The sequence below is a fragment of the Lysobacter humi (ex Lee et al. 2017) genome (genome assembly GCF_054781815.1).
This window is the reverse complement of sequence record NZ_BAAGTR010000009.1, coordinates 1-106505: the sequence shown is the minus strand read 5'-3', so window position 1 is coordinate 106505 and position 106505 is coordinate 1. Positions and strand designations below refer to the sequence as shown.

At 71.3% G+C, this 106505-nt stretch carries 116 protein-coding genes and 3 pseudogenes (1 of these 119 running past the window's edge); 45 read left to right on the top strand and 74 right to left on the bottom strand.

What is annotated here, in order from left to right:
• The 4 genes from hflX to ACYVJJ_RS07325 all read right to left on the bottom strand — a co-directional run.
• On the bottom strand, window positions 1–68 hold the 5' portion of the coding sequence (gene hflX / locus ACYVJJ_RS07340; RefSeq protein WP_460832364.1) for a ribosome rescue GTPase HflX. The gene continues 1237 nt to the left of window position 1, outside the view; only the first 68 of its 1305 coding nucleotides appear in the window; the start codon lies at window positions 66–68; the stop codon falls past the left edge of the window.
• Window positions 69–92: 24 nt separating this feature from the next.
• Window positions 93–368 (bottom strand): RNA chaperone Hfq, encoded by a 276-nt coding sequence (hfq, locus tag ACYVJJ_RS07335; RefSeq protein WP_460832362.1) that lies wholly within the window; start codon window positions 366–368, stop codon window positions 93–95.
• Window positions 369–521: 153 nt separating this feature from the next.
• Window positions 522–1490, bottom strand: a complete 969-nt coding sequence (gene miaA / locus ACYVJJ_RS07330; protein WP_460832360.1) for a tRNA (adenosine(37)-N6)-dimethylallyltransferase MiaA — start codon at window positions 1488–1490, stop codon at window positions 522–524.
• Between the two features lie 13 nt (window positions 1491–1503).
• On the bottom strand, window positions 1504–2919 hold the full coding sequence (locus ACYVJJ_RS07325; protein ID WP_460832359.1) for an amino acid permease: 1416 nt from the start codon (window positions 2917–2919) through the stop codon (window positions 1504–1506).
• Window positions 2920–3141: 222 nt separating this feature from the next.
• Here ACYVJJ_RS07325 and ACYVJJ_RS07320 point away from each other — a divergent pair, with 222 nt between their 5' ends.
• Window positions 3142–4209 carry an alkane 1-monooxygenase gene (locus ACYVJJ_RS07320; protein ID WP_460832357.1) on the top strand — a complete coding sequence of 356 codons (1068 nt, stop codon included), beginning with the start codon at window positions 3142–3144 and terminating at the stop codon, window positions 4207–4209.
• Between the two features lie 4 nt (window positions 4210–4213).
• Here ACYVJJ_RS07320 and folP read toward each other — a convergent pair whose 3' ends face one another.
• The 3 genes from folP to rlmE all read right to left on the bottom strand — a co-directional run bounded on the left by folP (window position 4214) and on the right by rlmE (window position 7950).
• The gene (gene folP, locus ACYVJJ_RS07315; RefSeq protein WP_460832356.1) at window positions 4214–5113 is read right to left on the bottom strand and encodes a dihydropteroate synthase; all 900 of its coding nucleotides are present in this window, start codon (window positions 5111–5113) and stop codon (window positions 4214–4216) included.
• Between the two features lie 245 nt (window positions 5114–5358).
• The gene (gene ftsH / locus ACYVJJ_RS07310) at window positions 5359–7251 is read right to left on the bottom strand and encodes an ATP-dependent zinc metalloprotease FtsH (protein WP_460832354.1); all 1893 of its coding nucleotides are present in this window, start codon (window positions 7249–7251) and stop codon (window positions 5359–5361) included.
• Window positions 7252–7317: 66 nt separating this feature from the next.
• Window positions 7318–7950 carry a 23S rRNA (uridine(2552)-2'-O)-methyltransferase RlmE gene (gene rlmE, locus ACYVJJ_RS07305; RefSeq protein ID WP_460832353.1) on the bottom strand — a complete coding sequence of 211 codons (633 nt, stop codon included), beginning with the start codon at window positions 7948–7950 and terminating at the stop codon, window positions 7318–7320.
• 73 nt (window positions 7951–8023) lie between these two features.
• Between rlmE and yhbY the strand changes: the two genes are divergently transcribed.
• Together yhbY and ACYVJJ_RS07295 are read left to right on the top strand one after the other, a co-directional pair.
• Window positions 8024–8332 carry a ribosome assembly RNA-binding protein YhbY gene (gene yhbY / locus ACYVJJ_RS07300; protein ID WP_460832351.1) on the top strand — a complete coding sequence of 103 codons (309 nt, stop codon included), beginning with the start codon at window positions 8024–8026 and terminating at the stop codon, window positions 8330–8332.
• A gap of 55 nt (window positions 8333–8387) precedes the next feature.
• Complete coding sequence (locus ACYVJJ_RS07295; RefSeq protein ID WP_460832350.1) at window positions 8388–8759, top strand: Mth938-like domain-containing protein; 372 nt, start codon at window positions 8388–8390, stop codon at window positions 8757–8759.
• 9 nt (window positions 8760–8768) lie between these two features.
• On the opposite strand, the gene ACYVJJ_RS07290 is transcribed toward ACYVJJ_RS07295, so the two are convergent.
• From ACYVJJ_RS07290 to surE, 5 genes and pseudogenes are all read right to left on the bottom strand, one after another.
• Window positions 8769–9560 carry a peptidoglycan DD-metalloendopeptidase family protein gene (locus ACYVJJ_RS07290; protein WP_460832348.1) on the bottom strand — a complete coding sequence of 264 codons (792 nt, stop codon included), beginning with the start codon at window positions 9558–9560 and terminating at the stop codon, window positions 8769–8771.
• Window positions 9561–9580: 20 nt separating this feature from the next.
• Window positions 9581–9862 (bottom strand): annotated as a pseudogene (locus tag ACYVJJ_RS07285) (YqaA family protein); the annotation flags it as partial.
• A 68-nt stretch (window positions 9863–9930) separates the two neighbouring features.
• Window positions 9931–10186, bottom strand: a pseudogene (locus ACYVJJ_RS07280) (YqaA family protein); the annotation flags it as partial.
• 10 nt (window positions 10187–10196) lie between these two features.
• Window positions 10197–10868 carry a protein-L-isoaspartate(D-aspartate) O-methyltransferase gene (locus tag ACYVJJ_RS07275; protein WP_460832346.1) on the bottom strand — a complete coding sequence of 224 codons (672 nt, stop codon included), beginning with the start codon at window positions 10866–10868 and terminating at the stop codon, window positions 10197–10199.
• A gap of 2 nt (window positions 10869–10870) precedes the next feature.
• Window positions 10871–11659 (bottom strand): 5'/3'-nucleotidase SurE, encoded by a 789-nt coding sequence (surE, locus tag ACYVJJ_RS07270; protein WP_460832345.1) that lies wholly within the window; start codon window positions 11657–11659, stop codon window positions 10871–10873.
• Window positions 11660–11793: 134 nt separating this feature from the next.
• Here surE and ACYVJJ_RS07265 point away from each other — a divergent pair, with 134 nt between their 5' ends.
• On the top strand, window positions 11794–12333 hold the full coding sequence (locus ACYVJJ_RS07265; protein ID WP_460832344.1) for a Smr/MutS family protein: 540 nt from the start codon (window positions 11794–11796) through the stop codon (window positions 12331–12333).
• Between the two features lie 248 nt (window positions 12334–12581).
• Here the strand turns inward: ACYVJJ_RS07265 and ACYVJJ_RS07260 are convergent, their stop codons facing one another.
• From ACYVJJ_RS07260 to ACYVJJ_RS07210, 11 genes are all read right to left on the bottom strand, one after another.
• Window positions 12582–12797, bottom strand: coding sequence for a hypothetical protein (locus ACYVJJ_RS07260; RefSeq protein WP_460832342.1), 216 nt, complete (start codon window positions 12795–12797; stop codon window positions 12582–12584).
• Between the two features lie 105 nt (window positions 12798–12902).
• A complete protein-coding gene (gene truD, locus ACYVJJ_RS07255; RefSeq protein WP_460832341.1) occupies window positions 12903–13928 on the bottom strand; it encodes a tRNA pseudouridine(13) synthase TruD in 1026 nt (341 codons plus the stop codon).
• Window positions 13925–14404, bottom strand: a complete 480-nt coding sequence (ispF, locus tag ACYVJJ_RS07250; protein WP_460832340.1) for a 2-C-methyl-D-erythritol 2,4-cyclodiphosphate synthase — start codon at window positions 14402–14404, stop codon at window positions 13925–13927. Before ispF ends, truD begins: the two co-directional genes overlap by 4 nt.
• A complete protein-coding gene (locus tag ACYVJJ_RS07245; RefSeq protein ID WP_460832338.1) occupies window positions 14401–14847 on the bottom strand; it encodes a hypothetical protein in 447 nt (148 codons plus the stop codon). The genes ispF and ACYVJJ_RS07245 overlap by 4 nt, the downstream gene beginning before the upstream one ends.
• Window positions 14844–15551 carry a 2-C-methyl-D-erythritol 4-phosphate cytidylyltransferase gene (gene ispD / locus ACYVJJ_RS07240; protein ID WP_460832337.1) on the bottom strand — a complete coding sequence of 236 codons (708 nt, stop codon included), beginning with the start codon at window positions 15549–15551 and terminating at the stop codon, window positions 14844–14846. The genes ACYVJJ_RS07245 and ispD overlap by 4 nt, the downstream gene beginning before the upstream one ends.
• Window positions 15548–15880: a cell division protein FtsB gene (gene ftsB / locus ACYVJJ_RS07235; protein WP_460832335.1), complete on the bottom strand. Its 333-nt coding sequence runs from the start codon at window positions 15878–15880 to the stop codon at window positions 15548–15550. Before ftsB ends, ispD begins: the two co-directional genes overlap by 4 nt.
• Before the next feature lie 3 nt (window positions 15881–15883).
• A complete protein-coding gene (eno, locus tag ACYVJJ_RS07230; RefSeq protein ID WP_460832334.1) occupies window positions 15884–17167 on the bottom strand; it encodes a phosphopyruvate hydratase in 1284 nt (427 codons plus the stop codon).
• Complete coding sequence (locus ACYVJJ_RS07225) at window positions 17157–17651, bottom strand: hypothetical protein (protein ID WP_460832332.1); 495 nt, start codon at window positions 17649–17651, stop codon at window positions 17157–17159. Before ACYVJJ_RS07225 ends, eno begins: the two co-directional genes overlap by 11 nt.
• Entirely contained in the window at window positions 17651–18490 is an 840-nt protein-coding gene (gene kdsA, locus ACYVJJ_RS07220) for a 3-deoxy-8-phosphooctulonate synthase (RefSeq protein ID WP_460832330.1), read from the bottom strand. The genes ACYVJJ_RS07225 and kdsA overlap by 1 nt, the downstream gene beginning before the upstream one ends.
• A 70-nt stretch (window positions 18491–18560) precedes the next feature.
• Window positions 18561–20243, bottom strand: a complete 1683-nt coding sequence (locus tag ACYVJJ_RS07215; RefSeq protein WP_460832328.1) for a CTP synthase — start codon at window positions 20241–20243, stop codon at window positions 18561–18563.
• A 122-nt stretch (window positions 20244–20365) separates the two neighbouring features.
• The gene (locus tag ACYVJJ_RS07210) at window positions 20366–20908 is read right to left on the bottom strand and encodes a hypothetical protein (RefSeq protein ID WP_460832327.1); all 543 of its coding nucleotides are present in this window, start codon (window positions 20906–20908) and stop codon (window positions 20366–20368) included.
• A gap of 181 nt (window positions 20909–21089) precedes the next feature.
• Between ACYVJJ_RS07210 and parE the strand changes: the two genes are divergently transcribed.
• Window positions 21090–23000: a DNA topoisomerase IV subunit B gene (gene parE / locus ACYVJJ_RS07205; RefSeq protein ID WP_460832325.1), complete on the top strand. Its 1911-nt coding sequence runs from the start codon at window positions 21090–21092 to the stop codon at window positions 22998–23000.
• A 140-nt stretch (window positions 23001–23140) separates the two neighbouring features.
• Here the strand turns inward: parE and hutG are convergent, their stop codons facing one another.
• The 5 genes from hutG to ACYVJJ_RS07180 form a co-directional block, all read right to left on the bottom strand.
• Complete coding sequence (gene hutG / locus ACYVJJ_RS07200; protein ID WP_460832323.1) at window positions 23141–23959, bottom strand: N-formylglutamate deformylase; 819 nt, start codon at window positions 23957–23959, stop codon at window positions 23141–23143.
• 22 nt (window positions 23960–23981) lie between these two features.
• Complete coding sequence (gene gorA / locus ACYVJJ_RS07195; RefSeq protein ID WP_460832322.1) at window positions 23982–25331, bottom strand: glutathione-disulfide reductase; 1350 nt, start codon at window positions 25329–25331, stop codon at window positions 23982–23984.
• Between the two features lie 61 nt (window positions 25332–25392).
• Window positions 25393–26661: an NAD(P)/FAD-dependent oxidoreductase gene (locus ACYVJJ_RS07190; protein WP_460832320.1), complete on the bottom strand. Its 1269-nt coding sequence runs from the start codon at window positions 26659–26661 to the stop codon at window positions 25393–25395.
• Window positions 26662–26865: 204 nt separating this feature from the next.
• Complete coding sequence (locus ACYVJJ_RS07185) at window positions 26866–28128, bottom strand: DUF418 domain-containing protein (protein WP_460832319.1); 1263 nt, start codon at window positions 28126–28128, stop codon at window positions 26866–26868.
• Window positions 28129–28268: 140 nt separating this feature from the next.
• Window positions 28269–28748, bottom strand: a complete 480-nt coding sequence (locus ACYVJJ_RS07180; RefSeq protein WP_460832318.1) for an FKBP-type peptidyl-prolyl cis-trans isomerase — start codon at window positions 28746–28748, stop codon at window positions 28269–28271.
• Between the two features lie 132 nt (window positions 28749–28880).
• On the opposite strand from ACYVJJ_RS07180, the gene ACYVJJ_RS07175 reads away from it, so the two are divergent.
• On the top strand, window positions 28881–29390 hold the full coding sequence (locus ACYVJJ_RS07175; protein ID WP_460832317.1) for a C40 family peptidase: 510 nt from the start codon (window positions 28881–28883) through the stop codon (window positions 29388–29390).
• A gap of 305 nt (window positions 29391–29695) precedes the next feature.
• Window positions 29696–30340 carry a C40 family peptidase gene (locus ACYVJJ_RS07170; protein WP_460832316.1) on the top strand — a complete coding sequence of 215 codons (645 nt, stop codon included), beginning with the start codon at window positions 29696–29698 and terminating at the stop codon, window positions 30338–30340.
• Window positions 30341–30502: 162 nt separating this feature from the next.
• On the opposite strand, the gene ACYVJJ_RS07165 is transcribed toward ACYVJJ_RS07170, so the two are convergent.
• Together ACYVJJ_RS07165 and ACYVJJ_RS07160 are read right to left on the bottom strand one after the other, a co-directional pair.
• Entirely contained in the window at window positions 30503–30997 is a 495-nt protein-coding gene (locus tag ACYVJJ_RS07165; protein WP_460833332.1) for an acyl-CoA thioesterase, read from the bottom strand.
• The gene (locus tag ACYVJJ_RS07160; RefSeq protein ID WP_460832314.1) at window positions 30994–32319 is read right to left on the bottom strand and encodes a dicarboxylate/amino acid:cation symporter; all 1326 of its coding nucleotides are present in this window, start codon (window positions 32317–32319) and stop codon (window positions 30994–30996) included. Before ACYVJJ_RS07160 ends, ACYVJJ_RS07165 begins: the two co-directional genes overlap by 4 nt.
• Before the next feature lie 152 nt (window positions 32320–32471).
• Here ACYVJJ_RS07160 and ACYVJJ_RS07155 point away from each other — a divergent pair, with 152 nt between their 5' ends.
• Both ACYVJJ_RS07155 and ACYVJJ_RS07150 read left to right on the top strand, forming a co-directional pair.
• Window positions 32472–34157: an alkaline phosphatase gene (locus ACYVJJ_RS07155; protein ID WP_460832313.1), complete on the top strand. Its 1686-nt coding sequence runs from the start codon at window positions 32472–32474 to the stop codon at window positions 34155–34157.
• A gap of 46 nt (window positions 34158–34203) precedes the next feature.
• The gene (locus tag ACYVJJ_RS07150; RefSeq protein ID WP_460832311.1) at window positions 34204–34929 is read left to right on the top strand and encodes a hypothetical protein; all 726 of its coding nucleotides are present in this window, start codon (window positions 34204–34206) and stop codon (window positions 34927–34929) included.
• Here the strand turns inward: ACYVJJ_RS07150 and ACYVJJ_RS07145 are convergent, their stop codons facing one another.
• On the bottom strand, window positions 34930–35349 hold the full coding sequence (locus ACYVJJ_RS07145; protein WP_460832309.1) for a CopD family protein: 420 nt from the start codon (window positions 35347–35349) through the stop codon (window positions 34930–34932).
• Window positions 35350–35411: 62 nt separating this feature from the next.
• Here ACYVJJ_RS07145 and ACYVJJ_RS07140 point away from each other — a divergent pair, with 62 nt between their 5' ends.
• Window positions 35412–36020, top strand: coding sequence for a class I SAM-dependent DNA methyltransferase (locus ACYVJJ_RS07140; RefSeq protein WP_460832308.1), 609 nt, complete (start codon window positions 35412–35414; stop codon window positions 36018–36020).
• A gap of 70 nt (window positions 36021–36090) precedes the next feature.
• Window positions 36091–37338: a polyhydroxyalkanoate depolymerase gene (locus ACYVJJ_RS07135; protein ID WP_460832306.1), complete on the top strand. Its 1248-nt coding sequence runs from the start codon at window positions 36091–36093 to the stop codon at window positions 37336–37338.
• A gap of 52 nt (window positions 37339–37390) precedes the next feature.
• Here the strand turns inward: ACYVJJ_RS07135 and ACYVJJ_RS07130 are convergent, their stop codons facing one another.
• Together ACYVJJ_RS07130 and ACYVJJ_RS07125 are read right to left on the bottom strand one after the other, a co-directional pair.
• Window positions 37391–38323 (bottom strand): sensor domain-containing protein, encoded by a 933-nt coding sequence (locus ACYVJJ_RS07130; protein WP_460832304.1) that lies wholly within the window; start codon window positions 38321–38323, stop codon window positions 37391–37393.
• Between the two features lie 74 nt (window positions 38324–38397).
• Window positions 38398–38742, bottom strand: a pseudogene (locus tag ACYVJJ_RS07125) (PadR family transcriptional regulator); the annotation flags it as partial.
• 143 nt (window positions 38743–38885) lie between these two features.
• Here ACYVJJ_RS07125 and ACYVJJ_RS07120 point away from each other — a divergent pair.
• The 3 genes from ACYVJJ_RS07120 (at window position 38886) to ACYVJJ_RS07110 (ending at window position 40728) form a co-directional block, all read left to right on the top strand.
• Complete coding sequence (locus tag ACYVJJ_RS07120; RefSeq protein ID WP_460833376.1) at window positions 38886–39062, top strand: hypothetical protein; 177 nt, start codon at window positions 38886–38888, stop codon at window positions 39060–39062.
• Between the two features lie 71 nt (window positions 39063–39133).
• Window positions 39134–40069, top strand: a complete 936-nt coding sequence (locus tag ACYVJJ_RS07115; RefSeq protein ID WP_460832302.1) for a peptidylprolyl isomerase — start codon at window positions 39134–39136, stop codon at window positions 40067–40069.
• Window positions 40066–40728 carry a hypothetical protein gene (locus ACYVJJ_RS07110; RefSeq protein WP_460832300.1) on the top strand — a complete coding sequence of 221 codons (663 nt, stop codon included), beginning with the start codon at window positions 40066–40068 and terminating at the stop codon, window positions 40726–40728. Before ACYVJJ_RS07115 ends, ACYVJJ_RS07110 begins: the two co-directional genes overlap by 4 nt.
• Window positions 40729–40732: 4 nt before the next feature.
• On the opposite strand, the gene motB is transcribed toward ACYVJJ_RS07110, so the two are convergent.
• Both motB and motA read right to left on the bottom strand, forming a co-directional pair.
• Complete coding sequence (gene motB, locus ACYVJJ_RS07105; protein WP_460832298.1) at window positions 40733–41734, bottom strand: flagellar motor protein MotB; 1002 nt, start codon at window positions 41732–41734, stop codon at window positions 40733–40735.
• Window positions 41735–41741: 7 nt separating this feature from the next.
• Window positions 41742–42602 (bottom strand): flagellar motor stator protein MotA, encoded by an 861-nt coding sequence (motA, locus tag ACYVJJ_RS07100; RefSeq protein WP_460832297.1) that lies wholly within the window; start codon window positions 42600–42602, stop codon window positions 41742–41744.
• A gap of 178 nt (window positions 42603–42780) precedes the next feature.
• Here motA and ACYVJJ_RS07095 point away from each other — a divergent pair, with 178 nt between their 5' ends.
• The 3 genes from ACYVJJ_RS07095 (at window position 42781) to ACYVJJ_RS07085 (ending at window position 45038) form a co-directional block, all read left to right on the top strand.
• A complete protein-coding gene (locus tag ACYVJJ_RS07095) occupies window positions 42781–43365 on the top strand; it encodes a BON domain-containing protein (protein ID WP_460832296.1) in 585 nt (194 codons plus the stop codon).
• A 349-nt stretch (window positions 43366–43714) separates the two neighbouring features.
• Entirely contained in the window at window positions 43715–44017 is a 303-nt protein-coding gene (locus tag ACYVJJ_RS07090; RefSeq protein ID WP_460832294.1) for a hypothetical protein, read from the top strand.
• 121 nt (window positions 44018–44138) lie between these two features.
• Complete coding sequence (locus ACYVJJ_RS07085) at window positions 44139–45038, top strand: DUF72 domain-containing protein (RefSeq protein WP_460832293.1); 900 nt, start codon at window positions 44139–44141, stop codon at window positions 45036–45038.
• A 90-nt stretch (window positions 45039–45128) separates the two neighbouring features.
• Here ACYVJJ_RS07085 and ACYVJJ_RS07080 read toward each other — a convergent pair whose 3' ends face one another.
• Complete coding sequence (locus tag ACYVJJ_RS07080) at window positions 45129–46025, bottom strand: DMT family transporter (RefSeq protein ID WP_460832291.1); 897 nt, start codon at window positions 46023–46025, stop codon at window positions 45129–45131.
• Between the two features lie 174 nt (window positions 46026–46199).
• On the opposite strand from ACYVJJ_RS07080, the gene ACYVJJ_RS07075 reads away from it, so the two are divergent.
• Together ACYVJJ_RS07075 and ACYVJJ_RS07070 are read left to right on the top strand one after the other, a co-directional pair.
• A complete protein-coding gene (locus ACYVJJ_RS07075) occupies window positions 46200–47111 on the top strand; it encodes a LysR substrate-binding domain-containing protein (RefSeq protein ID WP_460832290.1) in 912 nt (303 codons plus the stop codon).
• Between the two features lie 7 nt (window positions 47112–47118).
• Window positions 47119–48066 (top strand): DMT family transporter, encoded by a 948-nt coding sequence (locus ACYVJJ_RS07070; RefSeq protein WP_460832288.1) that lies wholly within the window; start codon window positions 47119–47121, stop codon window positions 48064–48066.
• Window positions 48067–48072: 6 nt separating this feature from the next.
• Here ACYVJJ_RS07070 and ACYVJJ_RS07065 read toward each other — a convergent pair whose 3' ends face one another.
• Window positions 48073–48426, bottom strand: coding sequence for a cupin domain-containing protein (locus tag ACYVJJ_RS07065; protein WP_460832287.1), 354 nt, complete (start codon window positions 48424–48426; stop codon window positions 48073–48075).
• 52 nt (window positions 48427–48478) lie between these two features.
• Window positions 48479–49342, bottom strand: a complete 864-nt coding sequence (locus tag ACYVJJ_RS07060) for a cupin domain-containing protein (RefSeq protein ID WP_460832286.1) — start codon at window positions 49340–49342, stop codon at window positions 48479–48481.
• Between the two features lie 91 nt (window positions 49343–49433).
• Between ACYVJJ_RS07060 and ACYVJJ_RS07055 the strand changes: the two genes are divergently transcribed.
• The gene (locus ACYVJJ_RS07055; protein WP_460832284.1) at window positions 49434–49979 is read left to right on the top strand and encodes a carboxymuconolactone decarboxylase family protein; all 546 of its coding nucleotides are present in this window, start codon (window positions 49434–49436) and stop codon (window positions 49977–49979) included.
• A 115-nt stretch (window positions 49980–50094) separates the two neighbouring features.
• Here the strand turns inward: ACYVJJ_RS07055 and ACYVJJ_RS07050 are convergent, their stop codons facing one another.
• Window positions 50095–50478, bottom strand: a complete 384-nt coding sequence (locus tag ACYVJJ_RS07050; RefSeq protein WP_460832283.1) for a VOC family protein — start codon at window positions 50476–50478, stop codon at window positions 50095–50097.
• A 138-nt stretch (window positions 50479–50616) separates the two neighbouring features.
• Between ACYVJJ_RS07050 and ACYVJJ_RS07045 the strand changes: the two genes are divergently transcribed.
• Both ACYVJJ_RS07045 and ACYVJJ_RS07040 read left to right on the top strand, forming a co-directional pair.
• Window positions 50617–51012: a DoxX family protein gene (locus tag ACYVJJ_RS07045; protein WP_460832281.1), complete on the top strand. Its 396-nt coding sequence runs from the start codon at window positions 50617–50619 to the stop codon at window positions 51010–51012.
• Window positions 51013–51014: 2 nt separating this feature from the next.
• A complete protein-coding gene (locus ACYVJJ_RS07040) occupies window positions 51015–51233 on the top strand; it encodes an RNA-binding S4 domain-containing protein (protein ID WP_460832280.1) in 219 nt (72 codons plus the stop codon).
• A gap of 2 nt (window positions 51234–51235) precedes the next feature.
• On the opposite strand, the gene ACYVJJ_RS07035 is transcribed toward ACYVJJ_RS07040, so the two are convergent.
• Window positions 51236–51916 (bottom strand): arylesterase, encoded by a 681-nt coding sequence (locus ACYVJJ_RS07035; RefSeq protein ID WP_460832278.1) that lies wholly within the window; start codon window positions 51914–51916, stop codon window positions 51236–51238.
• A 39-nt stretch (window positions 51917–51955) separates the two neighbouring features.
• Here ACYVJJ_RS07035 and ACYVJJ_RS07030 point away from each other — a divergent pair, with 39 nt between their 5' ends.
• Together ACYVJJ_RS07030 and ACYVJJ_RS07025 are read left to right on the top strand one after the other, a co-directional pair.
• Window positions 51956–52675, top strand: coding sequence for an ABC transporter ATP-binding protein (locus ACYVJJ_RS07030; RefSeq protein ID WP_460832277.1), 720 nt, complete (start codon window positions 51956–51958; stop codon window positions 52673–52675).
• Window positions 52675–55176 carry an ABC transporter permease gene (locus ACYVJJ_RS07025; protein ID WP_460832275.1) on the top strand — a complete coding sequence of 834 codons (2502 nt, stop codon included), beginning with the start codon at window positions 52675–52677 and terminating at the stop codon, window positions 55174–55176. Before ACYVJJ_RS07030 ends, ACYVJJ_RS07025 begins: the two co-directional genes overlap by 1 nt.
• A 6-nt stretch (window positions 55177–55182) precedes the next feature.
• Here ACYVJJ_RS07025 and ACYVJJ_RS07020 read toward each other — a convergent pair whose 3' ends face one another.
• Entirely contained in the window at window positions 55183–55467 is a 285-nt protein-coding gene (locus ACYVJJ_RS07020) for a hypothetical protein (RefSeq protein ID WP_460832274.1), read from the bottom strand.
• A gap of 467 nt (window positions 55468–55934) precedes the next feature.
• Complete coding sequence (locus ACYVJJ_RS07015) at window positions 55935–56540, bottom strand: DedA family protein (RefSeq protein ID WP_460832273.1); 606 nt, start codon at window positions 56538–56540, stop codon at window positions 55935–55937.
• A 73-nt stretch (window positions 56541–56613) separates the two neighbouring features.
• Here ACYVJJ_RS07015 and ACYVJJ_RS07010 point away from each other — a divergent pair, with 73 nt between their 5' ends.
• From ACYVJJ_RS07010 to ACYVJJ_RS06985, 6 genes are all read left to right on the top strand, one after another.
• Window positions 56614–56967, top strand: a complete 354-nt coding sequence (locus ACYVJJ_RS07010; protein WP_460832271.1) for a DUF6122 family protein — start codon at window positions 56614–56616, stop codon at window positions 56965–56967.
• A gap of 52 nt (window positions 56968–57019) precedes the next feature.
• Window positions 57020–58213 carry a zinc-dependent alcohol dehydrogenase gene (locus ACYVJJ_RS07005; RefSeq protein WP_460832269.1) on the top strand — a complete coding sequence of 398 codons (1194 nt, stop codon included), beginning with the start codon at window positions 57020–57022 and terminating at the stop codon, window positions 58211–58213.
• A gap of 9 nt (window positions 58214–58222) precedes the next feature.
• A complete protein-coding gene (locus tag ACYVJJ_RS07000) occupies window positions 58223–58624 on the top strand; it encodes a hypothetical protein (RefSeq protein WP_460832268.1) in 402 nt (133 codons plus the stop codon).
• 98 nt (window positions 58625–58722) lie between these two features.
• Window positions 58723–59127 carry a hypothetical protein gene (locus ACYVJJ_RS06995; protein ID WP_460832266.1) on the top strand — a complete coding sequence of 135 codons (405 nt, stop codon included), beginning with the start codon at window positions 58723–58725 and terminating at the stop codon, window positions 59125–59127.
• A 27-nt stretch (window positions 59128–59154) separates the two neighbouring features.
• Window positions 59155–60222, top strand: coding sequence for a DUF6973 domain-containing protein (locus tag ACYVJJ_RS06990; protein ID WP_460832264.1), 1068 nt, complete (start codon window positions 59155–59157; stop codon window positions 60220–60222).
• A gap of 67 nt (window positions 60223–60289) precedes the next feature.
• Window positions 60290–60790, top strand: a complete 501-nt coding sequence (locus ACYVJJ_RS06985; protein ID WP_460832263.1) for a GNAT family N-acetyltransferase — start codon at window positions 60290–60292, stop codon at window positions 60788–60790.
• Between the two features lie 3 nt (window positions 60791–60793).
• Here the strand turns inward: ACYVJJ_RS06985 and ACYVJJ_RS06980 are convergent, their stop codons facing one another.
• From ACYVJJ_RS06980 to ACYVJJ_RS06955, 6 genes are all read right to left on the bottom strand, one after another.
• Window positions 60794–61135 (bottom strand): hypothetical protein, encoded by a 342-nt coding sequence (locus ACYVJJ_RS06980; RefSeq protein WP_460832261.1) that lies wholly within the window; start codon window positions 61133–61135, stop codon window positions 60794–60796.
• 239 nt (window positions 61136–61374) lie between these two features.
• A complete protein-coding gene (locus ACYVJJ_RS06975; RefSeq protein WP_460832260.1) occupies window positions 61375–62352 on the bottom strand; it encodes a hypothetical protein in 978 nt (325 codons plus the stop codon).
• The gene (locus tag ACYVJJ_RS06970) at window positions 62349–62666 is read right to left on the bottom strand and encodes a DUF3253 domain-containing protein (RefSeq protein ID WP_460832259.1); all 318 of its coding nucleotides are present in this window, start codon (window positions 62664–62666) and stop codon (window positions 62349–62351) included. The genes ACYVJJ_RS06975 and ACYVJJ_RS06970 overlap by 4 nt, the downstream gene beginning before the upstream one ends.
• A 3-nt stretch (window positions 62667–62669) precedes the next feature.
• Window positions 62670–64340 carry a urocanate hydratase gene (gene hutU, locus ACYVJJ_RS06965; protein WP_460832257.1) on the bottom strand — a complete coding sequence of 557 codons (1671 nt, stop codon included), beginning with the start codon at window positions 64338–64340 and terminating at the stop codon, window positions 62670–62672.
• A gap of 96 nt (window positions 64341–64436) precedes the next feature.
• Window positions 64437–64736, bottom strand: a complete 300-nt coding sequence (locus tag ACYVJJ_RS06960) for a hypothetical protein (RefSeq protein ID WP_460832256.1) — start codon at window positions 64734–64736, stop codon at window positions 64437–64439.
• Window positions 64737–64820: 84 nt separating this feature from the next.
• On the bottom strand, window positions 64821–65387 hold the full coding sequence (locus tag ACYVJJ_RS06955) for a YybH family protein (RefSeq protein ID WP_460832255.1): 567 nt from the start codon (window positions 65385–65387) through the stop codon (window positions 64821–64823).
• 94 nt (window positions 65388–65481) lie between these two features.
• Here ACYVJJ_RS06955 and ACYVJJ_RS06950 point away from each other — a divergent pair, with 94 nt between their 5' ends.
• Window positions 65482–66726: an alkaline phosphatase family protein gene (locus ACYVJJ_RS06950; RefSeq protein ID WP_460832254.1), complete on the top strand. Its 1245-nt coding sequence runs from the start codon at window positions 65482–65484 to the stop codon at window positions 66724–66726.
• Between the two features lie 13 nt (window positions 66727–66739).
• On the opposite strand, the gene ACYVJJ_RS06945 is transcribed toward ACYVJJ_RS06950, so the two are convergent.
• On the bottom strand, window positions 66740–67981 hold the full coding sequence (locus tag ACYVJJ_RS06945) for a formimidoylglutamate deiminase (RefSeq protein ID WP_460832252.1): 1242 nt from the start codon (window positions 67979–67981) through the stop codon (window positions 66740–66742).
• 58 nt (window positions 67982–68039) lie between these two features.
• On the opposite strand from ACYVJJ_RS06945, the gene ACYVJJ_RS06940 reads away from it, so the two are divergent.
• From ACYVJJ_RS06940 to ACYVJJ_RS06925, 4 genes are all read left to right on the top strand, one after another.
• Window positions 68040–68411 carry a hypothetical protein gene (locus ACYVJJ_RS06940; protein ID WP_460832251.1) on the top strand — a complete coding sequence of 124 codons (372 nt, stop codon included), beginning with the start codon at window positions 68040–68042 and terminating at the stop codon, window positions 68409–68411.
• Window positions 68401–69615: an imidazolonepropionase gene (hutI, locus tag ACYVJJ_RS06935; RefSeq protein WP_460833330.1), complete on the top strand. Its 1215-nt coding sequence runs from the start codon at window positions 68401–68403 to the stop codon at window positions 69613–69615. The genes ACYVJJ_RS06940 and hutI overlap by 11 nt, the downstream gene beginning before the upstream one ends.
• Before the next feature lie 65 nt (window positions 69616–69680).
• Entirely contained in the window at window positions 69681–70883 is a 1203-nt protein-coding gene (locus tag ACYVJJ_RS06930; RefSeq protein WP_460832249.1) for a dipeptidase, read from the top strand.
• Between the two features lie 68 nt (window positions 70884–70951).
• Window positions 70952–71950 (top strand): extracellular catalytic domain type 1 short-chain-length polyhydroxyalkanoate depolymerase, encoded by a 999-nt coding sequence (locus tag ACYVJJ_RS06925; protein ID WP_460832247.1) that lies wholly within the window; start codon window positions 70952–70954, stop codon window positions 71948–71950.
• A gap of 70 nt (window positions 71951–72020) precedes the next feature.
• On the opposite strand, the gene ACYVJJ_RS06920 is transcribed toward ACYVJJ_RS06925, so the two are convergent.
• Window positions 72021–72209 (bottom strand): 30S ribosomal protein THX, encoded by a 189-nt coding sequence (locus tag ACYVJJ_RS06920; RefSeq protein ID WP_460832246.1) that lies wholly within the window; start codon window positions 72207–72209, stop codon window positions 72021–72023.
• A gap of 123 nt (window positions 72210–72332) precedes the next feature.
• Window positions 72333–72725 carry a MerC domain-containing protein gene (locus ACYVJJ_RS06915; protein ID WP_460832244.1) on the bottom strand — a complete coding sequence of 131 codons (393 nt, stop codon included), beginning with the start codon at window positions 72723–72725 and terminating at the stop codon, window positions 72333–72335.
• An 82-nt stretch (window positions 72726–72807) separates the two neighbouring features.
• On the opposite strand from ACYVJJ_RS06915, the gene ACYVJJ_RS06910 reads away from it, so the two are divergent.
• The 3 genes from ACYVJJ_RS06910 (at window position 72808) to ACYVJJ_RS06900 (ending at window position 76051) form a co-directional block, all read left to right on the top strand.
• On the top strand, window positions 72808–74967 hold the full coding sequence (locus tag ACYVJJ_RS06910) for a TonB-dependent receptor (RefSeq protein ID WP_460832243.1): 2160 nt from the start codon (window positions 72808–72810) through the stop codon (window positions 74965–74967).
• Window positions 74968–75126: 159 nt separating this feature from the next.
• Window positions 75127–75327, top strand: a complete 201-nt coding sequence (locus ACYVJJ_RS06905) for a hypothetical protein (protein ID WP_460832241.1) — start codon at window positions 75127–75129, stop codon at window positions 75325–75327.
• A 46-nt stretch (window positions 75328–75373) separates the two neighbouring features.
• On the top strand, window positions 75374–76051 hold the full coding sequence (locus tag ACYVJJ_RS06900) for a hypothetical protein (protein WP_460832239.1): 678 nt from the start codon (window positions 75374–75376) through the stop codon (window positions 76049–76051).
• Between the two features lie 30 nt (window positions 76052–76081).
• On the opposite strand, the gene ACYVJJ_RS06895 is transcribed toward ACYVJJ_RS06900, so the two are convergent.
• The 11 genes from ACYVJJ_RS06895 to ACYVJJ_RS06845 all read right to left on the bottom strand — a co-directional run bounded on the left by ACYVJJ_RS06895 (window position 76082) and on the right by ACYVJJ_RS06845 (window position 86182).
• Window positions 76082–76594, bottom strand: a complete 513-nt coding sequence (locus ACYVJJ_RS06895; RefSeq protein ID WP_460832237.1) for a transcriptional repressor — start codon at window positions 76592–76594, stop codon at window positions 76082–76084.
• Between the two features lie 7 nt (window positions 76595–76601).
• The gene (gene gltX / locus ACYVJJ_RS06890) at window positions 76602–78008 is read right to left on the bottom strand and encodes a glutamate--tRNA ligase (RefSeq protein WP_460832236.1); all 1407 of its coding nucleotides are present in this window, start codon (window positions 78006–78008) and stop codon (window positions 76602–76604) included.
• A 62-nt stretch (window positions 78009–78070) separates the two neighbouring features.
• Window positions 78071–78619, bottom strand: a complete 549-nt coding sequence (locus ACYVJJ_RS06885) for a lipocalin family protein (RefSeq protein WP_460832234.1) — start codon at window positions 78617–78619, stop codon at window positions 78071–78073.
• Window positions 78616–79701 carry an SAM-dependent methyltransferase gene (locus ACYVJJ_RS06880; RefSeq protein WP_460832233.1) on the bottom strand — a complete coding sequence of 362 codons (1086 nt, stop codon included), beginning with the start codon at window positions 79699–79701 and terminating at the stop codon, window positions 78616–78618. The genes ACYVJJ_RS06885 and ACYVJJ_RS06880 overlap by 4 nt, the downstream gene beginning before the upstream one ends.
• A complete protein-coding gene (locus tag ACYVJJ_RS06875) occupies window positions 79698–80498 on the bottom strand; it encodes a DUF1295 domain-containing protein (protein WP_460832232.1) in 801 nt (266 codons plus the stop codon). The genes ACYVJJ_RS06880 and ACYVJJ_RS06875 overlap by 4 nt, the downstream gene beginning before the upstream one ends.
• Window positions 80495–81043: a DUF2878 domain-containing protein gene (locus ACYVJJ_RS06870; protein ID WP_460832230.1), complete on the bottom strand. Its 549-nt coding sequence runs from the start codon at window positions 81041–81043 to the stop codon at window positions 80495–80497. Before ACYVJJ_RS06870 ends, ACYVJJ_RS06875 begins: the two co-directional genes overlap by 4 nt.
• Entirely contained in the window at window positions 81040–82302 is a 1263-nt protein-coding gene (locus ACYVJJ_RS06865; protein WP_460832228.1) for a class I SAM-dependent methyltransferase, read from the bottom strand. The genes ACYVJJ_RS06870 and ACYVJJ_RS06865 overlap by 4 nt, the downstream gene beginning before the upstream one ends.
• On the bottom strand, window positions 82299–83075 hold the full coding sequence (locus tag ACYVJJ_RS06860; RefSeq protein ID WP_460832227.1) for a DUF1365 domain-containing protein: 777 nt from the start codon (window positions 83073–83075) through the stop codon (window positions 82299–82301). Before ACYVJJ_RS06860 ends, ACYVJJ_RS06865 begins: the two co-directional genes overlap by 4 nt.
• Window positions 83072–84376, bottom strand: coding sequence for an NAD(P)/FAD-dependent oxidoreductase (locus tag ACYVJJ_RS06855; protein ID WP_460832226.1), 1305 nt, complete (start codon window positions 84374–84376; stop codon window positions 83072–83074). The genes ACYVJJ_RS06860 and ACYVJJ_RS06855 overlap by 4 nt, the downstream gene beginning before the upstream one ends.
• Window position 84377: 1 nt before the next feature.
• Entirely contained in the window at window positions 84378–85337 is a 960-nt protein-coding gene (locus ACYVJJ_RS06850) for an acyl-CoA desaturase (RefSeq protein WP_460832224.1), read from the bottom strand.
• A 68-nt stretch (window positions 85338–85405) separates the two neighbouring features.
• Complete coding sequence (locus ACYVJJ_RS06845) at window positions 85406–86182, bottom strand: hypothetical protein (RefSeq protein ID WP_460832223.1); 777 nt, start codon at window positions 86180–86182, stop codon at window positions 85406–85408.
• Window positions 86183–86288: 106 nt separating this feature from the next.
• On the opposite strand from ACYVJJ_RS06845, the gene ACYVJJ_RS06840 reads away from it, so the two are divergent.
• The 3 genes from ACYVJJ_RS06840 (at window position 86289) to ACYVJJ_RS06830 (ending at window position 88577) form a co-directional block, all read left to right on the top strand.
• Window positions 86289–87137, top strand: coding sequence for an alpha/beta hydrolase (locus ACYVJJ_RS06840; protein ID WP_460832221.1), 849 nt, complete (start codon window positions 86289–86291; stop codon window positions 87135–87137).
• 182 nt (window positions 87138–87319) lie between these two features.
• On the top strand, window positions 87320–88054 hold the full coding sequence (lpxH, locus tag ACYVJJ_RS06835; protein ID WP_460832220.1) for a UDP-2,3-diacylglucosamine diphosphatase: 735 nt from the start codon (window positions 87320–87322) through the stop codon (window positions 88052–88054).
• Between the two features lie 331 nt (window positions 88055–88385).
• Window positions 88386–88577 carry a hypothetical protein gene (locus ACYVJJ_RS06830; protein ID WP_460832219.1) on the top strand — a complete coding sequence of 64 codons (192 nt, stop codon included), beginning with the start codon at window positions 88386–88388 and terminating at the stop codon, window positions 88575–88577.
• 2 nt (window positions 88578–88579) lie between these two features.
• On the opposite strand, the gene ACYVJJ_RS06825 is transcribed toward ACYVJJ_RS06830, so the two are convergent.
• From ACYVJJ_RS06825 to serA, 8 genes are all read right to left on the bottom strand, one after another.
• Window positions 88580–89392 carry a ferritin-like domain-containing protein gene (locus ACYVJJ_RS06825; protein WP_460832217.1) on the bottom strand — a complete coding sequence of 271 codons (813 nt, stop codon included), beginning with the start codon at window positions 89390–89392 and terminating at the stop codon, window positions 88580–88582.
• On the bottom strand, window positions 89389–89775 hold the full coding sequence (locus ACYVJJ_RS06820; RefSeq protein WP_460832216.1) for a ribonuclease E inhibitor RraB: 387 nt from the start codon (window positions 89773–89775) through the stop codon (window positions 89389–89391). The genes ACYVJJ_RS06825 and ACYVJJ_RS06820 overlap by 4 nt, the downstream gene beginning before the upstream one ends.
• A gap of 1 nt (window position 89776) precedes the next feature.
• Entirely contained in the window at window positions 89777–91246 is a 1470-nt protein-coding gene (purF, locus tag ACYVJJ_RS06815) for an amidophosphoribosyltransferase (protein WP_460832215.1), read from the bottom strand.
• Window positions 91247–91274: 28 nt separating this feature from the next.
• A complete protein-coding gene (locus tag ACYVJJ_RS06810) occupies window positions 91275–91823 on the bottom strand; it encodes a CvpA family protein (protein WP_460832213.1) in 549 nt (182 codons plus the stop codon).
• A 7-nt stretch (window positions 91824–91830) separates the two neighbouring features.
• Window positions 91831–92769 (bottom strand): SPOR domain-containing protein, encoded by a 939-nt coding sequence (locus ACYVJJ_RS06805; protein ID WP_460832212.1) that lies wholly within the window; start codon window positions 92767–92769, stop codon window positions 91831–91833.
• Window positions 92770–92910: 141 nt separating this feature from the next.
• Window positions 92911–94176, bottom strand: a complete 1266-nt coding sequence (folC, locus tag ACYVJJ_RS06800) for a bifunctional tetrahydrofolate synthase/dihydrofolate synthase (protein ID WP_460832210.1) — start codon at window positions 94174–94176, stop codon at window positions 92911–92913.
• 37 nt (window positions 94177–94213) lie between these two features.
• The gene (locus tag ACYVJJ_RS06795; RefSeq protein ID WP_460832208.1) at window positions 94214–94855 is read right to left on the bottom strand and encodes a histidine phosphatase family protein; all 642 of its coding nucleotides are present in this window, start codon (window positions 94853–94855) and stop codon (window positions 94214–94216) included.
• Window positions 94856–94867: 12 nt separating this feature from the next.
• A complete protein-coding gene (gene serA / locus ACYVJJ_RS06790; protein WP_460832207.1) occupies window positions 94868–96448 on the bottom strand; it encodes a phosphoglycerate dehydrogenase in 1581 nt (526 codons plus the stop codon).
• A 290-nt stretch (window positions 96449–96738) separates the two neighbouring features.
• Between serA and ACYVJJ_RS06785 the strand changes: the two genes are divergently transcribed.
• Window positions 96739–97131, top strand: coding sequence for a DUF3224 domain-containing protein (locus tag ACYVJJ_RS06785; RefSeq protein WP_460832205.1), 393 nt, complete (start codon window positions 96739–96741; stop codon window positions 97129–97131).
• 130 nt (window positions 97132–97261) lie between these two features.
• Here ACYVJJ_RS06785 and ACYVJJ_RS06780 read toward each other — a convergent pair whose 3' ends face one another.
• Complete coding sequence (locus ACYVJJ_RS06780) at window positions 97262–99424, bottom strand: S46 family peptidase (protein WP_460832204.1); 2163 nt, start codon at window positions 99422–99424, stop codon at window positions 97262–97264.
• A gap of 103 nt (window positions 99425–99527) precedes the next feature.
• On the bottom strand, window positions 99528–101675 hold the full coding sequence (locus ACYVJJ_RS06775; protein WP_460832202.1) for a S46 family peptidase: 2148 nt from the start codon (window positions 101673–101675) through the stop codon (window positions 99528–99530).
• Between the two features lie 168 nt (window positions 101676–101843).
• Here ACYVJJ_RS06775 and tdh point away from each other — a divergent pair, with 168 nt between their 5' ends.
• The 3 genes from tdh (at window position 101844) to ACYVJJ_RS06760 (ending at window position 104710) form a co-directional block, all read left to right on the top strand.
• On the top strand, window positions 101844–102866 hold the full coding sequence (gene tdh / locus ACYVJJ_RS06770) for an L-threonine 3-dehydrogenase (protein ID WP_460833328.1): 1023 nt from the start codon (window positions 101844–101846) through the stop codon (window positions 102864–102866).
• 135 nt (window positions 102867–103001) lie between these two features.
• Window positions 103002–104195 (top strand): glycine C-acetyltransferase, encoded by a 1194-nt coding sequence (gene kbl, locus ACYVJJ_RS06765; protein WP_460832201.1) that lies wholly within the window; start codon window positions 103002–103004, stop codon window positions 104193–104195.
• Between the two features lie 122 nt (window positions 104196–104317).
• A complete protein-coding gene (locus ACYVJJ_RS06760; protein ID WP_460832199.1) occupies window positions 104318–104710 on the top strand; it encodes an HNH endonuclease in 393 nt (130 codons plus the stop codon).
• Window positions 104711–104993: 283 nt separating this feature from the next.
• Here ACYVJJ_RS06760 and ACYVJJ_RS06755 read toward each other — a convergent pair whose 3' ends face one another.
• Together ACYVJJ_RS06755 and ACYVJJ_RS06750 are read right to left on the bottom strand one after the other, a co-directional pair.
• Entirely contained in the window at window positions 104994–105782 is a 789-nt protein-coding gene (locus ACYVJJ_RS06755) for a pseudouridine synthase (RefSeq protein ID WP_460833327.1), read from the bottom strand.
• The gene (locus tag ACYVJJ_RS06750) at window positions 105757–106260 is read right to left on the bottom strand and encodes a hypothetical protein (protein ID WP_460832198.1); all 504 of its coding nucleotides are present in this window, start codon (window positions 106258–106260) and stop codon (window positions 105757–105759) included. The genes ACYVJJ_RS06755 and ACYVJJ_RS06750 overlap by 26 nt, the downstream gene beginning before the upstream one ends.
• Window positions 106261–106505 lie beyond the last annotated feature (245 nt).

Below are 106505 nucleotides of genomic sequence, written 5' to 3'. Positions count from 1 at the left end.
TCGTCGAGCGGGCCGGCATGCGGCTGGATCAGCAGCGCGTGTTCGCCCTTGCGCGAACGCTCAAACACGCCGCACCTCCGGCCGCAGGATCGTCATTCGGGCGCGGGCTCCGCGCCGGGCTCGCCATCGCTCGGCTGCACGTAGCCGCCACCCGGGCCCACGCGCACGTTGCGCGCCGGCACCACCGTGGAGATCGCGTGCTTGTAGACCATCTGGCTCACGGTATTGCGCAGCAGCACGACGAACTGGTCGAAGGATTCGATGGTCCCCTGGAGCTTGATGCCGTTCACCAAGTAGACCGAAACCGGCACGCGCTCGCGCCGCAAAGCGTTCAGGAACGGGTCCTGCAAGGATTGCCCCTTCGACATCTCTATCCCACCTTTCTTCTCGTTATATGGGCGGCCGGGCGCAGGGCGCGGACCGTGTCGCCGCGGTCGTCCCCACGGCAGCGACCGCCCGATGGTAGCGCAAAGTGACTGATTTCCCGTGGGGATGGTGTGGATGCGCGTCCCGGAACGGCCCTAGTGGCGCGACGGGAGGAAGCCCCTGGCGAGGCTGTCGAGGCGTGTCCGCTCGCGCGCCGGATCCGCCCACAGCGCATCGAGCTGCCCACGCAGCCAGGTGATCTGTCGCTTGGCGAGCTGCCGCGTGGCCTGGATGCCGCGCTCGCGGAACGTGGGGGCATCGCACGCGCCGTCAAGGTGCTCCCAGGCCTGGCGATAGCCGACGGCGCGCAGGGCGGGCAGGTCGAGCGGGCGCGGATGGGATGCGAGCGTGGGATTTGCGCGCAGCCGGCGCACTTCGTCGAGGAAGCCCGCCTTTAGCATCGCGTCGAAGCGTCGCCCGATGCGCTCGTGGAGCACCGCGCGGTCCGCGGGCGCGACGACCAGCTTCAGGACGCGACAGGGAAACGGATCGCGCAGCCGCTCGCGCTGCCAGTCACTGATCGCACGCCCCGTCAGGCGCCAGACCTCCAGCGCACGCTGGATCCGCTGGGCGTCCGTCGCGTGGATGCGCCGCGCGGCGTCGGGGTCGACACGTGCGAGGTCGGCATGCAGCGCCGCCCAGCCGCGCTCGGCGGCCTCGCCCTCGATCGCCGCACGCGTGTCGGGGTCGGCTTGCGGCATCGGCGCGAGCCCTTGGAGCAGCGCCTGGAAGTAGAGCCCGGTGCCGCCGGCGAGGATCGGCAGCCGGCCGCGCGCGAGGATCGCCTCGACGGCGGCGCGCGCGTCCTGCGCGAACTCGGCGGCGGAATACGGTTCCCACGGCTCGCGCACGTCGACCATGTGGTGCGGCACGCCGGCGCGCTCGTCCATCGACGGCTTCGCCGCGCCGATGTCGAGCCCGCGGTAGACCAGCGCGGAATCGACGCTCACCACCTCGCCGCCGAAATGCTGCGCCCACTCGACGGCGAGCGCGGTCTTGCCCGACGCCGTCGGCCCCATCAGGGCGATCGCCGGCGGGCGATCGCGATGCGCCGATGCGGTCATCGGCGATGCGGGCTCAGGCGCTGCGGCGAGCGAGCACGCTGCCGCGGCGACCGTAGGCGAGGTAGACGACGATGCCGACCGCGTTCCAGGCGAGGAACCACAGCTGCGTGCGCTGCGGCAGGCTCCAGAACAGGTAGAGGCAACCGACGATCGCGATCGGCCCGACGATCCACGCGGCCGGCGTGCGGAACACGCGCGGTCGTGCCGGATCGCGGCGGCGCAGTACGAGCAGGCAGGCGGCGACGGCGACGAAGGCGGCGAGCGTGCCCGCGTTCGCGAGCGCGGCGATCTCGTCCAGGCGCGCCACGCCGGCGAGCGCGGCGACCAGCACCGCGGTGAAGAGCGTGATCGCGACCGGCGTGCCACGCGCGCTCACCTTCGACAGACCGCGCGGCAACAGGCCGTCGCGCGACATCACGAAGAAGATGCGGCTTTGGCCGTAGAAGAACGCCAGCAGCACGGTCGGCAGCGCGACCACCGCCGCACCGGAGACGATCCCCGCGGCGCCGCCGTGGCCGAGCTCGCGCATGATCAGCGCGAGCGGCGCCGGGCTCGAGGCGAAGGCGGTGTACGTGAGCGCGCCCACTGCCGCGAGGGCCACGAGCACGTAGATCAGCGTGCAGCCGACCATCGAGCCGATGATGCCGATCGATAGGTCGCGCCCGGGGTTCTTGGCCTCCTCGGCCGCCGTCGAGATCGCGTCGAAGCCGTAGAACGCGAAGAAGATGATCGCAGCGGCCGCCATCACGCCGCGCTCCACGCCGTCCGGCCCCATCGACTTCGCGAAGCCGTGCGGCATGAACGGCTGCAGGTTCGCCGAGTCGAAGCTCGGCAGCGCGATCGCGACGAACACCGCCAACGCGACGACCTTCACCGCCACGAGCGCGGCGTTGAGCGTCGCGCTCTCGCGGGTGCCGACCATCAGCAGGCCGGCGACCGCGAACACGATCAGCACCGCGGGCAGGTTGACGATGCCACCGGCATGCGGTCCTGCCACGAGTGCCTGCGGCAGCGCCACGCCCAGGCCCTGCAGGAACTCGACCGCCGACCCCGACCAGCCCACCGCGACCGCGCTCACCACCAGCGAGTACTCGAGAATCAGGCTCCAGCCCACCACCCAGGCGATGCCCTCGCCGAGCACCGCATAGCTGTAGGTGTAGGCGCTGCCGGCCGCCGGCATCATCGTCGACATCTCCGCATACGCGAGCGCCGCGCAGGCGCAGACGATGCCGGCCACGAGGAAGGACAGCAGCACCGCCGGCCCGGCGAGGCCCGCGCCGACGCCGATCAGCGTGTAGATGCCGGTGCCGACGATCGCACCGATGCCGAGGGCGACGAGATGCGGCCAGCCGAGCGTGCGGGCGAGGCGGCGACCCTCCTCATGCACGGTGATCTGGTCGATGTCCTTGCGACGGAGCCATGACGTCATGCGAGCCTCGGGGCGAGCGGCGGTGCGCGGAGTGTGCGGCAAGCGGCGGCCCAATGCGACGCGCCCGCGGTGGCGACTTTTTCGCCAATGCGGCGCACATGCCCGCCGCGACGCACCTGTCGTCCGCTTATCCAGAACCCGCTCCCGCGGCTTATCCACAGGCGGTGTGGGTAAGCGACGGCCGGCCCGGCTGCCACCGGGCCGGCAGGCTAGAGTCGCGTGATGCCGCTCTGGAAACGCCTCGGCTTCCTCCTCGTCTTCGTGGTGCCGGCGCTCATGCCGGCGGCCGCGTGGCTGGGCGCCGCCTCGGGCCGGCCGGACCTCGCGGCCTGGTTCCCGCTCGTCTTCCTGTTCGTGCTCCTGCCGGTCGTCGACTACGCCCTCGGCCACGATCCGGTCAATCCGGCGCCTGCGGGCCGCCTCGACGACGACCGCTGGTTCCGCATCCCCACGCTGCTCGCGGTGCCGGTGCAGCTCGCACTGCTCGCGTGGTCGACGCGATTCGTCGCGAATGCGGAGTTCGGCCCCGGGGGCATCGCGGGCTGGGTGCTGTCGCAGGGCGTCGTCAGCGGCGTGCTCGCGATCAATACGGCGCACGAGCTGATCCATCGCGACACGCGCCTCGAGCGCGTCGGCGGCGGCGTCCTCCTTGCGAGCGTCGGCTACCACGGCTTCAAGATCGAGCATGTGCGGGGGCACCACGTGCATGTCGCCACGCCCGAGGACGCCTCCAGCGCGCGATACGGCGAGTCGCTCTGGCGCTTCCTGCCGCGTGCGCTGTGGCGCAACACGCGCAATGCCTGGCGACTGGAGGCCGCGCGCCTGCGTCGCGCCGGCCGGCCCGTGGCGTCGCCCGCGAACGAGATGATCGGCTGGACGCTGCTCTGGCTCGGCTTCGGCGCATGCGCGGCGGCCCTCGAAGGCGCGATGGGGCTCGCGTTCTTCCTCGCGCAGGGCCTCGGCGCCGCGGCCTCGCTCGAGATCATCAACTATGTCGAGCACTACGGGCTGGAACGTCGGCGCGGGCCCGACGGCCGCTACGAGCGTTGCACGCACGTGCATTCGTGGAACTCCGACTACGCGCTGTCGAACCTGCTGCTGTTCCACCTGCAGCGCCATTCCGACCACCACGAGACGCCGCGCCGCCGCTACCAGTCGCTGTTGCACCATCCCGACAGCCCGCAGCTGCCCGGCGGCTACGCGGCGATGTTCGTGCTCGCGCTGTGCCCGCCCGCGTGGTTCCGCATCGTGCATCCTGCGCTGGAGCGCTGGCGCGACGGGATGCACTGAGTCGTCACTCGTCGTCGGGCCAACGGATCGCCGGTGATGCGGAGTCGCGGCGTGGCGCCGCCACGGCATCGACGGCCGACCACACGCGCAGCGCATCGACCGTCGTCGCCACGTCGTGCACGCGCACGATGCGGGCGCCGCGCTGCACTGCGATCAGGTGCGCCGCCACCGAACCCGCGGCGCGCGCCTGGGGCGCGTCGCGCCCGGTCAGCTCGCCGATCGTGCGCTTGCGCGACAGGCCGGCGAGCACCGGAACGCCGAGGTCGACGAACCGGTCCAGGCGTGCGAGCAACTCGAGGTTGTGCGCGCTCGTCTTGCCGAAGCCGAAACCCGGATCGACCACGATGCGCTTCTTGTCGATGCCCGCCATCTCGCAGGCAAAGATGCGCTCGGCGAGGAAGCGGTGCACCTCGGCCACGACGTCGTCGTAGCGCGGATCGGCCTGCATGCCGCGCGGTTCGCCGAGCATGTGCATCAGCACGACCGGCACGCCGAGCGCGGCCGCGGCGTCGAGTGCGCCGTCGCTGCGCAGCGCGCGGACGTCGTTGATCATCCCGGCGCCTGCAGCGACCGCCGCGCGCATCACCTCGGGCTTCGACGTGTCGATGCTGATCGGCACGCCGGCCTCCCGGGCGAGCCGCTCGATCACCGGGAGCACGCGGCGCAGCTCCTCGTCGGCGTCGACGGCCGTGGCGCCCGGACGGGTGGACTCGCCCCCGACGTCGAGCAGGTCGGCGCCCTCCTCCACCAGCCGCAGTCCATGCGCCACGGCGGCGCCGACGTCGGCATGCTGGCCGCCGTCGGAAAACGAATCGGGCGTCACGTTGACGATGCCCATCACCTGCGGGCGGTCGAGGACGAGGCGGTGCCCTGCACAGTCCAGCGTCGGCGAGAGGTCGAACATCGGTGGGCGCTCCTCGGGGTATCGGGATCAACGCGGGTTCGTCGGCCCTGCAAGTCGCATCGCTCGTCGGTGCACGTGCGGGCGCACACACAGCAACGCTGCGATGGCGGGCCAATCGATCGAAGCAGGCTTGCGACCCCACGACACGATCGGCGCGCGGCAAATGCCGGGCGATTGGTGGCCGCCGCCAACGAAAAAGGCCAGAGCGGACTCTGGCCTTTTCGTGTTTCGCTGGCAACGCTCGATCAGGTGCCGCTGGGCTGCACGCCACCAAGCGTGAGGCGCTTGGGCTCCTCGGTCGCCGGCCCCCCGCGGGTCCACCCGCTCGGCGGCGGCGGCTCGCGGCCTTCCATGATCGCGTCGATCTGCGTCGCGTCGATGGTCTCGTACTCGAGCAGCGCCTTCGCCATCGCGTGCAGCTTGTCGACGTTGTCCGTAAGGATCTTCACCGAGCGTGCGTAGGCATTGTCGAGGATGCCGCGCACGACCTCGTCGATCTTGCGCGCCGTCTCGTCCGACACGTTCTTGTGCTGCGTGACGGAGCGGCCCAGGAAGACCTCGTCCTCTTCCTCGCCGAACGTGATCGGGCCGAGTTCGGACAGGCCCCACTTGGTGACCATGTTGCGGGCCATCTTGGTCGCGCGTTCGATGTCGTTCGATGCGCCGGTGGTGACCTTCCCCGGCCCGAAGATCAGCTCCTCGGCGACGCGGCCGCCGTACAGCGAGCACAGCTGCGACTCGATGATCGTGCGGTTGTAGCTGTAGCGGTCGCCCTCCGGCAGGTACATGGTCACGCCCAACGCGCGGCCGCGCGGGATGATCGTGACCTTGTAGACCGGATCATGCTCGGGCACGAGGCGGCCGACGATCGCATGGCCGGCTTCGTGGTAAGCCGTATTGGTCTTCTCCTCGAGGCTCATCGCCATCGAGCGGCGCTCGGCGCCCATCAGGATCTTGTCGCGCGCCTTGTCGAACTGCTCCATGTGGACCTGCTTGGCGTTGTCGCGCGCGGCGAACAACGCGGCCTCGTTGCAGAGGTTCGCGAGGTCCGCGCCCGAGAAGCCCGGCGTGCCGCGCGCGATCGTCATGGCCTCGACGTCGTCGCCCAGCGGCAGCTTGCGCATATGCACCTTGAGGATCTGCTCGCGGCCACGCACGTCCGGCAGGCCGACGGTGACCTGGCGGTCGAAGCGGCCCGGGCGCAGGAGCGCCGGGTCGAGCACGTCGGGGCGATTCGTCGCGGCGATCACGATGACGCCCTCGCCGCCCTCGAAGCCGTCCATCTCGACCAGCAGCTGGTTGAGGGTCTGCTCGCGCTCGTCATGGCCGCCACCGAGGCCCGCGCCGCGATGGCGGCCGACCGCGTCGATCTCGTCGATGAAGATGATGCAGGGCGCATGCTTCTTGGCCTGGTCGAACATGTCGCGCACGCGGCTCGCGCCGACGCCCACGAACATCTCGACGAAGTCCGAGCCGGAGATCGAGAAGAACGGCACCTTCGCCTCGCCGGCGATGGCACGTGCAAGCAGCGTCTTGCCCGTACCGGGCGGGCCGACCATCAGCACGCCGCGCGGAATCTTGCCGCCGAGCTTCTGGAAACGCGTCGGATCGCGCAGGAACTCGACGAGCTCGCCGACCTCCTGCTTGGCCTCGTCGCAGCCGGCCACGTCCGCGAGAGTCACCTTGACCTCGTTCTCGCCCTGCATCTTGGCGCGCGACTTGCCGAAGCTCATCGCACCCTTGCTGCCGCCCTGCTGCATCTGGCGCATGAAATAGACCCAGATGCCGATGAACAGCAGCCAGGGGAGCACGTTGAGCAGGATGCCGAGCAGCGACGGCCCGGACGGCGGCGGCTCCTGCTTCACCAGCACGTCGTGCTTGAGCAGGTCGTACATCAGGCCCGCGTCCTGCGGTGCATGCGTGACGAACTCGGTATTGTCGGTGCGCGTGCCGTTGATCGTGGTGCGATCGGAATCGATCACGACGGTCTTGACCCGGTCGTTCTGCACCTGCTCGATGAACTGGTTGTAGGCCAGCGTCTCCGGCGGCGTGCTGCGCGGGCCGAAGGCCTGGAAGACCACCATCAGCACGACGGCGACCACCACCCACAGCAACAGATTCTTGGCCAAATCGTTCATCTTCCTACCCATAGGCCTTGCGGCCGGTTCACTGCGTCATCGTCCCGTTAACGGCAACGACCCGTCTTACTTCATGGCCGCTCGGCGGCCCTGCGCGAGCGCATAGACCTCCGGCGACCGCTTGCGCGAGGCGGCCGGCTTGCGGATGACGACCTTGTCGTACCGCCGGCGCAGCTCACGCACGTAATCATCGAACCCGACGCCCTGGAACAGCTTGATCAGGAAGTCGCCGCCGACCCGCAGGTGGCGGTCGGCGAAATCCATCGCCAGCTCCGCGAGGTGCATCGAGCGGGGCAGGTCGACCGAGTCCACCCCACTCATGTTGGGGGCCATGTCCGACAGCACAAGATCTACGGGCTGACCGGCCAGTGCGGATTCAAGTGCGGATAGGACGTCATCCTCCCTGAAATCGCCATGAAGGAACTCGACGCCGGCGAGCGGTGGCATCTCGAGGATGTCGAGCGCGATGACGCGGCCCTTGTCGCCGAGCGACTGCCGCACCCACTGCGACCATCCGCCCGGCGCCGCGCCGAGGTCCACCACCACCATGCCGGGCTTGAGAAGGCGATCGCGCTCGACGAGTTCCTCGAGCTTGTAGGCGGCGCGCGAGCGCAGGCCTTCGGCCTTCGCCTTCTTCACGTAGGGGTCGGAAAAGTGTTCCTTGAGCCAGCGATGGCTGCTCTTGCTGCGCGTCGGCATGGGGCTCCCCGCGCCGGGGGAGGCGCAGGCCCGCATGATACCCTGCGCCCCTCCCCGCTCCCGGAACGATCGCTTGACGACGCTCAGCCTCACCGCCGCCCAGACCCGCTTCCTCCGTGGCCAGGCGCATGGCCTCAAGGCGATGCTGCAGGTCGGCGGCAAGGGCGTGACGCCGGCGGTGGTCGCGGAGATCGGCCAGGCGCTCGAAGACCACGAGCTAATCAAGGTGAAGGTCGCTGGCGAGGACCGCGAGGCACGCGCCGCGCTGATCGATGCGCTCGTCGAGGGCACGGGCGCGGCGCTCGTGCAGCGCATCGGCCATACCGCGGTGCTCTACCGCCCGAGCAAGGACAAGCGGCAGATCGTCCTGCCCCGCGCCTGATACTCACGCGGCCTGCGCGATCGCCGGCCGAAGATCGGCCCATGCGGAGCGATCGATGCAGCTGACTCTCGAACAGCCGGATCATGCCTATGTATTGCGGGGCGCCGACGGCCGCTCCGCGCTGGTCAACGATCAGCGTTTGACGAGCAGCTTCGTTCTCGCACCCGATGCCCTGCTCGAGGACTGGCCCGCCGCGGCCGTCGGACTGCTCACCCCGGAACTGATGCGGCCGCTGCTCGACCTGCGCCCCGAGGTGATCCTGCTCGGCAGCGGCGAACGCCAGGCCTTCGCGCCCGCGATCACCCAGGCGGCCTGCCTGCAGGCGGGCGTGGGCTTCGAGGTCATGAACAATGCCGCGGCCGCGCGGACCTTCAATGTGCTCGCCGGCGAAGGCCGGCGCGTGGTCGCCGGCTTCATCATCGGCTGAGGCCGGGCCTCAGCGCGGCGGCAGGTAAAGCATCGGGTCGATCGGCCGGCCGTTGTAGCGGATCTCGAAGTGCAGCATGTCGCGCGGCGCGCCGCTGCGGCCCATCTCGGCGATCTGGTCACCGGCCTTCACCAGCTGACCCTCGTTGACCAGCCGGCGGCGGTTGTGGCCGTAGGCCGACAGCCAGTTGCCGGCGTGCTTGATGATCACCAGCTCCCCGTAGCCCACCAGCCCCGCGCCCGAATACACGACCGTGCCGTCGGCCGCCGCACGCACGGACGCACCCGCCGCACCGGCGATGTCGATGCCCTGCTTCGTGGGGTCGCCACCGATGAACCGACCGACGAGGGCGCCATCGGCCGGCCAGCGCCAGGCGAAGCCGCTGCTGGGCGGCGGGGGCACCGGCGCCGGCGTCGCAGGGCGCGGTGCCGCCGTGCCGGTCGCGGGCGGGCGCGCCGTTCCCGCCGCCGGGCGTGACGACCGCGCATCGCGACGCGGTGCCGAGGGCGTGCCGACGCCGCCGCGGCCGGGATAGAGCCGCAGCCGCTGTCCGGGATAGATCGTGTAGGGCTCGGCGATGCCGTTCCACCGTGCCAGGTCCTGCAGGGCGATGCCGTTGCGCGACGCGATCGAGAAGAGCGTGTCGCCACGCTGCACGGTGACCGTGGCACCCGGCTTGCCGGTCGCCGGCTGCACGACCGGCGCGCGCGACGCCGACGGCGACGGGGTGCGCACCACGGCGCTCGAGCAGCCAGCGAGCACGAGCACCGCGGCGACCGCGATCGAGGGGCGAAGGGGCATCGGGGATGTCATGCGCCGGATCAGGACCTCAGCACCAGCCAGGCGACCAGCCCCGCCACGAGGGCGATCGCGATCCAGCCGAGGGGTTCAATGTAGCGCCGCAGCGCGGCCGCCGCGCGTTCGCCGCCGAGGCGGATGACCAGTGCGAGCAGGTAGACGCGCTTGCCGCGCCCGACCGCCATGCTGAGCATGTACGGCAGCATCGGCACGCCGACGATGCCCGAGGCCCAGGTGAACACCTTCATCGGGATCGGCATGAAGCCGCCGAGCACGAGGAACCAGAACACGGCCCACGGCGATTCCTCCATCTTCGCCTGCACCGTCGCGATGCCGCTCTCGATCGCATCGAGCATGCCGAGCGCGGCGAACATCGGCTTCAGCGCCTCGTATGCGAAATGCCCGAGCGCGTAGCCGACGAGCGCGCCGAGCAACGAGCCGACCAGGCTCACGGTCGCGAACCAGAATGCGCGCCGCGGCTGCGCCACGCACATCGGCGCGAGCATCACCTCCGGGGGCACCGGGAAGACGATCGCTTCGACGAAGCTCAGCAGCCCCAGGTAGCGGGTGGCGTGGCGATGGCGCGCCCAGCCGATCGCGCGGTCGTACAGCGGTCCGAACAGCTTCAAGCGCGATTCCTCAGTCGACGGTGCCCGACAGCAGCGGCACGAAGACGACGGGCGCGAGCACGTCCTCGTCGAAGCCGCCGTCGGGACGATGGGTGAGCTGCAGCAGCGACTGCTGGCTCGACGGGCCGACCGGCGCGATCAGCACGCCGCCGGGAACCAGCTGCGCCTTCAATGCGTCCACCAGCGAGGCCGCCGCGGCGGTGACCAGGATCGCGTCGAACGGGCCGTTCTCCGCCCAGCCGATACGGCCGTCGTCGTGCTTGCTGCGGACCGTCATGCCGAGCGTGCGGAAGCGCTTGCGCGCGGTGCGCAGCAGCTCGCCGATGCGCTCGACCGTATGGACCTCGAGCCCGAGCGCGGCGAGCACCGCGGCCTGGTAGCCCGAGCCGGTGCCGATCTCCAGCACCTTCCGCGGATTCGCGGCGAGCAGCGCCTCGGTCATGCGCGCGACCACCCACGGCTGCGAAATCGTCTGCCCGTGGCCGATCGGCAGCGCGGTGTCCTCGTAGGCGCGCGTGGCGAGCGCCTCGTCGACGAACAGGTGCCGCGGCACGGTCGCGATCGCGGTGAGCACGCGCTCGTCGCGGATGCCGTTCGCGCGCAGCCGCTCGACCAGCCGGTCGCGCACGCGCTGCGAGGTGAGCCCGGTGCCGGCCGCATCGGGGCGACGCTGCATCGCCATCCTCAGCTCCCCGCGCGCGGCAGTTCGAGCGCGCTGGCGAGCCCGCCCACCCAGCTCGCGACCTGCTCGAGCGCCTGGTAGCGCGTCAGGTCGACCTGGATCGGGGTGATCGAGATGCAGCCGCGGCGAACCGCATGGAAATCGGTGCCCGGGCCGGCGTCCTGCTCGGCGCCCGCGGGGCCGATCCAGTACCACTGCCGGCCGCGCGGGTCCGTCTGCTGCACGCACGACTCGGCGCGATGCCGATTGCCGAGCCGGCCCACTTCGAAGCCTGCGACGGCGTCCCACGCCACGTCGGGCACGTTGACGTTGAGGATCGTGTCCGCCGGGAGCGGATCGACGAGCAGCCGCGCGATGATCTCGACCGCCGCGCGCGCCGCGGTTTCGTAATGCCGGCCCACGCCATCGGCCGTCGCGAGCGAGACCGCGACCGCGGGATACCCGAGGAACCGGCCCTCGACGGCGGCGGCGACGGTGCCGGAATAGATCACGTCGTCGCCGAGGTTGCCGACGTTGTTGATGCCCGAGACGACGATGTCGGGCTGCTCCTCGAGCAGGCCGGTCAGGGCGACGTGCACGCAGTCGGTGGGGGTCCCGGAGACGCGCCAGGTTGCGTTGTCGACCTGCGCCACGCGCACCGGCATGTCGAGCGTGAGCGAATTGCTCGCGCCGGAGCGGTCGCGATCGGGCGCGACGGTGATGACGTGGTGGCCGGCGGCGCGCAGGCCGTCCGCGAGGATGCGGATGCCGGGCGCGTCGACGCCGTCGTCGTTGCTGACTAGGACTCGCATGGGGGATGTCGCGCCGCGAAGAGGACACTGCCGGCGTCGGCGGGCGGCCATGATAGCCGATGCCCCCGCGCCTGCTTTCGCGTCATGAAGACGCCGTCGTGCGCGCGCGACCACGGACCGGCTAGGCTGCCGCGATGACGCCGAGCGACGACGATGCCGAGCTGTTCCGCCAGGCGGTGGGTCCCGTGCGCCCGGCCGGGCCGGCGCCCGAGCGTCCGGCGCCGCCCAAGCCCAAGCCACGTGCGCGGATGGCGGAGCGCGACGAGGCGGCGGCGGTCAGCGAGTTCCGGCTCGCGATGGATGCGGCGCTGCTCGGCGCCGGCGACGTGATCAGCCACCGCACCGACGCACTGCCGGCGACCACGTTCGCGCGGCTCAAGCGCGGCGAGCTGTCGGCGCAGGAGGAGCTCGACCTGCACGGCGCAACGGTCGCCCAGGCCGAGCAGCTGCTCAAGGCCTTCCTCTCGGACGCGCGACGCCATGGTGTCGGCTGCGTCCGCATCGTGCACGGCAAGGGGCGCGGCGCGGACGAGCTGGATGCCAGCGGCGCGCCGCTGCTCAAGAACCTCGTCGACCGCGTGCTGCGTCACCGCGCCGACGTGCTCGCGTTCCACTCCGCGCCGCCCGCGCAGGGCGGCACCGGCGCGGTCGTCGTGCTGCTGGCGAAGCGCTGAGGCCGCCGCCGGTCCGCAGGCGTTACGGGATACGGGCTACGTCCTTCGCCGCTTCGACCATCGAACAGTTGACTCGGCCCACCGGGGACGGGAGGGGCAAACCGGGCAGGCGCACGCGCCGTGCGGCGACAGCCCGCGGTACCGCTGCGGACGACGGCTGACGCATGCGTGGTAGCGGACGCGCGTGATCCTGCCGCGCGCATGCCTTGCCGCACCGGCGCACGTCCCCGGCGCCGGCGAACGCGCCGCTATTGTGTGGCGAGCGTCTTCTTCGTCGGCGGGTTGACCCAGATCACGCCGATCCCGCGTCGCTGCGCGATGGCCTGGACACGCTGCATGTAGGCCTGCGCGGGATCCACCGGCCCGTCGGGCTGGACCTGTGCGGTGTGGGGTTCGGACGTGGTGGCGCAGCCTGCGAGCAGGCCCGCGGCGAGTGCACTGGCGATGATCATCGAACGGGACATGGCGACCTCCTGGAGGAGACGGCGCCCGCCACTTCGGGCGTCGATCCGGTTATACGCCCGTCCCTGCCGGCGGGCGCGGGGTCGCCGCGACGCGGCGACGGACGGTCAGTTCCCGGCCGCGCCGACGACGTCGCCGAGCTCGGCGAGCACGGTCGTCGCGTAGCAGCCCGCGGGTAGCGCGAAGCCCAGCTCGAGCGTTCCCGCGCCCTGCGTCCAGCGCAGATCCGCGGGGCGCAGCCGCAGTGCGCGGCGCTCCTGGTCGAGGCCTGCGCGCTCGAGGCCGGCGCGCAGCGCCTGGGCTTCCTCGCCTTCCAGGGCTGCCGTCTCGATTGCGGCGCAGTCGCCGGTCGTGCGCAGCGCGCCGCGGCCCCAGAGTGGACCCGTCGGATGGATATCGAACGCGGCCAGCCGCGCCGCCAGCGCGTCGTCGAACGGCTCGGGGCCGAAGATGCTGCGCCTGCCGTCGAGCATCCAGACCTCGCCGTCGAGCGGCGCGTCCCACCGGTCGAGACGCACGCGCTCGGCGAGCACGCGGTTGAACAGCTCCGATCGTGCCGCCGAAAGCAGCAGGCTGCGCTCCTCGCGCCGCACGCGGCGGCCCGCGAACATGGCGAGCGCCTGCTGGACGTTGTCGCCCGCGCGGCCGAAGCGCTGCTCGCCGAAGTAGTTGGGTACGCCACGCGCCGCGATCGCGTGCAGGCGCGCGTCGATGTCGCCCGATGCCTCCACATCGCGAAGCACCAGCGTGAAGCGGTTCCCGGCCAGCGCGCCCCGCGGGAGCTTGCGTGCATGGCGCGTGTGTGAGAGTACGCGCAGCTCGTTGCTCTCCAGGCCCGCGACGTCCGGCGTCTCGCGTCCGGGCAGGTGCACGGTGAACCACTGGCGCGTCACCGCATGGCGGTCCTTGAGCCCCGCATAGCCGATCGCCACCTCGCCAACGCCCGCCCACTCGGCAATGCGCCGCGCCGCGAATGCGGTGTTCATGCCGCGCTTCTCGATGGCGAGCAGGACGTGCTCGCCCTGCCCCGTGGGCTCGAAGCCCGGCAGCTCCTCGACAATGAAGTCCTCGATCCTTGCCCGCATGCGTGCGCGAAGAACCGGTGCGCCGTGCGCGCGCGGCAGTCCGCTCATGCGCGCTCGAGCAGGCAGACGGCCATCGCCGCGATGCCTTCCTCGCGACCGGTGAAGCCGAGCCGTTCAGTGGTCGTCGCCTTGATGCTCACCGCATCGCGCGTCACACCGAGGTCCTGCGCGATGCGGTCGCGCATCGCCTCCGCGTGCGAGCCGACTTTCGGACGCTCGGCGAGCACGGTCGCATCGACGTTGACGACGCGATAGCCGCGCTGGGCGGCGAGCGCCGCGCAGTGACGCACGAACGCCCGGCTGTCGGCGTCGCGCCAGCGTGCATCCGAGGGCGGGAAATGCCGGCCGATGTCACCGAGCGCGAGCGCGCCGAGGATCGCGTCGCACAATGCATGCAGCACGACATCGCCGTCGGAGTGCGCGACCACGCCGCGCTCATGCGGGATGCGCACGCCGCCGAGCATCACGTGGTCGCCGTCGCCGAACGCATGGACGTCGAAGCCCTGGCCGATGCGCAGGCTCATGGGCTCGCAAGGGCCTTGCCGAGCTTCAGCATGTCGACATGCCGCAGCAGTCCTCCGACGCCCGCCTGCACGTCGCGCTGCTCGACGACCTCGGTCATCGCGAGCTCGCCCAGGGTCTGGAACGCCGCGCCGAAGCTGTCGGCGCCCTCCACCGCGATCGCGCCGCGTGCGGCGTGTGCGCAGTCGACCGCGACGAGCCGCTCGAAGGTGGTGGCGGCGGCGCGCTCGGCAGCGTCGCGCTGCGCCGTATCGATGACGACCAGCCCGTCGAGGTCCGGATGGACCGCAAGCGCGCTCACCATCCAGCGCACCAACGCGGTGCGGTCCGCAGGCTTCGCGGCATCGACGAGGCACCGGCCGAGCCGGTCGCCGGCCTCGCCTGCGGAGGCTTCGCCCGCGGCCAGCAGGGCCGCGGCGAAAACGATGGAGTGGAGTCGATTCATCGCGGCATGTTCCCCTGTCTGCGGGCGATCAGGATGTCCACCAGCGCCAGATCGGCCGGCGTGGTGACCTTGAGATTGTCCTCGCGGCCCTCGACGAGGCGCGGCCGCGCGCCGGTTCGCTCCATCGCCATCGCCTCGTCGGTCGGCTGCGCGCCGGCACGGCGGGCGGCGCGCAGTGCGTCAGCGAGCCGCGCGCGATCGAAAGCCTGCGGCGTCAGCGCGCGCCAGAGGCCGTCGCGCGGCTCGGTCGTCGCGATCCGCCCGTCGGGATCCGCGCGCTTGAGCGTGTCGCGCACGGGCGCGGCGAGGATCGCGCCGTCGCCGTGCGCGCACGCGGCGGCGATCAGGCGGTCGACGTCGTCGGTGGCGAGATTCGGCCGGGCGGCGTCGTGCACCAGCACGAGCGCATCGACGATCCCCCGCGCCGCCAGCGCATCGAGCGCGGCGAGCACGGACTCGCTTCGTTCGGCGCCACCGACGCAGGTGTGCACGGGCTTGCCTGCACGGGTCGCCCAGCCCGGCCAGTCGCGGTCGTCAGCGGCAATGGCGACCATCGCGCCGACGACTCGTGGGTGGGCGAGCAAGGCATCGAGCGCGTGGGCGATCAGCGACGCGCCCGCCGCTTCGAGGTACTGCTTCGGGCGCGCACCGCCGAACCGCCGGCCGACGCCCGCCGCCGGCACGACGGCCCAGACCGGGATCACGGCGCGGTGTCTCCCGCGACTGGCGCGGCAGGGCCCGTGTTCTCGACGACGCGGTAGAACACCTCGCCCGGCCGGATCATGCCGAGCTCGCTGCGCGCGCGCTCCTCGACCGCCGCCTCGCCGGACTTGAGGTCCTGCACTTCGGCGGCGAGCGCGGCATTGCGCTGCTGCAGGCCGCCGTTCTCGCGCGTAAGCTCGGCGACCCGCTTTTCCAGCACGCCCACGGCCTCGCGTCCGCCTTCGCCGCCCCACAGGCGCAGCTGCAGGCCGGCGAGCATCACCGCCAGCACGATCAGCAGCGCGAGCAGCGCGAACGGCGGACGCGGCATCGGTCAGCGCGCGAGCGAGACGAACGCGTCGCGACCGGCGTAGCGCGCGGCATTGCCGAGCTGCTCCTCGATGCGCAGCAGCTGGTTGTACTTGGCCACGCGATCGCTGCGGCACAGCGAGCCGGTCTTGATCTGCGTCGCCGTGGTGGCGACAGCGATATCGGCGATCGTCGTGTCCTCTGTCTCGCCCGAGCGGTGCGAGACGATGGCGGCATAGCGGTTCGCATCCGCCATCGCGATGGCTTCGAGCGTCTCGGTGAGCGTGCCGATCTGGTTGACCTTGATCAGGATCGCGTTCGCCACCTGCTGATCGATGCCCTCGCGGAAGATCTTCGGGTTCGTCACGAAAAGGTCGTCGCCGACCAGCTGCACCTTCGAGCCGATGCGCTCGGTCAGCAGCTTCCAGCCGGCCCAGTCGTGCTCGGCCATGCCGTCCTCGATCGTCACGATCGGATAGCGCTGCGTCCAGTCGGCGAGGAAGTCGACGAACTGCTCCGGCGTGAGACGCTTGCCCTCGCCCTGCAGGTTGTACTTGCCGTTCTCGAAGAACTCGCTCGACGCGACGTCCAGCCCGAGCAGCACGTCCTCGCCCGCGCGGTAGCCGGCCTTGCCGATCGCCTCGAGGATCGTCTCGAGCGCTTCCTCGTTGGAGCGCAGGTCCGGCGCGAAGCCGCCCTCGTCGCCCACGGCGGTCGACAGGCCACGGCCCTTCAGCACGCTCTTGAGCGCGTGGAAGATCTCGGTGCCCGCGCGCAGCGCCTCGCTGAAGCGGTCGAAGCCCACGGGGAGCACCATGAATTCCTGCAGGTCGACGTTGTTGTCGGCATGCGCGCCGCCGTTGATGATGTTCATCATCGGCACCGGCAGCACGGCCTCGCGGCCGTTCGCGAGGTGCTGCCACAGCGGCATGCGCTTGGACATCGCCACCGCGTGCGCGTTCGCCATCGAGACGCCGAGCAGCGCGTTCGCGCCGAGGCGGCCCTTGTTCTCGGTGCCGTCGAGGTCGATCAGGCGACGGTCGAGCCCGGCCTGGTCGGCGGCATCGAAGCCGGCGAGCGCCTGCGCGATCGTCGTGTTGACGTTCTTCACCGCCTGCGAGACGCCCTTGCCGAGGTAGCGCGTCTTGTCGCCGTCGCGAAGCTCCACCGCTTCCTTCGTGCCGGTCGACGCGCCGGACGGCACCATCGCACGGCCGAAGCTGCCGTCGGCGAGGGTCACTTCCGCTTCGAGCGTGGGATTGCCGCGGCTGTCGAGGATCTCGCGGGCGTGGATGCGTTCAATCTGCACGGGCGGGGGCTCCGGTAAAGGTGAGGATGTCGGGGCTGGGGCGGCACGGGCCACCCAGCGCGCGGTCGAGGTAGACGGCGGTGATGCCGAGCGCGCGGGCGACCACGGGGAAATCGAACGTGCCCGCGCCGCGCAGGGCATAGGCCAGCAGCGGCGCGCGGACTCCGGCGCTCGCGGCGACCTTTTCGCGGCCGGCCGCATCGTGGGAGAGGTCCTGCGCGTAGAGCCGTAGCACGTTCTCGCGCAGGGCCGGTGCCTCCGGCAGCGCATCGAGCTGCGCAAGTGCGGACTCCAGGTCCAGGCCGCGGCGCGCCATCTCGGGTTTCGCGCAGTCCTGGATGCGCTGGGCCTCCTCGACCATCGGCCGCAGCGCCTCGATCTCCGCCGCAATCTCCGGCGGCAGGGCGTTGTCCTCCGCGCAGGGTGCGGGCATCGAGAGCGCGAGCAGACAGCCCGCGGCGATGCAGCGGAGCGCACGCGACATCACGCGGCGTATTCCGACTCGAGGAAGCCGTTGCGCTTGGTCACCTCGTCGAGCGCCTTGAGCGTCTCGAGCAGCGCGCGCATCTTCGGGAGCGGCCAGGCGTTCGGGCCGTCGGAGAGCGCCTTCTCCGGCTCGGGATGGGTTTCCATGAAGAGGCCGTCCACGCCGACCGCGACCGCCGCGCGTGCGAGCACCGGCACGTGCTGGCGCTGGCCGCCGCTCGAGCTGCCCTGCCCGCCGGGCAGCTGCACGGAATGCGTGGCGTCGAACACGACCGGGCAGCCGGTCTCGCGCATCACGGCGAGCGAGCGCATGTCGCTGACCAGGTTGTTGTAGCCGAAGCTCGCGCCGCGCTCGCAGACCATGATCTGCGTGTTGCCGGTCGACTTCGCCTTCTCGACCACAGGCTTCATGTCCCACGGTGCGAGGAACTGACCCTTCTTGATGTTCACCGGCTTGCCAGCGCTGCAGACCTTGGTGATGAAGTCGGTCTGGCGGACGAGGAACGCCGGCGTCTGCAGCACGTCGACGACGCTCGCCACCTCGTCGATCGGGGTGTACTCGTGCACGTCCGTCAGCACCGGCACGCCGAGCTGGCGCTTCACCTCGGCGAGCACCTTGAGCCCACCCTCCACGCCCGGGCCGCGGAAGCCGTTGAGCGAGGTGCGGTTGGCCTTGTCGAAGCTCGACTTGAAGATGAAGGGGATGCCGAGCTCGGAGGTGATCTCCTTGAGCTTTCCGGCCGTCTCCATCTGCAGCTCCATCGACTCGATGACGCAGGGGCCGGCGATCAGGAAGAACGGCTTGTCGAGGCCGATCTCGAATCCGCAGAGGTTCATTGGATACTCCGGTGCGTCGCAGCGCCGATGCGCGGCTGTGCGTGGGGTGATGGGGACGGCGCACCCGGCATCAGGCGCGCGCTTCCTTCAGCAGTCGGCCACCGGCCTGCGCCTTGTGCTCGCGCGCGGCGCGGATGAAGCCGATGAAGAGCGGATGGCCGTCGCGCGGGGTCGAGAGGAACTCCGGATGCGCCTGGCAGGCCAGGAACCAGGGATGTGCGCTCCGCGGCAGCTCGACCATCTCGACGAGCAGGTCGTCCATCGACTTCGCCGAGATGACCAGGCCCGCGTCCTCGAGCTGCGTGCGGTAGCGGTTGTTGAACTCGTAGCGGTGGCGATGGCGCTCGCCGACGACGGCGCTGCCGTACATCTCGTGCGCGAGCGTGCCGGGCTTCACGCGCTGGTCCTGAAGTCCCAGGCGCATCGTGCCACCGAGGTCGCTGTCCTCGCTGCGGCGCTCGACATCGCCGCTCGAGGTGCGCCATTCGGTGATGAGTCCGATGACCGGATGCGGCGAATGCTTGTCGTTCTCGGTGCTGTTGGCGCCCTCGAGCCCGCAGACATGGCGCGCGTAGTCGACGACCGCCGCCTGCATGCCGTAGCAGATGCCGAAATAAGGCACGCGGGATTCACGCGCATGCCGCGCGGTGAGCACCTTGCCCTCGAAGCCACGGTCGCCGAATCCGCCGGGCACGAGGATGCCGTCGACGCCGTCGAGCGCGGCGATGCCCTGCTTCTCGACGTCGCTCGACTCGATCCACTTCAGCGCGACGCGCGTGCGCTGGCGGATGCCGCCGTGCTTGAGCGCCTCGGCGACCGACTTGTAGGCGTCCTGGTGGTCGACGTACTTGCCGACGACGCCGATCGTGACCTCGTCGACCGGGTGCTGGCTCGCGTCGAGCACGGCGTCCCATTCGGACAGGTCCGCGGGGCCGGCCTGCAGGCCCAGGCGGCGGATCACGATCTCGTCGAGCCCCTGCTCGTGGAAGAAGCGCGGCAGCTTGTAGATGTCGTCGAGGTCGACGGCCGAGATCACGGCCCGCTCGGAGACGTTGGTGAACAGCGCGATCTTGCGGCGATCGGAGTCCGGCAGCGGCTGCTCGCTGCGGCACAGGAGCACGTCGGGCTGGATGCCGATCGAGCGCAGCTCCTTGACGGAGTGCTGCGTCGGCTTGGTCTTGAGCTCGCCCGCCGCGGCGATCCACGGCACGAGCGTGAGGTGCATGAACAGCGTCGACTCCGGGCCGCGCTCGCTGCGCAGCTGGCGGATGGCTTCCAGGAACGGGAGCGATTCGATGTCGCCCACCGTGCCGCCGATCTCGACCAGGCCGATATCGAAGCCGTTGGTGGCCTCGACGATCGCGCGCTTGATCTCGTCGGTGATGTGCGGGATGACCTGCACGGTGCCGCCGAGGTAGTCGCCGCGGCGCTCCTTGCGGATCACGGCCTCGTAGATGCGGCCGGTGGTGATCGAGTTCTTCCGCGACAGCCGCGTGCGTACGTAGCGCTCGTAATGGCCGAGGTCGAGGTCGGTCTCGGCGCCGTCGTCGGTGACGTAGACCTCGCCGTGCTGGAACGGGCTCATCGTGCCCGGATCGACGTTGATGTACGGGTCCAGCTTCATCATCGTCACGCGCAGGCCGCGCGATTCGAGGATGGCGGCGAGCGAGGCCGCCGCGATGCCCTTGCCGAGCGAGGACACCACGCCGCCGGTCACGAACACGAGCGGCGTTACATGGCTTGGGGAAGTCATGGTCACGGGTGCGCAGGAAACCCGTAGTTTACAGGTCGCGCCGCCCGGCCGCGATGTTCGCGTGCAGGGCCGCACAAAAAACGCCCCGATCCGAAGACCGGGGCGCATCGTGCGGGGCAGGGTTACTTGCGCTTGGCGTCGCGCGTCTTCGACTTCGCCTTGGTCTCGGTCGGCTGCGTGGTGGTCTGCGCGGCGCCGTCGGCACCCGCCGTCACCGCCGAGTTCGCCGCGGCCGTCGGCGTACCGGAGACCGCCTCGACCGCCTTTTCGGCTGCGTTCGCGCCGCCCTGGGCGTTTTCACGGGCGTCGACGCGCACCGCGGCGCCGGCGTTCGTGTCGACGGCGGTACCGGAGAGCGCATCGGCGCTGAGCGTGGCACCCGTGGTGGTCGACGCACCGGCCGCGGCCGGCGGGGTCGTTGCGGTCACTGCCGAGTTCGCGGCGGCCGTGGCATTGCCGGAGACGGCGGTGGTGGCGCGGTCGGCGGCCTTCGTCGCGGCCTGCGCGCCGCTGCGGGCGGCATCGCGCGCCGTCGTGGCGGCCTGGGCGGCCGGCGCCGTCGGCACCGCGACACCGGCCTTGGCGCCTGCTGCGACCTGGGCGAAGGCGAGCGGGCTCACGAGGGCGGCGGCGAGGGCGGTCACGGCGAGGATCTGATTCTTCATCGACAACTCCTGAGGGGGATGGGCCGGCGGCCGTCCGGGCCGCGGTCGGGGCGCACCGTACGGGCCGAATCCGTTGCCCATGCGTGAATAACGGCGTTTTGACGCCAGCGGGCGTTCAGCTTCGTGGCCGGCTTCGTCACCGTCCCAGCCGGTGCGACGCCGTCTGTTAGCATTTCCGCTAATGAACAAGCGATACAACGCCGCCGACATCGAGGTGCTGTCCGGGCTGGACCCGGTCAAGCGCCGCCCGGGCATGTACACGGACACCGCCCGCCCGAACCACCTGGCGCAGGAGGTCATCGACAACTCCGTCGACGAGGCGCTCGGCGGCCATGCCCGCTGCATCGAGGTCACGCTGCACGCCGACGGCTCCTGCTCCGTGCAGGACGACGGCCGCGGCATGCCGGTCGACATCCACCCCGAGGAGAAGATCCCGGGCGTCGAGCTGATCCTCACCCGCCTGCATGCGGGCGGCAAGTTCAGCGGCAACAACTACACGTTCTCCGGCGGCCTGCACGGCGTGGGCGTGAGCGTGGTCAATGCCCTGTCGACGAAGGTTGACGTGCGTATCAAGCGCGATGGCAACGAATACCGGATGACGTTCAAGGACGGCTTCCGCGACTCGAAGCTCGAGGTGATCGGCACGGTGGGCAAGAAGAACACCGGCACCCGCGTGCACTTCTGGCCGGACGCGAAGTATTTCGACACGCCCAAGTTCAACCCGCGTGCGCTGCGCCACCTGCTGCGCGCGAAGGCCGTGCTGTGCCCGGGCCTGACCGTGCGCCTGGTCGACGAGGCGACTGGCGAGCGCGACGAGTGGTACTACGAGAACGGCCTGCGCGACTATCTCGCCGGCGAGCTCGGTGAGCGCGAGCTGCTGCCGCAGCAGCTGTTCGTGGGGCATCTGGCCAAGGAGACCGAAGTGGTCGACTGGGCCGCCGCCTGGGTGCCCGAGGGCGAGCTCGTGCAGGAGAGCTACGTCAACCTGATCCCGACCGCGCAGCACGGCACGCACGTCAACGGCCTGCGCACCGGCTTCACGGATGCGTTGCGCGAGTTCTGCGACTTCCGCAACCTGCTGCCGCGCGGCGTGAAGCTCGCGCCGGAGGACGTCTGGGACCGCGTCGCCTTTGTGCTGTCCATCAAGATGACCGACCCGCAGTTCTCCGGCCAGACCAAGGAGCGGCTGTCGTCGCGCCAGGCCGCGGGCTTCGTGGAATCGGCCGCGCACGATGCGTTCTCGCTCTGGCTCAACCAGCATGTCGAGCTCGGCATGCGCATCGCGCAGCTGGCGATCGAGCGTGCCGCCGCGCGCCTGAAGACCGAGAAGCTCGTGGTGCGCAAGAAGGTCGTGCAGGGCCCCGCCCTGCCCGGCAAGCTCGCCGACTGCGCCTCGCAGGACCTATCACGCACCGAACTGTTCCTCGTGGAGGGCGACTCGGCGGGCGGCAGCGCGCGCCAGGCGCGCGAGAAGGACTTCCAGGCGATCCTTCCGCTGCGGGGCAAGATCCTCAATACATGGGAAGTCGCTTCGGGGAGCGTGCTCGCCTCGCAGGAAGTGCACGACCTCGCCGTCGCCATCGGCTGCGACCCGGGCAAGGACGACATCTCCGGCCTGCGCTACGGCAAGGTGATCATCCTCGCCGACGCGGACTCCGACGGCCTGCACATCGCCACGTTGCTGTCGGCGCTGTTCCTCAAGCATTTCCCCGCGCTGGTCGCGTCCGGCCATGTCTTCGTCGCGATGCCGCCACTGTTCCGCATCGATATCGGCAAGCAGGTGTTCTACGCGCTCGACGAGGAGGAGAAACGCATCCTGCTCGACCGCATCGAACGCGACCGCGCCGCGAAGAAGAAGGGCACGCCCATGGGCGCGATCTCGGTCACCCGCTTCAAGGGCCTGGGCGAGATGAATCCGGAGCAGCTGCGCGAGTCGGCGATGCATCCGGACACGCGTCGCCTGGTGCAGCTCACTGTGGACGACCAGGACGCGACGGCCGCGCTGATGGACATGCTGCTCGCCAAGAAGCGCGCACCGGACCGGAAGGCCTGGCTGGAGAGCAAGGGCGACCTGGCGACGCTCGAGGTCTGAGGCGGCGGCCGCTGTATCACCTCTGCCCGAAGAAGGGCCCGCGTTCCGCGGGCCCTTTTCGTTGGCGCGATTGCCTCCTCAGGGGAGCCCGACTGACAGGCGCGACCCGCGGCGCAGCATGGCGCGGCCGATCGCGACGATCAGCGCCCCGGAGCGGCCTCGCCCAGCGCTGCACGCATGAGGCGCTCGAGCAGCGGCTCCAACGCGGCCGCGCGCGCGGGATCGAACTGCGTGGTCGCCTCGTCCATGTAGGCGCGCTGGCTGGTCTCCAGCTGGATCGCTTCGACGCCGCGCTCGGGGCGGCCGTAGTGGCGGGTGATGTAGCCGCCCTTGAAGCGCCCGTTGACGACCCAGTCGTAGGCGTCCTGCCCGCCCAGCACGGTCTCCATGCGCGACTGCGTCGCCGGCGCGCAGCTCGCTCCGCCCGCGGTGCCAAGGTTGAGATCCGGCAGGCGGCCTTCGAAGAGGAACGGCAGTCCGTCGCCCCGGATGGAATGGCCTTCCCACAGCACCGCGCGGCCGTGCACATCGACGAGCCGCGCGATCTCGGCCTCGAGCGCGGCGTGGTACGGGCGCCAGTAGCGCTCGCGGCGCGCGGCGATCTCGGCGGCGTCCGGCGCCTCGCCCTCGCGATAGATCGGCTCGCCGCTGAAGCATGTCACCGGGCACAGGCCCGTCGTGTTCTGGCCCGGATACAGCGAGGCGTCGTCGGGCGGGCGGTTGAGGTCGACGACATAGCGCGAGAATCGCGGCACCAGCATTGACGCACCGAGCTCGTCGCGGGCGAAGGCGTAGAGGCGCGAGACGTGCCAGTCGGTGTCGGGCGCGCCGCGCGCGCAGTCGGCCATGCGCGCGGCGAGCTCGCCGGGGATTTCGCTGCCGTCGTGCGGCAGGCTCACGATCAGCGGCGCACGGCCGCGGTGCAGCGTGTAGGTCTCGGTGCGGGCGTCGTCGCTCATGGCTCGATGCGGGCGGTGCGCCTCAGCGCATCAGCACCACTTCCTCGGCGCTGGTGGGATGGATCGCGATCGTATCGTGCAGGTCGTCGAGCGTGATGCCCGCGCGCAGCGCGACGGCGAAGCCCTGCAGCATCTCGTCGGCTGCCTCGCCGAGAAGATGCAACCCGACGACGCGCCGCTCCGCGCCCACGCAGACGATCTTGAACAGGCTGCGCTGCGGCGAGTCCGCCAGCGCATGCAGCATGGGACGGAAGCCCGCCCGCAGCACATGGACGTCGTCGCCGAATCGCTCGCGCGCGGCCGCTTCGGTGAGGCCCGCATGCCCGATCGGCGGGTGCGAGAAGACGACGGTCGGCAGCTGCGCGAGATCGAGCGCACGCCGGTCGCGCCCACCGAAAATGCGGTCCATGAGCCGGCGCGCCATCGCGATCGCCACCGGCGTGAGCGCCGGCAGCGGCGTCACGTCGCCGACGGCAAAGAGGCCCGGCACTGCGGTGGCGCCGAAGGCGTCGACCGGGACGTAGCCGCGCGCGTCGGTCGCGACCCCCGCGGTCTCGAGGCTCAGGCCCGCGGTGTTCGGCCGGCGCCCGGTCGCGAACACGACCTGCTCGACGGGCTCGCTCCACGTGCCATCGCCGTCCCGGCAGCGGATCGCGCCGGGCGCGCCGTCGAGCGCCTGCGTCGCGGTGGAAAAGCGCAGGTCGACGCCGTGATGGCGGTAGTCCTCGGCGAGCTGCGCGGTGATGTCGGCATCGAAGCCGTCGAGCAGCCGGGGCCCGCGAACGCGCAGCGTGACGCGGCTGCCCAGCGCCTGCAGAACGCCGGCGAGCTCCACCGCGATGTAGCCGCCGCCGATGATCGCCACGCTCGCCGGCGGCGCACGCCAGGCAAAGAAGTCGTCGGAGGTCGCGCCGAGTTCCGCGCCCGGGATCGGCGGCCGCACGGGCACCCCGCCGGTCGCGATCAGCACGTGCGTCGCGGTGAGCGAGACGCCGGCGGTGGTCCGCACGCGGCCGGTGCCGTCGAGCCGGCCCTGCTCGGCGATCAGCGCGATGCCCGCCGCATCGAGCCGCCGCTGGTAGCTCGCATGGATGCCCTGGATGTAGCGCTCGCGGTGCGCGATGAAGGCCGGCCAGTCGAGCGCGCAACTGGCGTCGCCGAAGCCGAGCGCACCGGCCATCCGCAGCTTGCCCGCGACCTCCGCCGCGAGCCACATCGCCTTCTTCGGCACGCAGCCGACATTGACGCAGGTGCCGCCGAGCGCGCCGGGCTCCAGCAGTGCGACGCGCGCGCCGTGCTGCGCCGCACGGAATGCGCCGGCGAGCCCGCCGGAGCCGCCGCCGATCACGATGAGGTCGAAATCCGTCGCCATGCAGGCCCTCCTGGGAGCGCAGGCTCGCACGCATGCGGCCGCGAATGCGTGAGCGGCGCGCCTAGTGGCGTCGCACGAAGCGCTCGGCCGCGTACGGCGCGGGATCGATCGCCGGCGCTCGCCCGGCGACGAGGTCGGCGAGCAGTTGCCCGGTGCCGGCACTCATGCCGACGCCCATCATCCCGTGGCCCGTCGCGAGCCAGAGGCCCGGGCGGCCGGGCGCGGGACCGACCAGCGGGACGTCGTCGACGGACATCGGGCGCCAGCCGTACCAGCGCTCGCGCACGCGCGGGCCGACCGGCTCGTGCAGGTACTGTGCGGCGCCGCGTTCGAGCGCGGCGAGCCGGCGCTCGTTGAGCCGCTCGTCGAAGCCCGAGAACTCCATCGTGCTGCCGAGCCTGTAGCCGCTGCCCCACGCGGTCACGCAGACGGCGACCTCGCGCAGCACTACGGGCCGCCGCGGTGCGAGCGTCGGGCGGTCGTAGGTGATCGAGTAGCCCTTGCCCGGCTGGATCACGCCGCGCAGCCAATCGAGGCCAAGCGCGTGGGCGAGCCGGGGCGACCAGGCGCCGGTGGCGATGATCACGTCGCGCGCCCGGATTGGCGCACGGCCCGTCGCCGCGACGAAGCCCGGCGCCTCGTCCGCCAGCCCGACCAGCGCACGCTGCTCGTCGATGATGCCGCCGCGCAGCCGCACCACGCGCGCCAGCTCGGCCACGTAGCGATCGGGCCGCAGCGCTGCATCGCCCTGGAAGCGGATGGCGCCGGCGACACCCGGCTTCATCGCCGGCTCCTCGCGCTCGTAGTCGGCGCCGTCGATGAACTCGACGCCGATGCCGAGCTCGGTCAGCAGCGGCGCCTCCTCGCGCCCATGGGCGAAGCGGCGCGCATCGCGGAAGACGTAGTCCTCGCCGCATTCGACGAATTCGCAGTCGAGGCTGTGGTCGCGAATCCAGTCGGCGAGGCGCGCGCGCGAGTCCGACAGCAGCGCGGCCTTCGCGCGTGCGCTGGCTTCCCAGTCGCGCGGATTGCAGCGCGCGCGCAGGCCCCACAGCCAGCGCCACAGCAGGGGGTCGAATCGGGGCCGGATGTAGAGCGGCGCGTCGGGCGCGAGCATCATGCGCAGCGCGCGCAGGGCCATCCCGGGTGCGGCCAGGGGCGGCGCATGACTCGGTGTGATCGTGCCGCAGTTGCCGTGCGAGCTGCCGCCGCCGACGCGGCCGGCGTCGATGACCCGGACCGTCCGGCCGGCCTCCAGCAGCGCGAGCGCGGTGGCGAGCCCCACCACGCCGGCGCCGACGACCAGCACGTCGCATTCGTCTCGCTGCATGCGCGTATTGTCGGGGAAAACGGACTGCGCATGGCGGACGAACGCGGCGCATGTGCGCGATGCCGGAATTCGTCCACCGCACGCGCCGGCCGTCCGATGCACGGGCGCGGCACCAAAACGTGCCGGCGCGGAGCATGCCGCTGGGACGGGACGTCGGCTGATGCTCGCTCGGCGCGTCGCGGCGCACGCACCGAGCCGTTGCGATCAGGCCGTCGCGGGCATCGGCGCGCGCGCTGACCGGCCACCGTAGGTCCACGCCCGCCAGAGCTTTTCCATCGGTCCATGGCTGTGCCGGGCGAGCCAGGCATGGCTCAGCAGCACCTGCAGCGCGAACAGGCTGCCCGCGAAGACCGGCTGCCACGCGCGCGGCAGCTGCTCGAAGTAGCCGAGGCCGTAGCCGGAGAACACGAACGTGCAGACGAGCGACTGCACCAGGTAGTTGGTGAGCGCCATCCGGCCCGCGGGCGCGAGCCAGCCGAGCGGGCGCGCGAACGCCGCCGACTGCAGGCCGCGCACGATCCACGCCATGTAGCCCAGGCACATGAGCAGGCCGGCGATCGCATTGAGGCCGAAGGCGACCGCGCCGGGCATGTCGGTCGGCCCGTGCGCCATCGACGGGCTGATCGCGTACGAAGCCAGCATGCTCGCCAGGCCCGCCGGCATCGCGATCCAGCGCAGCCCGGCGTACAGGCGCGGGAATTCCGCGGGACGCGCGATCGCGCCGCTGCGCACGAACCAGGCACCGAGCAGGAACATGCCGAGCACGTGCCAGCCGAAGAACACCAGGAAGCCCATCATCTGGGCGACGTCCTGCGCGCGTCGCGTTACCGCGGCGAACCAGTCGCTGCCGGCCTGCGCGGCACGCTGCGCCTCGATGGTCGCCAGGTGGGCGGCCTCCTGTGCATCGAGGTTCTTCTGCATCTCCGCCGCGGCCTTCGGATCGAACTGCGCGAGCAGCATCAGCGCGCTCAAGACCAGCACGAGAACGACCGGCACGAGGTAGAGCGCGATACCCCACTTGGGCAGCCGCGACTGCGGGGTGTTGCGGAACAACAGGAGCAGCACCAGTGACACGAGCGCGTAGCTCACGAGGATGTCGCCCGACCAGATCAGGATGCCGTGCACCAGGCCGATCGCGAGCAGGCCGACGCTGCGGCGCACGTAGAGCCGTGCGAACGGCCGTCCCGACGCCTGCGCACGCTGCATCATCACGGCGAAGCCCATGCCGAACAGCAGCGAGAACAGGGTGTAGAACTTGCCCTGCACGAGGACGTAGACCAGTGCATCGACCGTGCGATCCGCGCCCCGGAGCGACAGGTCGGTGCCTGACATGCCGGCGAACATCGGCCCGACCATCGCCTCGATGTTCATCAGCAGGATGCCCAGCAGCGCGAAGCCGCGCAGCACGTCCATCGCCTGGATGCGCTCGCCGCCGGTGACGGGTCGCAGCACGGTCGCGGTGGCCATCGTTCTTCCTCCTGAAGAAAGCCCAAGGATGCCGCGCGCGGCGCGCGGCGCCATGCGCCGGATGTCACGGGCCGACGGACGGCCGGAAACGCGGACGGCCCGCCGAAGCGGGCCGTCGCGGCATCACCGGGCGCGGCGACTCAGTGGTGGTGACCGCCCTCGCCGTGCACGTGGCCGTGCTCGAGTTCCTCGGCGCTGGCCTCGCGCACCTCGACTACCTCGATCGAGAAGTGCAGGTCCTTTCCGGCCATCGGATGGTTGAGGTCGACGTCGACCACGGTCATGCCGACCTTCTGGATGGTGACCGCGCGCGGACCGAAGTTGGTGTTGAGCACGACCTGCATGCCCGGCTGCAGCGGCTGGCCCTCGAAATGCTTCTTCGGGATGCGCTGGGTGAGGCCGTCGCGGCGCTCGCCATAGGCCTGCGCGGCCGGCACGTCCACCTCGAACTTGTCGCCGGCGGCCTTGCCCATCATGGCCTCCTCGAGGCCCGGAATGATGTTGCCGTGGCCGACGAGGATCGCGAGCGGCTCGCGCCCCTCGGACGATTCCATCGCCTCCTGGCCCTGCTCGGCAACGGTGTAATGGAAGCGGACGACGCTGTTCTTATCGATGTTCATGTACGGATCCAGGAGCCGACGGGTCGGCGCGGAGAGCCCTGCGGGCAGGACGGACGGGCTTGCTGCCCCGTTAAGGACTCGTCAAGCTACCGGACGATGGAAACCCGGCATTATCCCGGCAAGCCCTGCCGCATGCCAGCCGCGATCGCCGCGACGGCGATCGTGCTCCTGCTGTCGGGATGCGGCGCCGAGCCCGTGACCCGCACGACGCGCCCGTCGATGCGGCCTGTGCTGCCGGCGACATGGCCGGCCGTCGAGCCTGCCGATCCCGAAGCCGCGCGGGCGACCGTGATGCGCGCGCTCTCGCTCGTCGGCACACCTTATAAATACGGCGGCGACACGCCCGAGACCGGCTTCGACTGCAGCGGGCTGATCCACTACGTGTTCCGCGACATGCTCGCGCGCACCCTGCCACGGCGCTCCGTCGACCTGGCGAATGCCGGCGCGGACGTGCCCCTGCTGCGGATGGCCGCCGGCGACCTCGTGGTCTTCGGCACGGCCGGCGTCGACCACGTCGGCATCTACATCGGCGAAGGGCGCTTCGTGCATGCGCCGACCACGGGCGGGAGCGTGCGCCTCGACCGGCTCGACGGCCCGTACTGGCGCGAGCGCCTGCTCGGGGCGCGAAGGCTGTTGCAGTAGAGCGCAGGCAGCTTGGCAACGAGGGCGGCCAGCGCTCGATGCATGATTGCAAGTCATTGAATTGATTGGCCCTGAGTGGCGCCGCACCAGAGGCGGTGCATGTCTTGCCCCACGCGCCGCGGCCGGGTCGTCGCCAGATGGGCACCGCCATCGAAGCGGCCGGATGCCACGGCCGCTGTCACTTCTGTAAACCCCTTTTTGGGACCTGGGCCTCATCGGCTTAACGGTGAGCTAACGAGATTTGAACCAAACGCCTCCGTTCGGCGGGCATGATGGCCCCGTGATGAATTAGTGAGGCCCCGGTGATGACCGGAAGCAATACCCACCGCCCCTTCACTTCAGCGCTCCGCAGCCGCGGCAGCCGCTGGATGCTCGCCGCGCTCCTCGCCCTAGTCGCCGCTCCGGCGCTGGCGCAGCGTGCGCCGGCCGGCATGTCGACCGACACCGAGGAGGCGTCCTCGTCGGTCGTGCGGGATTCGATGAGCCTGTCGGACCGCGCGCTGATCCTCGCGAACGACGTCAATCGCCTCCTGCTCCCGGGCAGCCGCCCGGCCGCCGAGCCGGCGACCGGCCGCGTGCAGAGCGTGCTGTCCCGCGCGCTCGGCCTGCTGGGCACGCCCTATCGTTGGGGCGGCACCTCGCCGGAAGGCGGCTTCGACTGCTCCGGCCTGGTGGGCTATGTCTTCCGCAACGCGCTCGGCATCGAGCTGCCGCGCGTCTCCCGCGACATGGCCAAGACCGGCGAGATGGTCGCCGATCGCGGCGCGCTCACCGCCGGCGACCTCGTCTTCTTCGGCAAGAGCGGTACCGTCGACCACGTCGGGATCTACCTCGGCGAGGGCAAGTTCGTGCATGCGCCGCGCACGGGCCGCGACGTCACGGTCTCGCGCCTGGACACCGGCTACTGGGGCGCGAAGTTCCTGCAGGGGCGCCGCGTGCAGGGCATCTGAGCCCTTCGCCGCAGCGCACTGCAATCGAGGCCGCCTCCGGGCGGCCTCGTCGTTTGTGACAACAACGCATTCGAAGCGGTAGGACGGCGAAGCGCGCCGCCAAGGCATCGCTCGAATGGCCGCGAAGGCGCGACGGCCGTGTTGCCGCCGCCAACCGGCTCTTCAACGGGCGCCGTCGGGTGCCAGCACGTCGTCGATCGCCTGCCCCGGTGCCATGACCTTCGCGGCGTAGTCGGCGAGCCGTCGGTCGTCTTCCGTCTGGGGCGTCCACGGCGACACCGTCACCGGCCGGCCCTCCGGTGCGTCGAGCGCGACGAAGGCGATCACGCAATGGGTGCAGAGCCGGTCGTCCGCGGCGCCGCCGGCGGATTTCGGATCGCGCGCGCGTACCTCGATCGCGAAACGCATGCTCGACGTGCCGGTGTGAACCAGCTTCGCGCGGATGGTCACCAGGTCCGAGATCCGGATCGGCGCGAGAAAGCGCATGCCGCCGACCGCGACCGTCACGCAGTAGTGCCCGCTCCACGCGACCGCTGCCGCATAGCCGGCCTGGTCGATCCACTTCATCACCGCGCCGCCGTGGACCTTGCCGCCGTAGTTGACGTCGGTCGGCTGGGCGAGGAAGCGCAGCGTGAGTTCGCGGTCGCGCACGCTCAGACGCTCCGCGGCTCGGCAAGCGGGTCGACGTCCGTCGGGCCGCTGTCGTACACCGCCGTATCGAGCAGGCCGGTCTCGCGCGCCACGATCACCGGCACCAGCACCTGCCCGGTGACGTTCGTCATCGTGCGCATCATGTCGAGCACGCGGTCGATCGCATACAGGTAGCCGATCACCTCGAGCGGCAGGTTCGCGGCCGACAGCACCACCGTCGCCATGACCACCGCGGTGCCCGGCACGCCGGCGGTGCCGAAGCTGCCCAGCACCGAGGCGATGAGCACGATGAAGTACTGGTCGGCGGTGAGCGGCACGCCGGTGTATTGCGCGATGAAGACCGCGCACAGCGCGGGGTAGATCGCGCCGCAGCCGTCCATCTTGATCGACGCACCGAGCGGCACGGCGAAGGCGGCGTAGTCGCGATCGACACCGAGGTTGCGGGTGGCGGAATTGAGCGAGGCCGGCATCGCGGCGAAGCTCGACGAGCTGACGAACGCCACCTGCATCGCCGGGAACGCGCCCTTGAAGAAGCGCAGCGGGTTGAGCCGATGCGCGGCGAGCAGCCCGCCGTAGGTGACCAGGATGTGCAGCGCGCAGGCGATGTACAGCGCGAGGACGAAATTGCCGAGCGGCAGCAGCTTCTCGAAGCCGAACTCGCCGACCAGCGCGGCGATCAGGCCGAACGTGCCGATCGGCGTCACCTCGAGCACGAAGCGCGTGACCTGCACCATCACGTCGCGGCCCTCACCCATCAGCTCGCGCAGACGCGGCACGCGGTCGCCGAGCTTCACCATCGCGAAGCCCAGGATGCCCGCCCAGAAGATCACCGGCAGGATCGAGCCCTTGCCGGCGGCGAGCACCGTTTCGCCCGCCGCGTTCTTCGCCGTGCCGATGCCGGTCATCGCGTGGAACGGGTTCTCGGGCACGACGCCGAGCAGCACCTTCGCCACGCTCGGCACGTCGCGCGGCACGTAGCTCGGATCGACCGCAAGCGACGTCACGCCCACGCCCGGCTGCATCAGCATGCCGACGCCGAAGGCGATGCCGACCGCCATGACGGCCGTCAGCGCGAACCACAGGAACGTGCGGCCGCCGAGTGCAGCCATCGACTTCTGGCCGTGCAGCGCCGACACGGCGTTGACGACCGCGAAGAACACCAGCGGCACGGCGATCATCTTGATCAGGCGGACGTAGAGGTCGCCGAGCGGGCCGAACCACGTCGCCGCCGCGGGACCGAGTGCCCAGCCGGCGAGCGCGCCGAGCACGAAGCCGGCGAGTACGCGCTGCCAGAACGGAATGCGCAGCCAGGCGTGGACGAGGGGCATGGAGGGACTCCGGCGATGCGGAGCCCACCATAGCCGAGCCCGTGTGCACCGGCGACACCGCCGCCGTCGCCTCATCGTGCCACCGGTGCAACCGTCTCCGCCGCGGTCACGGCGGGCCGGCATAATCGGCGGCTCGCCCCTCGAGACGCGCTATGTCCCCCGTTCGCACCGCCTGCCTGAGCCTGATCACCACCCTCGCCTGCGCCGCCTGCGCGACCACGGCCCCGTCCACGGCCGAGGGGCTGACCGTCGATGTACCGGTCGTCCAGCGTCCGGGCGGTGAGACCGCCGAATGGTGGTTCCGCGACGGCGCGGCGCAGGCCGCCGCGCGCGGCGCGATGACCGGACGCGCGAAGAACGTGATCCTGTTCGTGGGCGACGGCATGTCGCTGACCACGGTCGCCGCGGCGCGCATCCTGGAAGGCCAGCGCCGCGGCCAGACCGGCGAGGAGAACCGCCTGGCCTGGGAGACCTTCCCGCATACGGCGCTCAGCAAGACCTACAACACCGACTCGCAGACGCCGGATTCGGCCGGCACGATGACCGCGATGGCCACGGGCGTGAAGACGCGCGCGGCGGTCCTGTCGATCGGTCCGCAGGCCGCGCGCGGCAACTGCGCGCAGGCCCGCAACGCCCCGCTCGCCACGCTGTGGGAGCTCGCCACGCAGGCCGGGATGGACGCCGGGATCGTCACCACCACGCGCGTCACCCATGCGACGCCCGGCGCCGCGTTCACCCACTCGGCGGACCGCAACTGGGAGAACGACGCGCAGCTGCCCGCCGAAGCGAAGGCCGCGGGGTGCGCCGACATCGCCCGGCAGTTCGTCGAATCGCCGTACGTCGGCGGCCTCAAGGTGCTGATGGGCGGCGGGCGCGGCAATTTCCAGCCCACCGCCGTGCAGGACCCGGAGTACGCGGACAAGCGCGGCCTGCGCACCGACGGGCGTGACCTCGTACAGGAATGGCGCGCGAAGCATCCGTCCGGGCAGTACGTCTGGAACGCGAAGCAGCTCGAGCAGGCCCCGCTCGACGCGCCGCTGCTCGCGCTGTTCGAGCCCAGCCACATGCGCTACGAGCACGATCGGGCGAAGGACCCCGCCGGCGAGCCGGACCTCGCGGCGATGACGCGGGCCGCGATCGCCCGGCTCTCGCGCAACCCGAACGGCTACGTGCTGCTCGTGGAAGGCGGGCGCATTGACCATGCGCATCACGAAGGCAATGCCTATCGCGCGCTCACCGACACGATCGCGCTGAGCGATGCGGTGCGTGCAGCGGCCGAGGCGACCTCGGCGGACGACACGCTGATCCTCGTGACGGCCGACCATGCACACACGCTGAGCTTCGCGGGCTACCCCGTGCGCGGCAATCCGATCCTCGGCAAGGTCCGCGGCAGCAGCGGCGAAGGCAGCGGGGGCGGCGAATTCGCCACCGATGCGCTTGGCCTGCCCTACACCACGCTCAACTACGCGAACGGCCCCGGCTACGTGGGCGCGAGCGACCAGCAGGCCGAGGGCCCGAAGCGCTATCCGCACCAGCCGAAGACGGCCAAGCCCGCGACGGGCCGCCCGGACCTGACGAAGGTCGACACCGAGTCGCCCGACTACATGCAGGAGGCGATCGCGCCGTTCGGCGCGGAGTCGCACGGCGGCGACGACGTCGGCATCTGGGCGCGCGGCCCGGGCAGCGTCGCGGTGCGCGGCTCGGTCGAGCAGAACACGATCTTCCACGTGCTGCTGCAGGCCACGCCGCGCCTGCGTGCGAGCCTGTGCCGCGCGCAGCTCTGCGACCGCAACGGCGTGCCCGTGCAGCGCCCGCGCTCGCCGACCGGAGGCCACTGAGCCGCGCGGGGCCGCGCTAGTCTGGCGCTCCACGAGGAGCACCGCCATGGACTGCAAACGCCCCGCCACCCTCGCTCTCAGCCTGGGCCTCACCCTCGCCTTGGTGACCGGGCGCGGGACCGCGCAGACGCCGCCGTCATCCGGGACGCCGGCCACCCCGGCCGCCCTGCGTTCGCCGGCGCAGACCGATACCGCCATGCCGCAGGCCGCCCCGATGCTGCCCGGGATGAGCGCCGCGCGGCCACCGGCGGGCCAGCTCTGGGTAAGGCCGCTCGCGGAGAAGCGTGTCGACACGCTCCCCGCGGGTGCACTGCACTGGCAGGTCGAACCGTTCGCGACGCTCGGCGAGGCCGGCGCCGCCACCGGCCCGTGGTCACTCGCCGTCGAGGCCGACGGACGCGCCTGGCGCTTCACGCTCGTGGGCGACGGTGCGCCGCGGCCGACGTCCTCCGATGCGATCGTCGTCGGGCCCGTCGAACGTCCGCGTGCCGCGCGCTACCTGCTGCGCATCAATTACGCGAGCGGCCCGCGCGGCGACGTCACGCCGGTGCACAGCCATCCGGGCTCGGAAGCCTTCTACGTACTCCACGGCGAGCACAGCGTGCGCACCGCGCACGGCACGCTGCGCGTCCGCGCGGGCAAGGCCGAGCCGGGCCACGGCGCCGACATGGCGATGCAGGTCTCCAGCAGCGGCGTGGAGGATCTCGGCTCGCTGGTGATGTTCGTCGTCGACGCCGACCGGCCCTTCTCGTCGTCGGCGACGCTCGACTGATCAGAACGGCTTGGCGAGCACCAGGTACACCACGCCGACGAGCAGGAGCACCGGGATCTCGTTGAACCAGCGCAGCGCGCGGCCCGAGGGCAGCGGCTGCCCCGCGCCTGCGCGCTTGAGCCAGCGCCCGGTGACGACGAACAGCGCGAGCATCACGACCACGAGCGCGATCTTCGCGTGCAGCCAGCCACCGGTGATCCGGAAGCCGAACGCCAGCACCAGCCCCAGCACGAGCGCGATGCCGAAGACCACGTGGCCGAAGCGGTACAGGCGCCGGCCCATCAGCACGAGGCGCTCGCGCACGGCGGGCGCGTCACCGGCCTCGGCGATGTTGACCAGGATGCGCGGCAGGTAGAACACGCTCGCCATCCATGCGATCACAAAGACGAGGTGGAAGGTCTTGGTCCACAGGTAGGCCATGCAGGCGGCTCGACGGGCGGGAGGCGCGCTAGCATGCCACGCCCTCCGCGACGCCCGGCCCCATGAGCAAGCAGTACGACCGCGACTACTTCGAGCGCTGGTACCGCGATCCTGCGCTGCGCGACGAGGCGATCGGCGGGCGCGCCCGGCTCGCGCGGAAGGTCGCGCTCGCGGTCGCGACCGCCGAGTACTGGCTCGAGCGCCCGATCCGCAGCGTGCTCGACATCGGCTGCGGCGAGGGGGCCTGGCAGCCCGTGCTGAACAAGCTCCGGCCGCGCGCGAGCTACGTCGGCTTCGATGCCAGCGCATATGCCATCGAGCGCTTTGGTGCCCGGCGCGGCCTGCACCAGGCGGCCTTCGGCGATTTCGCGATGCTGCGGCCATGCCCGCCGGTCGACCTGCTCGTCTGCAGCGATGTCATGCACTATCTCGACACCCGCGAGCTCGACCGTGGCCTTCCCGGGCTCGCCGCGCTGTGCGGCGGCGTCGCGTTTCTCGAGACGTTCACCCGCGAGGACGCCATCGACGGCGACACCGCCGGCTTCCGGCGTCGGCCCGGGCGGTTCTATCGCGACCGCTTCGAACGCCTGGGCTTCCGTGGACTCGGCTCGCACCTGTGGCTCGCCCCGGAGCTCGTGGACATGGCCTCGACACTCGAGACGGCGGGCTGAACAAGGCGGCACGGGTTCACGGTCCCGCCTCCAGCGGCCGGGGTATGCTGCGACGCAACAGGGGGATTCAATGCTCTATCAGATGCACGAACTCGGCCGCGCGTGGCTCGCGCCGATGACCTATTGGGCCGATGCGATGAGCAAGGCCTTCGGCACGCAGGGCAGCTGGCTGTCCTCGGTGCCGGGCGCCGCGCGCGTGTCGGCCGGCTACGAGCTGTTCTACCGGCTCGGCAAGGATTACGAGAAGCCCGCCTTCGGCATCACCAGCCTCGAGATCGAGGGCACGAGCTTTCCGGTGGTGGAGCGCGTCGAGCTGCACAAGCCGTTCTGCCGGCTGCTGCGCTTCAAGCGCTATGCCGACGAGTCGGCCGACATCGAGAACTTCCGCGACGACCCGCCGGTGCTGGTCGTCGCCCCGCTGTCGGGGCACCACGCCACGCTGCTGCGCGACACGGTACGTACGCTGCTGCGCGACCACAAGGTCTACATCACCGACTGGGTCGACGCACGCATGGTGCCGGCCAGCGAAGGCCCGTTCCATCTCGACGACTACATCGCCTACGTGGAGGAGTTCATCCGCCACATCGGCGCGAAGGACCTGCACGTCATCAGCGTCTGCCAGCCGACGGTGCCGGTGCTCGCGGCCGTCTCGCTGATGGCCGCGCGCGGCGAGGCCACGCCCCGCTCGCTGGTGATGATGGGCGGGCCGATCGACACGCGCGAGAACCCGACGCAGGTCAACGACCTCGCCACGCAGAAGCCGATGTGGTGGTTCGAGAGCCAGCTGATCCATCCGGTGCCGCCGCCGTATCCGGGTGCGGGGCGCCGTGTGTACCCGGGCTTCCTGCAGCACATGGGCTTCGTGGCGATGAACCCCGAGCGGCACTTCCAGTCGCATTGGGAGTTCTACCAGCACCTGCTGCAGGGCGACATGGAAGACGCGGAGTCGCATCGCCGCTTCTACGACGAGTACAACGCCGTGCTCGACATGCCCGCCGAGTACTACCTCGACACCGTGCGCATCGTCTTCCAGCAGCACCTGCTGCCGAAGGGCGAATGGGAGGTGCGCGGGCAGAAGGTGGATCCGTCGAAGATCACCGGCACCGCGCTGCTCACCATCGAGGGTGAGCTCGACGACATCTCCGGCCGTGGCCAGACGCGCGCGGCGCACAAGCTCTGCACCGGCATTGCCGAGAAGGACCGCCAGCACCTCGTCGTGGAGGGCGCCGGGCATTACGGCATCTTCAGCGGGCGCCGCTGGCGCACGCAGGTGTATCCGAAGGTACGCGACTTCTTCGCGGCGAACGCGAAGGGCTGAAACGACGAAGGGCGCCGTGCGGCGCCCTTCGCGTTCGCGGGGGTGCGGCAGCTCAGCCGACGTACTGCGGCCCCGTGCGCACCAGCAGGTGCTTCGCGAGCTGGCCGTGCAGGCGGCCCACGCCACGCGCCAGGTGCAGGGTGCCGAACAGCAGCAGCACGCCGCCGAGGAAGACGAAGGGCATCTGCCACCAGGTCGCGGTCACGTCGATGTCGTACGCATCGAACCAGCCGGCGGCCTCGAAGAGCGCGAGCACCGGCGCGACGATCAGTGAAAGCGACGTCGCCAGCAGCGTGACCGCCGCGGTGAAGTAGAAGATGCCCAGCGGCAGCATCAGCAGCATGTACATCATCGAGCCCCAGGTGCGCGGGTCGACGAACATCGCCTTGATGCGCTCGAGCAGCGGCGCGCTCGACGGCGCATAGGGCGGCCGCCGCGGCATGCGCTCGCCGAGCATCACCTCGATCAGACGCCCCTCCACCAGCGAGAGCACGCGCACCGATCCGAAGAACAGGATCAGGAACGGGATGCCGATGATCAGCACGGACAGGCCGACCGACAGCGAGACGCCGGTGACGACCCACGTGAAGTAGAAGATGCCAGTCGCCAGCGAGAGCAGCATGTAGAAGAGCGAGGCATAGGTGCGCGGATCCAGCGCGACCCCGAAGAACTGCCCCGGCGTGGTGCGCGGCTTGCGCGGCTTCGGCGCCTGCAGCGCGGTCTGCACCCGCACCTCGGTATCGCGGTAGATGTCGGCGACCTCGTCGGGCGCGCCGTAGCTGCCCGCCACGGCGGCGATCACCTCGGACTCCGAACGGCCCGGATTGGCGGCGAGCTCCGAGCGCAGGTAGTCCTCGGCGTCGTAGAGCGCGTCCTGCACGAGCGCCGGGTCCGCACCGGCGAGCGCGGCGCGCAGGCGGTCGAGGTATTCCGCGATCGTGGTCGGGGCGCGCAGCGTGTCGGCGTGGAAGTTGGCGGCGTTCATGCGGAGGTCCCCCGGGTGGCGGTGGCGTCGTTGGAGTCGTTGGAAGGCAGGTCGGGCGAGGCGGCGAGCGGGCCGAGGACGGCGTCGACGGAGTCGCGCGTGGCGCGCCAGGCGTCGGACCAGCGCAGGAGCACGTCGCGGCCGGCCTCGGTGATGCGGTAGTAGCGCCGGGGCGGGCCGGAGATCGAGGGCTCGACATGGCTGCCGAGCAGGCCGCCGCTCTCCAGGCCCCGGAGCACCGGGTAGAGCGCGCTCTGCTTGCCGGCGAGCACGCCTTCGAGGCCCTCCAGCCGCTTGGCGATCTGGTAGCCGTACATGGGCTCGCGCGCCTCGCCGAGCACGGCGAGCAGCGCGAGGGAGACGGTCCCTGCGCTCAGCTCCTTCTGGAACTTGCGCAGGTGGAGATCGGGATCGGACATGTCGGAGGCTCGGCCTGATGACGACTTCATCCTAGTACGCACTTCGATATACCGAAGCTGCCAGAAGTCATGCCACGGCCGCCTTGCCCCGCTGTCCACGGCATGCGCGGTAGACGGGAGCCTCCCGTCTCCGGAGCGATGCCATGAGTCAGGGCGACAAGTCGGCCTACACGGACAAGCAGAAGCGCAAGGCCGAGCACATCGAGGCGAGTGAGAAGAAGGCCGGCAAGTCGGCCGGGCAGGCCGAGCGCATCGCCTGGGCGACGGTCAACAAGCAGGACGGCGGCGGCAAGAAATCCGGCTCCGGCCGCAGCCATTGAGTCGACGGCGGCCGCCGTATCCACGCGGCGGCCGCTGGGACAGAATCGGCGGGTCCCGACCGGAGCCTGCCATGACGTCGTCGCGTGCCGTCCTCGCGCTGTCCCTCGCCCTCGCCTGCGCCGCCGCGCAGGCGGTCCCGCCGCTGCCGGTGCCGCCGCCGAAGCCGCGCACGATGCAGGAGATCCTCGACGCCTCCGCACCCACGGACTGGCGTCGCCTCGATCCGGCGAACACGTTGCTGATGGAACTCGACGGCGACCGGCGCATCGTCATCGAACTCGCGCCGCAGTTTGCGCCCGAGCACGTCGCCAACATCCGCGCGCTCGCCAAGGGCCGCTTCTGGAACGGGCTGAGCATCAACCGCTCGCAGGACGGCTTCGTCGTGCAGTGGGGCGATCCGGAGGAAGCCGAAGGCAAGCGCCGCCCGCTCGGTGCAGCGAAGGCGAAGCTGCCGGCCGAAGTCGAAGTGCGCGCGACACCCTCGCTCGATGCTGCCTGGTCGCGCCTGCCCGACGTCGATGGCTGGGCGCCGGAGGTCGGCTTCCTCGACGGCTTCTACGCCGCACGCGACCCGAAGCGTGGCGCCTACTGGCCGACGCACTGCTACGGCATGGTCGGCGCCGGGCGCGGCACGGACATCGATTCCAGCAACGGTGCGGAGCTGTACGTGGTGATCGGACAGTCCCCGCGCCAGCTCGACCGCAACATCACCACCGTCGGCCGCGTCGTGCAGGGCATGGAATGGCTGTCGACCGTGCCGCGCGGCACCGGCCCGCTCGGCTTCTTCGAGAAGCCCGAGCAACGCGTGCCGATCCGCGCGGTCCGGCTGATGAGCGACGTGCCCGCCGCCGAGCGCATCGAGCTGGAGGCGCTGCGCACGGACACGCCGCTGTTCTTCGAGCTGGTCGAGGCGCGCCGCAACCGCCGCGACGACTTCTACAAGGTGCCTGCCGGCCACATCGACCTGTGCAACGTGCCACTGCCGGTGCGCGCGGTGAAGAAGTGAGGCGCCCCGCGCTGACGCTCGCCCTGCTGTTCGGCGCGGCGCATGCGTCGGCCGCCCCGCCCGCGGAGTTCCCGAACCTTGGCGAGGACGGCGTGCGCGACGCGTTCGCCGTGGTCACGTTCGCCGAAGGCGGCGAGTTCCCGCAGTTTCCGCAGTGCGCCGAGCCCGACGTGGTCTGCATGGACCCGCCGCCGTTCTGGCTCGATACGCGCGTCGAGCAGACGATCGCCGGCACGCTGCCACCGCGGCTGGAGCTCGCCACCACGGCGCACTTCGGCATGGCGCGCTACACCACCGAGCCGCGACCGATGTTCGTCTGGATCCGCAGCGATGGCCGCGCCTACCAGATGCCGCGCTATGCAGCGGCCTACGTGCAGCGTCGCGCGGACGGCAGCTGGGTCATCCCCGCGACGGGCGACCTCCCCGGCTGGCTGCCCTGCGAGGCGATGACGCGGCGCATCGAACTCGATCCGAAGGAACTCGACGCCGCGATCGCGGTGCCGCGCGATTCGGAGCGCTATGCCGAAGCGCTGGGCTCCGGCACGTACGTCGACACGCCGGCCGGGGCGATGCCGCGCTACGGCATCCCGGTCGCGGCGCTCGCCGACCTGCTGCCCGCGCAGGGCTATCGGTTCCGCGAGTCCAGCTGCCCGCCGTAGTGCGTCAGTGGATCTGCCGCGCCGCGATGCCCGCCTTGCGCACCGGCAGGCCGCCCGGTCGCGGCAGCGGCGCCGGATCGGCCGCGCGGCCATCGCCCGCCACGCGCGGCGCATCGCTCTGCGCAGCCGCGCGCTCGGCCTCCTGGCTCAGCACGACGAGGCTGATGCGGCGGTTCTTCGGATCCGCCGGATCCTGCTTGTTGAAGGGCACCGAATCGGCAAGGCCGACGATGCGCGCGAGCTTGCCCGCGCCGTAGCCGCCTTCGATCAGGGCGCGGCGCGCGGCGTTCGCGCGCTCGGCCGACAGCTCCCAGTTGCTGTAGCCGATCCTGGCGCTGTAGGGCGTCACGTCGGTATGGCCCGCGATGGCCACGCGGTTGGGTACCTGGTCGAGGTAGGCCGCGAGCTCGATCAGGATCTGCCGCGTGTAGCCCTTCAGCTCGGGCGAACCGAGGTCGAACATCGGGCGGTTGAGCGCGTCGATGATCTGGATGCGCAGCCCCTCGGGCGTGATGTCGATCAGCAGCTGGTCCTTGAACGGCGCCATCGCCTGGCTGGCGGCGATCGCCTTGTTGAGCTTGACGCGCAGCTCCTCGAGCTTCTGCTTGTCCTGCTTTTCCTGCGCGGCGGACTTCGCGTCCTGCTTCTCCTGCCCCGTCTTGCCGCTGCCGATCCCGGGGATCTTCGCGTCGCCCGCGCCCGGCGGATTGCGCACCTGCGAGAAGATCTTGACCGGCGAATCGCCCGCGCCGCCCGGGCCCATGCGCCCCGGCACGGCGGTACTGGTCTTGCCCTGCACGGCGCTCGGGTTCTTGAAGTAGTCGGCGATGCCGCCGAGCTTCTCCTCGGGCGTGCTGGTGACCAGCCACATCACCATGAAGAAGGCCATCATCGCGGTCACGAAGTCGGCGTAGGCGACCTTCCACGAGCCGCCGTGGTGGCCGCCGCCACCGCCCTTCTTCTTGCGCACGATGATGATCGGCGCCTGCGGCTGTTGGGCGGCCATCGTCGCGTCAGCCCTTCGCGGCCTTGAGGTCGGCCTCGAGGTCCTGGAACGTCGGGCGCACGTCGGAGAACAGCAGCTTGCGCGCGAACTCGATCGCCACGCTCGGCGCATAGCCGCGCAACGAGGCGATCAGCGCCATCTTCACCACCTCGAAGGCCTTCCCGTCCTCGTGCGCGCGGTTCTCCATCGCGCTCGCGATCGGGCCGACGAAGCCGTAGGACACGAGGATGCCGAGGAACGTGCCCACCAGCGCGGAGGCCACCTTCTGGCCGATCTCGGCCGGTGGCGCACTACCGACGATGGACATGGTGTTGATGATGCCCAGCACCGCCGCGACGATGCCGAAGCCCGGCAGCGCGTCGCCGACCTTCTGCACCGAATGGGCCGGTTCCAGCGCTTCGTGGTGGTGCGTCTCCAGCTCGTACTCGAGCAGGGATTCGAGCTCGTGCGGCGCCAGGTTCCCGCCCACGATCAGACGCAGGCAGTCGGTGATGAAGTCGACCATGTGGTGGTCGCCCAGCACCTTCGAATACTTCTGGAAGACGGCGCTGTCCTTCGGATTCTCGATATGTGCCTCGATGGCCATCATGCCTTCGCGGCGCATCTTCACCAGCAGCTCGTAGATGAGCTTGAGCAGGTCGATGTAGTCCTCGCGCTTGTACTTCGGGCCGCCGAAGACACCCTTGATGCCGGCGAGAGACGCCTTGATGACCTTCATTGGCGTGGCGATGATCCACGAGCCGAGCGCGGCGCCGCAGATCACGATGATCTCGTTGACGTGCCACAGCGCCATGATCTGGCCGCCGACCATCATGAAGCCACCGAGCACGCTGCCGATGACCACGACGGCACCGATGATCAGGTACATCCCTGTAACTCCTGCGACGACGGGGGAACGCTTCGACCCCTTTCCTATCGGCCTGTGACGGGCGTCCTTTAACCGCCCGGGAAGCGGCCGTTGGCTGCCTTGTTCACGATGTTGGCGCGCCGGTCACGACGCGCGGCCTAGCCTGCGGCATCCGCTCACGCATGCCGGAGACGCAGCCATGACGCGACACGATTCCCACGCACGGGAAGGCACGAACCGTGACTTCGGTGCACGCCAGTACGAGAACATGCCCTCGGTCACCGACCACCAGGGCGGCGAGTCGCGGCGCGACGATTCCTTCGGCCCGCCCGAGCTCGGAGGCCCGCTCGACGCGCACCGCGCCGGCGACCGCCTCGCCGATGCCGAGGGCCGCTCGATCGGCGAGAGCACGCACCGTGCGATGCGGCGCGGCCGCGGCCCGAAGAACGCCACCCGCTCGGACTCGCTGATCGCCGAGGAGCTCAACGAGCGCTTCATGGACGACGACCTGCTCGACGCGAGCGAGATCCTGCTGCGCGTCGAGAATGGGCACGTCCTGCTGACCGGCGAGGTGCCCGAGCGCTGGATGAAGCACCGCGCCGAGGACATTGCCGACGCGGTGCGCGGCGTCGCCGACGTCGAGAACCGCATCCGCGTCGACAACGGCGGGGCCTCGTTCGGCACCGGCGGTGCGGTGCGTAGCGGGCTCAACCAGCCCGGCAGCGGCTTTTCCAGCTCGCCGCCCAACGAGGACTGGAAGGCACCCGACAACCGCGTCGACTGACCGGTCCCGCGCCTTCGAAACGCCCGCAGCGATGCGGGCGTTTCGCTTTGTGGGCCGACCGCGCCCGGGGTCGCGGCGCGGACGCTTTCGGCGGTGACGTCCCGGTGGATTCGGCCAGGGCGCAAGCCTGCGATCCACCCGTCGCTCGACGGTGCGACGCGCTCGATCGAATTGAGAAAACGCCGCGCCCGCCCGCCCGCCGCGCCTCTATGCGCGTGCGGCGCAGCTCGCATTCAGCTGCGCCGCACGCGTGCGCTGAATCGTTCCGTCGACGCGCTTTTCCATCACGCAGCCTTTGCCGCAGCGTGCCTAGCCTCGAAACCGCCCCCGTTTTCGATGGACGAATTCCATGCCTGTGATGCGTATGCGCGTGACCGGAAGCGACGACCACGCCCGCGCCATCGGCAACCTGCTCTCGAGCATCGATGGCATCGAGCACGTCGAGGAAGTCGCCGACCTGATGCCCCGGATGGACGATGACGATTCGAGCTCCGCCGGCCTGCCCGACGACCACGGCGCCCCGGTCCACGAGCTCGAGATCGAGGCGCCGAACGACTACACGGCGCGCCGCGTGCGCGATGCCGTCGAAGCGCTCGCCTTCGATCTCGACGTGCTGATCGAGTTCGAGAACGACGACGACTGGAACAGCTGACCGGAGACGCCTTGCACACGATCGTGCTGACGCTGGCCTGCACCGCCTCCCCGAAGCGGGAGGTGGCACGGCGTCGGTCTGCAGGTGGACCGCTGCAGCGGCGCGAAGGAGTCGCCTGACCATGCACGGCCGACCGCACGAAGTGCTGCTGTCGGACCGCACGCCCCGCTTCGAGCCGGCCGTGCCGCCCCCCGGGGTGATCGGCTCCGGCGTTCCGGCAGTCGACGGCATCCGCATCGGTGTCGGGGGCTGGACCTATGCGCCGTGGCGCCACACGTTCTATCCGCAGGGCCTGGTCACGCGCCGCGAGCTCGAGTTCGCGAGCCGCCGGTTCAGTTCGATCGAGATCAACGGCACCTTCTACGGCGCGCGGCGTGCATCTGAATACGCGCAGTGGCGGCAGCAGACGCCGCCCGGTTTCGTGTTCTCGGTGAAGGCGCCGCAGCACATCACCCAGCGGGGCCCGCTCGCGCGGTGCGGCAAGGCGGCGTGGGCCTTCCTCAACGGCGGCCTCGCCGAACTGGGCGACCGCCTGGGCCCGGTGCTCTGGCACATGCCGCCGAGCCGCGTCTTCGATGCCGACGACCTCGCCGCCTTCCTCGACCTGCTGCCGCGCACGCTCGACGGCCGCCCCCTGCGGCACGTGATCGAGCCGAGCCACCCGAGCTTCCTCGATCCGGCCTACGTGGAGGTGGCACGCGGATTCGGCGCCGGCACCGTCTTCACCGACGCGCCCGAGCTGCCCGCGCTCGGCGATGTCACCGGTCGCATCGTCTACGTTCGCCTGATGCGCTCGCGTGTGGACCTGGCGGACGGGTATACCGCCGACGAGCTCGATGCATGGCTCCGTCGCGCGCGCCTCTGGGCGCAGGGCGCGGAGGTCGAGGACCTGCCGCAGCTCGCACCCACGGCCGCATCGACCGGCCCCCGCGAGGTCTACGTCTACTTCATCGGCGGCGCGAAGCAGCGCAACCCTGCGGCCGCGATGGCGATGATCGCGCGGCACCTGCGGACGCACTAGGCGGCCGTCGAGCGGGGGCGCGATCGCGCCTCCATGCGTGAGGTCCGCTCCGGCGACGCGTCGCCCGGACCGCGAACGGCATTCGATCCGTCAGCGCGCGCGCTGGCTCATCGCCACGCTCCCGAGGATCAGCACGCCGGCGATCGCCATCCGCAGCGTCGGCGCCTCGCCGAGCAGCCACCAGGCCCAGGCGACGCCGAAGAGCGGCACGAGATACGTGACGGTCGAGGCGCGCCCCGCGCCAATACGCGCGATCAGGCGGTAGTACATGACGAAGGCGAGCCCGGTGCAGACGATTCCGAGCAGCGCGGCCGAGGCCCAGGCCGATGCGTCGGGCATGCGCGCCGGCCACTGTGCGATCGCGAAGGGCATGACGAGCAGGGCCGCGCAGGAGAGCGTCGCCGCGGCGACCGCCGCCGCGGGCAGTCCCGAAAGATGCCGGCGCACGAGGTTAATGCCCACGCCGTAGAGCAGCGCCGCGCTCGCGCCTGCGACCACCGCAGGCCCGACCTCGGCGCCCGCGATCCGTGCGCTCGCCAGCACCACCACGCCGGCGAAGCCGGCCACGAGCGTGAGGCTGCGCGTCAGGCCGATGCGCTCGCCGAAGAACAGCGCGCCGACCAGCGCGGTGAACAGCACGGTCATCGCATTGCAGATCGCGCCGACGCCGGCAGGCGCGCGCTGCGCGGCCCAGGCGAAGAGCAGGAAGGGCACGGCCGAATTGATCGCGCCGATCAGCGCGAGCTTCGGCCACAGGCGCGGCGGGAAGCGATCGCGCGCGCCCCACAGGAACGGCAGGAGCACCAGTGCACCGAGCGCGAGGCGCACCTCGACCAGCGCGAAGGGCCCGAACTGCGGCGCGGCCACGCGCATGAACATGAAGGACGCGCCCCAGATCGCGCCGAGGGCGGTGATTTCGAACGGGGTGAGCCAGCGCGCGACCGGGGCGGCCGGGAGGGCGGTGGCGAGGGTCGGTTGCGCGGCCATGCGGGGCTCCGTGGTGACGATGACGCAGGCTCGCCGCGGCGCGGACACGGCGCCATCCGATTCCTGCGCCGTGCCGCGAGCCGGGCTCGCGTCGCGACCGCCATTCTCCGCGCCGGCACGGGCTCGACAAGCGCATACTTTTCTCTCCAGCCACAAATCATGCTTGAGGCTCGAATGGGCAGTCGTGCCGAATGGCTCTCCGCGCTCGCCGCCTTCGAGGCGGCCGCGCGCCACCAGAACTTCGCGCACGCCGCGGAGGAGCTGCACCTCACCGCGAGCGCCGTGAGCCACCACGTGCGCAAGCTCGAGTCCCGCATCGGCGTCGCGCTGTTCCAGCGGCATGCGCGCGGCGTGGCACTCACGCCGGCCGGCCGCCAGCTCGCCGACGCCGCCAGCAGCTCGCTCGCCGACCTCGACGACGTGCTGCGCGCACTGCGCGCCGACAGCCAGGACCAGGACCTCGTGCGCGTGGCGACGCTCCATTCGCTCACCTGCGGCTGGTTGCTGCCGCGCCTTCCGGAGTTCACGGCGGCGCATCCGGGGATCCGCATCTCGATCGAGACCGGCTTCGCGCTCACCCGCTTCGACGAGGGCGGCCCGGACCTCGGCATCCGCCTGGGCCCGGGCCAGTGGACGGGGCTCAACGCGCAGTACCTGATGGGCGAGACCCTGTTTCCCGTCGCCGCCCCGACCATGCCGGGCTTCGACGGCATCACGGATGCCCGCGACATCGCACGCCTGCCGCTGATCGCCGACAACGCGCGGCAGGGCTGGCAGGACTGGTTCCGGGCCGCGAAGGTGCGCGGCATGCCGCTGGACGAGCGCTACCGCTTCACCGATTCCATGGGCGCGCTCACCGCCGCCACCTTCGGCCTCGGCCCGGCGCTGGCCCGCGAGCACATCGTGCAGTCCTTCCTGCGCGACGGCTCGCTCGCCCGGCTGCCGGGGCCGGACGTCGGCGCACGCTGGGCCTACTACGTCGTGCACCCCTCGCACCGCCGGCTGCGCGGCTCCGCGCGGCGCTTCGCCGACTGGCTGCTCTCGCTGCGCCCGCCCGTGCCCGACGGCGACGCTGCGCATCGATAATGCACGGATGACGTCGACCCCCGAAACGCGCCGCGCCTTCCTGCAGATCCACGCCTGCGTCGTCCTCTGGGGCTTCACCGCGATCCTCGGCAAGCTGATCACGCTGCCGGCGCTGCCGCTGGTGTGGTGGCGCATGCTCGTCGTCGTGGCCGTGCTCGCGCTGGTGCCGCGCGTCTGGCGGTCGCTGCGCGCGATGCCGGCGCGGCTGGTGCTCGCGTATTCGGGCATCGGCGTGCTGGTCGCGCTGCACTGGCTCACGTTCTATGCGTCGATCAAGCTCTCGAATGCCTCGGTCGGCGCGACATGCATCGCACTGGGCACGGTGTTCACCGCGCTCGCCGAGCCGTGGCTCGCCCGTACGAAGTTCCAGCCGCGCGACCTGCTGCTGGGCGTGGCGGTACTGCCCGGCGTGGCGCTGGTGGTCGGTGGCGTGCCCGAGGGGATGCGCGCGGGCATCGCGGTCGGCACGCTGTCGGCGATCCTCGTCGCGCTGTTCGGCTCGCTCAACAAGCGTTTCGTCGAACATGGCGACGCACTCACCGTGACCGCGGTCGAGCTCGGCGCCGGCACGCTCGCGCTCACCGCGCTCGCGCCGCTGATGGCGCTGCTGTGGCCCGGCGAGGGCCTGTCGTTCGAACTGCCGTCCATGCGCGATGCGCTCTACCTCGGTGCGCTCGCGATCGGCTGCACGCTGCTGCCCTACGTGCTCTCGCTCGTCGCGCTACGGCACATGAGCGCATTCGCCGCGCAGCTCGCGGTGAACCTCGAGCCGGTCTATGCGATCGTCCTCGCGATCGCTCTGCTCGGCGAGCAGCGCGAGCTCACGCCGCAGTTCTACGTCGGCGTGGCGATCATCCTCGGCGCGGTGCTCGCCTACCCGCTGCTGCACCGCCTGCGACGCATCGAGCATCCCGAGATGCTGGCGGCGTCGGAGTCGAAGGGGATGGTCGACTGAGGCCGTTCACTTCCGACCCGGTCCCTTCGGATCGCCGTCGCGCGCGAAGGCCGGCGGGTAGTAGAAGTTGAGCGTGCGCAGCAGGCCGCGCCCGGTGTTGCGGACCTCGTGGCGCTCGCCCTTCTCGATCACCAGCAGCCGGCCGGGCTCGAGCGCGATCCGTCGCTTGCGGCCGTCCACCTCGACCACCGCCACGCCACGGCCGTCCACCACATAGAGCCACTGGTCAGCGCCGCGATGGCGATTGTCGTCGCCACCTTCCGAATCGCCGGGCGCCAGAACCATCTCCGCGCACTGCGCCTTCCGCACCTCGAATGCGACGCGGAATCCTTCGCCGAACCTCAGCTTCTTCGTATGCATGGTGCCTCCATCGCGGAAGGCTCGCAGGCTGCGCGTGCAGGCGCGATCGACGTCAGGCCGTCTTGCGCCGCCAGTCGCGCGGCGTCATGCCCAGGCGCGCCTTGAACGCCCGCGCGAGCGCCGCGGGGCTCTCGTAGCCGACCTCGCCGGCGACCTGCTTGATCGGGCGATCGCGGCGCAGCAGGTCCTGCGCGACGGCGATCCGCCAGCCTGCGAGATAGTCCGCCGGCGTCGTGCCGACGGTGTCGCGGAAGGCGCCGGCAAAGCGCGTGCGCGACATGCCGGCGACGGTGGCGAGCGATTCCAGCGTCCACGCGCGCTGCGGCGCCTCGTGCATCGCCACGAGCGCATGGCGCAGGCGCGGGTGCGCGAGGCCGGCGAGCAGCCCGCCGCCGGCGCTCCCCTCGGCGAGCGCATGGCGCAACAGCTGCACGAGGAGCACCTCGAAAAGACGGTCGACCACAAGCTGACGCCCGCAAAGCGCGTCGAAGGCCTCGTCGAACAGCAGTGCGACGGTGGCGGCGAGGCGACCCTCGGCCGGCAGCGGCACCTGCATGCAGCCGGGCAGCGCGCACGGGATGGGATTCGCATCGTCCCCGCCGAAGGCGACGGTCGCGCAGGTCATGTCGGCGCCGACGTCGGGATCGGTGATGAAGCGGTGCGGCAGCGGGCGCGGATAGAACAGCAGCACCGGGCCGTCCACAGTGAAGACCGCGCCGTCCGCGTTGTGCACCTCCACGCGCCCGCGCCGCACCACGTGCACGTGGCCGCGCCCGGGCACCGCGTGCAGCTCGTTGATCCCGCACAGCGGTCCGGAGTGGAAGAGCTCCGCCTGCACGCCGAAACGGCGCAGCAGGGCATCGAGGCGGTCGACCGGAGACTCGGATGGCGCCTGCAACATGGGTACGACCTGCATCGTTTCGTGAACGAATTGCCGCCTATCGTACCGCCGCCCCACGGAGACTGTCGTCGTGCCCGGTGCACACCCTCAATCCAGGAGACACGACATGCCCGCCATCCGCCCGATCGACCCGCAGCAGGCCGATACCGCCACCGCCCAGACCCTCGCCGGCGTCCGCGCCAAGTTCGGCCTGGTTCCCAACATGATGGCCACCATGGCCCATGCCCCCGCCGTGCTCGACGGCTACCTCAAGCTCGCCGGCGCACTGTCGGGCGGGCGCCTGTCCGCGAAGCGCCGCGAGGCGATCGCGCTCGCCGTGGCGCAGGCCAACCGCTGCGGCTACTGCCTCGCGGCGCACACCGCGCTCGGCGGCCTGGCCGGACTGTCGGCCGACGAGCAGGCCGCGGCCCGCGACGGCGCGGCACGCGATCCCGCCGACGCCGCGCTGCTGCGCCTGGCACGCGGCATCGTCGAAACGAAAGGCCATCCGGCCGAAGCCGACGTCGCCGCCTTCCGCGCACAGGGCTTCGGCGACGCGGAGCTGCTCGAGGTCGTCGCGAACGTCGCGCTCAACATCTACACGAACTACGTGAACCACATCGCCGATCCGGAGATCGACTTCACGCCGGTACCGCTCGACCGCGCGGCCTGAGCCTCACCCGCGAAACGATGGAGGCGCCGGTTGTCGGCGCCTCCGATCGCGTGCAGCCCTTCCGGGCCCATCGGCCGCGGCGGCCGCGGCGGCCGCGTCCTGCCGTCGGGCGCCGTCAGCCCGGCGCGAACGTCATGTAGCAGGCGTTGAGCTTGTTGCCGTCGAGGTCGCGGAAATAGGCCGCGTAGAAGCCCGGAAAGCGCTCCCCGGGCGCGCCCTCGCAGGTGCCGCCCAGCTCGAGCGCCTTCGCGTGCATCGCGTCGACCTGCGCGGCGTCCTTCGCCTCCAGCGCGACCATCGTGCCGTTGCCGACCGTCGCCGCCTCCTTGTTGAACGGGATCGTGATGCCCAGGCCCGCGCCGTCCTTCGAATTGCCGTAGGCGATGAAATAGCCCGGCTCCTCCATCATGCGCTTGGCGCCGATCACGGCGAGCAGTTCGTCGTAGAAGCGCGCCGCGCGGTCGAGGTCGTTCGTACCGAGCGTGGTGTAGGCGATCATCGATGTGCCCCTCCATTGGAAAGCGCCGATGGTAGGACGCCCCGGCGACGGCGCCAGTGCCACTGGACCGTGCCCGATCGCGCAGACAGGCGCGGACGCGCCGACTATCCTCCTCCGCAGCATCGACCCGGGGGATCCATGAACGCCAATACCCAGCACGACATCGCCAAGCTCCTGCTGCGCGTCACGCTCGGCCTGCTCGTCCTGTTCCATGGCCTGGCCAAGCTCAACGGCGGCATGGGCGGGATCGTCGGCATGGTCGAGTCGCGCGGCTTTCCCGGGGCGCTCGGCTACGGGGTCCTCCTCGGCGAGGTGATCGGCCCGCTGATGCTCATCGCGGGCTTCCATGCGCGCATCGGCGCGGTACTGGTCTTCCTCAACATGGTGTTCGCGATCCTGCTCGTGCACATGGGCGAGCTCGGCGCCTTCGGCCGCCAGGGCGGCTGGGCCCTCGAGCTGCAGGCGATGTTCCTCATGTCGGCGCTCGCGCTCGCCCTCCTCGGGCCCGGGCGCTACAGCGTCAACGAGCGCTGAGCATGCAGTCGATCGACTTCGAGCTGGACCGCGAGTACGTCGAGCTCAACCAGCTGCTCAAGCTCGTCGGCCTGTGCGACAGCGGTGGCGCCGGCAAGCAGATCGTCGCGAGCGGCACCGTCACCGTCGACGGCCAGGTCGAACTGCGCAAGACGTGCAAGATCCACGCGGGCCAGGTGGTGCGCCTGGACGACGTGGAGATCCGCATCAGGCAGGGCTGACGTCACTTCACCAGCGGCTGCAGCGTCGGCCAGACGTGGTCGAGCAGCTTGCCCTGCACGGCCGCGGTGGGATGCAGGTTGTCCGACTGGAAGGCCGCGCGCGTGAGCATGATCGGCTCGAGGAAGAACGGCACCAGCGCGGCGCGGCGCTGCTGCGCCACCTTCGTGTACGCGTTGGCGAAGCTCTCGGTGTAGGCGCGGCCCATGTTGGGCGGCATGCGCATGCCGAGCACCACCACCTTCGCGCCGGCGGCCTGCGACATCCGCACCATCGCGTCGAGGTTGGCCTGCATGCGTGCCACCGGCAACCCGCGCAGGCCGTCGTTCGCGCCGAGCTCGATCACCACCACCGCCGGCCGCACGCGCTGCAGCTGACGCGGCAGGCGCGACAGGCCGCCCGCGGTCGTCTCGCCACTCACGCTCGCATTGACCACGCTCCAGCCGGGGCGCTGCGCCTTCAGGCGCTTGTCCAGCAGGCCGACCCAGCCCTGGTCGGCACGGATGCCGTAGGCCGCCGACAGCGAATCCCCGAGCACGAGCACCGTGCGGGTGGTGCGCATCTTCCCGGTGCCGGCCTGCGTATCCCGGACCGGTGCGAGGAGAAGGGCGAGCGCCATGAGTGCCCAGACCATCCAATGCCACTGTTGAACCGGCGCCCGTCGGGCGTCATATGCAGATCTCATCGTCATCTCCGGCCGCCTCCGGCCCTGCCTGGAACCATCATGGTCGAAACCTTCGTGAACCCCGCCGCAAGGACCGTCCCCGCCGCACTCGGGGCCGAGGGCCTCGGCAAGCGCGTCCGACTGCCGGCCGGCGACCTCGTGATCCTGCAGGACATCGGCTTCTCGATCGCGCCGGGCGAATCCGTCGCCGTCGTTGGCGCGTCGGGCTCGGGCAAGAGCACGCTGCTCTCGCTCCTCGCCGGACTGGACGTGCCGAGCGCCGGCCGCGTAGTGCTCGACGGCACCGCGCTGTCGACGCTCGACGAGGACGGCCGCGCCCGCGTGCGTGGCGAGAAGGTGGGGTTCGTCTTCCAGAATTTCCAGTTGCTGCCCTCGCTCACCGCGCTCGAGAACGTGATGCTCCCGCTGGAGCTCCGCGGCGATGCGGACGCGGAAGGCCCCGCGCGCGCGATCCTCGAGCGCGTCGGCCTCGGCGAGCGGCTCGGCCACTACCCGCGCCAGCTTTCCGGCGGCGAGCAGCAGCGCGTCGCGCTGGCCCGCGCCTTCGTCGCGCGACCCGGCCTGCTGTTCGCCGACGAGCCCACCGGCAACCTCGACACGCGCACCGGCGCCTCGATCATCGAGCTCCTGTTCGAGCTCAATGCGCAGGCCGGCACCACGCTCGTGCTGGTCACGCACGACGACGCGCTCGCCGCGCGCTGCTCGCGCCGCCTGCGGCTCGACGGCGGCCGCCTCGTCGACGACACGAAGGCCGCCTGATGCGCGCCCTCGCCCTCGCCTGGCGCCAGTTGCGCCGCGACCTCCGCGCCGGTGAAGTCCGCATCCTGCTCGGCGCGCTCGTGCTCGCCGTACTCGCAGTCACCTCGGTGGGCTTCGTCACGGATCGCGCCGCGCGCGCGCTCGCCATCGAAGCCAATCGCCTGCTCGGGGGTGATGCCGTGGTGCGCGGCGACGGCCCGCCGCCGAAGGCGATCCTCGACGCCGCGCGCGCACCGGGCCTGCGCAGTACGGCCACGCGCGAGCTCACCACGATGGCAAGCGTCGGTGAAGGCGATGCCGCGCGCCTGAAGCTCGCGGACCTGCGCGCCGTCGGCCGCGGCTTTCCGCTGCGCGGCCGCTTCGGCCTGATCGACGCGCAGGGCCGCGAGACCAGCTCGAACTCGATCCCCGCTCGCGGCACCGCGTGGATGAGCCGCAGCGGCGCGCAGGCCCTCGATGCGCGCATCGGCGACGTGGTCGAGATCGGTGAATCGCGCTTCCGGCTCGCGGCGCTCGTCACGCAGGAGCCCGATGCGGCAATCGACTACTTCAACGTCGCTCCGCGGGTGCTGATCCATATCGACGACCTGTCGGCCACCGGGCTCGTGCAGGAAGGCAGCCGCATCCAGCACCGCCTGGTGGTGGCCGGCGATGCCGCCGCCGTCGACCGCTTCAACCGCGTGGCGAAGGCCGCGCTCGGCCGCGGCCAGCGCCTGGAGACGATCGGCGATGCGCGGCCGGAAGTGCGCTCGGCGCTCGATCGCGCGGGCCGCTTCCTCGGCCTCGCGGCGATGGTCTCGGTGATGCTCGCGGCGGTCGCGGTCGCGATGGCCGCGCGCCGGCACAGCGCACGGCATCGCTCGGGCGTGGCGGTGATGCGCTGCCTCGGCGCGAGTCAGTGGACGATCGTCGCGATCCAGGTCGGCGAGCTGGTGCTGCTCGGGCTCGTCGCTTCGATCGTCGGCGTCGCGCTCGCATGGGCCCTGCAGTGGGGCGTCGGCGAATGGCTCGGCCGCGAACTTGGACTCTCGATCCCACCAGCGAGCCTGATGCCCGCGCTCGAGGGCCTCGCGCTCGGGCTCGTCGTGCTGCTCGCCTTCGGTGCGCCGCCGGTGCTCGCGCTGCGGCGCGTGCCGGCATTGCGCGTGCTTCGTCGCGACGTCGGCGCCGCCGAGCCGAGTGCCTGGATCGTCGGCACGCTCGGCATCGCCGCGCTCGGCGCGCTGCTGTGGTGGAAGGCCGGCTCGGCCACGCTCGGTACGGCGATGCTCGGCGGCCTCGTCGCCACGCTCGGCGTGCTGGCCCTGCTCGCCTGGGCGCTCGTGCTCGCGGTACGCGCGCTGCGCGGTCGCCTGCGCGGGGCGATGCGCTACGGCCTGGCGAACGTGAGCCGCCGCGCGGGGGCGAGCGTCGCGCAGATCTGCGCGCTCGGCCTCGGCCTGATGGCCCTGCTCCTGCTCACCTACGTGCGCACCGACCTGCTCGACCGCTGGCAGCGCTCGCTGTCCGCCGATGCGCCCAACCGCTTCGTCGTGGGGGTGCAGGACGAGCAGGTGCCGGATGTGCGCGCCTTCGTGCGTGCCGAAGGGCTCGATACGCCGACGCTCTTCCCGATGATCCGCGCGCGGCTCGTCGCGAAGAACGGCATGCCGGTGAGCGGCGGGCAGTACGCGGACGAGCGTGCGAAGCGGCTCGCCGAGCGCGAATTCAACCTGTCGAGCGCGGGCGCGCCGGAACCCAGCAACCGCATCGTCCAGGGCCGCTGGTGGACCGGTACGCCGCGTACGCCCGAGCTTTCGGTCGAAGTGGAATTCGCCGAGCGCCTGGGCTGGACGCTCGGCGACCGCATCGCCTTCGACATCGCGGGCGAGCCGTTCGAGGCGCGCATCACGTCCCTGCGCGAAGTCGACTGGGAGAGCTTCCGGCCGAACTTCTTCGTCGTCGCCTCGCCGGGCGCACTAGACGGCTACGCGGCGAGCTGGATCACCGCGGTGCGCGTGCCGGCGTCGCAGCCGCGCTTCACCGCGCGCTTGGTCGACCGTTTCCCCAACCTCACGGTGATCGACGTGGAAGCGGTGCTCGCGCAGGTGCGCGCAACGGGCGACCAGGTCTCCACCGTCGTGCAGGTCGTGTTCTGGTTCTCGCTCGTCGCCGGCGTGCTGGTGCTCGCCGCCGCGGTCACCGCGAGCCAGGACGAGCGCCTGCTCGAGGGCGGCGTGATGCGCGTGCTCGGCGCGAGCCGGCGCCAGCTTCGCGCGGCGCAGGCCTCGGAGTTCATCGCGGTCGGGCTGCTGTCGGGCGTGGTCGCCGCGGTCGCGGCCTCGGTGCTGGCTGGCGTGGTGGCCACGCGCGTCTTCGACCTGCCGTGGGAATTCGACCCCGTGCCGATGCTGGTCGGGGCGCTCGCGGGCAGTGCCGCGGCGCTGGTGGCGGGCCTGCTCGCGACGCGGCGCGTGCTCGACGCGCCGCCGTCGGTGACGCTGCGCGAACTGCAGGAATGAGCGGGTTCAGGCCATCCCGGCGAAGCCCGGTGCGGACCGTGCGAACTCCGGTATCCGGCCGTTCTGGCTGGCGAGCGCGCAGCGGATCATCGTCGCATCGTCGCCGCGCGCGATCGCCCAGGCATCGAGGCCGATGCCGAGCACGAGCGACGGGCTGAGGACCGCGAGGTCGACTTCGGCCACGCCGAGGTCGAGTGCGCCGAGTTCCGTGGCGGCGCCGAGGCTCGCCTCGATGCGTTCGGCCACGACGTGCACGCTGCCGTCGTCGACCTGGAAAGCGTGCAGGCGCATGGCTCCTCCGTTGGAGCGGGTGGCGACGCCATCCTGGGGTCACCGGCCGGGCCGCGGCGGGCGGCCACCGTCATCGCCCTCCCGAGAGACCCCGGCATCGCGATGCCGGGGTCCCGTGCCTCGCAGGAGGCTCATCCGTTCTCCGGATGGGCGACGGAGGACCGCCGCGGATTCACGCTGCGCCGACACCTGTTATGCGGCCGTGACAGCCGCATAAAAAAACCCCGGGGCGAAGCCCGGGGCCGGAGAGAGTGGACACCATCTGCGTGCAGCGATTGCAGGGCGAGCATCGTCAAGCGGCCGTGAGCCGGCCGTGACGAAAAGAAGCCCCGGGCATGCTGGGGCGTTCAAGCCGATCCGCGACGATCCTGTGCACCGTCTCGTCGGGGGCCGCTGTGGGTGCCTGAGCTTTGCTTGTCGGCGGCCTGTACCGACACTGGGCCGCGCAGCGTTAACCGCGCATGAGTTCACCGCGCGTGGCGTGCGTCGAAGCGCAGCACGCGCCAGGCGTAGATCGCGAGCATCGCGCCGAGGACGACCTTGCTGATCGTGCCGACATGGTGGCCGATCTGCACGAAGTTCTCGCCGAGCCGAAAACCGAGCCAGGCCAGCCCCGCCGACCATGCGAAGGAGCCGACCGCCGTCGCGACGACGAAGCGTGGCAGCGGCATGCGATGGATCCCCGCGGGGATCGAGATCAGCGATCGAACGCCCGGCACCAGCCGGCCGAGGAGCACGACCCAGACCCCGTGACGTTCGAACCAGCGCTCGGCGCGATCGATGTCGCGCGGTGAAAGGGTCAGCCAGCGCCCGTGGCGCCGCGCGAAGCCGCGAATGCGCTCGCCGCCGACCCAGCGCCCCAGTGCGTAGAAGCCGAGCGCGCCCAGCACCGAACCCAGCGTGCCCGCCAGTGCTGCGCCCCACAGCGTGAACCGCCCTTGCGACACCATGAAGCCCGCGAGCGGCATCACGAGTTCCGAGGGGATCGGCGGAAAGACGTTCTCGACGAACATCAGCAATGCGAGGCCCGCATAGCCGCCGGCGTCGAGCATGCGGGTGATCCAGTCGTCCATGCGACCTCCTTGCGCGAGCCTCGTCGGCGTCCCGTGCAGGCGACGTCGCCACGCTGCCGCTACCCTCTCAACGATGCCCGACCTTGCGCTGCGACCCATCCTCCACCTAGTGCTGCATGCGCTCGTGCCGCTCGCGATCGCGCTCGCCTTCCACCGCCCGTACTGGCGTCGCGCGTGGCTCTGGATGCTCGCGGGCTGGCTGATCGACGTCGACCACCTTCTGGCCGACCCGATCTACGCCCCGGGCCGCTGCAGCATCGGCTTCCATCCGCTCCATACCGCCCCGGCGGTGCTCGCCTACGTGCTGCTGCTCCTGCCGCGCCGTACCCGGCTGCTCGCGACCGGGCTGCTCGTGCACATCGGGCTCGATGCGATCGATTGCGTCGCGATGCACCCGCCTGCTACGGCCGCCTTGCCGCATCCGTGACCACGCGGCGCCTAACGTCGCAGGTCAACGCCTCCTGCGGAGTTTCCTGCCGATGCTCGCCACCACCTTCCGGCGCCCCTACAAGGTCCGCGCCGAACACGTGCCCGATCCGGTGATCGAGCATCCCAACGACGCCATCGTGCGGGTCACGCGCACCTGCATCTGCGGCTCCGACCTGCACCTCTACCACGGGCTCGTGCCGGACACGCGCGTGGGCACCATCTTCGGCCACGAGTTCTGCGGCATCGTCGAGGAGGTCGGCAGCTCGGTACAGAACCTGAAGGTCGGCGACCACGTGCTGGTGCCCTTCAACATCGCCTGTGGCAGCTGCTACTTCTGCCAACGCGAGCTCTACGGCAACTGCCACAACGTCAATCCGGAAGCGACCGCAATGGGCGGGATCTTCGGCTACTCGCATACCGCGGGCGGCTATCACGGCGGGCAGGCCGAACTCGTGCGCGTGCCGTTCGCCGACATCGGCCCGCGCGTCATTCCCGACTGGATGCACGTGGAGGATGCCGTGCTGCTCACCGACGTCGTCCCCACCGGTTACCAGGCCGCGGAAATGGGCGACATCCAGGAGGGCGACACGGTCGTCGTCTTCGGCGCGGGACCGGTCGGCATCCTCGCCGCGCGCAGTGCGTGGCTGATGGGCGCGGGCCGCGTGATCGTGGTCGACCACGTCGAATACCGCCTCGACTTCGTCGCCAAGTGGGCCCCCGCCGAAACCGTCAACTTCAAGGAAGTCGACGACATGGCCGTGCACATCAAGAAGATGACCGACTGGCTCGGCGCCGACGTCTGCATCGACGCCGTGGGCGCGGAGGCCGACGGCAACCTGTGGCAGTCGATCACCGGCGTGCGCATGAAGCTGCAGGCCGGCGCCGCCACCGCGCTGCACTGGGCGATCAACTCGGTGCGCAAGGGCGGCAACATCTCGATCGTGGGCGTCTACGGGCCGACGTTCAATGCCGTGCCGATCGGCAACGTGCTCAACAAGGGCCTCACGGTGCGTGGCAACCAGGCGAGCGTGAAGCGCCACCTGCCGCGGCTGATCGAGCACATCAAGGAAGGCCGGCTCAAGCCGCGCGAGATCATCACGCATCGCGTGCCGCTCGAAGAGGTCGACGAGGCTTACCACGTGTTCTCCGCAAAGAAGGAGAACTGCATCAAGACGGTCATGATCCCGCCGAATGCGCCGAGCATCGACCCCACGCCGGCGACGCCGGCCGACCCCGTGCACTGAGGACCCGCCATGACCTTCGACCGTTCGCAGATCCCCGGCTGGGGCGCCGACCTCGACCGCCGCAATCGCCCCGCCGTACCGATGGAGCAGTCCCCGCGCGAGGACGATGCGCACTGGGACGTGCCCGAGGCGCAGGCGCAGACCGTGGAGATCCTCCATTCGATCGAGCGCCCCGGGCTCACACCCGTGTTCGGCACCGCCTGCCCGCCTACGGGGCTCAGCGGCAAGCTGCGCCGCATCGCCTTCCGCCGCAGCGAGAACGACATCCGCCACTGGATGATGCTGCTGATGGCCGACCGCGTGAATGTCATCGAAGGCCTGTTCGACGACGCACGCAAGTCGAAGAAGGTGCACACCCTCGCCGTCGTCGGGCTGGTGGGCTTCGTCGCGGCGATGCTGCTGCGGCGCTGATGCACGCGCGAATGCGCCCGACCGCAGGGCCTGCGGTCGTCGCATGCTGCTGACGGCGCTCGCTATACTCGTTCCGACATCGAAACCGGACCGCGCAAATGGACTTGCCGCAGCCCCCGCGACGCACGCCGACGCACCGCCCTTCCGCCCTGACGATCCGCGCAGCCCTGCGCGGGCTGGTCCTGTGCATCGCCCTCGTGCCAGTGCTCGGCGCGTGCGCGGGCGCGGCGTCGCGGTTCGACTCCGAGGCGTGGAAGGCGCAGCGCGGCGTTCCCGACGCACGTAACCGCCGCAACGACATGGCCGTCGCCGCGCGCGCGCGGCTCCACGTCGGAATGACGCGTGCGCAGGTGATCGAGCTGCTGGGCGACCCGGATTCCCGGAAGACAGGCGGCATCGAGGTCTACGCGCTCGGCGCGTCGCCGCTCGGCATCGATCCGCAGTACCTCGAACTCACCTATCGCGACGGGCGGCTCGCCGCGTTCGCGATCACCGAAGCCTGATCCACCCCCACGCCAAGGAAGGACGTCATGGCCGATCCACGCCCCTCGCTCGCCGATATCCGGCGCCAGTACCAGGTCGCCGACGACGAGCTCGTCGACTACCGGCCGCGCATCGCCGGCGCCGTCGACATCCCCGGCACGTCGGCCCGGTCGGTCACGCGCACCGAAGCCGCGATGCTCGACCGCCTGACCTTCGACCGCGGCCTCGTCGGGCTTTCGGGCTTCGCATCGCTCGCCGAGCGTGCGCAGGCCGCGGCCGGCGCACGCTATCCGGACCAGCCGGTGCCGCCGCACGTGCCCGCCGACCGCGCGAACGAGTGGCAGAGCAACGACGGCCCCCGCGACGCGTTCCGCCACGCCTACTGGAACGCGTTGATGACGCAGCAGTACGGCCGCGGCTGGACGGCGGCCTTTGCCACGGCCCACGAGGCGCGCCCCGGCAACCCGGCCAATCGTGAGGCGATGGATCTCTACAACAATGCGGTCGGCCGATCGATCGGCGCCGCGCATCCGAATGCGACGCCCGAGCAGCTCGCCGACCTGGTGCAGCGCGCGGTCGGCGACGGCCGGATGGTCGTCCTCGATCGCAGCGGCGCGCTCGCGTGGAGCGACCAGGTGCGGCCTGGCCAGCACGGCCTCACGCCGCCCGACGTGATCGGACCGGCGTTGCCCGTGCCGGCGCCGGGCCGCACGCTGTCGCGCGTCGACCGCCCCACCGACGCGGAACTCGCCGCGGTGACGCAGCACCCACTGTTCGACCCGGCCGCCGCTGCGCTCGATCGCGCCGGCCTGGATCCGCTCGGTGCACCCGCCGTGGTCCGCGCCGCCGTGCAGGCGCGGCTCGCTGGCATCGACCGCATCGACATGGGCCATCCGGTCCCTGGCCCCGACGGCCATCCGACCCGCCACCTGTTCGCGATGGCGCCGCCGCAATCCGGCGCCGCGGGCCCCGAGTACGCCCTGATCACGCGCGAAGACCTCGCGCGGACGGGCATCGCCGACGCGGCCGCGGCGCTCGCCCAGCAGTCACGCGATGCCGATGCGCTCGCACGTGCCCAGCCCGCGCCGCAGCGACCGCTGTCGCTGGGCGCCTAGCTGCCCGCGTCCGGGCGTGCGAGCCCGTACGCGACACCGGCCGGGAGGCATGCGTGACAATGCGCGCATGCCGAAGCCGATCATCGAACTGCGCGACGCGACGGCGTCCGATTTCCCCGCGCTCCTGGCGCTCAATGCGGAGTCGGTCGAGGTCCTGAGCCCGCTCGATGCCGCGCGACTCGAGCGCCTCAACGCACAGTCGGCGTATTGCCGGGTCGCCTGTATCGACGGCGTCGTCGCCGGCTTCCTGCTGGCGCTGCGCGAAGGCGCCAACTACGACAGCGAGAACTACCGCTGGTTCGATGCACGCTACGAGGCATTCCTCTATGTCGATCGCATCGTGGTCGCGCGCTCGCACCAGGGGCTCGGCATCGGACGCGTGCTGTACGACGACCTCATCGCCGACGCGCGCCGAGCCGCATTGCCGCGCATCGCCTGCGAGTACGACCTCGAACCGCCGAACCCGGCCTCGGCGCACTTCCATGCCGGCTACGGCTTCCGGGAGGTCGCGACGCAGGTGCTCGCGCGCGGCAAGCGCGTGAGCCTGCAGGTGCTCGACCTGGGCTGAGCGCTAGCGGGTCGCCGGCTCGCGGTGCGCGCGGAACGTGGCGTCGGCGAGCAGTCGCGAGGCATGGATCGCGGTCGCGCGGCAGGCCGATGCCGCCCAGCGCGCGAGAAGCGCCGCGGCATGCACGCGCAGTCGCGGATAACGCGCAGCGAGGTCGACGAGCGCGTCGAGCGCGGTGAAGCGCACCGCCGGCGAGGCATCGACGCCGGCGTGCAGCAGCAGCATCAGCACGCCGCGGCGCTCGCGCACCGGCCACTCGAGCGCGCCGAGGCGTCGCAGGGCATCACAGCGGATGCTCGCGGCCAGCCCCGGACGGCTGCGCTGCATCAGTTCGCTGCGGTCCACGGCCGCCTCGCGATCGGCGGGCAGGTGTCCGGCGCAGGCTTGCGCGCCTGCGGACGCGCTGGCCGCGCGACGCGGTCGTGGGCGCATGGCGTCGCGCACGTTGCGGGTGCGGGGCGCCGGTCGTCGGTGGGTCGGGGCTCGAAGATCCATGGGGCGCTCCATCGTCGGAGCGGTGAATCTGCCGCGCGGGCGCGAGGCGTCGATGGTGCGATGGTGAGGCGGGCGCGAAGTCGCCCGCCTCAGGCGATCGGTCGGTCGGACAGCGCCCCGGTGGCGGCATCGTGCAGGTCGACGAGCGCCGCGACGGCCGGATCCACCGCGCCCTCGCCGAGGGTCGCGACATAGCGGCAGGCCGCATAGCGGGGCGCGCGGGCCTCGTACTCCTGCACCCAGGCCTCGCGCAGCGGGCGCGCCGCGGGCCGGACGGGCCAGACACCCGGACGTGGGCGCATGTGGCCGGCGATGCCCATGCGCCACGGCTTGCCCGTGAGGCGTGCCCGGAAGCAGCGCTGCTGGCGGCACATCGTCGCGTATAGCGGATCCACGCCGAGGGCATGGAAGCAGGCAGTCACGTCCTCGCCCGTGGGGTCGAATCGACGGTGCGTGGCCAGCACGCGCAGGCCCGCGGGCGTCCGGTACAGCCGCATGCCCCATTGGGGATTCGCCTCGGCGAACGCGCGGATGCGCCGCATCGCGACCGCCTCGGCACCGCCCTGCATGCGCAGCCGCAGCGTCGCCCAGCGGCCGGCGACGAACGCCGCAAACGGGATCGCCATGACCGCGGCCACCAGTCCGAGCACCCATCGCCCGTGATAGGCCGCGAGCGCCGCGATCGGCACCACACTGGCAGCCCAGACGCGCCACAGCACGACGGTCGACAGGCGCGGCACTTCGAAATCCACGTCGGCGAACAGCACATCCGGCGTATTGAGGCAGTGCGCGCCGTAGGCATTGCGCGTGATCACCGCCGTGCCGACGCGCTCGAGGAGCTCCTCGCGGATCGGCAGGCCGGCCTCGCCATAGGCCTGCCTGCGCTCGCGACGCGGCAGCCGCTCGCCCGCGAGGACGCGCGCGAGCGCGTCGTCCGCACGCGACTGCGCATGCACTTCGGCATCCGCCTGATTCGTGTCGGACCAGCCGAACCGCCGGAGCGTGACCTGGCGTCCGCCCTCTCGCCCGCTCGCCCGGGCCTCGGCCCAGAATTCGGGAACGATCATCGCGTCGCGCCGCCCCGTGGTGTGGCCGGCGCCGTGGGATCGGCGCCGGACGGGAACCGCGGCCCGCGGCGCAGGCGGATCGGGCCGCGCACGGTCGCGATCGAATCCAGCGGCACGTCGTCCTGCCCCTGCGTGACGCGGATGCAGTCGTCAGCGGCCAGCACGAGGGCGACCGCCCGCACCTGCGGCATCGCGTCGCGCCAGCCGTCGGCGTCGAGCGCGCGTGCCACTTCGGACGGGCAGATCGACGCCGGCGGCGCACGCGACGCCAGCAGCGCGACGATCGCATCGGCGATGTCGCGCCCGCTCGCCACGGCTCAGCGAGCCATCATCGGCAGCTTCAAACCGCTCTCCACCGCGCATTGCTGCGCGATGTCGTAGCCCGCGTCGGCATGGCGCATCACGCCGGTGCCGGGATCGTTCCACAACACCCGCGCCAGGCGGCGATCGGCGGCCTCGCTGCCGTCGCACACGATGACCACGCCCGAATGCTGCGAATAGCCCATTCCGACGCCGCCCCCGTGGTGCAGCGAGACCCACGTCGCGCCGCCGGCGACGTTGAGCATCGCATTGAGCAGCGGCCAGTCGGAGACGGCGTCGCTGCCGTCCTTCATCGCTTCCGTCTCGCGGTTGGGCGAGGCGACCGAGCCGCTGTCGAGATGGTCCCGACCGATCACCACCGGCGCCTTGAGCTCGCCGTTGCGCACCATCTCGTTGAAGGCGAGCGCAAGCCGGTGACGCTGGCCCAAGCCCACCCAGCAAATGCGCGCCGGCAGGCCCTGGAAGGCGATGCGCTCGCGCGCCATGTCGAGCCAGCGGTGCAGGTGCGGGTCGTCGGGGATCAGTTCCTTGACCTTCGCGTCGGTCCTGTAGATGTCCTCGGGGTCGCCGCTCAGCGCGACCCAGCGGAACGGACCCACGCCGCGGCAGAACAGCGGGCGCACGTAAGCGGGCACGAAGCCCGGGAACTCGAACGCGTCGCTGCAGCCTTCGTCGTGTGCCATCTGGCGGATGTTGTTGCCGTAGTCGAAGGTCGGGATGCCCATGCGCTTGAAGGCGAGCATCGCGTCGACATGCACGCGCATCGACTTCTTGGCCTCGTCGCGAAGGCGCTGCGGGTCGGACTTCTGCGCGTCCAGCCACTGCCCGACCGTCCAGCCGATGGGCAGGTAGCCGTGCACCGGATCGTGCGCGCTGGTCTGGTCGGTGACCGCATCGGGGCGCACGCCGCGGCGCACGAGCTCGGGCAGGATCTCGGCGGCGTTGCCGAGCAGCGCGATCGACTTCGCTTCGCCCGACGCGGTGTATTTCGCGATGCGTGCGAGCGCGTCGTCGACATCCGTCGCCTGCTCGTCGACGTAGCGCGTGCGCAGGCGGAAGTCGATGCGCGACTGCTGGCATTCGATGGTCAGCGACGACGCACCGGCGAGCGTCGCGGCGAGCGGCTGCGCGCCGCCCATGCCGCCCAGGCCCGCGGTGAGGATCCACCTGCCGGTGAGGTCGCCGCCGTAGTGCTGGCGGCCCATCTCGACGAACGTCTCGTACGTGCCCTGCACGATGCCCTGCGAGCCGATGTAGATCCACGAGCCGGCCGTCATCTGGCCGTACATCATCAGGCCCTTGCGATCGAGCTCGTTGAAGTGCTCCCAGTTCGCCCACGCCGGCACGAGGTTGGAATTGGCGATCAGCACGCGCGGCGCGTCGGCATGCGACGGGAAGATGCCGACGGGCTTGCCCGACTGCACCAGCAGCGTCTCGTCGTCGCCGAGCTCGCGCAGCGACGTCAGGATCGCGTCGAAGCATTCCCAGTCGCGTGCGGCGCGGCCGATGCCGCCGTAGACCACGAGCTCGGTCGGATTCTCGGCGACGTCCGGGTCCAGGTTGTTCTGGATCATCCGGTAGGCGGCCTCGGTGAGCCACGACCTGCAGCTAAGCTCGGTGCCGCGCGGCGCGCGGATGACGCGGGTGGGGTCGACGCGGGTGGACATCCGTGGTGATCCGGTGACGTGCAGCCCCGGATTATCGCATCGCCGGAAACGGCAACGCCCGGCCGGGGCCGGGCGTCGGACGTACGCCGGGCCGGATCAGCGGATCGACGGATCGAGCGCGCGCAGCGCCTCGACGACGTCGGGACGCCCGGTCGAGAGCAGGTCGTCGCGCGACCAGGAGCGGCCGATCGCCGCACTGCACCGGCCCTCGCGATAGCGGATGCGCGTACCGGTCTGGCGCAGGCAGGTGCGGTCGGTGGTCGCGGCCTCGTCGCGCGCGTCGACCTGTCGGTCGGGCGCGCCCGAACCGGGCGCAGGGGTGGACGCAGGCGCGAGCGGCGCGGCCAGGGCGGGCATCGCGCAGACGGCGAAGAGGGCGGCGAGCAGGCGCTTCATGGGCGGGATCTCCACGGGGACGGCCCACGATACGCCCATGCCGTGCAGGCGGTGGGCGCGCCCGCCTTTCGGTTCAGCACGGGCTTAATGCGGAGGCGTCGCCGCGGGGCAGCCGGCCGGGTGCGCGGCCCGGAACGCCGCCGCCTGTGCCTCGGTGGCCTCCCGCGGCGCGGTGCCGCCGTCGAACAGCACATGCCAGGTGCCGTCGCTGTTACGGCGCCAGACCGACTGGTAGCTGCTGAGCAGGAAGCGCGGCGCACGCCCGTCGAGCTGCTCCACGAGCGCGGGGCCGGTCGACCAGGCGAGGTCGCCGACCGCGGTCACGTGCTGCGGATACCACTCCAGCCGCATGCCCTCGCCGCGGACGATGCGCGCCCAGCCGGCAACCACGGCATCGCGCCCGCGCTGCACCCGCGGCCCGTTGACGCCGAACACCGCGTCCGGGGCGACGTGCCCCGCGAAGGCCGCGGCGTCGTGCGCCGCGACGGACGCGGCGAAGGACAGCTCGCGACGCCATACGCTGCATTCGTCCGCCGTGAGTGCGGGTGCGACCTGCGCGGGTGGCGTGGTGGCGGCGGGCGTCGGTGGCGTCGCGGCGGATGCGGACGCCAGGACGGCGACGAAGGCGAGACCTGCAGCGAGGGACGACATGGCGGGGAGCTCCGTTGCATTTTCGCGATGCTGATACGGCCCGGTGCCGCGCGCGAGCGGCTAAAGTCACGCTCCCGCACGTGCTCGCCGCTCCGTGATCCGACCGATCCTCGTCGCCCTGCTCGCCTCCACCCTGGCCGCGTGCTCGAGCCTTGCGCCGGTCGCGGGTGGCGCGCCCGCGTCGGGGGGCGAACGGACGGTCGTCCTCGTCTCCCTGGACGGCTTCCGCCCCGCCGACCTCGCGCATGCCCCGCACCTCGCCGCGCTGGCGCGCGACGGTGTGCGCGCGGAGTACATGCGACCGAGCTATCCCACGCTAACGTTCCCGAACCACCACACACTGGTCACGGGGCTCCGGCCGGACCGCCACGGGATCGTGCACAACACGATGCGGGACGAGGCGCTCGGCGGTTTCTCGGTGGGCGACAAGGAGGGCGTGGGCGACGCGCGCTGGTGGGCCGATGCCGAGCCGCTCTGGGTCACGGCCGAGAAGGCCGGACTGCGCGCCGCCTCGTATTTCTGGCCGGGCACGTCCGCCGCCGTGGGCGGGCTGCGTCCCTGGCGCTGGCACGCCTACGACGAGACGGTCCCGGCCGCCCGCCGCGTCGACGCCACGATCGGCTGGCTCGCCCTGCCCGCCGCCGAGCGCCCGCGCCTGGTGCTGCTGTACCTGGAGCACGTCGACGAGGCCAGCCACGATCATGGGCCGGGCTCGGTCGAATCGCTGGCCGCGGTGCGCGAGGTCGACACGCAGGTGGGCCGACTGCGTGCCGCGATCGCCGCGCAGGGGCTCGCCGATCGCGTGGACCTCGTCGTGGTGTCCGACCACGGCCTCGCGGACGTCGCGCCCGATCATCGCGTCGCACTCGAGGACATGGCGTCGCCGGAGATCGCGGAGGCCGTCACCGACGGCCAGTCGATCGGCTTCCGGCCGCGCCCGGGCCGCGAGGACGAGGCCCGCGCGCGACTGGTCGGGCGCCATCCGCACTACGCCTGCTGGACCCGCGATGCGCTGCCGGCGCAGTGGCGCTACGGGCGTCATCCGCGGGTGCCGCCGATCGTCTGCCAGATGGACGAGGGCTGGGACGCCTACACCCGCGCGCGCATCGCCGCGCATCCGCGCACGCACATGCGGGGCTCGCACGGCTACGACCCCGCGCTACCGTCGATGCGCGCGTTGTTCATTGCCGACGGCCCCTCGTTTCGCGACGGCATCGTGCTGCCGCCGTTCGACAACGTCGACGTGTATCCGCTGCTCGCGCGCCTCGTGGGTGTCACGCCGCAGCCGGGTGACGGCGATCCGGCCCGCCTGGCGCCGGCCCTGCGCGACGCGCGCTGAGTCGCGCGCGGGCTCAGTCCGCCAGCAGCTTCGACATCGCCTGCGCGAAGCTCCGCGCGATGCGCTCGCCGTCCACATGGCGGCCGCCGCGCACGACGGCGCGGCCGGCGACGTCGACGTCACGCGCGAGGGGCCGGTTGCCGGCGAAGATCCAGCGGTCGACCACGTCGTCGGCGGTGGCGCCGGCGAGCGCGGGAGCGGTCGCGTCGAGCACCACGCGGTCGCCATCGCCCGGGAGCCCCGTCGCATCGCCCGCGCTTTCGAGCGCACCGCGCAGCAGCGTCTCGCCGACGCTCCCGGCGTCGCCGGCCACCGCGATGCAGCGCCGCTGCGTGACGAGCCGCTGGCCGTACTCGAGCCAGCGCAGCTCCTCCACCGGCGAGACGGAGACATGCGAATCGGAGCCGATGCCCCAGCGCCCACCGGCGTCGAGGTACTCGCGCAGCGGGAACAAGCCGTCGCCGAGGTTCGCCTCGGTCGTGGGGCAGATCGCCACGGTCGCGCGCGAGGCCGCGAGGTCGCGCACCTCGCCCGCATCGAGGTGCGTGGCGTGCACGAGCGTCCAGCGCGCGTCCACCGGCATGCGATCGAGCAGCCAGCGCACCGGTCGCGCGCCGCGCAGCGCGATGCACTCCTCCACTTCCGGCACCTGCTCGGCGATGTGGACGTGGATGCGCGCATCGTCCGGTAGCGCGTCGACCACGTCGCGCATCGCGGCCTCGGGCACCGCGCGCAGGCTGTGGAGCGCGCAGCCCACCTGCAGCAGCGGGCCGCGTTCCGCGCGCAGCGTGTCGACGAGCCGCAGGTAGGCGTCGACGTCGTGCCCGAAGCGCCGCTGGCGTTCACCGAGCGCGCGACCGTCGAAGCCGCCGGTCATGTACAGGACGGGGAGCAGCGTGAGCCGGATACCGGTGACGCGTGCGGCGTCGACGAGGGCGCGCGACATCGCCGCGGGGTCGTCGTAAGGCCCGCCGTCCGGCGCATGGTGCAGGTAGTGGAATTCGCAGACCGACGTGTAGCCGGCCTCGAGCATCTCGGCGTAGAGCTGCGCCGCGACCGCCCGCAGCGTGTCGGGCTCGAAGCGCGCGGCGAAGCGGTACATCGTCTCGCGCCACGTCCAGAAGCTGTCGGCTGGATCCGTACGGCGCTCGGCGAGGCCCGCCATCGCGCGCTGGAACGCGTGCGAATGCAGGTTGGCGACGCCGGGAAGCTTCCAGCCCTCGGGCGTGTGCTGGGCGATCGGAGAAGCGGTCATGACGTCGGCGCCGTGCTGCGGGTGCGCTAGGCTACCGCCGACTTTCCGGGATGCGCGAATGTCCGAGACCCTGATCCTGATCCTCGTGCTGGTCGCAGCGGTTTTGCTGTTCGCGCTGACACTGGGTGCGGCGGCGCGTCGCCGCGGACGGCCCCATGCGCGGCGCCGCCACGACCGCCATGGCGATGGCATCGGCGCCGGCACGAGCGCTGGCGATGTCGGCATCGCGGCCGGTACCGCGGCGACCGGCATCGCGACCGGCACGGCCTGGGCCGGTGACGGTGGCGAGGCGAGCGGAGGCGGCGCCGTCGGCGCGTGGAGCGCTCCGGAGGGCGACGGGAATGGCGGCCCGGATGGCGGCTCCGACGGCGGCGGCTCCGACGGCGGCTCCGATGGCGGCGGCGATGGAGGCGGCAGTGGTGGCGACTGAGCGCTGGGACGGCCTGCTCGTCGGTGCTGCACTGGCGACGCTCGACGGCCCCGGGTACGGCATGGTCGCGGCGGGTGCACTCGGCTGGCGCGACGGCCGGCTCACCTATGTCGGCCCGCGCGATGCACTGCCCGCGCCCGCGCACGAGCTGGCGCGCAACGTCGTCGAATGCAGCGGCTGGATCACGCCGGGCCTGGTCGACTGCCATACACACCTCGTCTTCGCCGGCGATCGCGCCGCCGAATTCGAGATGCGCCTGAATGGCGCGACCTACGAGGAGATCGCACGCGCGGGCGGCGGCATCCTTTCCACCGTGCGTGCCACGCGCGCCGCCGACGACGCCGAACTGCTCGCGCAGTCCCTTCCACGTGCGCGTGCGCTCGTCGCCAGCGGCGTCACCACGCTCGAGATCAAGTCCGGCTACGGACTGGACTTCGAGACCGAACGGCGCATGCTGCGCGTCGCACGGCAGATCGGCGATGCGCTCGGCGTCACCGTGCGCACCACCTATCTCGCCGCGCACGCGCTGCCGCCGGAGTTCGCGGGGCGCGGCGACGCCTACATCGACGCGACGATCGACTGGTTGCCCAGACTGCATGCGGAAGGGCTCGTCGATGCCGTCGATGCGTTCTGCGAGGGCATCGGCTTTTCGCCTGCGCAGACGCGGCGGCTCTTCGAGACCGCGCGATCGCTGGGCCTGCCTGTCAAGCTGCATGCCGACCAGCTCAGCGACCTCGGCGGCGCGGCGCTCGCCGCGGAATTCGGTGGCCTGTCCGCCGACCATGTCGAGCACACCACCGAGGCCGGCGTGCAGGCGATGGCCGCGGCCGGCACCGTGGCGGTGCTGCTGCCCGGTGCCTTCCACGTATTGCGCGAAACGAAGCTGCCCCCGCTCGAGGCCTTCCGCCGCCACGGCGTGCCGATGGCGATCGCGACCGACTGCAATCCCGGCACGTCGCCATTGCTCTCCCTGCGGCAGGCGATGCAGCTCGCCTGCACGCATTTCCGCATGACGCCCGAAGAGACCGTGCGCGGTGCGACCGGACACGCGGCGCGCGCGCTCGGGCTCGCCGATCGGGGACGGCTGCGCGTGGGCGGCCGCGCGGATTTCGTGCACTGGCGCATTGGCCATCCGGCCGAGCTCTGCTACTGGCTCGGCGGCGATCTCGCCCAGGCGGTCTACGCCGGCGGCCGTCGCCTTTGAGGGCGCCGCGTCCGGGATGACGCGCGCTTTGGCATGATCGGCGTCCCCCATCCGACGGATACGCCATGCGCCGCGCCGCCCTGTTCGCCTCCCTGCTGCTGTGCATCGCGACCGCCGCCGCGGACGAGCCGCTGACCGACGCGCAGCGCTTCGCGCGCCAGACGCTGGTCGTCGACACCCACATCGATGCTCCCTCGGAGCTCCTGAAGGGCTGGCGCGACCTCGGCCAGGACACGCCCGATCGCGAGTTCGACTACCCGCGCGCGCGGCAGGGCGGGCTCGATGTCGCCTTCATGTCGATCTACACCTCGCCATCCGATGACGCGGCCGGTACCGCCACGCAGAAGGCGCACCTGCAGATCGACGCGGTGGAGGCGATGGCTGCGCGGCATCCGGATCGCTTCGCGCTGCTCACTTCGCCCGCCGACGTGCGGCGTCTGTCCGAGAACCGCCGCGTCCTGCTCGCACTCGGCATGGAGAACGGCGCGCCGATCGGCGACGACCTCGCGCTGCTGCGCACGTTCCATGCGCGCGGCGTGCGCTACATCACCCTCGCGCACTCGCACAGCAATCGCATTGCCGACGGCTCCTATTCGCTCGTCCGTCCGCACGGCGGGCTGAGCCCGTTCGGCGAGCAGGTCGTCGCCGAGATGAACCGTCTCGGGATCATGGTCGACGTCTCGCATCTCTCCGACGATGCCGTGCGCGACGTGCTGCGCATCGCGAAGGCGCCGGTGATCGCGAGCCATTCGGGCCTGCGCCATTTCACGCCCGGCTTCGAGCGCAACCTGAGCGACGAGCTCGCGCGTGCGATCGCCAGGAACGGCGGCGTCATCCAGCTCGTCTTCGGCAGCGGCTTCATCGATGCGAAGGCGGCGGCCGCGACCACCGAATACTTCAAGCAGCTCGCCGCACTGGAGACATCCATCGCCGCGGCGAAGGCACGCGGCGAAGCGCCGGTGAAGACGATCGAGCAGTTCGATGCGGAATGGGGCGCGGCCCATCCCAAGCCCGCGACGAAGCTCTCCCAGGTGGTCGACCAGATCGACTACGCGATCCGCACGTTCGGCGCGAAGCACGTCGGCATCGGCTCGGACTTCGACGGCGTCGGCGGTGCATTGCCCGAGGGCCTGCGCACCGTCGCGGACTATCCGAACCTGGTGCAGGCGCTGCGCGAGCGCGGCCATTCCGACGAGGTCATCGGCGGCGTCATGGGCGCGAACCTGCTGCGCGTGTGGTCGGAGGTCGAGCGCGCCGCGGCGCGTTGAGGCGATGCGTCAACCGCACGCGCGCCCGCGCGTTGCCGGTTCCATACGCCGACCGGCAGGAGGAACCCATGGCACGTCGCAGCACCCTCGCCTGCATGCTCGCCCTGTTCGCACTCGTCGCGGCCGTCGCGGCCGACGCACGCGACGGGCGCCTGCGCGAACGCCTCTACGAGCGCCGACAGGCCAAGGCGGCGCCCGCCGAAGGCCCGCCGGGCGCGTTGCGCCTGCCCGGCGACTACCGCTACACGCTTCTGCACGACGGCATGGAGCGCGAATACCTCATCCACGTGCCGCGTGGCTACGATCCGCGGCGCGCGACACCGGTGGTCTTCGCCTTCCATGGCGGCGGCGGCCACATGGAACACATGGCCGGGCCGGCCTACGGCCTTGCTGCCAAGGCGGATCGCGAGGGCTTCATCGCGGTCTTCCCCAACGGCTACAGCCGGCTTCCCGGCGGCCGGTTCGCGACATGGAACGCCGGCGACTGCTGCGGCGATGCGCGCGATCGCGGCGTCGACGACGTCGGCTTCGTGCGCCGGGTGCATGCCGATGTCGCACGGCGGCTCAACGTCGACCGGCGGCGCGTGTTCGCGACGGGCATGTCGAACGGCGGGATGATGAGCTACCGGCTCGCCTGCGACGCCGCGGACCTGTTCCGCGCGGTCGCATCGGTGGCCGGCACGGACGTCACGCGCACCTGCCGTCCGTCGCGCCCCGTGGCGGTGCTGCACATCCACGCACTCGACGACACGCACGTGCTGTACGCCGGGGGCGCCGGCGCCGATGCATTCCGCGATCGCGACAAGGTGACGGAGTTCCCTTCGGTCGCGACGACGATCGACGCCTGGGCGCGCCGCGACGGCTGCGCGGCGCCGCGCCGCATCGTCGACAGCAGCGAGGCCTGGTGCGAGCTGCGTGCCCCCTGCCGCGGCGATGCCCGGGTGCAGCTGTGCACGACGCGCACGGGCGGGCATTCCTGGCCCGGTGGCGCCGCGGTGCGCGGCAAGACCCCATCGGCGGCGCTCGACGCCAATGATGTGATCTGGGCGTTCTTCCGCGGGGTTTGAGCCGCGCGGACAGTGCCAACGAAAAAGCCCCGCATCGGCGGGGCTTTTTCATCGGAGCGGCGGAGGCGCCTTACTCCTTGGTGGCGGCCTTCTTCACCGCGACCTTCTTGGCCGGCGCCTTGGCGACGGACTTGGTCGCCTTCTTCGCGACCGGCGCCGCAGCGGCGCCCGTGGCGGTCTTGACCGTCGTCTTGCGGGCATTGCCGTAGCTGGAGTTGTAGCGCTTGCCCTTGGCGGTCTTGCGGTCGCCCTTACCCATTGTGTCGCTCCTGGAAATGATGCGTGCGGATGCCGCGCGGCGCGGCGAATACGAGGCGGGCGCGGTGGACCCACGCGGCTCGCGAAGCGCGAAAGCCTAGCACAGCCGTCACCGGCGGGCCCGTCAGGCGGCCGGGCGGTGGCTCAGGCGCAGGTTCACCACGTGGGCGGCGGCCAGGGCGAGGCCGCCGACGGTCATCAGCAGGGTGTGGGTCACCCCGTGGGCATGCAGCGGGCCGAAGGCGCCCGCCCACACCAGGACGATGCCGGGCACGAGGAAGGCCCACGCGCGGAACGCGCGATGGCGTCGGTAGCCGAAGCTCAGCGTGGTCACGCCCAGCACGGTGGCGAACACCACGAACGCCTGGTCAAGGTCGATCACCCCGCCCAGCTTGAGGCCGAGCACAGGCACCGCCGCGAGCGCGAGCGGGAGCAGCGCGCAATGGATGGCACACAGCACCGACGCGGCGAATCCGACGCGGTCGGCGGTACGCAGTGCTGAATCGGATTCGGCCATGACCTCTGGGAGGGGTCGCGGGTGGATTGGAACAATATAACATTGCTCGACGTGACTCCGGTGTAGACGAGACCCTCCCCCGATGCGCAGCCTCCCCCGAACCGCCTTGTCCCTCGCCCTCCTCGCCGCCATCGCCCCGGCGCTCGCACAGCAGGCCGACCCGCACGACCATGCCCACGAGCGCGAGCTCGACCGTGTGGTCGTGCGCGCCACGCCGCTGCCGACCACCGCCGAGGACCTCACCCGCCCGGTGGACGTGCTCGCGGGCGAGCGCCTCGACGAGGCCAAGGCCGCCACGCTCGGCGAGACCGTCTCGCGGCTGCCGGGCGTGCAGTCCTCGTACTTCGGCCCCGGCGTCGGCCGTCCGATCGTCCGTGGGTTCGAGGGCGCGCGCGTGCAGGTGCTCAGCGACGGGCTCACCGCCGGCGACGTCTCCACCGTCAGCGCCGACCACGCGGTCAGCATCGAGCCGTTCCTCGCCGACCAGATCGAGGTGCTCAAGGGTCCGGCGACGCTGCTCTACGGCAGCGGTGCCATCGGCGGCGCGGTCAACGTGATCGACGGGCGCATCGCCGAGCGCGCCACCGAGCAGCCGCTGCAGGGCCGCGCCGAGCTGCGCGGCGGCACGGTCAACGACGAGCGCACCGGAATGCTGCGCGTGGACGGCACCGCGGGCCGCCTGGTCTTCCATGTCGACGCCCTGCATCGCGAGACCGGCGACTACGACATTCCGGGCTTCGCCGAGTCCGATGCCCTGCACGAGGCGCATGAGGAGGAAGGCGACGACGAGGCGCGCGCGGCCGGTACCCTGCCCAACAGCGCGATCCGCACCGACTCGGCGGCACTCGGCCTGTCGTGGATCGGCACGCGTGGCTTCGTCGGTGCGAGCCAGAGCCTTTACAACTCGCGCTACGGCATCCCGGGCGGCGCGCATGCGCACGAGGATGAGCATGAGGGCGAGGCGCACGAAGGCGAGGGCGACGGCCACGGCGGGGACGGCGTGCGCCTCGTGCTCGACCAGCGCCGCACGGAGGTGCGCGGCGGTGTCAACGATCTCGGCGTGTTCGAGACCGCGCGACTGAAGCTCGCGCGCACGGACTACACGCACACCGAGTTCGAGGGCGAGGACGTCGGCACGGTCTTCGACAACACCACGACCGAAGCCCGCCTCGAGCTCGCGCATCGCCCGCTCGGTGGCTGGGACGGCGCGCTCGGCGCGCAGTGGTCGCATCGCGACTTCAGCGCGATCGGCGAGGAGGCTTTCGTGCCCGGCAGCCGCTCGCGCGATGCGGGCCTGTTCTGGATCGGGCGACGTGACTTCGGCGCCGTCGCGGTCGAGCTCGGCGCGCGTCACGACCGCAACGAGGTGCAGGTCGACGCCGGCGCGATCGGACCCTCGCGCAAGTTCGACACGACGAGCGCGTCCGTGGCCCTGCGCTGGGACGTGGACGACGAGTTCCACGTGTCCTTCGGCCTCGATCGCGCGCAGCGCTCACCGACGGCCGAGGAGCTCTACTCCAACGGCCTGCACGTGGCGACCCAGAGCTTCGAGTTCGGAACGCCCGACCTCGACGTCGAGACGGCGAACCGGGCGGAGTTCGGCCTGCACTGGCACCGCGGGCCCCTGAAGGTCGGCGCGTCGGTCTACGCCGTGCGGTTCGATGATTTCCTCTACCTCGCCGACACCGGCATCGAGGGCGAGGTGCCGGTCCGCGTCTGGTCGCAGGCCGACGCGCGCTTCCACGGTGCGGAGGCGGAGGTCGACTGGACGTTCCTCGAGAACGACGACGGCCTGTTCGCACTGCGCGTGTTCGGTGACGTCGTGCGGGCCCGCCTGGACGGTGCCGCCACGCGCACGGTGAGCGTCTCGGTGCCGCACGACGATCACACCGACGACTTCACGGTGGAGCTCGCACAGACCGGCGACCTGCCGCGCATCGCGCCCGCGCGCCTCGGCGGCGAGGTGCGCTGGGAAGGCGGAGCCTGGCGTGCGTCGCTCGGCGCGGTCCACTACATGCGCCAGGACCGCGTGGCCGAATTCGAATCGCGAACGCCGGGCTATACCCTCGTCGACGCCCATGTCACCTGGCACCTCGACACCCGCGGCGGCAATGCCTGGGAGCTGTTCCTCGACGGCACCAACCTGCTCGACGAGGAGGCGCGCGTGCACACGTCCTTCCTCAAGGACTATGCGCCGTTGCCGGGTCGCGGCGTGGCCTTCGGCGTACGCGCATTCTTCTGACGATCGATCCGCAACGCGGGCGAAGGCGTCATCGACACCGCGGGCCGACCGGCATTGCGCGCCGGCCCCTGCATCCCCGCACGCATGCGCGACGTAGCGCATTGACCGCCTGCGTACGCAGCAGGGTCTACGTTGCCGCATGCCCGAGGAGCAAACTCGATGCCGTTACCGTTCTATCTCTCGTTCGCGGGGCTCATCGCCTTCGTGATCTCGACCCGCCTCATGCGGCGGGGGGCCGCGCAGTCGCGTAACGTCACGTCGATCTGGCGCGGTGGCGCGGCCGTCGCGAAGGCGGGCCTGCTGCTGTGGTGGGCGGCGATCGTGCTGGTGCTCGCGGGCGTGCTGCTCCTCGTGCTCTAGGCCGCGCGGCCCTGCTAGATTCGCGCACCCGCCCACGGATCGCCCTATGCGCGCCCGCCTCGCCCTGCTCGTGGTGCTGCCCTGCCTCGCCTTCGCCCAGGTGGCGGCCGTGTCGCCACAGGCTCGCGAGGATGGTCCCGGCCACGTCGACATCGCCGCGGCGCGCGCACTCTACGGCAGCGGGCGATCGGATCCGGCGCTGCAGGCCACCATCGCACGCGCGCTCGAGGAGGGGCTCCGCATGGAGCGCCCGGCGCGCGCGACGGTCGAGGCACTCGTTACGTACGTCCGCGTGCTCGGCGGAACGGGCGATGCCGCGCATCTGCCGCTGATCGAACGCGCCGCCGCCTCGCCGCTGCGGCCCGTCGCACGGGAAGCGCGCGAGGCGCGCGCGATGCTCGAACGCCGCGTCGCGCACGGGCTGCCGTACATCGTTCCGGAGCACGTGCGGCTCGTCGAACAGGCCGAGGCGGACGGCTGCCGCTACCTGCGCACGCACATGTGCCGTGGCGGCGAGAGCGTCGACGAATGCCTCGTCGAGCATCGCACGATGGTCGCGGAGACCGGCGGCAACGCCGTGCTGGTGCTGACGCGGGTCGAGAACGTGGGTGTCGCGCAGTACGACACCGGATCGATGGTCGCCAAGCACTATCGTTGCCCGGTACCTGGCGACGGCCGAGACGCTGACGCCGGCACGCCTTCGACGCCGACCCCCGCACGCTAGCGCCACTTCGTGCGGCGCGTGCGCCGTCTGCTAGATCGACGCCCCGGGATCCGCGGTGACGGGGGGTGACGCCATGCAGCTCGCGCAGAGCCCATGCACCTCGAGCGTCTGCGCGCGCGGCGCGAAGCCGAGCGCGCGTGCGCGCGTGGCGAGCGCGTCGACCACCTCCGCATCTTCCAGCTCGACCGCCGCATGGCAGCGATCGCAGATCAGGAACGGCACCGCATGCTGCGCCGCGCGCGGATGGTGGCAGCCGACGAAGGCGTTGATCGAGGCGAGGCGGTGGATGAAACCGTTCTCCAGCAGGAAGTCGAGCGCGCGATAGACGGTCGGTGGGGCCGCGCCCTCGTGCGTGGCCTTCATCCGCTCGAGCAGGTCGTAGGCCTTGAGCGGACGACCGGCATCCGCGATCAGGCGCAGCGCGCTCGCGCGCAACGGCGTGAGGCGCAGCCCGCGCTCCTCGCAGGCGCGCTCGACCTCCGCGACGAACGCATCGCCCGAATGGACGTGGTGATGCGGATCGGTGCAGCGGTCGTGCGCCATGGCGGCGTCAGCCTTCGGCCGGCAGCTTCGCGATCGCCGCCTCGATGCGCAGCAGCGCCTCGTCGCGGCCGGCGAGGTAGACGGTGTGTGCAATGTCCGGGCTCACCTGCGTGCCGGTGATCGCCACGCGCAGCGGCTGCGCGACCTTGCCCATGCCGACCTCGCAGGCCGTGGCGACGTCGTGCAGCACCATCGACACGGATTCCGGCGACCACGTCATCAGCTCGCCGAGCCGCGCGCGGGCCTCCGTAAGCGGGCGACGTGCCGCGGCGGTCAGGTGCTTGGCGACGGCCGCGTCGTCGTAGGTCGAAAGCGGCTCGAACCAGACGGCCGCGCGCTCGGCCATGTCGGCAAGCGTCTGCACGCGGTCGCGCAGGGCGACGACGAGGTCGGCCGCCTTCGGACCGCTCGCGAGGTCGTAGCCCTTCCGCTCGAGATGCCACTGCAGGTGCGTCGCCACCGCCTCGGGATCGTCCGCCTTCAGGTACTGCTGGTTGAGCCAGCCGAGCTTGGCCGGGTCGAGGCGCGAGGCCTTGGCGTTGACGTCCTTGAGGTCGAACAGGCGCGTCATCTCCTCGATCGAGAAGATCTCCTGATCGCCGTGCGACCAGCCCAGGCGCACGAGGTAGTTGAGCAGCGCATGCGGCAGGTAGCCGATCTCGCGGTACTGCATGACATCCGCCGCGCCCGTGCGCTTGGACAGCTTCGCGCCGTGCTCGTCGAGGATCATCGGCAGGTGGGCGAAGTGCGGCACCGGCGCATTGAGCGCGTGGTAGATGTTGATCTGGCGCGGGGTGTTGTTGACGTGGTCGTCGCCGCGCACCACGTCGGTGATGCGCATGTCGATGTCGTCGACCACGACCGCGAAGTTGTAGGTCGGATAGCCGTCGGAGCGGAAGATCACGAGATCATCGAGCTCGTCGTTCGCGATCTCGATGCGGCCCTTGACCTTGTCCTCCCACGCGACCACCCCGCCCTGCGGGTTCTTGAAGCGGATCACGCGGTTGGGGTCGTCGCGGAAGCCGGCATCGCGATCGCGGTAGGCCCCGTTGTAGCGCGGCTTCTCGCCTGCGGCCATCGCGGCCTCGCGCATCGCCTCGAGCTCCTCCTTGGTCTCGTAGGCGTAGTAGGCCTTGCCCGCGGCGACGAGCTGCTCGGCGACCTGCCGGTACCGGTCGAGCCGGTGGGTCTGGTAGACCGGGCCTTCGTCGTAGTCGAGGCCGAGCCACTCCATCGCCTCGAGGATCGCGTCGATGGCCGCCTGGGTGGAGCGCTCCTGGTCGGTGTCCTCGATGCGCAGGATGAACTGCCCGCCATGGCGGCGGGCCTCCAGCCAGCAGTACAGGGCCGTGCGCGCGCCTCCGATGTGCAGGTAACCGGTAGGGCTCGGCGCGAAGCGGGTACGGCTGGTCATGCGGGGGCTCGGGGACGGAATCGGGCGGCGATTTTACCGCCCGGCGCCGGTGCTGCCCGCGATCAGCCCTCGCCGGCCGCTTCCGGCCAGCGCTGCGGCACGCGGCGCAGCTTGGAGACGTCGTAGCCGAGCCCGCGCAGGTACTCGACGTGGCGGTCGTAGTCGGCCTGCGGGATCTGGGGCGTGCGGGCCATCAGCCAGGCGTAGTCGCGGGCGCTGCGCACGATCACCGTCTGGGTGTAGCCGGCATCGAGCGCGCCGATGACGTACTCGGCCTGGATCGGCCAGACGAAGCGCATGCCCCAGACCGCATTGCGCGTGCCCGGCCGCACCGTGCCGACCGGCTCCATCGTCTTCACCTTGCCGTCGAAGGCGCCGTCGCGGTAGCGGAAGGTGGTCTGCACCTTGCCGTCGGGACGGAGCGCGTACGTCTCCACCGCGTTGTAGGCCGTCTTTTCCCAGCGCGAGGGGATGTGCGCGATGACGTACCAGTCGCCCATGAAGCGCTGCAGGTCGACCGCCTCCACGGGTTTCACCGTCGGCGGGCCCGAGCTCGCGCAGCCGGCGAGCAGCACGCCGACGATCCCGGCCGACCAGCGACGGCGGCTCACAGCGGCCTCGCGAAGCGGTAGTGGGCGACGAGCCACTCCTGGCCGCCATCGAATCCGAAGAGCTCCGCGCAGGCCATCCAGAACATGCGCCACCGCTGGTTCCACAGGCGCGCCCCCTCCGTGCCGTAGGCGGCGCGCAGGATCCCGAGCACCTCGTCGCGGCGTGCATCCTGGTTGGCGAGCCAGTGGTTCGCGGTCCGCTGGTAATGCGTGCCGTCCACGTGCCAGCGCGCCTCGATGTCGAGGTCGCGCTGGAACCACAGCAGCGTATCGCTCGCGGGCATCAGGCCACCGGTGAAGAAGTGCCGGCCCATCCAGTTGTCCTCGCCCTCGGTCTCGAACGGGTACATGCAGGTGCGGTGCGCGAAGATGTGCACGAAGAGCTTGCCGCCCGGGCGCAGCCAGGTGCCGATGCGCGCGAGCAGGGTCGCGTAGTTGCGCATGTGCTCGAACATCTCGACCGAGACGCAGCGGTCGAACGCACCGGCCTCGAGCGCGAGGTGGTTCACGTCGCGGGTGACGACGCGCACGTTGGCGTAGCCGCGCTCGCGGCAGCGCGCCTCGATGTGCTCGCGCTGGAAGCGGGAGTTCGACACGGCGGTGATGCGTGCATTCGGATAGCGCTCCGCCATCCACAGCGTGAGCGAGCCCCAGCCGCAGCCGAGCTCGAGGATGTCCTGTCCCTCGGCGAGCTCCGCGCGCTCGCCGTAGAGCGCGAGCATGGCCTCTTCGGCTTGGTCGAGGGTTTCGCGGCCTGTCGGGTAGTAGCAGCCGGAGTACTTCAGGCGGCGCCCGAGACAGGCCTCGAAGAACGCCGGCGGCAGCTCGTAGTGCTGCGCGTTCGCCGCATCGGTATGGATGGCGACCGGGCTGCTGCGCAGCGACTCGACCACCGCCTGGAAGCGCTCGGCCTGCGCGTCGATCCCGCCGCGGCGCTCGTCGGCGAGGCGCTGCGCGCAGAGGCGACGGATGCCGGCACGGATCGCGGCGTCCGGCAGCCAGCCGCGCTCGGCCCAGCCGAGCAGCCCGGGCGCGGGCCGGTCCTGCGGAAGTTCGTGGAGCGTGTCGGCGACGCTGTTCATGCGGGAGCCCTCGGGGTGGCAGGCGTGCGGAAGAGACGGGGAATGAGCATCGGGACGTCGCGCTGGTAGGCGCGGTAGTCGTCGCCGCGCGTGCGCAGCGCCTGCGCTTCGGTGAACGGGATGCCGCTCAGCCAGCGCAGGAAGACGTACATGACGATGGGTCCGGCCAGCGAGATCGCCCACCACGGCGACCCGACCGCGAGCGCGACGTAGGCGAACCAGTGCAGCCACTCGAAGAAGTAGTTCGGATGGCGCGAGCGGCCCCACAGGCCATCGCGACAGGTGCGGCCACGGTTGCGCGGATCCGCACGGAAGCGTGCGAGCTGGCGGTCGGCGATCGACTCGCCGGCGATCGCGACGATCCAGATCGCGACGCCGAGCAACGCCCAAGCGGTCGGCCCGGCCGCCGGCACGCGCGCGACGGCGAGGAACGGGAGGGCGAACAGCGGGACGAGCAGCGCCTGCAGCTGGTAGACGATGAGGAACTTCGCCGCGCTGCCGCCCCAGTGCGCGCGGAGCGCGGCGTAGCGTCCGTCCTCGGTGCCACCGGCGATGCGACGCGCCAGGTGAAGGGCGAGCCGCAGCCCCCAGGCGCCGCCGAGGATCGCGAGCAGCACGCGCGGGAGCAGGGCGCCGTCCCCGACGACGGCCACCGCCACGGCGCTCCCGCCGACGCCGAGCGACCACAGCACGTCGACCGGCCCCGCATCGCGCGTGCGCAGCTGCCGGAGCCAGCCGATGAACATCACCACTGCCGCGACCACCCAGATGCCGCCGAGCACGACCAGCGCGTTCATGCCGCCACCCGGACCGCCGGCGCAGGCGTATTCGATGCCGCCGACCAGCGCGCGACGCCTGCCAGCACCGGCAGGGCGGTCGCCCAGCCCACGCCGAGCATCAGCAGGGTCGGCAGCGGATCGGGGGGAAACACCACCGCGCCCCAGCCGCGCGCCGCACCGAGGTAGGCGAGCGGCCCGCCCACCGCGCCGAACAGGCCGGCGACCACGAGGCGCCGCTGCAGGATGGCGAGCGAGCAGCGCAGCGTGAGCGCGAATACGACCCACAATCCGAGGATCCACGGCGGTACGCCGAAGAGGGCCCGGCCGGATGCCGCGTACTCCAATGCGCCGGCGCCGGCGAGCAGCCCGTCGAGCAGCAGCCCGCAGGCGAGCGCCGCCGCGACCAGCACCGCGATGCGCAGGCGCGATGTCGACGCCGCCACGTGCCAGGCCGCGAAAGGCAGCGCCGCCACCGGGCCGAGCCAGCCGATTCCCTGCCCCGCGCCGATGACGGTCGCGAACCAGACCGCCTGCGAGCCGGCGATGTCGAGCAGCCGGTTCACGCGCGCAGCACGGCGCGTTCGGCCGGGCGGTGCCCCGGGCGTGCGAGCAGCAGGTGCGCGACGCCGATCGTGCGCTCGCGGAAGCCACCCTCGCAGTAGGCGAGGTAGAACTCCCACATGCGTATGAAGCGCTCGTCGAAGCCCTGCGCGCGCACCTGCGGCAGCGCGGCCATGTAGCGCTGTCGCCACGCTTCGAGCGTGCGCGCGTACGAGAGGCCGAAGTCCTCGAGGTCGACGAGCGCGAGGTCGGTCGCGCGGCTCTTCGCCGCGAGCATCGCGCTCACCGAGGGAATGAAGCTGCCCGGGAAGACGTGGCGCTTGATGAAGTCGACCGAGCGCAGCGCCTGCGCGTAGCGGTGGTCCTCGATGGTGATCGCCTGCACGAGGCCGATGCCGTCGGGCGCGAGCAGCGATCCGAGCTTCGCGAAGTAGGTCTCGAGGTACTGCGCGCCGATTGCCTCGATCATCTCGATCGAGACGAGCTTGTCGTACTGGCCCTCGAGGTCGCGGTAGTCCTGCAGCAGCAGGGTCACGCGGTCGCCGAGCCCGGCCTCGGCGACACGCTGCGCGGCGAGCGCATGCTGCTCGCGCGAGATCGTCGTCGTGGTCACATGGCAGCCGTAGTGGCGCGCCGCATGCACCGCGAAGCCGCCCCAGCCGGTGCCGATCTCCACGACGCGGTCGCCCGGCCGCAGGTCGAGCTTGCGGCAGATCGCGTCGAGCTTGCGCCTGGAGGCGGCCTCGAGCGTGTCGTCCTCGCCCGCCCACATCGCCGACGAGTACATGAGGTCGTCCGAGAGGAAAAGGCGGAAGAACGCGTTCCCCAGGTCGTAGTGCGCCGCGATGTTGCGACGGCTGCCGGCGCGCGTATTGCGGCGGACCGCGTGCAGTGCCTTCATCGCCCAGCCGCCGAGCCGCGCGGTGCCCGATTCCATGCCGTCGAGCAGGTCACGGTTGCGCGCGAGCAGGCGCACCACGCCGACGAGGTCGTCGCAGGACCACACGCCGTCCATGTAGGCCTCGCCCGCGCCGACGCTGCCGTTCGCCGCCACGGCCCGATAGAAGCGGCCGTCGTGCACGCGCAGGCGCACGAGCGGGCCGCCCGCGTGGGCGTCGCCGAGGTGCAGCGTGCCGTCGGCGTCCTCCAGCACGAGCAGGCCGTGGCGGAGCGCGCCGAGCCGCTCGACGAGGCGGGCGCGCAGGAAGCGGTCGAGGGCGCCCGGCGCGGCGGGCGTGGCGGTGCGGACGATCTCGTTCATGGAGTGGTCGGGGCCTTTCCCGGGTGGTCGTGGACGGGCACTCGCTTGAGCCACAGGCGCAGCGCCTGCCAATGGATGGCGCCGACGACCTGCGCGGTCATCAGCGGATAGCGCCACAGCACCCGTGCGAGCGAGTCCGCGTCGAGCGGACGCCGCTCGAGCGCGAGGGTGGCGTCGAACTCGGTGTCGTCGCCCTCGAGCACACGCATGTGCACGCGCAGGTCGTCCCCCGGCGCGGTGAAGCGCCAGTCGTAGCGGCGCCGGAGCGCCATGAACGGCGAGACATGGAACGCCTTGTCGAAGTCCCAGTGCAGCGCGCGGCCCTGCACCTGCGCGGTGGCAACGGGCAGCGCATAGGCATGCCGCTCCTTCCACGGGGTATTGGTGATCTCCGCGAGCACGCTGTGCAGCCGGCGGCCGTCGGCGTGGTAGCAGTAGTAGAAGCTGACGGGATTGAAGACGTAGCAGAAGTAGCGCAGGTGCGTGAGCAGCCGCACGGGGCCCGCGGGACGGTCGCCGGTGAGCTGCTCCACGCGATCGCGGACCGCGGTGTCGAGCGGGCGGCCGTGCGGCGCGAGATAGTCGCTTCGCCGGAACTCGGCGACCGCGCGCCGGCGGCTCGACCAGAGCGCATGGTCGTCGAACACGGTGTCGACCTCGGCGAGGTCGAGGTAGAGCTGCGCGACGCGGTAGCGGAAGGCGTGCGGCGTCGGCGAATGGCGACGATGCGTGACCACCCCCTCGTACACCGCGCTGGCGCAGGCGCCGCTCACGCGGGCAGGCCTTCGCCGACCGCGCGCGTGCTCGCGACCGCGGGCGCGCCAGCCGGCGTGCGCCAGCGGATGCCGAACGCATCCGCGACGTCGACCGCGCTGCGCATGCCGTCCTCGTGGAAGCCCCAGCCCCAGTAGGCGCCTGCGAACCACGTGCGGCGATGCCCCTGGATCTCGGCGCGACGCTTCTGCGCCGCGACCGAGGCATGCGTGTACACCGGATGGTGGTAGCGCATGCGGCGCAGGATGCGCTCGGGCGCGATCGCGTCGGTGCGGTTGAGCGTCACGATGAACGGCTCGGGCGCCAGCAGGCCCTGCAGCAGGTCCATGCAGTAGCTCACGGTGCAGGCCTCGTTGCGGTCGGCGGGAATCCACGCGTTCCACGCCGCCCAGGCGCGGCGGTCGCGCGGCAGCACGGAGGCGTCGGTGTGCAGCACCGTCTCGTTGGCCTGGTAGGGAATCGCACCGAGTACCGCGGTCTCGCGCTCGTCGGCGTCCGCGAGCAGCGTGAGCGCCTGGTCGCTGTGGCAGGCCACGACCACCTGGTCGAAGCGCTCCCCGCCCGCCGCGCTGATCACGTCGACCCCCTCGGCATCACGGCGGAGGGCGAACACCGGCGTCGCCACCCGCTCGACGACCTGCCAACGGCGCCGCATCGCCTCCACGTAGGTGGCCGAGCCGCCACGTACCACGCGCCACTCCGGCCGCCCGGTGAGCTGCAGCATGTGGTGGTTCGCCATGAAGCGGACCAGGTAGCGCGCCGGGAAAGCGAGGATGCGGTCCGCGGGGGATGACCACAGCGCCGAGGCCATCGGCACGAGGTGGTCGTCGCGGAAGGCCGCGCCGTAGCCACCGGCCTCGAGGTAGTCGCCGAGCGTCGGGCCCTCGCCTTCGCCCTCGAGCAGGCCCGGCGCCGCGCGGTAGAAGCGCGCGAGGTCGCGCAGCATGCCCCAGAAGCGCGGCGAGAGCAGGTTGCGGCGCTGGCAGAACAGGCCGCCGAGCGAGCCGGCATTGTATTCGAGCCCGCTCGCCTCGTTGCGCACCGAAAAGCTCATCGTGGTGGGCTGCGAGGCCACGCCGAGCTCGTCAAACAGCGCGGTGAGCAGCGGATAGTGCTGCGGGTTATGCACGATGAAGCCGCTGTCGACGCGATGGACCCGCCCGCCGAGCTCGACGCCGTGCGTGTGCGTGTGCCCGCCGAGGTAGTCGCCCGCCTCGAACAGGTGCACCTCGTGCTCGCGCGAGAGCAGCCATGCACTGGCGAGCCCCGCGATGCCGGCGCCGACGATCGCAATGCGCATGTCAGCGCTCCGCCCGCGCGAGGACCCAGGCCGGGACGGGCTTGAGGTCGCGCACTAGGCCCAGCGCCGCCATCAGGCGCAGGCCGTACCAGGTGAGGTCGACTTCCCACCAGCGGAAGCCCTGGCGCGCCGTGCCCGGGAAAAAGTGGTGGTTGTTGTGCCAGCCCTCGCCGAAGGTGAGCAGCGCGAGCCAGAGGTTGTTGCGGCTGTCGTCGCGCGTGGCGAAGCGCCGCGTGCCGTAGCGATGCGCGAGCGAGTTGATGGTGACCGTGGCATGGAACAGCACCACGGTGGAAATGAGGAAGCCCCAGACGAGCATCTGCAGCCCGCTCGTGCCGAGTTGCGGCGCCACGCGTTCGAGCGCTGCGCCGAGCCCGTAGAGGGCCGCGGCCAGCGCGACCGGTACCAGCGTGTCGAACCGATCGAGCCAGCGCAGCTCGGGGAACTTGGCGAGATCCGGAATGCGCTCCCAATGCGTGCGGAAGCCGCGCGGGGTGAGGAACCACGCCGCATGCGACCACCAGAAGCCATGGACCTTCGGCGAATGCGGATCGAGGCCCGTGTCCGCATGCCGGTGATGGTGGCGGTGGTGCGCCGCCCACCACAGCGGCCCGCGCTGCACGCAGGACGCGCCGATCAGCGCGAAGACGAATTGCACCGCGCGCGACGTGCGGAAGGTCCGGTGCGAGAAATAGCGGTGGTAGAAGCCCGTCAGCGCGAACATGCGCACGGCGTAGAGCGCCGCGGCCACCGCGACGGCGATGGGCGAGACGCCGACCCATGCGACCGCGATGCAGGCCACGTGCATCGCCACGAACGGCGCCGCGCGCAGCCAGTCGATGCGATCCTCGCGCGCCGGATCCACGGCCTCGCCGTGGTCCGCCGTGTCGAACCAGCGGCGCAGCGGCGACATGCGCTTCGGTACGGCGCGTGGAGCTTCGGCAGGGGGACTCGATCGCATGGCGCGCCGTCGTGGGTCTGTGTCCACGCTCTACGGCCGGACCTTGCGAGCGGATGCAGGCGGCGTGATCAGCCCGCGCAGGACGCGACGAGTGGCGTGCGCAAGGCCGCGTCGATCTCCTCGCGCGTGACGCCCGTCTCGGTCGGCGCCGTCGGGAATTCGATGCGCAGCGCCTGCAGGCGCCCCTTCGCGTCGCGCACGCTGCCCAGTCCATTGAAGCGCAACAGGCGCCGGGTCTGCGCGTCGTAGGTCAGCTCGATCGATGGAAGCGCGTAGCCGAGCACGCCGGCCACCGCCATGCGCATGCGTCGCACCGCGCGCCCACCCTCCTGGGTGTCGGATGCGGTGGCGACGCGGAAATCGAACGCCTGGGCGCGGCTCGGCACGAGGAACGGCACCACCGCGCCCCCGCCGCCGGTGCGCGACCAGTTCGCCCGGATCCAGGCATCGAAGCCGGCATCGATCACCAGACCCGGCGTCGACGGTAGGGGCCGCGTGCGCGCTTCGGCTGCAGTGCCCGCGCGATACGTCACTTCGCGCATGCCGCCGCGCGTCCGCACGCCCTCGCGATACCCGTTGCGCGCATCGACGTAGTCGAAGTCGGGCGCGGTGGCCGAAGCCACCTCGCGCATCGACTTGCGGGCGAACGCGCGGCCGTCGGGGCAACGGTAGAGCACCAGCCGCGCCGGCGTGGCGCCGTCGCGGTAGAGCCAATGCGTCTCGCGATAGACGAGGGCACCGCCTTTGGCCGTGTAGGCCAGGCCTTCGTAGCGTTGCTGCGCAGCCACTGCGGGCGATGCGAGCGCGAGACCCAGTGCGAGCGTCGCGCGGAACGGAGTGGCCATGCGGTGCTCCGGGTGGGAATCGCCCGATCTACGACGGTGCCCGCCTGGCGGATGCATCCACGCGACGCGCGGGTGCGTACAAACCTCGTCATCCATTGGAGACGCCATGCGCCTGCGCACCCTGCTGGCCCGTTCCGCCCTCGCCGCCGTCGCCCTGCTCGGCACCGCCTGCGAGCGCGCGGTGTTCGCCGTGGCCAACCGCGGTGTCGAGCCCCCGGAAGCGAGCGTCACCTTCGCGCCGGAAACGGGCCTCGCGCTGGACGTCTACCGGCCCGCGAGCGGCGCCGTGCGTGCGCCGGTGGTCGTCTTCTTCTATGGCGGCGCCTGGCAGCGCGGGGCGCGAGAGCAGTACCGCTTCGTCGGGCGCCGGCTCGCGCGGGCGGGCATGGTCGCGATCGTCGCCGACTACCGCACCTGGCCGCGCGCGGGCTTCCCGGCCTTCGTCGAGGACGCGGCGCTGGCGGTGGCGTGGACGCACCGCAATGCCGCGAGCTACGGCGGCGATCCGCGGCGCATCTTCGTGGCCGGCCATTCGGCCGGCGCGCAGCTGGCCGCGCTCGTTGGCGCCGACCGTCGCTACCTCGCCGCGCACGGCCTCGCGCCGCGCGACCTCGCCGGCGTGATCGGGCTGTCGGGTCCGTACGACTTCGCCATCACCGGCCAGTACGTGCCGATCTTCGGGCCACGCTCGCAATGGGCCTCGGCGCAGGCGGTGAATGCCGTCGACGGCGACGAGCCGCCGTTCCTGCTCGTGCACGGCACCGGCGATCGCGTCGTCGAAGCGCGCGACAGCCGGCAGATGGCCGACAAGCTGCGCGCCGCCGGCGTACCGGCCGAACTGCTCCTGCTCGATGGCGGTGGCCACACGGCGCCGCTGCAGGGCCTCTACCAGCCGCGACGCGCGCCCGAGGTGCTGCCCGCGATCGAACGCTTCGTGGCCGCGCCGCGCCGCTGACGACGTCCGCTTCGCGGACCGCGGCGCATCGCCCGAGGCTGTCGCGGCACTGGTGCATGCGCCACTCCCGCAGCCGCCGGTCTTCCGTCGTTGGGCGGCATGGGCCGCATCATGTAGACACCCGGGGGCCACGTCGGCGGTGGCGGCGCGACCGCCTTCGGAGCCCGCCCTACAATGCCGCGATGACCACGCTCTTCGTTTCCGACCTCCACCTCGACGACGCGCGTCCGGAGGTGACGACGCTGTTCCTGCGCTTCCTCGCCGAGGAGGCGCGCGGAGCCGACGCGCTCTACGTCCTCGGTGACCTGTTCGAGGCCTGGGTCGGCGACGACGATCCCGTACCCCTGGGCGCCGCGGTGGCCGAGGGGCTTCGCGCCGTGCGCGACGCCGGTACCCGCGTCTGTTTCATGCGCGGCAATCGCGACTTCCTGGTGGGCGCCGACTATGCGGCGCGCGCGGGCATGGAGATCCTCGCCGACCCTGCGGTCGCCGTGGTCGAAGGGCGCCCCGTCCTGCTCCTGCACGGCGACCTGCTCTGCACCGCGGATACCGGCTACATGGCGTTCCGTGCGCAGACGCGCCATCCCGACTGGCAGTCGCGCTTCCTCGCGCAACCGCTGCAGGCCCGGCTCGCATTCGCGCAGCAGGCGCGCGAGCAGAGCCGCACGCACCAGGCGGCGCTGCAGCAGGCGGGCACCATGGAGACGATCACCGACGTCTCCGCGGAGACGGTGGCGCAGTATTTCGTGCGCTACGGCATCGACCTGATGATCCACGGGCATACCCATCGCCCGGCGGTGCACGAGGTCGATGCCGGCGGGCGCCGATGCCGGCGCGTGGTGCTGGGCGACTGGTACGAGCAGGGGTCCGTCCTGCGCATGCGTGGCGACGACATCCGCCTCGAGGTGCTCGCCTGAGACCGGTCGCGGCGCGGCATGCGGACATGGATACGCGACGCCCGACCGGCCCGGCGCGGGCATCGCCCAACGGTCGCTAAACGCAGCCCGGTGAACTCACGCGGCATTGATAGCGCGCTTCCTAGCGTTGCCCCATGGCCACCGAGGTGGTGGCCCGCGCTACCGGGGATCACGATGAACACGCGCCATGCCGAACGCTCCGCGGGCCTGCTGATGCTCGCCCTGATCGCCCTCGATGTCGCCCTCCTGATCTGGTAGCCGCCGCGGCCGGCCCGCGTGCATGCGCGCGCCCGGCCCACCCACGTCGCCCTGCCTGCAGCACGGAACCGCCATGCACACGACCCGACTCGCTCACGATGCTTCGCTCGACGCCGTCCGCCGTCCCCTGCTGCGCGACATCGGCGCCGCCATGGAGGCCGACGACGTCCGTCGCTTCGACTACACCGAAGGCTGGGACGACGACGATGCCGCGCTCGGCTGGGTCGACGCCGACGCCGTGCGCCGCGCGCCCCGCCTGCACTGAGCTCAGCCGGCGAGCGCCTCGATCGAGGCGAGTTCTTCGTCGTCGAAGCCCGCCTCGAGACGCGCCTGCCGATTGAAGGGGCCGTAGAGCACCGCGCGGGCGTATTCGGCGAGGAGCGCCCGGAAGGTCGCCCGCGGCTCCAGCCCGCGCTGCGCGCAGTACCAGCGGAACCAGCGGCTGCCCGCGGCCACGTGGCCGACCTCCTCGCGCAGGATCACCTCGAGGAGGTCGGCGGTCGCGTCGTCGCCACGCTGGCGCAGCTTGACGATCATCCCCGGCGTCACGTCGAGCCCGCGCGCCTCGAGCACGCGCGGCACGAGCGCCATCCGCGCCAGGCCGTCGTGCGCGGTCTTCTCCGCCATCTCCCACAGGCCGTGGTGCGCGTCGAAGTCGCCGTAGTCGTGGCCGAGCGCCTGGAGCCGCGCGCGCAGCATCGCGAAGTGGCGCGCCTCGTCCGCGGCGACGCCGACCCAGTCCGCATAGAAGCGGGGCGGCAGGTCGCGGAAGCGGTAGACCGCGTCCCAGGCGAGGTCGATCGCATTGAACTCGATGTGCGCGACGGCATGGACGAACGCGGCGAGGCCCTCGGGCGTGCCGAAGCCGCGTCGCGGCAATTCGCGCGGATGCACGAGGCGCGGGCGCTCGGGGCGCCCCGGCATGCCGATCGGTGCGGGCGGCGGTGCGCGGTCGTTCGGCGCGAGCTCGCCTGCGGCGAAGGCGCTCGCCGCCTCGAACGTCCGTGCGAGCTTCTCCTCGGGCGTCGACGCCCGCAGGCAGCGCGACGCGGCCGCATGCAGGCAGCCGGTGTCGCTCACGCCGGCGCGTCGCCGTCGCTTTCGTCGCCCGTGGTCGCGACGCTGGCGCTCCAGCCGTCGGGATAACCCTCGAAATCCTGCGCGAGCAGTGCCAGCTGCTTCTCGAGCGACGTGATGAGCGAATGCGCGGCCGGCATGTGCCGGCTGGCGGTCACCACCCAGATGCCTTCCTCGTCCTGCGCCGGCACCGACAGCAGCAGGTCCGGCAACGTCGCGGCCTGCTCCGCGAAGCCGCGCGCCTGGGCCTCTTCGCCGAAGACCAGGTGGAAGTCGATCTCGCGCGGCAGGCTCAGGTCGTCGCCGTCGTCGAACATCGCGCGCAGCACCTCGCCGTTCTCGTCGTCGGGGATCAGCGCGCGCTGCAGGGAACGTGTCGTCTTCATGTCATGCGCCCCGGCGTGCCTGCTTGGCGGCATCCGACCGTGCCTGGCGGATGCGATCGAAATAGCCCTCTTCCACGCCGGTGACGTATTCGCCGGAGAAGCAGGACGAATCGAATTTCTCGATGCGCTTCTTGGGGCCGGCGACCGCCTCCTCGAGGTCGGCGAGATCCTGGTAGATCAGCCAGTCGCAGCCGAGCAGCGCCTGCACCTCGTCGTCGGTGCGACCGTGCGCCACGAGCTCTTCCGCCGACGGCATGTCGATCCCGTAGATGTTCGGATGACGCACGGCAGGCGCCGCGGATGCGAGGTAGACCTTGCGTGCGCCCGCCTCGCGCGCCATCTGCACGATCTGCCGCGAGGTGGTGCCGCGCACGATCGAGTCGTCGACCAGCAGCACGTTCCGGTTGCGGAATTCCAGCGGGATCGGATTGAGCTTGCGGCGCACCGACTTCGCGCGCTCGCCCTGCCCCGGCATGATGAAGGTGCGGCCGACGTAGCGGTTCTTGATGAAGCCTTCCCGGTACTTCACGCCGAGCACGTTGGCGATCTCGAGCGCGGCGTCGCGCGAGGTGTCGGGGATCGGGATCACCACGTCGATGTCGTGCTCCGGCCGCAGGCGCAGGATCTTCTCGCCCAGCTTCTGCCCCATGCGCATGCGCGCCTTGTGCACCGAGACGTCGTCCATCATCGAGTCGGGCCGCGCGAAGTAGACGTACTCGAAGATGCACGGCGTGGCGCTGCGCTCCTCGGCGCACTGCCGCGAATGCATCGTGCCGTCGGCGGTGACGACGATGCCCTCGCCGGGGCGCACGTCGCGGAGGCGCTCGTAGCCGAGCAGGTCGAGCGCCACGGATTCGGACGCGAAGGCGTACTCGTCGCGCCCGTCGCGCACGCGCTTGCCCATTACCAGCGGGCGGATGCCGTTCTGGTCGCGGAACGCCGCCAGGCCGAAGCCCAGCACCGTCGCGATCACGGCGTAGCCGCCGACGCAGCGGCGGTGCACGCCTTCGATCGCGCGGAAGACCGCATCGGGCGTGAGCTCGGCCTGCGTGTCGAGTTCGTGCGCGAAGACGTTGAGCAGCACTTCCGAGTCCGACTCGGTATTGACGTTGCGCTTGTCCTGCTCGAACACCTCGCGGCGCAGCGCGTCGGTGTTGATCAGGTTGCCGTTGTGCGCGAGCGCGATGCCATAGGGCGAGTTGACGTAGAACGGCTGGGCCTCGTCGCAGCCCTCGCTGCCCGCGGTGGGATAGCGGCAATGGCCGATGCCGTAGTTGCCGTGCAGCAGCTGCATCGACGCCTCGTCGAAGACGTCGCTGACCAGGCCGTTGCCCTTGTGCACGCGGATCTTCGAGCCGCTCGCCGTAGCGATGCCGGCCGCGTCCTGGCCGCGGTGCTGGAGCACGGTGAGCCCGTCGTAGAGCTGGCCCGCGACGTCGCTCTGGCCGACGATTCCGATGATGCCGCACATGTGGGGAAGTCCTGCAGGTAAGGGGGGATCAGGCCGGGAGCGGCGGAAGTTCCGGGAGCGCCGGCGTGCTCGGCGCCGCACCGCGGCCGTCGAGGTCGATGCGATCGGCCGCCCAGTCGGGCAGCCACGAAGCCAGCCAGCGCGCACCCGGCACGAAGACCGGCACGAGCATCGAGTCCTGCCAGCGCGGCTGGCGCGGCAGGCTGGTGAAGCCGAGCAGCAGCACGAGCACGCAAGCCACGAAGCCGCCGCGCAGTGCACCGAGCGCGAGCCCGAGGCCGCGGTCGAATGCGCCGAGCCCCGCGCCCGCGAGCAGGCGTCGCACGAACCAGGCGAGCGACGAGATCGCGATGGCGACACCCGCGAAACACAGGCCGTAGCCGAAAAGCAGGTCCGAAGGCCCGGGCGCGACGCTGCCGGCGAGCATCTCCGCCACGGAGCCGCCGAAGCTCATCGAGGTCCAGCCGCCGAGCAGCCAGGCGCCGATCGAGGCGATCACGCCGACGAAGCCGCGCATCAGCCCCGCCAGCGACGAACCGCCGACGATGACGAGCAGCAGCCAGTCGAGCGGGCTCATCGCATCCTCAGGGATGCGGCCGGACGAGGCCGTCGACGCCGAGCGCGCCGGCGGCGCGTGCGCGCAGCCGATCGGCCTCGGCGCGATCGGTGACCGGTCCGATGCGAACGCGGTTGAGCGTGCCGCTGCCGGTCTGCACGCGCTCGACGAAGGCCGGGAAGCCGGCGGCACGCGCACGGTCGCGCAGGCGGGCGGCCTCGTCGGCGTTCGCGAACGCGCCGAGCTGCACCGCGAAGCCGACGCCGCTGGCCGCCGGCGCCGCCGGGGCGGGCGCGGCGGCCGATGGCGTGGCCGCGGGTGCGGGCGTGGCGGGCTTCGGCGGCGCGAGCGGCTGCGTGGCGACCGCGCTGGACGGGCGTGCAGCGACCGTCGTCGTCGCCGGAGGCGGTGCGGCCGACGGCTTCGGTGGTGCCGCGCTGCTCGCCGTCGTGGCCCCCGCATCGAGCGTGATCACGCGTGAATCGACCTGGTCGTTGACGTGCGCCGCCCGCAGGCGCGCGCCTTCCGCGACCGCATGGCTCGCGAACGGACCCACCAGCACGCGATGCAGCGTACGCGTGCCGCTCGGCGAGGGCTCGTGGTAGGCCGGCAGCTGCGATGCGCGCAGGGCCGCGACCACCTTCGCCGCGTCGGCCGCGGTGGCGTAGCGCCCGAAGGTCACGGCGTAGTCGCCGCCCGCGGTGGCCGCCGGCATCATCCCGCCGTTCGCCGCGGCGGGCGCGTCCTCGCTCGGCGATTCGGCCACGGCAGCCGCCGGCGCGGTGGCGTCGGGCCCGATCGGCATCACGATCGTCCCGTCCGCCTTCGGCGCGGCGGGCACCCTCAGGGGCACCGTCGACGCACCGCTCTCCGGCGCCGGGTCCATGACCAGCAGGGGCAGGAACGTGACCGCGAGGGCGACGAGCACCGCCGCGCCGAGCAGCCGCTGTTTCAGGGCAGGTTCCATCGCGTCCGCATGTGGCGGGTGCGTCCCGCCTCGTGGCCGCGAATTATACGCGCCGCGCCCCGGCGACCCGGGGCTCGCGCCGGCGGCCCGCAGCGGCCGGTCAGCTCGCGGGACGCCGGTCGCCGGGCGGTCGGACCCGGCTCAGCCCGCGGCGACGCCGAGCGCCAAGAGCGCGTCGGCGACGGTATGGAAGGAGCCGAAGACCAGCACGCGATCGCCGGGCGCTGCCTCGCGCGCGACCGTGGCAAGCGCGGTGGCGACGTCGGGCGCGACGCGCGCGGCGAGCCCCCGCGGCAGCCGCGCCGCGAGCGTCGCGGCGTCCACGGCCCGCGAACCGTGCCCCGGGAGTCCCGCGACGTGCCAGGCCCCTATACGCGCCTTGAGGGTCTCCGCGATCCCCGCGGTGTCCTTGTCGCCCAGCGTGGCGAACACCGCATGCACGCACCCGTCGGCCGGGTGGGCGTCGAGCCACGCCGCGAGCTGCCGCGCCGCCTGCGGGTTGTGGGCGACGTCGAGCACGTACTCGACGCCGTCGCGCTCGACGCGCTGCAGCCGGGCCGCGATGCGCGCGGTGGCGATCCCCGTCGCGAACGCCGCCTCCGGGATGTCGAGCGGCGCGGCCCGCAGCGCCGCGATGGCGACCGCCGCATTGCGCCGCTGCGCAGGCGCGGCGAGCGACGGCCACGGCAGGTCCATCGCGTGGCCGACCTCGCGCCAGCGCCACTGCTGCGCATCGATGTCGTCGACGAAGAAGTCGCAGCCGATCCGCAGAGCCTTAGCGCCGATGGCATAGGCATGCCGCAGAACGCTCGACGGCGGGTCGTCGTCGCCGAGGACCAGCGGCGTCCAGGCACGCGCGATGCCGGCCTTCTCGAAGCCGATCGCCTCGACGTCCGGGCCGAGCCAGTCCATGTGGTCGAGGTCCACGGTGGTGATCACCGCGACGTCGGCGTCGACGATGTTGGTCGCGTCGAGCCGCCCGCCCAGGCCCACTTCGAGGATCGCGAGGTCGAGCCGCGCCTGCTCGAAGAGCCGCAACGCCGCGAGCGTTCCCGCCTCGAAATAGGTGAGTGTGGTGTCGCCGCGCGCGGTCTCGAACGCTTCGAAGGCATCGACGAGCGCCTCGTCGCCGGCGTCGGCCCCGTCGATCCGCACGCGCTCGTTGTAGCGCAGCAGATGCGGCGACGTGTAGGCGCCCACCCGCAGGCCCGCGGCGCGTGCGATCGCCTCGATGAAGGCGACCGTCGACCCCTTGCCGTTCGTGCCGCCCACGGTGATGACACAGCGCGCCGGGCGTGTGAGCCCGAGGCGCTCATGGACGAGACGGATGCGATCGAGGCCGAGGTCGACGGATCGCGGATGCTGGCGCTCGAGCTGTTCGAGCCAGTCGGAGAGGCTGCGGGGCATGCGTCCATTGTAGGACGGCCCCGCAGCCGCAGCCGCGTCAAAGCGCGCGGTGGACGGCCTCGCCGAAGAACGTGGTGTGGTGGCTGCAGTCGTTGAGCCGCACGACCTCGAGCGCGTTCACCGACTCCCCTTCGAGCAGGTTCAGCGTGGTCGGCGCCTGGCGGAAGCTCCACAGGCGCGACAGCGGCAGGCCGAGCACGCGGCACAGCAGCACGCGGTTGACGGCGTCGTGCGCGACGACGAGCAGCGTGTCGGTGTCGCCGAGGCCTTCGCAGGCGCGCGCGAATGCCGGCCATGCGCGGTCGAGCACCTGCGCGATCGACTCGCCGCCCGGCATCTGCACGGTTTCGGGCGCATCGCGCCAGGCCTGCATGCGCGCGGCGTCGCGCTCGCGGATCTCGGCGGCGAGCAGGCCCTCCCACTCGCCGTGCGCGATCTCCATGAGCCCGGGGTCACAGGTGAGCATCGAGGCGCGTTCGCCGAGCATCAGCTCGGCGGTGCGCCGCGCACGCGACAGCGGGGATGCGACGGCACGTACGATCGGGACACCGGCGAGACGCTGCGCCGCCGCGGCGGCCTGCGCCTCGCCCGTGGACGAGAGCGGAATGTCTTCCTGGCCCTGGTAGCGGCCTTCGGCGTTCCAGGCGGTCTCGCCGTGGCGCGCGAGGATGATGCGCATGCGTGCTCCTCCTCAGGCCTGCTGGATCGACAGGACACCCGGCGTCGCGCGCAGCACGGCGAGCTGCGCGTCGTCGAGCGGGCGGTCGACGGTGATCGCGGCACGCGCGTAGCCGTCGCCGGCCGCGCCCAGCGCGAAGTTGATGATGTTGATGCCCGCGGCGCCGAGCTGCGAGCCCACGGTGCCGACCATCCCCGGGCGGTCCTCGTTGCGCATCAGCAGCACGTGCGCGAGCGGATCGAACTCGATCTCCACGCCGTCGAGCGCCACCACGCGCGGCGCGCGGTGCAGCGTCGCGTCGATCTCGCGGCGCACTTCGCGGCCATCGCGATTTTCGCCTTCCAACGTGATCCGCAGCAGGCGGTCGAAGCCGTTGCCGTCGCCGCCGACCGTTTCGCTGACTTCCAGCCCGCGGCCGCTCGCTTCCTGCAGGGCATTCACCGGCGTGACCCGCCCCGACGCCGCGCCCAGCAGCGAGGCCACCAGCAGCCGCGTGAGTGGACGCGTGTCGAGGCCATCGGTGCGGCCGGCATAGCGGATGTGCAGGCGCGTGGGCGCGGGGACCAGCCGCGAACCCAGCCGTCCGAGCGCCGTCATCAGCGGCATCCAGGGGCCGACCTCGCGCGCGGCCTCGGCGGTGAGCGGCGGCAGGTTGACGCAGCCGGCGACGGCGCCGGTCTCGACGAAATCGACGATCTGGCGCGCGAGGATCGTGCTGACCGCCTGCTGCGCCTCGCTCGTCGATGCCCCGAGGTGCGGCGTCAGGACGAGACTCGGGTGGCTGCGCAGCGGGGAGTCCGCCGCGAGCGGCTCGGTCACGAACGTGTCGAGCGCGGCGCCCGCGAGGTGCCCCTCGTCGAGCAGGCGCAGCAGCGCGGCCTCGTCGACGAGGCCCCCGCGCGCGGCGTTGATCAGCATCGCGCCGGGCTTCATCGCGCGCATGCGCGCCTCCGAGAGCAGGTTGGTCGTCTCCTTCGTGCGCGGGATATGCAGCGTGACGATGTCCGCCCACGCGAGCAGCTCGTCGAGCGTCTTGAGCGCCACGCTGCCCTTCCCCGCCGCCGACGCGGGCAGGAAGGGATCGTGCGCGGCGACCTCCATACCGATGCCGCGCGCCTTGCGCGCCACGGTGCCGCCGATGCGTCCGAGGCCGATCACGCCCAGGCGCTTGCCTTCGAGCTCGAACCCGGTGAGCCCCGCCTTCGGCCACTGCCCGGCCTTCATGCCCGCGTCCGCCTTGGGCACGTGGCGCGCGAGCGCGAACAGCAGCGCGATCGCGTGCTCGGCGGCGGCGAGCGTATTGCCGTCCGGCGCGTTCATCACCGCGATGCCGCGCGCGGTGGCGGCGTCGACGTCGATCGTGTCGACGCCCGCGCCCGCGCGGCCGATCACCTTCAGCCGCGCGGCCTTGGCGAGTGCTTCCGCCGGCACCTTGGTCGCCGAGCGCACGAGCACTGCGTCGACATCGGCCAGCGCATCGGCGAGCACCGCCGCGTCCTTGATCGGCTCTGGGGCCACCACGACGTCCCAGCCGGCCTGGCGGAACATCTCGAGCCCGTCTTCATGGATTCCATCGCATGCCAGCACTCGCATCGTCTCGCGCTCCTTGGATGAGGGATGCGCGGATGCCCTGCCAGCCGGCCGTCGGACCCGATTCATGGGCGGTGCGACGGTGATGCGGTCGAACGGTGCTGCATGGACGCGATGCGTCCTTCGGTCGGGAGACGGGGCCGGCTGGCATGGGAATCCGCGACGCATCGAGCCTAGCAGAGCACGGCGCGCATCGGGAACCGCGCCGACCGGTGGCGCATGGACCGCCTCGCTGGCGTTCATGCGTGCCGCAGCCGATGATCGACGCCCCATCGATGCCACGGGAGCCCACCATGCCGACCGCGAAAGGCCGCTTCTCGATCCAGAAGATCCCGCAGCCGATGCTCGACCTCGGGGGCGACGCGCAGGCGATGCATCTGCGTTTCGACAAGCAGTTCGAAGGCGCGCTCAAGGCGACCGGCGTCGTGCAGTTCATGGCGGTCGGCAATCCGTCGAAGGGCTCGGCGGCCTACGTCGCCGTCGAGCGCATCGACGGCACGCTCGACGGGCGGCGCGGCAGCTTCATGACCCGCCACCCCGGCGTGATGGACGCCGGCGCGATGTCGCTCGACCTCGCGGTGGTGCCGCAGTCGGGCAACGGCGAATTGGAGGGGCTGCGCGGCACGATGTCGATCGACATCATCGACGGCGAGCACTTCTACACGCTGGACTACCAGCTGTCCTGACCGCCGCAGGCGCCGATCCATCGGGGTGCCGCGGCCGTGCACACGGCGTGACCGATCAGCATGGCGCACGGATCGGCGAAAACGAAACGGCCGGCATCGCTGCCGGCCGTTTCCTGTTACGGATACGCGTTCAGCGCTTCTCGGGCACGCCCATCTCCGCGAGCAGCTGCGGCGCCGGGAAGACCTCCTGCATCACCCAGCGCATGTAGCGCTGGTCGACCGCGATCATGCGGGTCATCTTCGGGTCGTAGACCCAGTTGCTGCTCACGGATTCCCAGTTGCCGTCGAAGGCGAGGCCGACGAGCCGGCCCTGCGCATCGAGCACCGGCGAGCCCGAATTGCCGCCCGTGATGTCGAGGTCGGACAGGAAGTTCACCGGCACGGTGCCCAGGCGCTTGTCGGCAAGGCCGCCGTAGTTCTTCGCACGGATCGCGTCGAGCTGGACCTGCGGCGCGTCGAACGGCTCCTGGCCGGTCGCCTTCTGCGCGACCTGCTCGAGCGTGGTGAACGAGGGCTGCACGCTGCCGTCGGCCTTCGTGTAACCCATGACGTTGCCGAAGGTGATGCGCAGCGACGAGTTCGCATCGGGGTAGACGAACTGCCCGCGGCTCTTGCGGTAGTCGGCCACGGCCTTGAGGAACACCGGGCGGTGCACCAGCATCTCGCCCGCGCGCGTCTTGGCTTCCTCCTCGAGCTTGAGCATCGCCGGCATGACCGCCACGGCGAACTGCAGGGCCGGGTCGCGCGACTTCTCGAGGTCGGCGCGGCTGGACTTGAGCAGGGCGAGGCGCGTCGTGGTGTCGCCCAGCTTCGTCTTCTCGAGACGATCGAGCGCACGGTCGATCGCGCGCTCGTTGTCGCCGTCGAGCCAGCGGTCGAGCTCGGCGATGCGCTGCGCCTGCGGCAGCTTCACGTACTCGCGCAGCCAGTATGCGACGAGCTGGCGGTCCATCGTCGGCTGGTAACGACGCTCCATCTGGCGCAGCGCGCCTTCGAGCGCGGGCAGGTCGCGCTGCTGGTAGCCGGGCTCGCGCTGCGCATCAGGCTTCGCCTGCTCGATCGCATAGCGGTAGACCTGCGTGGCGGCGCCGAGCACGCCGGTGCGGCGCAGCTGCGCGACGATCACGTCACGCTCGCGGGTGGCGCGGGCCTCGGCCACGAGCTGCTCGAGCCGCTGGTGCGATGCGAGCCCGGCCTGCCCCTTCGCGCCCTGCTTGCGCAGCCAGTCGAGCACGGCCTTCTCCTCGCGCTGCTTCTGCGCGGCGGCATCGATGCGCGTGAAACCCTCGAGCTGGCCGTCGTAGTTCTTCATGACGTTCTGCCAGCTCTTCACGGTGTCGGCGTACTTGACCGCGATGTCGGGATTCTTCCGACCGGCCGCCTCCACCATCGCGACGAGCCGCTTGTAGTGCCCGCCCACCACCGGGTACGTCCAGCTGGCCGTGTTGTCGAACTCGCTGGCCAGCGCGTAGCGGCTCGTGCTGCCGGGGTAGCCTGCCACCATCACGAAGTCGCCCTGCCCCAGCGGCTTGTCGGCCAGCTTGAGGAAGCGCTTGGGCGTGTAGGGCACGTTGTTCGGCGAGTACGCCGCGGGCTTGCCGTCCGGGCCGACGTAGGCGCGGTAGAACGAGAAGTCCCCGGTGTGGCGCGGCCACATCCAGTTGTCGACCTCGCCGCCGTAGTTGCCGATGCTCGACGGCGGCGCGTACGCCAGGCGCACGTCCCTGATCTCGAGGTTGCGGAACAGGCGGTAGACGTTGCCGCCGGAGAAGCTGTACAGGCGGCAGCGATAGCCGGCCTCGGCCTCGCATTCGGCGATCAGCTTCTTCTCGAGCGCCTCGAGGGCCTGCGTGCGTCCGAGCGGCGTGGACGCGCCGGCGATGGCGGCCTTCGCCTGCGCGGTGACGTCGCGGATCGAGTCGAGCACGTAGATGCGCGCGTTCGGCCCGGCCGAGAGCTCGTCTTTCGGCGTCGCGGCGCTGAAGCCCGTCTGGATCAGGTTCTTCTCGGCGGTGGAGTTGAGCTGGATCGCGCCATAGACGCAATGGTGGTTCGTCGCGACCAGGCCCTGCTTTGATACGAAGCCCGCCGTGCAGCCGCCGAGCGAGACGATCGCGCCGAGCGGATCGCCGGTGAGGTCGGACATCTGCTTCGCACTGAGCTTGAGGCCGGCCTTCTTGAGCGGCCCGGCGATCTCGGGCAGCTGCTGCGGCACCCACATGCCTTCGCCGGCGAGCGCCGCGGTGGACAGGAGGGCCAGCGCGACGGCACTGGCGAGGACGGCATGGCGCATGGGCGGGCTCCGCAGGGGATCGAAAGGGGGTCGAGTCTAGCCGCCGCCTCGTGGGCGCCGGGCATGACGGAAGTCACGGAGGCGACCGTACGCCTCCGTCGGTTCATTCGGCCGGCAGGCCCATCTCCACGAGCAGGTGCGGCGCGGGATAGACCTTCGCCATCAGCCAGCGCATGTAGCGCATGTCCACGTGGATCGCGCGCTTGTAGCGGGGGTCGAACATCCAGCTCGCGCTCACGGCTTCCCAGTTGCTGTCGAAGTTGAGGGCGATGAGCCGACCTTCGGCATCGAGCACCGGCGAGCCGGAGTTGCCGCCCGTGGTGTCGAGGTCGGTGAGAATGTTCACCGGCTGGGTCTTCAGCGCGGGATCGGCCGTGCTGCCGAAGTCGCCCTTCGCGATCGCATCGCGAAGCGGTTCCGGCGCGTTGAACGGGGTCTTGCCGGTGTGCTTCTCGAGGATGCCGCCGACCGTGGTGACCGGTATGTAGCGCACGCCATCGCGCGGGTTCATGCCAGTGAGCGTGCCGAAGCTCACGCGCAGCGTGGAATTCGCATCGGGGTACACTGCCCGGCCCTGCGACGTGCGATAGGCGATCAGTGCCTTCATGTAGGCCGGGCGCAGGCGCAGCAGCTCGCCTTCGCGCGCCTCGGCCTCGTCCTCCAGCCGGAGGACCGCGGGCAGGAGCGTTGCTGCGGCCTGGAGCAGCGTATCCGGGTCTGTCGCGAGTTCCGCCCGCGGCCGTCCCATCGCCGCGAGCCGCACCGCCTCGTCGCCCAGGCGCGTGCCCGCATAGAGCGCATCGAGCCGTGCAGTGGCCTGCTCGGCGGTCGTCCCGAAGACCGTGTCGAACTCGGGCACGCGCTGCGCGGCAGGCAGCGCGCGATACTGGGCGAGCAGATGGACGAGCAGCGCCTTCTCGACCGCCGGATCGTAGCGGCGTTGCACCTGCTTCATCTGCCCGGTGATCAGCGTCTCGTCGCGCTGCTGGAAACCGGCTTCGCGCTGTGCGTCGGGCTTGGTCTTCTCAAGGGCGAGCCGCTGCAGGCGCAACGCGGCCTGCAGCAGCTGCGTCTGCGTGCGGATCGCGGCGAGCAACTGGTCGCGCCCGCGGGTCGCGCTCGCCTGTGCGAGCACGGCTTGCGCGGCGGTGATGTCCGCGCGGGTCGATTTCGCATCCGGCTGCTTCGCCAGCCAGGCGAGCATCGCCGCCTCGTCGTCGCGACGGGTGGTGGCTGCCTCGCTTCGACGCAGGCCGTCGAGCTCGCCCTGTGCGCGCTTGAGGCTGTTCTTCATGCCGGCGACCTGCGCGGCATAGAGCACGCGCTGCGCCGGCGTCGCCGCGGCCTTCTCGATCGTCTCGATCATCCCCTGGTTCAGCGCGACGCGACTCGGCAGCTGCCAGTCGACCTGCTGGACGAACTCGCTCGCCATGCGGTGTCGGAACGTGGTGCCCGGATAGCCGGCGAGCATCGCGAAGTCGCCTTCGCCGACGTGGCGCGTGGACACCTGCAGGTGGGACGGCGCCGCGTAGGGCACGTTGTCGGGGCTGTAGTCGGCGGGCTTGCCGTCCCTGCCGACATACGCGCGCAGCAGCGTGAAGTCGCCGCTGTGGCGCGGCCACATGAAGTTGTCGATCTCGTCGCCGTAGTTGCCGATCGCGTCCGGCGGCGCGTAGACCAGGCGCACGTCGCGCAGCTCGAGCTGCCGGATCAGGTAGAAGTCGGTGCCGTAGTACATGTTCGCGACGCTGCAGCGCAAACCCGCCTCGCGCTCGCATTCGGCGACCGCGGCCTTCGTGGCCGCGTCGATCGCATCGTAATAGGCCTTGCCGCGGCGCCCCTTTGCCCCCGCGAGGATGCGGTCGGTGATGCGATCGAACCCCGTGGTGACCAGCACCCGGTAGTCGGGATTGGCCGGCAGCTCGTCCGCGCGCGTGGCCGCGGTGAAGCCGTTCGCGATGAGGTCGCGCTCCGGGCGGCTGTTGTACTGGATCACGCCGAAGGCGACGTGGTGGTTGGTGAGCACGAGCCCGTCCTTCGAGACGAAGACGCCGGTCGCGCCGCCCACCTTGACCACCGCGTTCATCGGCGGCTTCGCGAGCTCGGCGAGTGCCGACGGGTCGCCCTCGAAGCCGGCGGCCTTGAGCTGTGCGGCGAGGCCCGGGAGCTGGGACGGCATCCACATGCCCTCCGATGCGAAAACCGGGGCGGTGGCGAGGCTCAGGGCGGCAACGAGGAGGCGACGGCGCATGGACGGCTCGGGGGCGGTGGACGCCCGACGATAGCGGCCGCGCGGACCCGCCCGCAAACCGCGGGGCCTTCAGGAGCGCCCTCGTATAATCGCCGCCTCTTCGCGCCCCGCGCGTCCGCCGAGCCCGTCATGTCCGAGACCGCCACCCTCGCCCCCACTGCGCAGACCATGCGCGCCCTCGTCAAGCGCGAAGCCGCGAAGGGCATCTGGATGGAGGAGGTGCCGGTGCCGGTGCCCGGGCCGAACGAGGTGCTGATCAAGCTGGAGAAGACCGCGATCTGCGGCACCGACCTGCACATCTACCTGTGGGACGAGTGGAGCCAGCGCACGATCAAGCCGGGCCTCGTGATCGGGCACGAGTTCGTCGGGCGCATCGCGCAGGTCGGCACGGGCGTCACGGGGTACCGCATCGGCCAGCGCGTCTCGGCCGAGGGCCACATCGTCTGCGGCCACTGCCGCAACTGCCGCGCCGGCAAGCAGCACCTGTGCCCGAACACGGTGGGCATCGGCGTGAACCGCAACGGCGCCTTCGCCGAGTACATCGTGATGCCGGCGGCGAATCTCTGGCCGATTCCGGACCAGATCCCGAGCGAGCTCGCCGCGTTTTTCGACCCCTACGGCAATGCCGCGCATTGCGCGCTGGAATTCGACGTGGTCGGCGAGGACGTGCTGATCACGGGCGCCGGCCCCATCGGCATCATCGCCGCGGGCATCTGCAAGCACATCGGCGCGCGCAACGTCGTCGTGACCGACGTCAACGACTACCGCCTCAAGCTCGCCGCCGACATGGGCGCCACGCGCGTGGTCAACGTGTCCAACACGTCGCTCAAGGACGTGATGGCCGATCTGCACATGGAAGGCTTCGACGTCGGCTTGGAGATGAGCGGCAACCCGCGCGCCTTCAACGACATGCTCGACTGCATGTACAACGGCGGCAAGATCGCGCTGCTGGGCATCATGCCCAAGGGCGCCGGCGCCGACTGGGACAAGATCATCTTCAAGGGCCTGACGCTGCACGGGATCTACGGCCGCCGCATGTACGAGACCTGGTACAAGATGACGCAATTGGTCCTCAGCGGCTTCCCGCTCGGCAAGGTGCTCACGCACCAGCTCCCCGTCGATCGCTTCCAGGAAGGCTTCGAGCTGATGGAAGCCGGCAAGAGCGGCAAGATCGTCCTGAGCTGGAACTGATGTCCGCGACCGCCGTCCTCGGCAGCCTCGTCGGCGTGCTGGTGCTCGGCCTGGTCGCGATGGTGCTGCGCGGCGCGCGCGGTGGATTGAAATAGAAATCTCCGGGTCGCATCGCGGCCCGCCACGAGGCTCCCCATGTCCCTGACCGCACGCTACGAGCACACGCTCGCCGAGATCCGCGACGCCGGCCTGTTCAAGTCCGAGCGCATCATCACCAGCCCGCAGGCCGCCGAGATCACGCTGGAAGACGGCCGCACGGTGCTGAACTTCTGCGCCAACAACTACCTCGGCCTCGCCGACCATCCGGCGATCATCCAGGCGGCGAAGGACGCGCTCGACAGCCACGGCTTCGGCATGGCGAGCGTGCGCTTCATCTGCGGCACGCAGGACCTGCACAAGCAGCTCGAGCGCACCATCGCCGACTTCTTTGGCCAGGAGGACACGATCCTCTATGCCGCCGCGTTCGACGCCAACGGTGGCCTGTTCGAGCCGCTGCTCGACGAGAACGACGCGGTCATCTCCGATGCCCTCAACCACGCCTCGATCATTGACGGCGTGCGCTTGTGCAAGGCCAAGCGCTACCGCTACGCCAACTGCGACATGGCGGACCTGGAGAAGCAGCTGCAGCAGGCCAAGGCCGACGGCGCGCGCACGATCCTGATCACCACCGACGGTGCGTTCTCGATGGACGGCTTCATCGCGCCGCTCGACGAGATCACGCGCCTCGCGCAGCAGTACGGCGCGCTGGTGCACATCGACGAATGCCATGCGACGGGCTTCCTCGGCGCGACCGGCCGCGGCTCGGCCGAGGTCAAGGGCGTGCTCGACCGCATAGACATCGTCACCGGCACGCTGGGCAAGGCGATGGGTGGCGCGCTGGGTGGTTTCACCACCGCCAAACGCGAAGTGATCGAGCTGCTGAGGCAGCGCTCGCGCCCCTACCTGTTCTCCAACTCGCTGCCGCCGCATGTGGTGGCCGCGGGCATCAAGGCCTTCCAGATGCTCGAGGAAGCAGGCGAGCTGCGCGAGCGCCTGCAGGAGAACACCCGCTACTTCCGGGAGCGCATGACCTCGATCGGCTTCGAAATCAAGCCGGGCGTGCACCCGATCTGCCCGGTGATGCTCTACGACGCTCCGCTCGCGCAGAAATTCGCGCAGCGCCTGCTCGAGGAAGGCATCTACGCGATCGGCTTCTTCTTCCCTGTCGTACCCAAGGGGCAGGCGCGCATCCGCACGCAGATGTCCGCCGCGCATACCCGCGAGCACCTGGACCGCGCGATCGATGCGTTCACGCGCATCGGCCGCGAACTCGGGGTCCTGAAGGGCTGAGCCGTTACACGGGGGGCGCGGCCGTCGTGAGCGCACCCGACGACGGATGCAGCGCGTGACGGCCATGCGCAACGGCGCTCCCTGCGCGCCTACGCCGACACCCTCGCGCACGTCCGGCTGACATGCGCCCCGCCCTGCGTCGCCTCTTCCTGCTCGCGCTGGCCACGGACACCGAAGCGCACGAGCACGACGGCACCTGGACCACGCGCTGCCTGCACTGCCGCACGCGCCTGCAGGTCCGGGCGGACGGCACCCCGCTCGGGTCGGCGTCCCTCGAGCACGTGGTGCCGCAGGCCTGGTTCGGGCGACGCGCCGCGGCGGCGCTGACGTCGCAGGTCGGCAACGATGCCGACGATCCCCGCAACCTCGCGCTCGCCTGCGCCCGCTGCAATCACGACAAGGGCAAGGGGCCCGATGCGCGTGGCCCGCAGGATGCGCGTGCGATGGAGGTCGTCACCACGCTGCTCGCACGGCGGCGTGCACGGTGGCGCGACGGGATACTTGGCGGCCCGTAGGTCGCGCTCGTAGGAGCGGCGGCCCAATCAGCGACATCGGCAGCAGAAATCGCGGTGCGGGATACTGACGAAGCGAGCGGATACATACGCTCGTCCGGGTCGATTCAACCGCGCGCTGCTCGCACAGCGGGATCCCAGAGACGGCATAGGCTTGCGCAGTTCACCGCCCACGGCCGGCGGCACTCGCGCTATCGCTCGTCGATGTCGGGGCGTCGCGTCGCGTCGCGTCGTGATGCTCGATGCAACCGAGCGGGTGGCCGAGTCGCCGATTCGCTCTACGCCGTCATGACCGGGCGCGCACGGGCGAGGTCGCTCCGGCCGCCTGTCCGAGCGCCGCGACCTCCTGCGGGGTCAGCGCACGCCATGCCCCTTTCGCGAGGTCACCCAGCGCGAGCCCGCCGATCGCGACGCGCACCAGCCGGAGCACACCGACACCCTGGGCGTCGAGCAGGCGCCGGATGTGCCGGTTCCGGCCTTCGTCGAGCACGATCTCCAGCCAGGCGTTGCGACTGCCTGCACGCAGCAGGCTCGCGCGTGCGGCCGCGAGGTGTTCGCCATCGACCTCGCGTCCGCTTTCGAGCGCCGCGAGCAGCCCCGGCGCCGGCAGCCGATCGATCTGCACGTGGTAGGTCTTCTGCGGTCCGCTCCGCGGATCCGTGATCGCAGCCGCCCAGGCGGGATCGTTCGTGAAGAGCAGCAGGCCCTCGCTGGCCTTGTCGAGGCGCCCCACCGGCGCGAGCCACGGCAGGCCGGCGCCGTCGAGGCAGCGATAGACGGTGTCGCGCCCCTGCTCGTCACGGGTCGTCGTGACCAGCCCGCGCGGCTTGTTGACCGCGACATAGAGCCGTTCCGGCGCGACCGGGTCGAGTCCGACGACCTCCACGTGGTCCGTCGCGACGACGGGATGCTCGGGATCACGGAGGACACGCCCATTGAGCCTGACCCGCCCCTCGCGGATCCACGCCGCCGCCTGCGTGCGCGAGCAGATGCCGCGCTTGGACAGCACGCGCGCGAGGCCGTGTCGCGGCCCCGCGACGCCTCGCGCGTCAGCGATTTTCGGGCTCCGGCGCAGGTGCGGGCACCGCTTGGCCCGGCACGGGCGGCGGTGCGGGCGCGATGCCCGTTGCACCCTTCGCCACGCGGACCCCGCGCGACTTCATCCACGCATCGAACTCGTCGGCGGTCATGCGCTTGCCGTTCTGGTTCATGTCGAAGCGCCACGGCGTGTTGTCGAACTGCGTCTTCGGCACGTAGGTCGCCGGATCGATTCCCGGCGTGAGCCCGCCCGGGCGTGTCGACATTGCCGCGGTGCGGCACTTGTCGATGCGCATGCGCAGCAGGACCGCGTCGACGGACTGCGCCTCGTCGAAGGCCTGCGCGAGCACGCCGCTGGGCGTGCCGAGCTGGGGCGCGGGCGCGACGAGCTCGGGCGCGAGCGCCGGCGCGACGACGGGCGCGACGGCCGTGCGCGCGAGTGCGGTGCAGGCGTCCTGGGCATGGGCATGCCCGGCGGCGACGAGAAGGGGCAGCAGCAGGAGGGAGCTGCGCATCGGGTTCTCCAGGCGGGGGGGAGTCGGCCCGAGAGCATACGGCGCGCGGAGTGGAAATGCCGCATGCACGGCACGGTTTCGCGCGGCAGCGGGGGCGGCGCATCGCGCTGCGGCGCCACGAAAAACGAAGCCCGGCGAGATGCCGGGCTTCGTGTACAGCGGAGCGGTGATGCCTTACGAGTTCTGGACGTTGAGCTCGGTGCGGCGGTTACGCTCGTTCTTGCACTCCGGCAGCGTCTGCGGGG

Bases quoted from the DNA above. Each gene is read 5' to 3' on its own strand.
- ACYVJJ_RS06930 (WP_460832249.1), top strand. From the start codon at position 69,681: ATGCGCCGCGCCGCCCTGTTCGCCTCCCTGCTGCTGTGCATCGCGACC.
- folC (WP_460832210.1), bottom strand. From the start codon at position 94,176: ATGCCCCGCAGCCTCTCCGACTGGCTCGAACAGCTCGAGCGCCAGCAT.
- ACYVJJ_RS07145 (WP_460832309.1), bottom strand. From the start codon at position 35,349: ATGGCCTACCTGTGGACCAAGACCTTCCACCTCGTCTTTGTGATCGCA.
- purF (WP_460832215.1), bottom strand. From the start codon at position 91,246: ATGTGCGGCATCATCGGAATCGTCGGCCAGAGCGACGTCGCGGGCCAG.
- ACYVJJ_RS07140 (WP_460832308.1), top strand. From the start codon at position 35,412: ATGAGCAAGCAGTACGACCGCGACTACTTCGAGCGCTGGTACCGCGAT.
- lpxH (WP_460832220.1), top strand. From the start codon at position 87,320: ATGACCACGCTCTTCGTTTCCGACCTCCACCTCGACGACGCGCGTCCG.
- rlmE (WP_460832353.1), bottom strand. From the start codon at position 7,950: ATGCCGACGCGCAGCAAGAGCAGCCATCGCTGGCTCAAGGAACACTTT.
- ACYVJJ_RS07020 (WP_460832274.1), bottom strand. From the start codon at position 55,467: ATGCGCCTGCACGCTTTCCAGGTCGACGACGGCAGCGTGCACGTCGTG.
- ACYVJJ_RS06915 (WP_460832244.1), bottom strand. From the start codon at position 72,725: ATGGCCGAATCCGATTCAGCACTGCGTACCGCCGACCGCGTCGGATTC.
- ACYVJJ_RS07025 (WP_460832275.1), top strand. From the start codon at position 52,675: ATGCGCGCCCTCGCCCTCGCCTGGCGCCAGTTGCGCCGCGACCTCCGC.
- ACYVJJ_RS06900 (WP_460832239.1), top strand. From the start codon at position 75,374: ATGCGCGCCCGCCTCGCCCTGCTCGTGGTGCTGCCCTGCCTCGCCTTC.
- ACYVJJ_RS06985 (WP_460832263.1), top strand. From the start codon at position 60,290: ATGCCGAAGCCGATCATCGAACTGCGCGACGCGACGGCGTCCGATTTC.
- miaA (WP_460832360.1), bottom strand. From the start codon at position 1,490: ATGACCGCATCGGCGCATCGCGATCGCCCGCCGGCGATCGCCCTGATG.
- kbl (WP_460832201.1), top strand. From the start codon at position 103,002: ATGTCCCTGACCGCACGCTACGAGCACACGCTCGCCGAGATCCGCGAC.
- kdsA (WP_460832330.1), bottom strand. From the start codon at position 18,490: ATGAACCTCTGCGGATTCGAGATCGGCCTCGACAAGCCGTTCTTCCTG.
- ACYVJJ_RS07215 (WP_460832328.1), bottom strand. From the start codon at position 20,243: ATGACTTCCCCAAGCCATGTAACGCCGCTCGTGTTCGTGACCGGCGGC.
- ACYVJJ_RS06750 (WP_460832198.1), bottom strand. From the start codon at position 106,260: ATGCGCAGCTCCCTCCTGCTGCTGCCCCTTCTCGTCGCCGCCGGGCAT.
- ACYVJJ_RS06905 (WP_460832241.1), top strand. From the start codon at position 75,127: ATGCCGTTACCGTTCTATCTCTCGTTCGCGGGGCTCATCGCCTTCGTG.
- ACYVJJ_RS07050 (WP_460832283.1), bottom strand. From the start codon at position 50,478: ATGATCGCCTACACCACGCTCGGTACGAACGACCTCGACCGCGCGGCG.
- ACYVJJ_RS07090 (WP_460832294.1), top strand. From the start codon at position 43,715: ATGCCTGTGATGCGTATGCGCGTGACCGGAAGCGACGACCACGCCCGC.
- ACYVJJ_RS07150 (WP_460832311.1), top strand. From the start codon at position 34,204: ATGGACTGCAAACGCCCCGCCACCCTCGCTCTCAGCCTGGGCCTCACC.
- ACYVJJ_RS07130 (WP_460832304.1), bottom strand. From the start codon at position 38,323: ATGAACGCCGCCAACTTCCACGCCGACACGCTGCGCGCCCCGACCACG.
- folP (WP_460832356.1), bottom strand. From the start codon at position 5,113: ATGTTCGACCTCTCGCCGACGCTGGACTGTGCAGGGCACCGCCTCGTC.
- ACYVJJ_RS07160 (WP_460832314.1), bottom strand. From the start codon at position 32,319: ATGCCCCTCGTCCACGCCTGGCTGCGCATTCCGTTCTGGCAGCGCGTA.
- ACYVJJ_RS06845 (WP_460832223.1), bottom strand. From the start codon at position 86,182: ATGGCCACTCCGTTCCGCGCGACGCTCGCACTGGGTCTCGCGCTCGCA.
- ACYVJJ_RS07185 (WP_460832319.1), bottom strand. From the start codon at position 28,128: ATGGCCACCGCGACCGTGCTGCGACCCGTCACCGGCGGCGAGCGCATC.
- ACYVJJ_RS07070 (WP_460832288.1), top strand. From the start codon at position 47,119: ATGACGTCGACCCCCGAAACGCGCCGCGCCTTCCTGCAGATCCACGCC.
- ACYVJJ_RS07265 (WP_460832344.1), top strand. From the start codon at position 11,794: ATGACGCCGAGCGACGACGATGCCGAGCTGTTCCGCCAGGCGGTGGGT.
- ACYVJJ_RS06780 (WP_460832204.1), bottom strand. From the start codon at position 99,424: ATGCGCCATGCCGTCCTCGCCAGTGCCGTCGCGCTGGCCCTCCTGTCC.
- ACYVJJ_RS06990 (WP_460832264.1), top strand. From the start codon at position 59,155: ATGGCCGATCCACGCCCCTCGCTCGCCGATATCCGGCGCCAGTACCAG.
- ACYVJJ_RS07005 (WP_460832269.1), top strand. From the start codon at position 57,020: ATGCTCGCCACCACCTTCCGGCGCCCCTACAAGGTCCGCGCCGAACAC.
- ACYVJJ_RS06785 (WP_460832205.1), top strand. From the start codon at position 96,739: ATGCCGACCGCGAAAGGCCGCTTCTCGATCCAGAAGATCCCGCAGCCG.
- ACYVJJ_RS07095 (WP_460832296.1), top strand. From the start codon at position 42,781: ATGACGCGACACGATTCCCACGCACGGGAAGGCACGAACCGTGACTTC.
- ACYVJJ_RS07180 (WP_460832318.1), bottom strand. From the start codon at position 28,748: ATGAACATCGATAAGAACAGCGTCGTCCGCTTCCATTACACCGTTGCC.
- gltX (WP_460832236.1), bottom strand. From the start codon at position 78,008: ATGACCAGCCGTACCCGCTTCGCGCCGAGCCCTACCGGTTACCTGCAC.
- ACYVJJ_RS06975 (WP_460832260.1), bottom strand. From the start codon at position 62,352: ATGATCGTTCCCGAATTCTGGGCCGAGGCCCGGGCGAGCGGGCGAGAG.
- ACYVJJ_RS06875 (WP_460832232.1), bottom strand. From the start codon at position 80,498: ATGAACGCGCTGGTCGTGCTCGGCGGCATCTGGGTGGTCGCGGCAGTG.
- tdh (WP_460833328.1), top strand. From the start codon at position 101,844: ATGCGCGCCCTCGTCAAGCGCGAAGCCGCGAAGGGCATCTGGATGGAG.
- ACYVJJ_RS06805 (WP_460832212.1), bottom strand. From the start codon at position 92,769: ATGGAACCTGCCCTGAAACAGCGGCTGCTCGGCGCGGCGGTGCTCGTC.
- ACYVJJ_RS07010 (WP_460832271.1), top strand. From the start codon at position 56,614: ATGCCCGACCTTGCGCTGCGACCCATCCTCCACCTAGTGCTGCATGCG.
- ACYVJJ_RS07210 (WP_460832327.1), bottom strand. From the start codon at position 20,908: ATGAAGAATCAGATCCTCGCCGTGACCGCCCTCGCCGCCGCCCTCGTG.
- ACYVJJ_RS07115 (WP_460832302.1), top strand. From the start codon at position 39,134: ATGACGTCGTCGCGTGCCGTCCTCGCGCTGTCCCTCGCCCTCGCCTGC.
- ACYVJJ_RS07045 (WP_460832281.1), top strand. From the start codon at position 50,617: ATGAACGCCAATACCCAGCACGACATCGCCAAGCTCCTGCTGCGCGTC.
- ACYVJJ_RS07035 (WP_460832278.1), bottom strand. From the start codon at position 51,916: ATGAGATCTGCATATGACGCCCGACGGGCGCCGGTTCAACAGTGGCAT.
- ACYVJJ_RS06830 (WP_460832219.1), top strand. From the start codon at position 88,386: ATGCACACGACCCGACTCGCTCACGATGCTTCGCTCGACGCCGTCCGC.
- ACYVJJ_RS06895 (WP_460832237.1), bottom strand. From the start codon at position 76,594: ATGGCGCACGACCGCTGCACCGATCCGCATCACCACGTCCATTCGGGC.
- ACYVJJ_RS06855 (WP_460832226.1), bottom strand. From the start codon at position 84,376: ATGCGCATTGCGATCGTCGGCGCCGGCATCGCGGGGCTCGCCAGTGCA.
- ACYVJJ_RS07295 (WP_460832350.1), top strand. From the start codon at position 8,388: ATGCAGCTGACTCTCGAACAGCCGGATCATGCCTATGTATTGCGGGGC.
- ACYVJJ_RS07275 (WP_460832346.1), bottom strand. From the start codon at position 10,868: ATGGCGATGCAGCGTCGCCCCGATGCGGCCGGCACCGGGCTCACCTCG.
- ispF (WP_460832340.1), bottom strand. From the start codon at position 14,404: ATGAGCCTGCGCATCGGCCAGGGCTTCGACGTCCATGCGTTCGGCGAC.
- ACYVJJ_RS07175 (WP_460832317.1), top strand. From the start codon at position 28,881: ATGCCAGCCGCGATCGCCGCGACGGCGATCGTGCTCCTGCTGTCGGGA.
- ACYVJJ_RS06910 (WP_460832243.1), top strand. From the start codon at position 72,808: ATGCGCAGCCTCCCCCGAACCGCCTTGTCCCTCGCCCTCCTCGCCGCC.
- ACYVJJ_RS07260 (WP_460832342.1), bottom strand. From the start codon at position 12,797: ATGTCCCGTTCGATGATCATCGCCAGTGCACTCGCCGCGGGCCTGCTC.
- ACYVJJ_RS07040 (WP_460832280.1), top strand. From the start codon at position 51,015: ATGCAGTCGATCGACTTCGAGCTGGACCGCGAGTACGTCGAGCTCAAC.
- ACYVJJ_RS06940 (WP_460832251.1), top strand. From the start codon at position 68,040: ATGTCCGAGACCCTGATCCTGATCCTCGTGCTGGTCGCAGCGGTTTTG.
- ACYVJJ_RS07325 (WP_460832359.1), bottom strand. From the start codon at position 2,919: ATGACGTCATGGCTCCGTCGCAAGGACATCGACCAGATCACCGTGCAT.
- ACYVJJ_RS07225 (WP_460832332.1), bottom strand. From the start codon at position 17,651: ATGTCGCGTGCGCTCCGCTGCATCGCCGCGGGCTGTCTGCTCGCGCTC.
- ACYVJJ_RS07170 (WP_460832316.1), top strand. From the start codon at position 29,696: ATGACCGGAAGCAATACCCACCGCCCCTTCACTTCAGCGCTCCGCAGC.
- ACYVJJ_RS07120 (WP_460833376.1), top strand. From the start codon at position 38,886: ATGAGTCAGGGCGACAAGTCGGCCTACACGGACAAGCAGAAGCGCAAG.
- surE (WP_460832345.1), bottom strand. From the start codon at position 11,659: ATGCGAGTCCTAGTCAGCAACGACGACGGCGTCGACGCGCCCGGCATC.
- ACYVJJ_RS06925 (WP_460832247.1), top strand. From the start codon at position 70,952: ATGGCACGTCGCAGCACCCTCGCCTGCATGCTCGCCCTGTTCGCACTC.
- ACYVJJ_RS06795 (WP_460832208.1), bottom strand. From the start codon at position 94,855: ATGCGCATCATCCTCGCGCGCCACGGCGAGACCGCCTGGAACGCCGAA.
- ACYVJJ_RS07080 (WP_460832291.1), bottom strand. From the start codon at position 46,025: ATGGCCGCGCAACCGACCCTCGCCACCGCCCTCCCGGCCGCCCCGGTC.
- ACYVJJ_RS07000 (WP_460832268.1), top strand. From the start codon at position 58,223: ATGACCTTCGACCGTTCGCAGATCCCCGGCTGGGGCGCCGACCTCGAC.
- ACYVJJ_RS06820 (WP_460832216.1), bottom strand. From the start codon at position 89,775: ATGAAGACGACACGTTCCCTGCAGCGCGCGCTGATCCCCGACGACGAG.
- motA (WP_460832297.1), bottom strand. From the start codon at position 42,602: ATGTACCTGATCATCGGTGCCGTCGTGGTCATCGGCAGCGTGCTCGGT.
- ACYVJJ_RS06945 (WP_460832252.1), bottom strand. From the start codon at position 67,981: ATGACCGCTTCTCCGATCGCCCAGCACACGCCCGAGGGCTGGAAGCTT.
- ACYVJJ_RS06920 (WP_460832246.1), bottom strand. From the start codon at position 72,209: ATGGGTAAGGGCGACCGCAAGACCGCCAAGGGCAAGCGCTACAACTCC.
- ACYVJJ_RS06840 (WP_460832221.1), top strand. From the start codon at position 86,289: ATGCGCCTGCGCACCCTGCTGGCCCGTTCCGCCCTCGCCGCCGTCGCC.
- ACYVJJ_RS07065 (WP_460832287.1), bottom strand. From the start codon at position 48,426: ATGCATACGAAGAAGCTGAGGTTCGGCGAAGGATTCCGCGTCGCATTC.
- hfq (WP_460832362.1), bottom strand. From the start codon at position 368: ATGTCGAAGGGGCAATCCTTGCAGGACCCGTTCCTGAACGCTTTGCGG.
- ACYVJJ_RS06850 (WP_460832224.1), bottom strand. From the start codon at position 85,337: ATGCGATCGAGTCCCCCTGCCGAAGCTCCACGCGCCGTACCGAAGCGC.
- ACYVJJ_RS06960 (WP_460832256.1), bottom strand. From the start codon at position 64,736: ATGAAGCGCCTGCTCGCCGCCCTCTTCGCCGTCTGCGCGATGCCCGCC.
- ACYVJJ_RS07075 (WP_460832290.1), top strand. From the start codon at position 46,200: ATGGGCAGTCGTGCCGAATGGCTCTCCGCGCTCGCCGCCTTCGAGGCG.
- ACYVJJ_RS06995 (WP_460832266.1), top strand. From the start codon at position 58,723: ATGGACTTGCCGCAGCCCCCGCGACGCACGCCGACGCACCGCCCTTCC.
- ACYVJJ_RS07085 (WP_460832293.1), top strand. From the start codon at position 44,139: ATGCACGGCCGACCGCACGAAGTGCTGCTGTCGGACCGCACGCCCCGC.
- ACYVJJ_RS07320 (WP_460832357.1), top strand. From the start codon at position 3,142: ATGCCGCTCTGGAAACGCCTCGGCTTCCTCCTCGTCTTCGTGGTGCCG.
- ACYVJJ_RS07030 (WP_460832277.1), top strand. From the start codon at position 51,956: ATGGTCGAAACCTTCGTGAACCCCGCCGCAAGGACCGTCCCCGCCGCA.
- ftsB (WP_460832335.1), bottom strand. From the start codon at position 15,880: ATGCCGCGTCCGCCGTTCGCGCTGCTCGCGCTGCTGATCGTGCTGGCG.
- ACYVJJ_RS07060 (WP_460832286.1), bottom strand. From the start codon at position 49,342: ATGCAGGTCGTACCCATGTTGCAGGCGCCATCCGAGTCTCCGGTCGAC.
- ACYVJJ_RS07155 (WP_460832313.1), top strand. From the start codon at position 32,472: ATGTCCCCCGTTCGCACCGCCTGCCTGAGCCTGATCACCACCCTCGCC.
- ACYVJJ_RS06865 (WP_460832228.1), bottom strand. From the start codon at position 82,302: ATGAACGAGATCGTCCGCACCGCCACGCCCGCCGCGCCGGGCGCCCTC.
- ACYVJJ_RS06810 (WP_460832213.1), bottom strand. From the start codon at position 91,823: ATGAGCCCGCTCGACTGGCTGCTGCTCGTCATCGTCGGCGGTTCGTCG.
- hutU (WP_460832257.1), bottom strand. From the start codon at position 64,340: ATGTCCACCCGCGTCGACCCCACCCGCGTCATCCGCGCGCCGCGCGGC.
- gorA (WP_460832322.1), bottom strand. From the start codon at position 25,331: ATGGCGACGGATTTCGACCTCATCGTGATCGGCGGCGGCTCCGGCGGG.
- ACYVJJ_RS07055 (WP_460832284.1), top strand. From the start codon at position 49,434: ATGCCCGCCATCCGCCCGATCGACCCGCAGCAGGCCGATACCGCCACC.
- ACYVJJ_RS06880 (WP_460832233.1), bottom strand. From the start codon at position 79,701: ATGAACAGCGTCGCCGACACGCTCCACGAACTTCCGCAGGACCGGCCC.
- ACYVJJ_RS07015 (WP_460832273.1), bottom strand. From the start codon at position 56,540: ATGGACGACTGGATCACCCGCATGCTCGACGCCGGCGGCTATGCGGGC.
- ACYVJJ_RS07190 (WP_460832320.1), bottom strand. From the start codon at position 26,661: ATGCAGCGAGACGAATGCGACGTGCTGGTCGTCGGCGCCGGCGTGGTG.
- ACYVJJ_RS06775 (WP_460832202.1), bottom strand. From the start codon at position 101,675: ATGCGCCGTCGCCTCCTCGTTGCCGCCCTGAGCCTCGCCACCGCCCCG.
- hutG (WP_460832323.1), bottom strand. From the start codon at position 23,959: ATGAGCGACGACGCCCGCACCGAGACCTACACGCTGCACCGCGGCCGT.
- serA (WP_460832207.1), bottom strand. From the start codon at position 96,448: ATGCGAGTGCTGGCATGCGATGGAATCCATGAAGACGGGCTCGAGATG.
- ACYVJJ_RS07290 (WP_460832348.1), bottom strand. From the start codon at position 9,560: ATGCCCCTTCGCCCCTCGATCGCGGTCGCCGCGGTGCTCGTGCTCGCT.
- ACYVJJ_RS07245 (WP_460832338.1), bottom strand. From the start codon at position 14,847: ATGAATCGACTCCACTCCATCGTTTTCGCCGCGGCCCTGCTGGCCGCG.
- motB (WP_460832298.1), bottom strand. From the start codon at position 41,734: ATGGCCGCCCAACAGCCGCAGGCGCCGATCATCATCGTGCGCAAGAAG.
- ACYVJJ_RS06955 (WP_460832255.1), bottom strand. From the start codon at position 65,387: ATGTCGTCCCTCGCTGCAGGTCTCGCCTTCGTCGCCGTCCTGGCGTCC.
- ACYVJJ_RS07135 (WP_460832306.1), top strand. From the start codon at position 36,091: ATGCTCTATCAGATGCACGAACTCGGCCGCGCGTGGCTCGCGCCGATG.
- ftsH (WP_460832354.1), bottom strand. From the start codon at position 7,251: ATGAACGATTTGGCCAAGAATCTGTTGCTGTGGGTGGTGGTCGCCGTC.
- parE (WP_460832325.1), top strand. From the start codon at position 21,090: ATGAACAAGCGATACAACGCCGCCGACATCGAGGTGCTGTCCGGGCTG.
- ACYVJJ_RS06760 (WP_460832199.1), top strand. From the start codon at position 104,318: ATGCGCCCCGCCCTGCGTCGCCTCTTCCTGCTCGCGCTGGCCACGGAC.
- truD (WP_460832341.1), bottom strand. From the start codon at position 13,928: ATGAGCGGACTGCCGCGCGCGCACGGCGCACCGGTTCTTCGCGCACGC.